Origin of the sequence: Pseudomonas sp. F9001, assembly GCF_013385435.1 — a bacterium.
GTDB lineage: Bacteria > Pseudomonadota > Gammaproteobacteria > Pseudomonadales > Pseudomonadaceae > Aquipseudomonas.
Map to the genome: position 1 here is coordinate 10,609 of NZ_JACAPX010000009.1, position 111,372 is coordinate 121,980.

Annotated in this window: 112 protein-coding genes (1 of these 112 only partly in view); 48 read left to right on the top strand and 64 right to left on the bottom strand. The window is 61.8% G+C overall.

Annotation, left to right across the window (positions count from 1 at the left end; all coding sequences use genetic code 11):
• Positions 1 to 133: 133 nt before the first annotated feature.
• On the bottom strand, positions 134 to 598 hold the full coding sequence (locus HX818_RS07170; RefSeq protein ID WP_032899475.1) for an Lrp/AsnC family transcriptional regulator: 465 nt from the start codon (positions 596 to 598) through the stop codon (positions 134 to 136).
• Between the two features lie 159 nt (positions 599 to 757).
• Here HX818_RS07170 and HX818_RS07175 point away from each other — a divergent pair, with 159 nt between their 5' ends.
• The 4 genes from HX818_RS07175 (at position 758) to dkgB (ending at position 7,090) form a co-directional block, all read left to right on the top strand.
• Positions 758 to 2,584: a tyrosinase family protein gene (locus tag HX818_RS07175; RefSeq protein ID WP_177019720.1), complete on the top strand. Its 1,827-nt coding sequence runs from the start codon at positions 758 to 760 to the stop codon at positions 2,582 to 2,584.
• Complete coding sequence (locus HX818_RS07180) at positions 2,581 to 4,317, top strand: hypothetical protein (protein WP_003211551.1); 1,737 nt, start codon at positions 2,581 to 2,583, stop codon at positions 4,315 to 4,317. Before HX818_RS07175 ends, HX818_RS07180 begins: the two co-directional genes overlap by 4 nt.
• A 65-nt stretch (positions 4,318 to 4,382) precedes the next feature.
• Positions 4,383 to 5,993, top strand: coding sequence for a hypothetical protein (locus HX818_RS07185; protein ID WP_177019721.1), 1,611 nt, complete (start codon positions 4,383 to 4,385; stop codon positions 5,991 to 5,993).
• Between the two features lie 293 nt (positions 5,994 to 6,286).
• Positions 6,287 to 7,090, top strand: a complete 804-nt coding sequence (gene dkgB / locus HX818_RS07190) for a 2,5-didehydrogluconate reductase DkgB (RefSeq protein WP_177009741.1) — start codon at positions 6,287 to 6,289, stop codon at positions 7,088 to 7,090.
• Here the strand turns inward: dkgB and HX818_RS07195 are convergent.
• The 14 genes from HX818_RS07195 to HX818_RS07260 all read right to left on the bottom strand — a co-directional run bounded on the left by HX818_RS07195 (position 7,087) and on the right by HX818_RS07260 (position 21,398).
• Positions 7,087 to 7,518 (bottom strand): chemotaxis protein CheY, encoded by a 432-nt coding sequence (locus HX818_RS07195; RefSeq protein ID WP_177019722.1) that lies wholly within the window; start codon positions 7,516 to 7,518, stop codon positions 7,087 to 7,089. The genes dkgB and HX818_RS07195 overlap by 4 nt on opposite strands.
• 135 nt (positions 7,519 to 7,653) lie before the next feature.
• Positions 7,654 to 11,289 (bottom strand): transporter substrate-binding domain-containing protein, encoded by a 3,636-nt coding sequence (locus tag HX818_RS07200; RefSeq protein WP_177019723.1) that lies wholly within the window; start codon positions 11,287 to 11,289, stop codon positions 7,654 to 7,656.
• Position 11,290: 1 nt separating this feature from the next.
• Entirely contained in the window at positions 11,291 to 11,917 is a 627-nt protein-coding gene (locus HX818_RS07205; protein ID WP_003211560.1) for a response regulator transcription factor, read from the bottom strand.
• A gap of 293 nt (positions 11,918 to 12,210) precedes the next feature.
• The gene (locus HX818_RS07210; RefSeq protein WP_003211562.1) at positions 12,211 to 12,927 is read right to left on the bottom strand and encodes an MgtC/SapB family protein; all 717 of its coding nucleotides are present in this window, start codon (positions 12,925 to 12,927) and stop codon (positions 12,211 to 12,213) included.
• 561 nt (positions 12,928 to 13,488) lie between these two features.
• Entirely contained in the window at positions 13,489 to 14,091 is a 603-nt protein-coding gene (locus tag HX818_RS07215) for an N-acetyltransferase (RefSeq protein WP_177019724.1), read from the bottom strand.
• Between the two features lie 12 nt (positions 14,092 to 14,103).
• Positions 14,104 to 14,445, bottom strand: a complete 342-nt coding sequence (locus HX818_RS07220; protein WP_003211564.1) for an FKBP-type peptidyl-prolyl cis-trans isomerase — start codon at positions 14,443 to 14,445, stop codon at positions 14,104 to 14,106.
• Positions 14,446 to 14,467: 22 nt separating this feature from the next.
• Positions 14,468 to 15,088 (bottom strand): hypothetical protein, encoded by a 621-nt coding sequence (locus HX818_RS07225; protein ID WP_023658938.1) that lies wholly within the window; start codon positions 15,086 to 15,088, stop codon positions 14,468 to 14,470.
• Between the two features lie 232 nt (positions 15,089 to 15,320).
• Complete coding sequence (locus HX818_RS07230; protein ID WP_177019725.1) at positions 15,321 to 15,773, bottom strand: RidA family protein; 453 nt, start codon at positions 15,771 to 15,773, stop codon at positions 15,321 to 15,323.
• Positions 15,770 to 16,654, bottom strand: coding sequence for a PhzF family phenazine biosynthesis protein (locus HX818_RS07235; RefSeq protein WP_003211571.1), 885 nt, complete (start codon positions 16,652 to 16,654; stop codon positions 15,770 to 15,772). The genes HX818_RS07230 and HX818_RS07235 overlap by 4 nt, the downstream gene beginning before the upstream one ends.
• Positions 16,651 to 17,691 (bottom strand): ABC transporter substrate-binding protein, encoded by a 1,041-nt coding sequence (locus HX818_RS07240; RefSeq protein WP_008435866.1) that lies wholly within the window; start codon positions 17,689 to 17,691, stop codon positions 16,651 to 16,653. Before HX818_RS07240 ends, HX818_RS07235 begins: the two co-directional genes overlap by 4 nt.
• A gap of 25 nt (positions 17,692 to 17,716) precedes the next feature.
• Complete coding sequence (locus HX818_RS07245; protein WP_008435867.1) at positions 17,717 to 18,481, bottom strand: ABC transporter permease; 765 nt, start codon at positions 18,479 to 18,481, stop codon at positions 17,717 to 17,719.
• Positions 18,478 to 19,296 (bottom strand): ABC transporter ATP-binding protein, encoded by an 819-nt coding sequence (locus HX818_RS07250; RefSeq protein ID WP_003211576.1) that lies wholly within the window; start codon positions 19,294 to 19,296, stop codon positions 18,478 to 18,480. Before HX818_RS07250 ends, HX818_RS07245 begins: the two co-directional genes overlap by 4 nt.
• A 133-nt stretch (positions 19,297 to 19,429) precedes the next feature.
• Positions 19,430 to 20,233, bottom strand: a complete 804-nt coding sequence (locus HX818_RS07255) for an AraC family transcriptional regulator (RefSeq protein ID WP_003211578.1) — start codon at positions 20,231 to 20,233, stop codon at positions 19,430 to 19,432.
• Positions 20,234 to 20,429: 196 nt separating this feature from the next.
• Positions 20,430 to 21,398: a hypothetical protein gene (locus HX818_RS07260; RefSeq protein ID WP_003211580.1), complete on the bottom strand. Its 969-nt coding sequence runs from the start codon at positions 21,396 to 21,398 to the stop codon at positions 20,430 to 20,432.
• A gap of 175 nt (positions 21,399 to 21,573) precedes the next feature.
• Between HX818_RS07260 and HX818_RS07265 the strand changes: the two genes are divergently transcribed.
• The 3 genes from HX818_RS07265 (at position 21,574) to HX818_RS07275 (ending at position 23,735) form a co-directional block, all read left to right on the top strand.
• Positions 21,574 to 23,070, top strand: coding sequence for a PAS domain S-box protein (locus HX818_RS07265; protein ID WP_003211582.1), 1,497 nt, complete (start codon positions 21,574 to 21,576; stop codon positions 23,068 to 23,070).
• A gap of 132 nt (positions 23,071 to 23,202) precedes the next feature.
• Positions 23,203 to 23,454, top strand: coding sequence for a CsbD family protein (locus HX818_RS07270; RefSeq protein WP_003211583.1), 252 nt, complete (start codon positions 23,203 to 23,205; stop codon positions 23,452 to 23,454).
• An 11-nt stretch (positions 23,455 to 23,465) separates the two neighbouring features.
• Positions 23,466 to 23,735 carry a DUF1652 domain-containing protein gene (locus tag HX818_RS07275; RefSeq protein ID WP_003211585.1) on the top strand — a complete coding sequence of 90 codons (270 nt, stop codon included), beginning with the start codon at positions 23,466 to 23,468 and terminating at the stop codon, positions 23,733 to 23,735.
• A 90-nt stretch (positions 23,736 to 23,825) separates the two neighbouring features.
• Here HX818_RS07275 and HX818_RS07280 read toward each other — a convergent pair whose 3' ends face one another.
• Positions 23,826 to 25,019: an MFS transporter gene (locus HX818_RS07280; protein WP_102369374.1), complete on the bottom strand. Its 1,194-nt coding sequence runs from the start codon at positions 25,017 to 25,019 to the stop codon at positions 23,826 to 23,828.
• Positions 25,020 to 25,172: 153 nt separating this feature from the next.
• A complete protein-coding gene (locus HX818_RS07285) occupies positions 25,173 to 25,481 on the bottom strand; it encodes an RcnB family protein (protein WP_003211589.1) in 309 nt (102 codons plus the stop codon).
• A gap of 160 nt (positions 25,482 to 25,641) precedes the next feature.
• Between HX818_RS07285 and HX818_RS07290 the strand changes: the two genes are divergently transcribed.
• Positions 25,642 to 25,992 (top strand): LemA family protein, encoded by a 351-nt coding sequence (locus HX818_RS07290; RefSeq protein WP_008435873.1) that lies wholly within the window; start codon positions 25,642 to 25,644, stop codon positions 25,990 to 25,992.
• 11 nt (positions 25,993 to 26,003) lie between these two features.
• Here the strand turns inward: HX818_RS07290 and HX818_RS07295 are convergent, their stop codons facing one another.
• The gene (locus HX818_RS07295; protein ID WP_023658940.1) at positions 26,004 to 26,381 is read right to left on the bottom strand and encodes a DUF4440 domain-containing protein; all 378 of its coding nucleotides are present in this window, start codon (positions 26,379 to 26,381) and stop codon (positions 26,004 to 26,006) included.
• Positions 26,382 to 26,453: 72 nt separating this feature from the next.
• On the opposite strand from HX818_RS07295, the gene HX818_RS07300 reads away from it, so the two are divergent.
• The 4 genes from HX818_RS07300 (at position 26,454) to HX818_RS07315 (ending at position 31,527) form a co-directional block, all read left to right on the top strand.
• Entirely contained in the window at positions 26,454 to 27,011 is a 558-nt protein-coding gene (locus HX818_RS07300) for a helix-turn-helix domain-containing protein (protein WP_003211595.1), read from the top strand.
• An 11-nt stretch (positions 27,012 to 27,022) separates the two neighbouring features.
• Positions 27,023 to 28,369, top strand: coding sequence for a glutamine synthetase family protein (locus HX818_RS07305; protein ID WP_177019726.1), 1,347 nt, complete (start codon positions 27,023 to 27,025; stop codon positions 28,367 to 28,369).
• Between the two features lie 50 nt (positions 28,370 to 28,419).
• On the top strand, positions 28,420 to 29,517 hold the full coding sequence (locus HX818_RS07310; RefSeq protein ID WP_102604863.1) for a DNA alkylation repair protein: 1,098 nt from the start codon (positions 28,420 to 28,422) through the stop codon (positions 29,515 to 29,517).
• Positions 29,518 to 29,667: 150 nt separating this feature from the next.
• Complete coding sequence (locus HX818_RS07315) at positions 29,668 to 31,527, top strand: DUF3857 domain-containing transglutaminase family protein (RefSeq protein WP_177019727.1); 1,860 nt, start codon at positions 29,668 to 29,670, stop codon at positions 31,525 to 31,527.
• Here HX818_RS07315 and HX818_RS07320 read toward each other — a convergent pair.
• Complete coding sequence (locus HX818_RS07320; RefSeq protein WP_003211603.1) at positions 31,524 to 32,414, bottom strand: LysR family transcriptional regulator; 891 nt, start codon at positions 32,412 to 32,414, stop codon at positions 31,524 to 31,526. The two genes, HX818_RS07315 and HX818_RS07320, sit on opposite strands and share 4 nt — an antisense overlap.
• A 129-nt stretch (positions 32,415 to 32,543) precedes the next feature.
• On the opposite strand from HX818_RS07320, the gene HX818_RS07325 reads away from it, so the two are divergent.
• The 6 genes from HX818_RS07325 (at position 32,544) to HX818_RS07350 (ending at position 40,547) form a co-directional block, all read left to right on the top strand.
• Positions 32,544 to 34,187 (top strand): GMC family oxidoreductase, encoded by a 1,644-nt coding sequence (locus HX818_RS07325; RefSeq protein WP_177019728.1) that lies wholly within the window; start codon positions 32,544 to 32,546, stop codon positions 34,185 to 34,187.
• A gap of 158 nt (positions 34,188 to 34,345) precedes the next feature.
• A complete protein-coding gene (locus tag HX818_RS07330; RefSeq protein WP_003211608.1) occupies positions 34,346 to 35,968 on the top strand; it encodes an MFS transporter in 1,623 nt (540 codons plus the stop codon).
• A gap of 234 nt (positions 35,969 to 36,202) precedes the next feature.
• Positions 36,203 to 38,152: a DNA topoisomerase III gene (locus tag HX818_RS07335; protein WP_177019729.1), complete on the top strand. Its 1,950-nt coding sequence runs from the start codon at positions 36,203 to 36,205 to the stop codon at positions 38,150 to 38,152.
• A 135-nt stretch (positions 38,153 to 38,287) separates the two neighbouring features.
• Positions 38,288 to 38,728 (top strand): CBS domain-containing protein, encoded by a 441-nt coding sequence (locus tag HX818_RS07340; protein ID WP_003211614.1) that lies wholly within the window; start codon positions 38,288 to 38,290, stop codon positions 38,726 to 38,728.
• A 14-nt stretch (positions 38,729 to 38,742) separates the two neighbouring features.
• Positions 38,743 to 39,591, top strand: a complete 849-nt coding sequence (locus HX818_RS07345) for an NAD-dependent protein deacetylase (protein WP_102604860.1) — start codon at positions 38,743 to 38,745, stop codon at positions 39,589 to 39,591.
• Between the two features lie 626 nt (positions 39,592 to 40,217).
• A complete protein-coding gene (locus HX818_RS07350) occupies positions 40,218 to 40,547 on the top strand; it encodes a hypothetical protein (protein WP_102369380.1) in 330 nt (109 codons plus the stop codon).
• A gap of 64 nt (positions 40,548 to 40,611) precedes the next feature.
• Here HX818_RS07350 and HX818_RS07355 read toward each other — a convergent pair whose 3' ends face one another.
• The gene (locus tag HX818_RS07355; protein ID WP_177019730.1) at positions 40,612 to 41,520 is read right to left on the bottom strand and encodes a LysR family transcriptional regulator; all 909 of its coding nucleotides are present in this window, start codon (positions 41,518 to 41,520) and stop codon (positions 40,612 to 40,614) included.
• Between the two features lie 133 nt (positions 41,521 to 41,653).
• Between HX818_RS07355 and HX818_RS07360 the strand changes: the two genes are divergently transcribed.
• From HX818_RS07360 to HX818_RS07370, 3 genes are read left to right on the top strand one after another with little or no spacing between them, the layout of a single operon-like run.
• A complete protein-coding gene (locus HX818_RS07360; protein WP_008435892.1) occupies positions 41,654 to 42,352 on the top strand; it encodes a CoA transferase subunit A in 699 nt (232 codons plus the stop codon).
• A gap of 31 nt (positions 42,353 to 42,383) precedes the next feature.
• Positions 42,384 to 43,043, top strand: a complete 660-nt coding sequence (locus HX818_RS07365; RefSeq protein ID WP_003211625.1) for a CoA transferase subunit B — start codon at positions 42,384 to 42,386, stop codon at positions 43,041 to 43,043.
• Positions 43,044 to 43,054: 11 nt separating this feature from the next.
• Positions 43,055 to 44,236 (top strand): acetyl-CoA C-acetyltransferase, encoded by a 1,182-nt coding sequence (locus HX818_RS07370; RefSeq protein WP_003211627.1) that lies wholly within the window; start codon positions 43,055 to 43,057, stop codon positions 44,234 to 44,236.
• Positions 44,237 to 44,296: 60 nt separating this feature from the next.
• Here the strand turns inward: HX818_RS07370 and HX818_RS07375 are convergent, their stop codons facing one another.
• Positions 44,297 to 44,716, bottom strand: coding sequence for a PaaI family thioesterase (locus tag HX818_RS07375; protein ID WP_003211628.1), 420 nt, complete (start codon positions 44,714 to 44,716; stop codon positions 44,297 to 44,299).
• A gap of 93 nt (positions 44,717 to 44,809) precedes the next feature.
• Entirely contained in the window at positions 44,810 to 45,895 is a 1,086-nt protein-coding gene (locus HX818_RS07380) for a DUF1615 domain-containing protein (RefSeq protein ID WP_177019731.1), read from the bottom strand.
• Positions 45,896 to 46,041: 146 nt separating this feature from the next.
• Here HX818_RS07380 and HX818_RS07385 point away from each other — a divergent pair, with 146 nt between their 5' ends.
• A complete protein-coding gene (locus HX818_RS07385; protein ID WP_177019732.1) occupies positions 46,042 to 46,656 on the top strand; it encodes a LysE family translocator in 615 nt (204 codons plus the stop codon).
• Between the two features lie 125 nt (positions 46,657 to 46,781).
• Here the strand turns inward: HX818_RS07385 and hemB are convergent, their stop codons facing one another.
• From hemB to HX818_RS07400, 3 genes are all read right to left on the bottom strand, one after another.
• Positions 46,782 to 47,756, bottom strand: a complete 975-nt coding sequence (hemB, locus tag HX818_RS07390) for a porphobilinogen synthase (RefSeq protein WP_177019733.1) — start codon at positions 47,754 to 47,756, stop codon at positions 46,782 to 46,784.
• A 123-nt stretch (positions 47,757 to 47,879) separates the two neighbouring features.
• A complete protein-coding gene (locus tag HX818_RS07395; RefSeq protein WP_177019734.1) occupies positions 47,880 to 48,722 on the bottom strand; it encodes a PhzF family phenazine biosynthesis protein in 843 nt (280 codons plus the stop codon).
• Positions 48,723 to 48,730: 8 nt separating this feature from the next.
• The gene (locus tag HX818_RS07400; RefSeq protein ID WP_087694098.1) at positions 48,731 to 49,429 is read right to left on the bottom strand and encodes a glutathione S-transferase N-terminal domain-containing protein; all 699 of its coding nucleotides are present in this window, start codon (positions 49,427 to 49,429) and stop codon (positions 48,731 to 48,733) included.
• Between the two features lie 217 nt (positions 49,430 to 49,646).
• On the opposite strand from HX818_RS07400, the gene HX818_RS07405 reads away from it, so the two are divergent.
• Positions 49,647 to 50,348 (top strand): histidine phosphatase family protein, encoded by a 702-nt coding sequence (locus tag HX818_RS07405; protein ID WP_102604857.1) that lies wholly within the window; start codon positions 49,647 to 49,649, stop codon positions 50,346 to 50,348.
• Between the two features lie 111 nt (positions 50,349 to 50,459).
• Entirely contained in the window at positions 50,460 to 51,515 is a 1,056-nt protein-coding gene (locus HX818_RS07410) for a permease (RefSeq protein ID WP_003211251.1), read from the top strand.
• Positions 51,516 to 51,644: 129 nt separating this feature from the next.
• Here the strand turns inward: HX818_RS07410 and mnmH are convergent, their stop codons facing one another.
• From mnmH to HX818_RS07430, 4 genes are all read right to left on the bottom strand, one after another.
• A complete protein-coding gene (mnmH, locus tag HX818_RS07415) occupies positions 51,645 to 52,748 on the bottom strand; it encodes a tRNA 2-selenouridine(34) synthase MnmH (RefSeq protein WP_177019735.1) in 1,104 nt (367 codons plus the stop codon).
• Positions 52,748 to 53,782 carry a selenide, water dikinase SelD gene (gene selD, locus HX818_RS07420; protein WP_177019736.1) on the bottom strand — a complete coding sequence of 345 codons (1,035 nt, stop codon included), beginning with the start codon at positions 53,780 to 53,782 and terminating at the stop codon, positions 52,748 to 52,750. Before selD ends, mnmH begins: the two co-directional genes overlap by 1 nt.
• Positions 53,783 to 53,866: 84 nt before the next feature.
• Positions 53,867 to 54,613, bottom strand: coding sequence for a TerC family protein (locus HX818_RS07425; RefSeq protein WP_177019737.1), 747 nt, complete (start codon positions 54,611 to 54,613; stop codon positions 53,867 to 53,869).
• Positions 54,614 to 54,641: 28 nt separating this feature from the next.
• Positions 54,642 to 54,905, bottom strand: a complete 264-nt coding sequence (locus HX818_RS07430; RefSeq protein WP_023658942.1) for a hypothetical protein — start codon at positions 54,903 to 54,905, stop codon at positions 54,642 to 54,644.
• A gap of 134 nt (positions 54,906 to 55,039) precedes the next feature.
• On the opposite strand from HX818_RS07430, the gene nhaR reads away from it, so the two are divergent.
• Positions 55,040 to 55,942, top strand: a complete 903-nt coding sequence (gene nhaR / locus HX818_RS07435; RefSeq protein WP_177019738.1) for a transcriptional activator NhaR — start codon at positions 55,040 to 55,042, stop codon at positions 55,940 to 55,942.
• 4 nt (positions 55,943 to 55,946) lie between these two features.
• On the opposite strand, the gene HX818_RS07440 is transcribed toward nhaR, so the two are convergent.
• A complete protein-coding gene (locus HX818_RS07440) occupies positions 55,947 to 57,101 on the bottom strand; it encodes an MFS transporter (protein WP_102604855.1) in 1,155 nt (384 codons plus the stop codon).
• Positions 57,102 to 57,314: 213 nt separating this feature from the next.
• Between HX818_RS07440 and sstT the strand changes: the two genes are divergently transcribed.
• The gene (gene sstT, locus HX818_RS07445; protein WP_003211235.1) at positions 57,315 to 58,535 is read left to right on the top strand and encodes a serine/threonine transporter SstT; all 1,221 of its coding nucleotides are present in this window, start codon (positions 57,315 to 57,317) and stop codon (positions 58,533 to 58,535) included.
• Positions 58,536 to 58,604: 69 nt separating this feature from the next.
• Here sstT and HX818_RS07450 read toward each other — a convergent pair whose 3' ends face one another.
• On the bottom strand, positions 58,605 to 59,114 hold the full coding sequence (locus HX818_RS07450) for a DUF1993 family protein (RefSeq protein WP_003211233.1): 510 nt from the start codon (positions 59,112 to 59,114) through the stop codon (positions 58,605 to 58,607).
• A 126-nt stretch (positions 59,115 to 59,240) separates the two neighbouring features.
• Here HX818_RS07450 and HX818_RS07455 point away from each other — a divergent pair, with 126 nt between their 5' ends.
• Entirely contained in the window at positions 59,241 to 59,888 is a 648-nt protein-coding gene (locus tag HX818_RS07455; RefSeq protein WP_003211232.1) for a YceH family protein, read from the top strand.
• Between the two features lie 132 nt (positions 59,889 to 60,020).
• Here HX818_RS07455 and HX818_RS07460 read toward each other — a convergent pair whose 3' ends face one another.
• Positions 60,021 to 60,839, bottom strand: a complete 819-nt coding sequence (locus HX818_RS07460; RefSeq protein ID WP_177019739.1) for a shikimate 5-dehydrogenase — start codon at positions 60,837 to 60,839, stop codon at positions 60,021 to 60,023.
• Positions 60,840 to 61,080: 241 nt separating this feature from the next.
• Here HX818_RS07460 and HX818_RS07465 point away from each other — a divergent pair, with 241 nt between their 5' ends.
• From HX818_RS07465 to HX818_RS07475, 3 genes are all read left to right on the top strand, one after another.
• Positions 61,081 to 61,434, top strand: coding sequence for a hypothetical protein (locus HX818_RS07465; RefSeq protein ID WP_008435927.1), 354 nt, complete (start codon positions 61,081 to 61,083; stop codon positions 61,432 to 61,434).
• Positions 61,435 to 61,666: 232 nt separating this feature from the next.
• Entirely contained in the window at positions 61,667 to 61,861 is a 195-nt protein-coding gene (locus HX818_RS07470) for a hypothetical protein (RefSeq protein WP_003211226.1), read from the top strand.
• A gap of 103 nt (positions 61,862 to 61,964) precedes the next feature.
• On the top strand, positions 61,965 to 62,144 hold the full coding sequence (locus tag HX818_RS07475; protein ID WP_003211225.1) for a hypothetical protein: 180 nt from the start codon (positions 61,965 to 61,967) through the stop codon (positions 62,142 to 62,144).
• On the opposite strand, the gene HX818_RS07480 is transcribed toward HX818_RS07475, so the two are convergent.
• The gene (locus HX818_RS07480; RefSeq protein WP_087694104.1) at positions 62,141 to 63,202 is read right to left on the bottom strand and encodes an AI-2E family transporter; all 1,062 of its coding nucleotides are present in this window, start codon (positions 63,200 to 63,202) and stop codon (positions 62,141 to 62,143) included. The two genes, HX818_RS07475 and HX818_RS07480, sit on opposite strands and share 4 nt — an antisense overlap.
• Before the next feature lie 149 nt (positions 63,203 to 63,351).
• Here HX818_RS07480 and yegQ point away from each other — a divergent pair, with 149 nt between their 5' ends.
• The 4 genes from yegQ (at position 63,352) to HX818_RS07500 (ending at position 70,364) form a co-directional block, all read left to right on the top strand.
• Positions 63,352 to 64,671: a tRNA 5-hydroxyuridine modification protein YegQ gene (gene yegQ / locus HX818_RS07485; RefSeq protein WP_177019740.1), complete on the top strand. Its 1,320-nt coding sequence runs from the start codon at positions 63,352 to 63,354 to the stop codon at positions 64,669 to 64,671.
• Between the two features lie 226 nt (positions 64,672 to 64,897).
• Complete coding sequence (locus HX818_RS07490) at positions 64,898 to 66,139, top strand: exonuclease SbcCD subunit D C-terminal domain-containing protein (RefSeq protein ID WP_177019741.1); 1,242 nt, start codon at positions 64,898 to 64,900, stop codon at positions 66,137 to 66,139.
• Positions 66,136 to 69,774: an SbcC/MukB-like Walker B domain-containing protein gene (locus HX818_RS07495; protein ID WP_177019742.1), complete on the top strand. Its 3,639-nt coding sequence runs from the start codon at positions 66,136 to 66,138 to the stop codon at positions 69,772 to 69,774. The genes HX818_RS07490 and HX818_RS07495 overlap by 4 nt, the downstream gene beginning before the upstream one ends.
• Entirely contained in the window at positions 69,771 to 70,364 is a 594-nt protein-coding gene (locus HX818_RS07500; RefSeq protein WP_177019743.1) for a glutathione S-transferase, read from the top strand. Before HX818_RS07495 ends, HX818_RS07500 begins: the two co-directional genes overlap by 4 nt.
• Before the next feature lie 131 nt (positions 70,365 to 70,495).
• Here the strand turns inward: HX818_RS07500 and HX818_RS07505 are convergent, their stop codons facing one another.
• The 5 genes from HX818_RS07505 to HX818_RS07525 all read right to left on the bottom strand — a co-directional run bounded on the left by HX818_RS07505 (position 70,496) and on the right by HX818_RS07525 (position 75,840).
• Positions 70,496 to 70,675 (bottom strand): hypothetical protein, encoded by a 180-nt coding sequence (locus HX818_RS07505; RefSeq protein WP_003211212.1) that lies wholly within the window; start codon positions 70,673 to 70,675, stop codon positions 70,496 to 70,498.
• Between the two features lie 156 nt (positions 70,676 to 70,831).
• Complete coding sequence (locus tag HX818_RS07510) at positions 70,832 to 72,007, bottom strand: lactonase family protein (RefSeq protein ID WP_177019744.1); 1,176 nt, start codon at positions 72,005 to 72,007, stop codon at positions 70,832 to 70,834.
• Positions 71,994 to 72,290 (bottom strand): DUF5629 family protein, encoded by a 297-nt coding sequence (locus tag HX818_RS07515; protein ID WP_008435940.1) that lies wholly within the window; start codon positions 72,288 to 72,290, stop codon positions 71,994 to 71,996. Before HX818_RS07515 ends, HX818_RS07510 begins: the two co-directional genes overlap by 14 nt.
• A 118-nt stretch (positions 72,291 to 72,408) precedes the next feature.
• Complete coding sequence (locus HX818_RS07520; protein WP_003211205.1) at positions 72,409 to 74,784, bottom strand: RND family transporter; 2,376 nt, start codon at positions 74,782 to 74,784, stop codon at positions 72,409 to 72,411.
• Positions 74,785 to 74,799: 15 nt separating this feature from the next.
• A complete protein-coding gene (locus HX818_RS07525) occupies positions 74,800 to 75,840 on the bottom strand; it encodes a YCF48-related protein (protein ID WP_256346323.1) in 1,041 nt (346 codons plus the stop codon).
• 429 nt (positions 75,841 to 76,269) lie between these two features.
• Between HX818_RS07525 and HX818_RS07530 the strand changes: the two genes are divergently transcribed.
• Entirely contained in the window at positions 76,270 to 77,385 is a 1,116-nt protein-coding gene (locus HX818_RS07530) for a Gfo/Idh/MocA family protein (RefSeq protein WP_177019746.1), read from the top strand.
• A gap of 102 nt (positions 77,386 to 77,487) precedes the next feature.
• Here HX818_RS07530 and HX818_RS07535 read toward each other — a convergent pair whose 3' ends face one another.
• From HX818_RS07535 to HX818_RS07555, 5 genes are all read right to left on the bottom strand, one after another.
• Positions 77,488 to 80,601 (bottom strand): efflux RND transporter permease subunit, encoded by a 3,114-nt coding sequence (locus tag HX818_RS07535; RefSeq protein WP_177019747.1) that lies wholly within the window; start codon positions 80,599 to 80,601, stop codon positions 77,488 to 77,490.
• Positions 80,598 to 81,869 carry an efflux RND transporter periplasmic adaptor subunit gene (locus tag HX818_RS07540; protein WP_177019748.1) on the bottom strand — a complete coding sequence of 424 codons (1,272 nt, stop codon included), beginning with the start codon at positions 81,867 to 81,869 and terminating at the stop codon, positions 80,598 to 80,600. The genes HX818_RS07535 and HX818_RS07540 overlap by 4 nt, the downstream gene beginning before the upstream one ends.
• Positions 81,862 to 83,100 (bottom strand): TolC family protein, encoded by a 1,239-nt coding sequence (locus tag HX818_RS07545; RefSeq protein WP_177019749.1) that lies wholly within the window; start codon positions 83,098 to 83,100, stop codon positions 81,862 to 81,864. The genes HX818_RS07540 and HX818_RS07545 overlap by 8 nt, the downstream gene beginning before the upstream one ends.
• A 96-nt stretch (positions 83,101 to 83,196) precedes the next feature.
• The gene (locus tag HX818_RS07550; RefSeq protein ID WP_087694115.1) at positions 83,197 to 83,541 is read right to left on the bottom strand and encodes a hypothetical protein; all 345 of its coding nucleotides are present in this window, start codon (positions 83,539 to 83,541) and stop codon (positions 83,197 to 83,199) included.
• Positions 83,542 to 83,838: 297 nt separating this feature from the next.
• Positions 83,839 to 84,744, bottom strand: a complete 906-nt coding sequence (locus HX818_RS07555) for a hypothetical protein (RefSeq protein ID WP_003219728.1) — start codon at positions 84,742 to 84,744, stop codon at positions 83,839 to 83,841.
• A 368-nt stretch (positions 84,745 to 85,112) separates the two neighbouring features.
• Here HX818_RS07555 and HX818_RS07560 point away from each other — a divergent pair, with 368 nt between their 5' ends.
• Positions 85,113 to 85,796: a response regulator transcription factor gene (locus HX818_RS07560; RefSeq protein ID WP_003219726.1), complete on the top strand. Its 684-nt coding sequence runs from the start codon at positions 85,113 to 85,115 to the stop codon at positions 85,794 to 85,796.
• Positions 85,774 to 87,171: a cell wall metabolism sensor histidine kinase WalK gene (locus HX818_RS07565; RefSeq protein WP_008435962.1), complete on the top strand. Its 1,398-nt coding sequence runs from the start codon at positions 85,774 to 85,776 to the stop codon at positions 87,169 to 87,171. Before HX818_RS07560 ends, HX818_RS07565 begins: the two co-directional genes overlap by 23 nt.
• A gap of 137 nt (positions 87,172 to 87,308) precedes the next feature.
• Here the strand turns inward: HX818_RS07565 and HX818_RS07570 are convergent, their stop codons facing one another.
• The 3 genes from HX818_RS07570 to HX818_RS07580 are packed head-to-tail and all read right to left on the bottom strand — an operon-like array spanning position 87,309 to position 89,573.
• Positions 87,309 to 87,725 (bottom strand): SRPBCC family protein, encoded by a 417-nt coding sequence (locus HX818_RS07570; RefSeq protein WP_087694116.1) that lies wholly within the window; start codon positions 87,723 to 87,725, stop codon positions 87,309 to 87,311.
• A 29-nt stretch (positions 87,726 to 87,754) separates the two neighbouring features.
• Complete coding sequence (locus HX818_RS07575) at positions 87,755 to 88,552, bottom strand: SDR family NAD(P)-dependent oxidoreductase (protein WP_003219722.1); 798 nt, start codon at positions 88,550 to 88,552, stop codon at positions 87,755 to 87,757.
• Between the two features lie 16 nt (positions 88,553 to 88,568).
• A complete protein-coding gene (locus HX818_RS07580) occupies positions 88,569 to 89,573 on the bottom strand; it encodes an aldo/keto reductase (RefSeq protein WP_177019750.1) in 1,005 nt (334 codons plus the stop codon).
• A 118-nt stretch (positions 89,574 to 89,691) separates the two neighbouring features.
• Between HX818_RS07580 and HX818_RS07585 the strand changes: the two genes are divergently transcribed.
• Entirely contained in the window at positions 89,692 to 90,633 is a 942-nt protein-coding gene (locus HX818_RS07585) for a LysR substrate-binding domain-containing protein (protein WP_177019751.1), read from the top strand.
• Between the two features lie 72 nt (positions 90,634 to 90,705).
• Here the strand turns inward: HX818_RS07585 and HX818_RS07590 are convergent, their stop codons facing one another.
• The 5 genes from HX818_RS07590 to HX818_RS07610 form a co-directional block, all read right to left on the bottom strand.
• The gene (locus HX818_RS07590; protein ID WP_080673247.1) at positions 90,706 to 90,915 is read right to left on the bottom strand and encodes a YXWGXW repeat-containing protein; all 210 of its coding nucleotides are present in this window, start codon (positions 90,913 to 90,915) and stop codon (positions 90,706 to 90,708) included.
• Between the two features lie 236 nt (positions 90,916 to 91,151).
• Positions 91,152 to 91,628 (bottom strand): periplasmic heavy metal sensor, encoded by a 477-nt coding sequence (locus HX818_RS07595; RefSeq protein ID WP_003219717.1) that lies wholly within the window; start codon positions 91,626 to 91,628, stop codon positions 91,152 to 91,154.
• Complete coding sequence (locus tag HX818_RS07600; RefSeq protein WP_003219715.1) at positions 91,625 to 92,056, bottom strand: hypothetical protein; 432 nt, start codon at positions 92,054 to 92,056, stop codon at positions 91,625 to 91,627. The genes HX818_RS07595 and HX818_RS07600 overlap by 4 nt, the downstream gene beginning before the upstream one ends.
• Positions 92,053 to 92,634 (bottom strand): RNA polymerase sigma factor, encoded by a 582-nt coding sequence (locus HX818_RS07605; protein WP_134326907.1) that lies wholly within the window; start codon positions 92,632 to 92,634, stop codon positions 92,053 to 92,055. The genes HX818_RS07600 and HX818_RS07605 overlap by 4 nt, the downstream gene beginning before the upstream one ends.
• Before the next feature lie 47 nt (positions 92,635 to 92,681).
• A complete protein-coding gene (locus tag HX818_RS07610) occupies positions 92,682 to 93,002 on the bottom strand; it encodes a YXWGXW repeat-containing protein (protein WP_003219711.1) in 321 nt (106 codons plus the stop codon).
• 270 nt (positions 93,003 to 93,272) lie between these two features.
• Here HX818_RS07610 and HX818_RS07615 point away from each other — a divergent pair, with 270 nt between their 5' ends.
• Positions 93,273 to 93,416 carry a hypothetical protein gene (locus tag HX818_RS07615; RefSeq protein ID WP_166742173.1) on the top strand — a complete coding sequence of 48 codons (144 nt, stop codon included), beginning with the start codon at positions 93,273 to 93,275 and terminating at the stop codon, positions 93,414 to 93,416.
• Positions 93,417 to 93,420: 4 nt separating this feature from the next.
• On the opposite strand, the gene HX818_RS07620 is transcribed toward HX818_RS07615, so the two are convergent.
• Positions 93,421 to 93,669 carry a DUF1652 domain-containing protein gene (locus HX818_RS07620; protein WP_008435982.1) on the bottom strand — a complete coding sequence of 83 codons (249 nt, stop codon included), beginning with the start codon at positions 93,667 to 93,669 and terminating at the stop codon, positions 93,421 to 93,423.
• 244 nt (positions 93,670 to 93,913) lie between these two features.
• On the opposite strand from HX818_RS07620, the gene HX818_RS07625 reads away from it, so the two are divergent.
• Positions 93,914 to 94,858, top strand: coding sequence for a diguanylate cyclase (locus HX818_RS07625; RefSeq protein ID WP_177019752.1), 945 nt, complete (start codon positions 93,914 to 93,916; stop codon positions 94,856 to 94,858).
• Positions 94,859 to 95,145: 287 nt separating this feature from the next.
• Here HX818_RS07625 and HX818_RS07630 read toward each other — a convergent pair whose 3' ends face one another.
• From HX818_RS07630 to HX818_RS07645, 4 genes are all read right to left on the bottom strand, one after another.
• On the bottom strand, positions 95,146 to 95,406 hold the full coding sequence (locus HX818_RS07630; protein WP_003219703.1) for a hypothetical protein: 261 nt from the start codon (positions 95,404 to 95,406) through the stop codon (positions 95,146 to 95,148).
• A gap of 4 nt (positions 95,407 to 95,410) precedes the next feature.
• Positions 95,411 to 95,857, bottom strand: coding sequence for a GNAT family N-acetyltransferase (locus HX818_RS07635; protein WP_003219700.1), 447 nt, complete (start codon positions 95,855 to 95,857; stop codon positions 95,411 to 95,413).
• Positions 95,858 to 95,948: 91 nt separating this feature from the next.
• Complete coding sequence (locus HX818_RS07640) at positions 95,949 to 96,848, bottom strand: AraC family transcriptional regulator (protein ID WP_087693025.1); 900 nt, start codon at positions 96,846 to 96,848, stop codon at positions 95,949 to 95,951.
• Positions 96,849 to 96,884: 36 nt separating this feature from the next.
• Positions 96,885 to 97,580: a fumarylacetoacetate hydrolase family protein gene (locus HX818_RS07645; protein WP_177019753.1), complete on the bottom strand. Its 696-nt coding sequence runs from the start codon at positions 97,578 to 97,580 to the stop codon at positions 96,885 to 96,887.
• A gap of 172 nt (positions 97,581 to 97,752) precedes the next feature.
• Between HX818_RS07645 and HX818_RS07650 the strand changes: the two genes are divergently transcribed.
• Entirely contained in the window at positions 97,753 to 98,304 is a 552-nt protein-coding gene (locus HX818_RS07650; protein WP_003219697.1) for a DUF4262 domain-containing protein, read from the top strand.
• A 3-nt stretch (positions 98,305 to 98,307) separates the two neighbouring features.
• Here the strand turns inward: HX818_RS07650 and HX818_RS07655 are convergent, their stop codons facing one another.
• A complete protein-coding gene (locus HX818_RS07655; protein ID WP_023658946.1) occupies positions 98,308 to 98,637 on the bottom strand; it encodes a hypothetical protein in 330 nt (109 codons plus the stop codon).
• A 213-nt stretch (positions 98,638 to 98,850) separates the two neighbouring features.
• On the opposite strand from HX818_RS07655, the gene HX818_RS07660 reads away from it, so the two are divergent.
• Complete coding sequence (locus tag HX818_RS07660; RefSeq protein ID WP_003219695.1) at positions 98,851 to 99,396, top strand: hypothetical protein; 546 nt, start codon at positions 98,851 to 98,853, stop codon at positions 99,394 to 99,396.
• A 62-nt stretch (positions 99,397 to 99,458) separates the two neighbouring features.
• On the opposite strand, the gene HX818_RS07665 is transcribed toward HX818_RS07660, so the two are convergent.
• The 3 genes from HX818_RS07665 to HX818_RS07675 form a co-directional block, all read right to left on the bottom strand.
• Complete coding sequence (locus tag HX818_RS07665; RefSeq protein WP_134326911.1) at positions 99,459 to 100,097, bottom strand: hypothetical protein; 639 nt, start codon at positions 100,095 to 100,097, stop codon at positions 99,459 to 99,461.
• Positions 100,098 to 100,214: 117 nt separating this feature from the next.
• Positions 100,215 to 100,535: a multidrug efflux SMR transporter gene (locus HX818_RS07670; RefSeq protein ID WP_087693029.1), complete on the bottom strand. Its 321-nt coding sequence runs from the start codon at positions 100,533 to 100,535 to the stop codon at positions 100,215 to 100,217.
• A 67-nt stretch (positions 100,536 to 100,602) separates the two neighbouring features.
• On the bottom strand, positions 100,603 to 101,049 hold the full coding sequence (locus HX818_RS07675; RefSeq protein ID WP_029615984.1) for a carboxymuconolactone decarboxylase family protein: 447 nt from the start codon (positions 101,047 to 101,049) through the stop codon (positions 100,603 to 100,605).
• Between the two features lie 195 nt (positions 101,050 to 101,244).
• Here HX818_RS07675 and HX818_RS07680 point away from each other — a divergent pair, with 195 nt between their 5' ends.
• The 3 genes from HX818_RS07680 to HX818_RS07690 all read left to right on the top strand — a co-directional run bounded on the left by HX818_RS07680 (position 101,245) and on the right by HX818_RS07690 (position 103,954).
• Positions 101,245 to 101,847: an FMN-dependent NADH-azoreductase gene (locus tag HX818_RS07680; protein ID WP_087693030.1), complete on the top strand. Its 603-nt coding sequence runs from the start codon at positions 101,245 to 101,247 to the stop codon at positions 101,845 to 101,847.
• Between the two features lie 17 nt (positions 101,848 to 101,864).
• Entirely contained in the window at positions 101,865 to 103,277 is a 1,413-nt protein-coding gene (locus HX818_RS07685) for a PLP-dependent aminotransferase family protein (protein WP_102369409.1), read from the top strand.
• A 77-nt stretch (positions 103,278 to 103,354) separates the two neighbouring features.
• Complete coding sequence (locus tag HX818_RS07690) at positions 103,355 to 103,954, top strand: TIGR00730 family Rossman fold protein (RefSeq protein WP_177019754.1); 600 nt, start codon at positions 103,355 to 103,357, stop codon at positions 103,952 to 103,954.
• Between the two features lie 55 nt (positions 103,955 to 104,009).
• Here the strand turns inward: HX818_RS07690 and HX818_RS07695 are convergent, their stop codons facing one another.
• The 3 genes from HX818_RS07695 to HX818_RS07705 all read right to left on the bottom strand — a co-directional run bounded on the left by HX818_RS07695 (position 104,010) and on the right by HX818_RS07705 (position 108,075).
• Positions 104,010 to 106,499 carry a TonB-dependent siderophore receptor gene (locus HX818_RS07695; RefSeq protein ID WP_177019755.1) on the bottom strand — a complete coding sequence of 830 codons (2,490 nt, stop codon included), beginning with the start codon at positions 106,497 to 106,499 and terminating at the stop codon, positions 104,010 to 104,012.
• An 89-nt stretch (positions 106,500 to 106,588) separates the two neighbouring features.
• Positions 106,589 to 107,533: a FecR family protein gene (locus tag HX818_RS07700; RefSeq protein ID WP_008435992.1), complete on the bottom strand. Its 945-nt coding sequence runs from the start codon at positions 107,531 to 107,533 to the stop codon at positions 106,589 to 106,591.
• Positions 107,530 to 108,075 carry a sigma-70 family RNA polymerase sigma factor gene (locus HX818_RS07705; RefSeq protein WP_177019756.1) on the bottom strand — a complete coding sequence of 182 codons (546 nt, stop codon included), beginning with the start codon at positions 108,073 to 108,075 and terminating at the stop codon, positions 107,530 to 107,532. Before HX818_RS07705 ends, HX818_RS07700 begins: the two co-directional genes overlap by 4 nt.
• Before the next feature lie 174 nt (positions 108,076 to 108,249).
• Here HX818_RS07705 and HX818_RS07710 point away from each other — a divergent pair, with 174 nt between their 5' ends.
• Positions 108,250 to 108,561 (top strand): hypothetical protein, encoded by a 312-nt coding sequence (locus HX818_RS07710; protein WP_102605590.1) that lies wholly within the window; start codon positions 108,250 to 108,252, stop codon positions 108,559 to 108,561.
• Positions 108,562 to 108,612: 51 nt separating this feature from the next.
• Here HX818_RS07710 and HX818_RS07715 read toward each other — a convergent pair whose 3' ends face one another.
• Complete coding sequence (locus HX818_RS07715) at positions 108,613 to 110,760, bottom strand: TonB-dependent receptor domain-containing protein (protein WP_177019757.1); 2,148 nt, start codon at positions 110,758 to 110,760, stop codon at positions 108,613 to 108,615.
• A 216-nt stretch (positions 110,761 to 110,976) separates the two neighbouring features.
• Between HX818_RS07715 and HX818_RS07720 the strand changes: the two genes are divergently transcribed.
• Together HX818_RS07720 and HX818_RS07725 are read left to right on the top strand one after the other, a co-directional pair.
• A complete protein-coding gene (locus HX818_RS07720; protein ID WP_003219684.1) occupies positions 110,977 to 111,135 on the top strand; it encodes a hypothetical protein in 159 nt (52 codons plus the stop codon).
• Between the two features lie 4 nt (positions 111,136 to 111,139).
• On the top strand, positions 111,140 to 111,372 hold the start of the coding sequence (locus HX818_RS07725) for a helix-turn-helix domain-containing protein (RefSeq protein ID WP_177019758.1). The gene runs 406 nt beyond the window's last position; 233 of the gene's 639 nt are visible here — the first part of the coding sequence; its start codon is at positions 111,140 to 111,142; its stop codon lies off the right edge, out of view.

The following is a 111,372-nucleotide window of genomic DNA, read 5'->3' on the forward strand; positions in this document are numbered from 1 at the left end:
GCGAGGCACCGAGTGGTGGGGCAAAGACCTTTTGGTTACTTTTGGCTGGGCCGGCATTCCGGGCGTTTGCCAAAAGTGACCCGCTGTAAGAGCGGAACCATAAGCGGCCGTTACCGAAGAAACGGATATGTACTCAAACCAAAGACCCCGGCAACGGCAGTTCATAAGACTTCTTAACCGTCCGCACTACCAAAGTAGACGAATAAGTACGAATCGGAATATCCCGATAAATCTCTAAAAACCGATAGATATAATCAGTGTACTCAGTGGCATCCCGAAACTTCGCAACCATCACAAAATCAAACTCCCCGGTCAGCAGATAACAGTCCTGAATCTCCGGATGACTCGCCAGGATATGCTGCATCTTGCGGTCGATATCATTGCTGTCCCTATCAAGCTTGATCAGGAAGAACGCCGTAACCTGAATCCCAAGCTTGCGCTCATCCAGCACCGCCACCTTGGCCTTGATGATCCCGACACTCTCCAACCGCCTGATACGCCGGTAACAACTGGTTGAAGACAGCCCGACACTGTCACTCAACAACTCCAGACTCTGACTGCAATCCCTTTGCAATTTCCCCAGAATCTTCAAATCCATGGCATCTGTCATTTTTTCCATATCTTCCTTGAAAAAACTGCAATGAATCCACCGTAAACACCCACCAATTTGCACAAATCCTGCGCGGTGGCGCACTAACATCAATCCAGCTTAGCAGCCCAGCCAAATCAGGCACCGGGGCCGCATGAGAGGGATCTTATGATAGTCGCGAAACCGACATGGGCCACCGATATCCACGGCCTATTCAGCGCCCCCTACTGGATCCCCCAAGAGCAACGCGCCGCCGTCGCCGCCTCCTGGGTGGGCTGCATGAACGCCTACTTCGTATTCCTCGAAGACCCCGCCTCCGTCAAGACCTGGTCCGAAACCATCTACCAGCACCTGGCCTCCCGCAGCATGCCGCTGACCCTCGACCAGCAGCAGTTCTGGCCCATCGACGCGCTGGAAACCTTCAGGCTGTGGGTCAACCAGGGCTGGCGCCTCACTCCCGCCTCACCGTTCGACGAGGCAGAACGCATTCCCCCACCCGACCTGCCCCACCCGGTCAAACGCGTGCGCCAGGACATTCGCGCACTTACGCAGGAACAACTGAACCTGTACCGCTCACGCCTCGATGACGTAATGCAGGTGGCCAACGCCGACAGCGGCTCCCCGTGGCAGCGTTACGCCTATATCCACACCAACTGGTGCCTGCATTACCAGGAAGCGTTTGCCCTGTGGCACCGGGCCTATCTGCTGTACCTGGAAGCGCTGATCGACTGCCCCATTCCCTACTGGGACTGGATGGCCGAAGACGCCAGTGTCGACGGCAGCCCCCAGGCCGGCTTGCCCCAGGCGTTTCTCGATGAAACCTACGTGCACCCGCACACCGGCGAGGTTCGCCCTAATCCGTTGCGCTACGCCGCTGCCAAGGACGGTTGTTCGAAGGTCTGTGAAAAAGCCAGGGTACCCGGTGTGGACTGCCGCTTCGTGCAACGCAACCCGCTGTTCTACACCCAGGGCGAGACGCAGCGCGTCGAACGCACCCAGTTGTACGGCATGAGCCGGATTTTCCAGCAACAGGTGGTCGATGCCCTGAAGTTCAACACCTTCAGCCAGCCCCAGGGCGTGCCAGGTTATCCCTGGGCGAACATCCCGGTGTTTGATCCCCCCCAGGAAGATGACCTGTACCCCAACCGCGCGCTGAATTTCGACGGGCTCTACGAGCAGCCCCACGACAACTATCACGGCTGGATCGGCGGCGACATGGCCGACAACGCCTACACCGCGTTCGACCCGGTGTTCAGCTCCTACCACGCCAATATCGACCGGATGCTGGAGGTCTGGATCCGCGCCCACCCGGCAGCGCAGTACACCACCCAGTGCCTGCTCCAGCCGTTTGCCGGCAGCGAGGCCGACGATGTCACCTTCACCAGTGCCGACGCCTGGCGCTACACCACCCTGGGGGACATGGCCCAGGACAGTCGGCATATCGGCTATGACTACGGTGTGCCCGTCGCCCCGCCCTTTGGCACCCGCCGCCCGGCCGCAAAAGCCTGCTGCCAGCAAAGTTCGACGCCGATGCAAGCGCAGGAACAAACCGCAAGCCTGGGCCCGTGGGTGGTGTTCGACCATGTGCGCTGCACCCACGACACCTACCTGATCGACGTATTCCTCAACCAGCCCGACGCCACGCCGCAGCAGGTGAGCGCCGACAATCCGCACTATGTCGGGCGCTTCAGTCGCATCGGCATGGGCCTGGTGGATGACAAGGGCCGCTGCATCACCCATGGCGTGTCACGCGCGCTGAATGCCGCGCGCACTGCTGCCGCATTGAACCTTCGCCCCACTGACACCACGCAGTTATCCGTGGTGGTGACCCATCTCGATAGTGCCCGGGTGTTGACGCCGCAGGAGTACGCGCCGCTGCCTGGCTTTATCGCCCAACTGGTGTGGGACGACCCGCGCCAAACCGTCGCCGGCCCTGCTCCCAGTGCCGGTTGCTGCTCCGTTTCCACCACAACAACACCTGGAGAATCGACATGAGCACACCCTTCAAACAATTCACCTCTCCCGCCGGGCAAGCTCCCAAGGACTACAACAAGCTGGGCCTGGAAAACCAGTTGCCGCAGTTTGAAACCGACTGGAACAACGACCTCACCGGCTGGACCCAGTCTGCGATCATCGGCAACCCGTGGTCGGGCCTCAATGACGCGCCGCGCTCGGGCTATTACAACCCACTGGTGGAAGGCTACGGCCCCACCACGCCGCCGGCGATTACCTGGGCGCCCTTCCCCAATCGGCTGTGGACGTTTTTCTACAACAACGGCACGGCGGTGATTCCGCAGTTGGGCGGCAAGGCCATGTCCATGCAACAGGTGATGGAGCTGACCGACAACGGCCAGATTACGATCAACAACACCCTGTACATGCTCTACGACCCGAAGAAGCAAGGCACCCTGCTGCAACTCCCCGTCACTCGCTGCCCGAGCATCGACTGGCAAGGCAAGTACAAGGATTTCTCGCCCTCTGGCCCCCGTGGCTGGCTTGACGAATATTGCGAGTGGTCCATCGTGCGTGATGCCGACGGCAACATGCGCAAGATCACCTTCACTTGCGAAAACCCGGCGTATTTCCTGGCCATGTGGCGCATCGATCCGACTGCTGTACTGGGGCTGTATCGCGACTACATCGACCCACAGGTGCAACTCGAAGACCTGTACCTGCGCTACACCGCCGACTGCCCGACCGGTAAGGCCGGCGATCCGGTCATCGACCCCACCACCGGTCAACCGGCCTACGACACCGTCAACAAATGGAACGCCGGCACCGCCTGTGTGCCTGGCCAGTACGGCGGTGCGATGCACCTGACCTCCGGCCCCAACACCCTGAGCGCCGAGGTGTACCTGGCTGCCGCGGCGACCATCCTGCGGCCATTGAGCAGCAGCCAGAATTCCCAGGCGTTGATCTGCTGCGCGCAATACGGGCAGAACTACCGCAACTCCGATCCGCATATCGGTTTCTCGGCCAACAGCGTGGCAGTGAACAACCGGCTGTCGCTGACCAACCCCATCGGCCTGTACCTGCAACAACCCACCGACTTCTCGGCGTGGAAAGGCCCCCAGGGCCAGGACGTCAGCCAGTACTGGAAAATCACCCGTGGCACCGCCAAGTCCGCCGCCAACGGCTCCGACCAGATTCTGCAAGCGGTGTTTGAAGTGCCGGTCAGCGCCGGGTTCTCGATAAACGACATCACCATCAGCGGCCAGCCGATCGACTACGTGTGGGTGATTGCCCAGCAGTTGCTGGTGGGCCTGAGTGTGACAACCACGCCCATCAGCCCGACGCCGGATTCCTGCCCGTGCGTGACGGACCGGGTCAACGGTGTGCAACCCTGGCCGGTACAGCTGTTGCCGCTGGACCTGTTCTACGGGCAGTCACCCACCGACCTGCCGGCCTGGCTGGCACCCGGCACCAGCGGGCAGTTTGCCCTGGTGGTGCAAGGCGCCGACCTCAAGACCACCGCCGAGACGGCGCGGGTGCAATTCTCCAATCCTGGGGTGACGGCGCAGGTCACAAAGTTCCTGCCGGATGCCTCGGCCATCCCCGGGCAAACCAACTCCGGTGGCACCCAGGGCTACCTGCTGACCATCACCGTAAGCCCCACTGCCGCACCGGGGCTGGTGACAGTGCGCGCCCTCAACCCGGGCGAAGCCGATAACCCCAGCGCGGCGGAACACCCATGGGAATCCGGATTGGCGCTGGTGCCTGGCGCCTGACTGATACAGCCCATCAGCCGCACCCACCCAGGGTGCGGCTTTACCTGCTTGCAAGGAGCGCGATGATGTCCAGGTTACGCTTGAGTGTTTTATCGCTGCTGACCAGTGTGGTGCTGAGCCTGTTCGCCATGCAGGCCGCCTACGCATCCCCCACTTCCGACGCCGACGCTTGCGTGCAGCAACAGTTGGTGTTCAACCCGAAAAGCGGCGGCTTCTTGCCGATCAACAACTTCAACGCCACCGGCCAGAGCTTCATGAATTGCTTTGGCTGGCAGTTGTTCATTGCCCTGAACTGGCCGGTGAATCCCGGTTGGCCAGCCACACCTGCCCTCGCGGGTGAGCCGGACATGAACAGTACCCTGGCGCAATTCGGCGTACCGACTGCCTCCGGGCAGCCGATGAGCGTGGCGCCGGTATGGGCCAGCTACAAGGACGCCAACGATATCTTCCTGCCCGGCGCGCCCGCGCCCACCGGCTGGGGCGTGCAAACCCTGGTGCCGTCCAATTGCAGCACCCAGGGCAGCCTCAGGGCGATGTCGGTGGGGGCGCGCAAGTTCATGACCGCCACCTCCGAAAGCGCGATCAACGCGCGGCATGGGTTTCACCTGTCCAGCGGCACCCTGGCCTCGATTCCGGACCCGATCATGGAAGCCTCCGGCGGCTGGCTGACGGACCAGTCGCAGAACCTGGTGTTTTTTGAACGCAAGGTGGGCAAGGCCGAGTTCGACTACATCGTCAGCAAAGGGCTGTACGACGCGGCCAACCAGCTGAAAGTCGCGCAGAACCTCGACAACCAGAACCCCGGCGGGCTCTCCTTGCCCATCGGTGAACCCATGCGCTCGCTGCCGCCCAACCCGGTGCCGCAGGAGCAACTGGGAGCTCTGGAGGTCAAGGCAGCATGGCGAATCCTCACCGGCAAACCCGAGCTCTACGGACGTTACCTGACCACCGTCGCCTGGCTCAAAAACCCGGCCACCTTGCAGTGCACCCAGCAGGTGGTGGGCCTGGTGGGCCTGCATATCATCAACAAGACCCAGGCCTCGCCCAACTTTATCTGGACCACCTTCGAGCAAGTGGACAACGTGCCGGAACCCGACCAGGTGCCGCCACAACAAACGCCGCCCGACAGCTTTGCCTTCAACAACCCGAACTGCGGCACCGGCCCCGAATGCACGCCGAACGTGGCGCGTATCCAGTGCAAGCAGCAGCATCCGGACCGCGACTGCACCGAGCCGTTTCCACGGGACCAACCCGTGCAGACCACCCGGGAACATCCGCTGCCCACTGAACTGCAGGCGCTTAACGGCGCGGTGCAGGCCAATTTCGCCCAGCAGAGCCAGGGCAAGTCGGTGTTCCAGTACTACAAACTGATCAACGTACTCTGGACCCTCACCCCCAACCCGCCCACCCAGCCGGAACCGGGTGTCAGTGCGCAAGTGCCGCTGTCCTACGGGCCGTTTATCAGCCAGGGCAACGTACCGGTGGCCAACACCACCCTGGAGACCTACGTCCAGGGCGACAACTGCAATGCCTGTCACCAGTACGCGACCATCGCCGGCAGCTCGACCCTGGCCTCGGACTTTTCGTTCCTGTTCAACAGTGCCGATTCGGCCAGCAAGAAAAGCCTGGTCAAGCGCGTAAAAGCCTTCCAGACCCTCAAGGACAGTTCACCCTGAACTCGACTGTTCAGACCGCTGCTCAAGGTTTCTCGGTGCTGTAAGGCCTTGAGCATTTGGTCCTTGCGCTAGCTCCTGCTGGTTAAAAGAGGCGCCCCTTATCAAGTAACGCCCGAAATGTCCGACAGCCCCCCGCATCTACCCGGTAAGACCGCTCTCGAGGGATATCGTGTGGCCACCCGCCGGCCACTCATGACTTTTGGTAAAGAGTCCTTTTCGGATTCAGCGGTTTTTCCGAAGGAACGAGAGGCCGATACTCGACTCCATTGTTCACACCACTTCAGGAGTCACTCATGTCCATTCCCGCATTCGGCCTCGGCACGTTCCGCCTGCAAGGCCAGGTCGTCATCGACTCCGTCAGCACCGGCCTGGAGCTGGGCTATCGCGTCATCGACACCGCACAAATCTACGAAAACGAAGCCGACGTCGGCCAGGCCATCGCCGACAGCGGCATCCCACGGGACGAACTGTTCATCACCAGCAAGATCTGGATCGCCAACTTCGCCGAAGGCCAGCTGATTCCCAGCCTCAAGGAAAGCCTGCGCAAACTCCAGACCGACTACCTGGACCTGACCCTGATCCACTGGCCATCGCCGGAAGACCAGGTACCGGTCGCCGAGTTCATGGGCCAGTTGCTGGAAGCCAAGCGCCAGGGCCTGACCCGCCAGATCGGTATTTCCAACTTCACCGTCGACCTGATGAAGCAGGCAATTGCCGCCGTCGGTGCCGAGCACATCGCGACCAACCAGGTGGAACTGCACCCGTACCTGCAAAACCGCACCGTGGCGGAGTTTGCCAAGGCCCATGGCATCCAGATCACGTCCTACATGACCCTGGCCTACGGCGAAGTGCTGAAGGACCCGGTGATCCAGCAGATCGCCGAACGTCATCAGGCAACCCCGGCGCAAGTGACCCTGGCGTGGGCCATGCAACTGGGCTACGCGGTGATCCCGTCGTCGACCAAGCGCGCCAACCTGGCCAGCAACCTCAAGGCTCTGGACCTGACCCTGAGTGACGCTGAGATGGCGCAGATCGCCGCCCTGGAGCGTGGCCATCGGCTGACCAGCCCCAAAGGCATCGCGCCGAACTGGGACTAAGCCGCAGGGCTGCCGGACAACTCCCGCAGCCACGGCAACACCCGCAACCCGTCGGTGGCTGACGGCGGGTCGATGATGTCCATGAAGTGTTCAAGGTTGATGCTGTCCGGCGTACCCGGCAGGCGCACCAGCAGGGTTGGTGCGGCGGCCGGCGTGCCCAGTTCGCGGCTATCGTAGACCAGCACATGGCGAATCTGCGGGTGCTGTTCCTGGAAGGCCAGCACCCCGCCGTCGCTGTCTGCCAGCCCGGCGTTGATGATCAGCACATCGAACGGCCTGGCCGGAATCGCCGTGAGGATCCGCACTTCTTCGAAGGTCTGCACCGGAACGATGCGGTAGTAGCCCAGTTGGTTGAGCATTTTTTCGATGTACAGTCGTTGCAGATGCTGTTCATCGGCGATCAGGAGGGTCAGTGCTTTGTTTGGCATGGCGAACACCTGAGCAAGAAGCGCTCGTGAAGGACTGGACGCACTATTTTCCAGACATATTCCGAAGACTAAATAAGGCTTGTTCCACCTTCACGTAGGAGTTGTCCCAAACAGCTCAATACCCCTCCGCACCGGTCAAGTCTGATTGCAATACCCCGACAGCGCGTGGTGCAGGTGCGCGAGCGCTTCATCCATGCCATCGACGGCACTGGCCAATTCGTCGCGGGCCTGACGTTCACAAACGCTTTCCAATACCTCGCAGCAAACCATCAGTGCATGGGCCTTGACCATCTTTGCCCCGCCCTTGGTGCGATGGGCCAGGTCATGCAGGCCGGCAAAGTCTGCCTTGCGTTGCAGGTTCACCAGCTGCCCATGGTCTGCCTCAAGGCTGTCGAGCAAGGGCGCCAGCAACTCCTTCACCGCGTCGATATCCCCGCCGGTCAGTTTTTCAAGATGGCTCAAGTCAAAGTCTGCCGCCAGCTCATCCGCGGTGCCGGGCGCTACCGAAGGTGTGGCCGTGCGCCGCGCCAGGGCCGCATGCAAATCCTCAAGCCCGGTGGGTTTGAACAGGCAGCCATCCATGCCCGCCTGCCGGCAGCGCTCGGCTTCCTCGGGCTGGGCGTTGGCGGTAAACCCCAGCAACAGGCACGGCGCCAGGCCACGCTCGCCCTCAAGGGTGCGGATATCCCGCGCCAACTCATAACCGTCCTTGAACGGCATATTGCAGTCGGTAATCACCCCGTCAAAATGCCCGGACAGCCACAACTCAAGCCCCTCGACACCATCTTCGGCGGTGGTGATCCGGTGTCCCAGGAAGCTCAGTTGCCGGGCCAGCAGCAGCCGGTTGGCCGGGTAGTCATCCACCACCAGAATGTTCAGCGCGTGGGCCGGCGGAGTTTCCACGGCAACCGGTACGGGCGGCATCAGCGTGGTGTCGGCGACTGCCAGCTCCAGGGTGACATCCACCCGAGTGCCCTGCCCCAGCAGGCTGCTCAATTGCAATTGTCCCCCCATCATCTCGCACAGGTTGCGGCTGATGACCAGGCCCAGGCCCGAACCGCTGCGCGCCGATTGCGCAGTGTTGCTGCCCTGGATAAACGGGTTGAACAGGCGCTTCTGGTCTTCGACACTGATGCCGATGCCGGTGTCTTCCACCCACAGCCTGAGGTTCAAGTAGCCGCTGGCAATCGCCGACGAGCCGGACGCGCCAAGCCGCACCCGGCCGTGAGGGGTGAACTTGATCGCGTTGCTCAAAAGGTTCGACACCACTTGCTTGAAGCGCATCGGGTCCACCAGCACGTACCGATCAATCAGCGGGTCGAGCTCCACCTGCAGTACCAGGCCCCTGGCCCGCGCCAGCCCCTCGAAAACCCGCGCCACCGACGCCAGCAACTCGTGCAGGTTCGAAGGCTCGAGGGTCAGGGACAGGTGGCCCGATTCTATACGCGCGATATCGAGGATATCGCCGATCAATTCCAGCATGCCCCGCGACGCATCGGCGGCCACCTCCAGCGCATCGCGGTCGGCCCGGTTCTGCTCGGCGGCTTTCAGGGCCAGTTCGATCATGCCGATCACGGCGTTCATGGGCGTGCGGATTTCATGGCTCATGGTCGCGAGAAACGTGGTCTTGGCGCGGTTGGCCGCGTCGGCATCCTCCTTGGCCTCCTGCAACTGGCCGAGCAGTTGCTGCCTTTCGCTGACATCCACCCAGCCGGCGATCATGCCCACCACCTGTTCATTACCGTCGCGGTACGGCAGCATCCAGTGGTAGATGGTCAGGACCGCACCGCCCGGCACCTTGAGCACGCGGTCCTGGATCTGTGGCTCGCCCCGCTCCATCAAGCGCAGGTAATCCTGATGAAAAGACTCGGCCTGGGGGCGATTGCCGGTGTCGGTCTCGACCACGGTTTTACCGGTCACGTCCTCCAGCTTGAAACCGAACACATCAAGGTAAGCGCTATTGCACGCCATCAGCCGGCCCAGGCGATCACGCACATAAATCGGATGGGGCGTGCCGTCGATCAGCACGCCCATAAAGCGCATCTGATCACTCAGTGCCCGTTCGGCCTCGACGCGCTTGCGTATCAGCTGACGCAGATAAATCGCCCAGCCGAGGGTGATCAGCAACAGCAGCGCCGCCAGGCTGAAACCTTGAATAATCGCATTGCGGTGCCGCGCCCAGTAGCTGTCTTCAACCAATACCTCGCTACGCCAGTGGCCAGCCAATTCGTCCATTTCCTGGGGCGTAATACTCAGCAGCGCCTTGTCGAGGATCGAATACAACTCCAGTTGGCTGCGGTTGACGCCAAAGGCTATACGGGCCGGCTCGGACCCGACCGTGCTGGTGATCCGCAACCGGTCACGGTACTCGCGGGCAATCATGTAGCGGGCGCTGATCAAGGTATTGACGGCGGCATCGGCACCGCCATCGGCCACCAGCTCCATGCCGTGCTCGGGGTTCTCGACGTCCACGAACTTGATGCTCGGATAGTCCTGGGCGATGCCCTCCTGCAGGCTATTGCTGCCAATCAGCGCCAGGCGCTTGCCGGCCATGTCTTCCAGGGTAAGGGGGCTGCCGTCATCAATGCGACTGACCAACACAAACGGATTGGTCAGGTAAGGCCGGGTAATGCGTACCTTGTCCGTGCGCTCGACGCTGGGGGTGACCACCGCGATCATGTCTGCACCACCGGTGTTGACCCTGTCGATTTGCCGGAGCATCGAGGTGCCGGGAATGAAGTCAAACTTCAATCCCGTGCGCAAGCTGATGCGGGCCAGCACCTCGGCGCTCAACCCTTCGAACGCGCCCTGCTTGTCGATAAATGAAACCGGCAGGAACTTGTCGAGTACCGCGACCTTGATCCTCGGGTTCTTGTCCAGCCAACGCTGTTCACTGGCACTCAAGCGCAACCGGTCCGGCCCCAGGAACCCCAGGTTGCCGGCACTCCAGCGCCGCAGGATTTCCATCTGCTCGCTGACCGGGATCACCGCCAGTGCCGCGTTGATGATCGGCAGCAAGCGCGCGTTGTCCCGGGAAAATGCAAACGCGAAGGGATTGACCTCAAGTGACGAGAAGTCGGCCATGCGGACGTTGTTCAGGTGGTTCCTGTTGATCAGGTAGTTGGTGCTGATTGCATCGCCGAGGTAAACATCTGCATGGCCGAACGCAACCGCGCCGATGGCCTCGAAGGTTGAAGGGAACAGCTGGATCCGGGCATTGGGGTAAAACGCCTGCACCGCGTCAGGCTGCATGTAGTGATAAAACATCGCCACACGTTTATCGGCCAGGTCGCTGCTCAGGCCCTGGCTGTCACCCGTGCGGGTGACCAGGGTCGGTTGATCCATGGCATAGGAGCGCGAGAGTACCAACTGCGGGTCTGCCGCCTCGTAGCCGTTGGCAGATCCCACAAAATCCACCTCGCCACGCTTGAGCGCGGTGATGACTTCATCGCGATTGTCGTAGCGGCGCACTTCTATCGTGATGTTCAGCGCATCGGCGATCAGCGACGCGTAATCCGCCGTAATCCCCTCGAGTTCATCGCTGGTGCTCAACTCGAATGGTGCGTAGTCGGGCCCAGAGATCCCCATCAACAACCGGCGCCGTTCGCGCAGCCAGCTCCACTGCGTTTCATGCAACCGTACGGCGGGCGTTTCAATGACGGAATGCCCCAACAGATACAGGGTGCGCGGCTCGCCAAGCGCCAGGCCTTGTGTGCAGAGCGCGCCCAGCAGCACACTTGCGCTGAGCCACAAGACCCGAAAGTTGATCATTTCAGATCAGATGATTGCGCTGGGCGAACTTGGACAAATGCACCACCGACGACATCCGCAGCTTCTCCTTCAGTCGGGTTTTATAAGTGCTGATGGTCTTGTGGCTGAGCAACATGTCCTCGGCAATTTCCTTGTTACCCAACCCCAGCGCCAGCTTCTGCAGTACGGTCAGCTCGCGGTCGGAAAGCTCTGCCACCAGGTCCTGCTCGGTGGATTGCAAATCGTCGCGGCGCACCGAGCTGGTGGGCAGGCTCGGAAAGCAGCTGTAGTTGGACATCACGGCCTTGATCGCTTTTTGCAGCTCATCCAGCTCGCCGGTCTTGGCGACAAACCCCATCGCGCCGGCACGCATGCAGCGGGTGGAAAAAAACACCGCCAGGTAGGACGTCAGCACCAGGATCTTGCACGGCAGGCCCAGCGCCTTGATCCGGCTGATCACCTCCAGGCCACCCAGCTTCGGCATCGCCAGGTCGAGGATGATCAGCTCGGGGCGCTCCTCCCGGGCAATCTGCATGGCATCGGCGCCGTTGCCGGCCTCGAAGATCGTGTCGAAGCCTTCCTGCTTCAGCAGATAGCGGACGGTTGCGCGGATAAATGGATGGTCATCCACGATTAAAGCTTTGCTCATAAGGCTCCCCTGGGAGGATTCAGTACCGTTACACATCACACGGGACCTATCTACCTGTGAGAAATGACAGTTCCGACGAACGGAACTGAACAGTCCTACAAGCAGCAGTCGGGTCCCTCCATTTGAACAGCGCATAACCCTAGGTAGGCGGCACCTGCGTGCCTGGCTAGTCGCAAGCGCGCAACCTTACCAATGGAACGGCGTAACAACTGAAGGGATAGTCCCAGCTGTATGTAGGACTTTTCCTCACCATAAGCATAGTAAAGAGCCGGTCCCAGGGGCGCCAAGGCGGCCTAGTCGGTGGTACTCGGACTCCAGAACGCTTGCACCACAAGGGCTGAAGTGGAAATACGCGCCACCAGCGCATCCAGTTCGTCACCGTCTACCGAGGTCACGGCCAGCGTCGCCTCGATTTCCACCTCTTCAGGACCAAAGGGACGTACGTCCACATCACTGGCCGGGTAGTTGCAGCGAGCAAGTTCGGCTTCGAGCAAGGCCAATACCGCCTTCTGCTGGGTACGCCGGGCCACCACATACAGAATGTTGGTCACCTCGGCCGACACCACGTCCAGTGGCTGGCGGTTGATGTTATTGACGATCGGGCGCAGCAGCGTGTTGGCCGCCAGCACAAACAGCGTACCGAGCAGCGCTTCGAGGATCAGGTCGGCACCGGCACAGGCACCCACCGCCGCCGACGCCCAGAGCGTGGCCGCAGTATTCAGGCCGCGCACGTTGCCTTCTTCACGCATGATCACACCGGCACCGAGAAAACCGATGCCCGAGACCACATAGGCCACGACCCGCACCGCCCCTTCGGCGCCGCCCAGGCGGTTGGCCATGTCGACGAAAATCGCCGCTCCCACCGCCACCAGCACGTTGGTGCGCAGCCCCGCCGTGCGCTGGCGGTACTGACGCTCAAACCCGATCAGGCCACCGAGAATGAAGGCCGCGGTGAGGCTGACCAGCGTGTCGATCAGCGAGTTGAGGTTGATGTTGTTGATTGCTTGCATAGGCGTCTTCCCTATTCATGACCAGCCAAACTTACGCGAGGAAACCTTCGGCCAGGTACGACCATCCTGGGCCGTGATTGAGTCACGGGCACGACAGGACAGGCCCGCCCGTCGCAAACGACAGGCGCGTCCGCAGTACCGCGATGCAAGGCATCACGTACTGTTAAGCGTCGATGAGAGGGAATTCGGAATCGGGCCAGGACTGGCCGCCATCGAAATGCCGCTTCTCGCTTCTGGGCGAGACAACGGCATCGGAAAAATGCGCGTTATCTTGCCAAGTATGTGCCGGTTATCGAGACCGGCCGACGACTGTCACTCGAACAAGTACCCACTGAGGGTCTCCGCTATTGATGAAAACGCGCGAAGCTTACGCTCCGAATTAATGAGAGTAAACCGTAGGAAAATTTACCCGATGGGTTTGGGCAGGTTCTTCAGGGAGGGTTCAGGTACGCACCACTGCGCAGCTCTCCCCCCGTAGCAGCTGTCGAGCCCAAGCGAGGCTGCGTCGGCCACACACTCCACCGAGTCGCCGAACGCAGCCTCTCCCAGGCTCGACAGCTGCTACGCAGAAGACGGTCGATCACGCTCCACCAGCGCCAAATACTCATTGATCGCCCCACCCGCCAACGCCTTCACCTGAATGGAAACCCGATTCACCTGCCGCCCCATCTCGATGCCATCCCGAGTCCGCACCTGAACATACCCAAGCCGGGGCCAGAACCGCTCAGCCTTGACGTTCCCCACCACCAGCGTCAGCCGCAACCAGCGTGCGCCCAGGCTCACTACCCAATCCTGGAAATCGGCATGCAACTGCCGCGCAAAACCGCTGCCATGCAACGGCGTGGCCACCAACAGCAACCCGATATGCCAAACCCCGACCGCCAACAGATCCGACGCCACATTCACCACCGCAACCAACTGCCCTTCGGCATTGCGGTAGCCAATCCAATACATCCGCGTGTAGCTCCAGGTACCAGGCAGTTGAAGAGTCAACTCATCTCGCGCCTCCGTGGATGTGGCTGGCTCACCGTTGACCGCGAGAAAATATTCCGGGGCTGCTTCGAAAAAGCGCTGCAGCTCGGCTTCATCCTCAAGGGTCAGCTCAACCACCCGAATGCCCGCTATCGAACTACGCGGCAACTCCCCTGCTTCAACAACATCCATGTTCACCGCCCCTCAATCATCCCGCGTCAGTACTTCCAGCAACTCAATCTCAAACCGCAAATTACTGTTGGGCGTGATATGCGCCCCCATCGAGCGCTCGCCGTAGGCCAGGTGCGCCGGCACAAACAACGTGCGAATGCCGCCAACTTTCATGCCCATCAGCCCCTGGTCCCAGCCCTTGATGACGCGACCGGTGCCGATCACGCACTGAAACGGCTTGCCGCGTTCCCATGAGGAGTCGAACACCGTGCCGTCTTCCAGAGTGCCGGTGTATTGCGTGGTGATCAGGGCGCCTTTGACCACGGTTTTGCCGTCGCCGAGGCGGATGTCGGTGATTTCCAGTTCGGTGCTCATCGTGCTCTCCCGCTATCCAAAGTCACAGCCAATGCCAGAACCGGCTCCAGAACCCACGCCCCAGATCATTCTTGCAGCCCGCATATTGCGCCGCATACATCTGCGAACGCGCCTGCACCTTCCCCGCCACCGGCATCAGCCAGGCTTTGCTCGCGTAGGTACGCTGCCGGTAACCGCCCCAGCCTTCGTGGTAATTCAGGTACTGGCCGTAGGCATCGTATTTGTATACGCCGTTGATGGTGTAGGTCTTGTCCATGTACCAGCCGACAAAGTCGATGGCGTCGTCAAAGTCCTGCCGGCTGGCGCCGTAGCGTCCGGTGCTTTTCTGGTAGTCGCTCCACACTTCGTCCTTGGCCTGGGCGTAGCCGGAGGCCGTAGACACACGACCCCAGGGGATGATCCACAGCAGGTACTTGCGTGGGGTCTTGGCGTCCTGCCGGAAGCCCGATTCCTGATACATGATCGCGAACGGCACCTGGATCGGCACGCCCCAGCGCGCCTGGGTCACCTTGGCGGCGTCGTACCAATCGTCTTTTTCGCGGAAGATGCCGCAGATGTCGTTGGGGGTGCGGGGTGGCGAGGTGCCGCATCCCGCCAATAAGGCGGTGAGCAGCAACAGCCCTGCGGTTTTTCCTGCGTTCAAAAGCTCACCGTCTCGTCGTGAGAATAAAAGGCGGGCAGTTTACTCGTTCGCCGGGGTTCCTGCAGAGGTGAAAGCAACACGAATCCTGTGGCGAGGGAGCTTGCTCCCGCTGGAGCGCGAAGCGCTCCCGGACCGGTTGACGCGGTATGCCCGAGGCACTGCGATCATCGGTTTTGGGGCTGCTGCGCAGCCCAGCGGGAGCAAGCTCCCTCGCCACATTTTGGTGGGTGGTTCAGGCAACGACCGCTGTCAGTTCCAGTTCCAGCAGGCCGTTGCTGGGTAATCCCGCCACGCCCACCGCCGAACGCGCATGCCGGCCGTGCTCGCCAAACAGCTCAATCAACAGTTGCGAGGCGCCGTCGACCACCTTGGAGAAGCCCTGGAAACCTTCCCCGCCAAACACAAACCCGCGAACGAACAGGATGCGCTCGACGTTCTCCAGCCCTACCGCCTGGTCCAGCACGCTCAAGGCCCGCAGCACACAGGTCTGCCCTGCTTCGTTGACCAACTCCGTAGAGGTCTGGTCCGTCACCGGCCCGGTAATCACGCTGTCACCCTGCCGACAAACCTGCCCGCTGACATACGCCACGCCTCCATGAATCGTCACCGGCACGTAGTCCCCCTTGGGGCTCGGCGCTTCGGGTAATTCCAGCCCGAGGGCTTGCAGTTTTTCGCGCACGCTCATGCCGGTTCCTCGACAAATTCCACATGCCCACCCAGCCAGCAACCTTGCACCTGCCCCGCTGCATCCCGGCGAAACCGCAGGGAGATTTGCGAAGGTCGGCCCATGGCCCGGCCCTGGCGGATGTGCACCGGGCGATCATCTGCCGTCACCAGGCCATTCTCCAACAAGCCAAACGCCAACGCGGCAGCCGCGATGCCGGTGGCGGCGTCTTCCGGGTAACCCGAGGACTTGGGAAACTGCCGCGCATCAAATTGTCGCCCGTCCAGATCCGATGGCGCATAGGGGTACAAACCGGTGGAGCCGATGCGCTCGCACAGTTGCTGCATCCGCCGGTAATCCGGTTTCAGGCTATCCAGTACCGCCACGCTTTTCAGCGCGATCAGGGTTTTCACCCGGCTGGTGCAAGCGTTCTGGATCGGCAGCGGTGCCAGTTCGTTGGAAGTGATGCCGAGCACCGACAGAATCTCGGCCTCGACTTCGGCATCGTTCAACGCCTCGACCTGGCCCTTGGGCTGGCTGATTTCCACCTGGATATCCGGGGTGCCCGCAGCGGTGATCCGCGCATCCACCGGACCGCTCAGTGTCGATAACGTCAGGCGGTCCTTGTGCAGCATGCCCAACCGATCCAGCAGCCACACCGCTCCCACGGTGGCGTGGCCGCACATTTCCATCTCGTGGTTGGGCACCCAGAAGCGCAAGGCAAAATCGAACTCGCTGCCAACCGGTGCGGCGAACACGAAGCCGCACTCATGGCCATAGTCGCGGGCGACTTGCTGCATGTCGGCATCGCTCATGCCATCGGCGACGGCCACGGTTGGCGCGGGGTTGCCGCCACGGGCGGTGGCGGGAAAAACATTGACCAGGTGAACCTCGGGCGTCATTTCGCCTCTCCCTGAAGGGTGGAAACAGTCGGCGCCACGGCGTCGACGATGGAGTTGGTGTAGACCTGCTGCGGGTCGAGTTCGACCGGGTCGCTCTCCACAGCGTTCATGAAGCGGATGTTTTTCTCAACGCCGTCTTTCTCGATGCGCGGCGTGGCCGGGTAGGACGGCAGCGAAGCGGTCCAGGCAGCATTGAAAATGGCGGCGTCGGTGTTGGCGAAATACGGGCGCACCGACTCGCGGGCCTTGTCCGGGTCGCTGGCAATCAGGTGTTCGGCACGCCACAGGGCGCGGACCATTTTTTCGGCCGTGACCTTGTTGCTGGCCAGCCAGTCTTCACGGGCAATCATCGCAGTGAAGAGGAAGCCGTCCAGGGGTTTGTATTCGCCCTTCGCCAGGTCCATCAACACAAAGCCGCCTTGCTTCTCGGCGGTGGTGATGGTGGGTGGCGACAGCGAGAAGCCGTTGATGCTGCCTTGGGAAAACGCCGCGAGCATGTTTGGCGCGCCGCCGATGGGCATGATGGTGAAGTCTTTGTCCGGGTTGAGCCCCGCATCCTTGGCCAGGTAGCGCACCAGCATGTCGGTGGTGCTGCCAGGGCCGGTGACGCCGATCTTCAAGCCCTTGAGGGCCTGGGCACGGGCGGCCAGGGATGAGGTGGCCGACACGCCGGCCTTTTGCGCCGAGGCACCGTCGATCACCACGGTGCTGCCGAACTGGGTCTGCACGGCGGCGAACGCCTGGACATTCTGGCCTTTGGTGCGGGCGCGCACCGCGACGGCGGGCAGGCCGACGTACGCATCCGCATCACGCCCCAGCACGGCGGTGAGTGCTGCCGAGCCGCCTTTCTGGAATACGATGACGTCCACATTCAGGCCTTCATCGGCGAAGTAGCCTTGCTTCTGCGCGACGTAAATCGGCACATAGAGGAAGCCTTCGCTGGGGAACGCCAGGGTGACTTTGGTCAGGTCCCGGGCCTGCGCGGCGGGCAGGCATGAGGCGAGTAAAACGCTGGCGATGAACAGTGGTTTGAACATGATCAAGCTCCGCAAAAATAAGGGGTTAAACCGCAACTTCACGTTCCGCTTCGTTGGCCTTCCACGGCATCAACTTGCGTTCGGCCAGCTTCACCGCCGTGTTCAGGATCAGCGCGAGAGCGATGATCCCCACCAGTGCGGCAAATACACCGGCGGTATCGAACTGCGAGGCTGCATCCGAGAGCAGGTAGCCCAGGCCCCGGTTGGCGGCGATGATCTCGCCCACCAGCGCGCCGATCAGCGCATAGGGCACCGACAGGCGCAGGCCGGTGAATACCCAGGTGAAAGCGGACGGGATGACCACCATGGTCAACAGGTCGCGCTCCTTGGCGCCCATCAGGCGCAGGATGGTCAGTTGCTCGCGGGACACGTTGCGCACGCCGCTGTAGGTGTTGAGGAACACCAGGAAGAACACCACGGCCGCGGTCAGGATGACTTTCATCGGCAAGCCGATGCCGAACCAGAGGATGAACAGTGGCGCCAGCGCGACTTTCGGCAAGCTGTAGAAGGCGGTCAGGAACGGGTCGAGAATATCCGCCAGCAGCTTGGCGCGGCCCAGCACCAAACCGGCGATCAAGCCTGCGAGGGAGCCGAAGAAGAAGCCCAGCACGGCTTCCAGGGTGGTGATGCCGGCGTGATAGAAGAACACCCCGTTCATGAGGATTTTCCACAGGCTTTGCGCCACCGCCGAAGGCCGGCTGATGAAAAATTCCACGCCGAACCAGCGGGACACACACTCCCAGAACACCAGCAGGAAAATCAGGAACAGCAAGCGATAGACCTGGATCATACGACCTCCAGCGAGTGAGCCAATGAGGCGGGATCGGCAGCACCGGCGACGTCGGGCGCCAAGCGTTTCCAGAGGGCGGCGCAGAGTTCCACGTAGCGTGGGTCGGAGCGCAATTGCACCAGGTTGCGTTCACCGCCCAAGGGAATATCGAGCACATGGTCGATGGTGCCCGGGCGACCGGCGAACACCACGCAGCGGTCCGCCAGCGCGATGGCTTCATCGACATCGTGGGTGACGAACAGCACGGTTTTGTTGAGCTTGCGGCACAGGCGCAAGAGTTCGGTCTGCAGGGTCAGGCGCATCTGCGCATCAAGGGCGCCGAAGGGTTCGTCCATCAGCAGGGTTTCCGGGTCGCTGGCCATCAAGCGCGCCATGGCCGCGCGTTTGCGCATGCCGCCGGAAAGCTGGTTAGGGTAGCTTTCGCCAAAACCGGTGAGGCCCACCAGCGCCATCAGCTCCTCGACGCGACTGTCGATCCGGGCCTTGGGCATGCGGCGAATTTGCAGCGGCACGGCGATGTTGCCGGCCACGGTGCGCCACGGCAGCAAGTGGTCGGCCTGGGTCATGTAGCCGACACGGGTGTTGACGCCCTTGACCTCGGCGCCGTCGTAATGCACCTGGCCCTCCGTGGGGCCGAAGAGCCCGGCGGTCATGTTGAGCAAGGTGGACTTGCCGCACCCCGAAGGGCCGACCAGGGTGATGATTTCGCCCCGCTGAACTTCAAGCGATACGTTGCGCACGGCCACAAACTGGCGGCCCTCGACTTTGAAGCTTTTTTGCACCCCTGCGAAGCTGATAAAGGGTTTTGCACTCACCGCCCCTCCTCGTCCGGTAGGCCGGACTTGTTTGTTGTTGACGGGGTGAGGATGAACGGATGACGGATTTGCGGCGCACGGGATCGGGCCGGATCATGCGCGGGATCGGGACATCAAAAAAGTTGAGGCGGTATCAGCCGCGGCGCCACTCATCCGGCGACACGCCCAGCACCCGGCGAAACACATGGGCCAGGTGTGACGGTGACTCATAGCCGACGTTATTGGCGATCTCCAGCACCGACATGCGGGTGTGCCGCAACAACGTCTGCGCGCGCTCCAGGCGCAGGCGCTGGACGTACGCCAGCACCGTCTCGCCGGTGTGCAGCGCGAACAGCCGGGTCAGATGGCGGCGCGACATGTGAAACGTCTCGGCGATTTCATCCAGCCCCGGCGCATGTTCGAGGTTGCCTTCCACGTACGCCTTGACGTCACGCACCAGCATGGCGCCGTGGCGCTCGGTAGATGAGCGTTGCAGACTCGGCTGGCTGAGGGAAATCGCCAGGCATTCGAGCAGCAGCAGGTGATCGGCCTGGGCCACCTGACGGCGGCGGTCGATGTACAGGTCGGGTTGGCTGAAGGCTTTTTTTGCCAGGAGCAGATGGTGCAACGGCGCGGAGGTTTGCCAGATGCCCAGGGTGGGCACGCGCAGCAAGCGGTTGGCGTCACCGGACAGGTCACGCAAGGCGTAGTGCATGTAGTCGGGGTCGACGTAGAACGCCACGTGGCCCTGGCTGGCGGTGAGTGACGAGGAGGAATGGCTGGATTGCGGCGGCACCAGTACGAACTGGCGGTCGATCACCGAGGTGGTGCGCCCGCTTTCCTCATCCTTGAAACGCAACAGGCCGTGCTCGGGCACCATCAGCATGAATTCGTCGTGGGCATGGGCCCCGGTTTCATAGGCGCCGTTGGAGTTGAAGACGCTGTAGATGTCGCGCATCGCCAGGCACTGCCAGTGGATGTTGGAGTGCTGACACTAGCATGTTTGGTGCCAGCGAAGCATTGTGGCGAGGGAGCTTGCTCCCGCTGGACCGGGCTGGCGCTCCAGTGCGTAGCGCTCCCCTCTTTTTTGGGGCCGCTTCGCAGCGCCCAGCGGGAGCAAGCTCCCTCGCCACATAAATCACCTCAGGTCATGATCAGGCCAACGGTACACGACGGGTGGAAATCGCCAGGCGACCCACGCCGAAGCTCAACGCTGCGCCCAGCAGCAACATCAACAAGGTGCTCCACGCAGCACGGGACAGTTGCTTGGCCGCGACTTCACCGGCTTCACGGGCTTTCTGTTCAGCCTGTTGCTTCAGTTCGTCGACCTTCTGCACGGCCTGCTGGTAGGCCTGGGCGTAGTTGTCGACAATCTGGGTGGCCTCAGCCTGGCTCTTGCCGGTACGGGCCGCAACAATATTGACCAGTGCCTGCTTGTCCGCCGCGTTCAACGCCGGCTCACCGGAAGCCTTGACCCGCTCGAACCACTGCTTCAATTCATCACCAGCCTGGGCTGGGTTGGTCGCGGCATCGTTGGCCGACTGCTTGCCGTCCGCCGCCGCCTGATCGGCTTTTTGCTCAACGTTGGCCGGGTCCAGTTCAGGTTTGCCGCTCTGCTTGAGCAGTGTGTCGAGCTGACCTTGCAGGCTGTTCCAGTCCAGCTTGATGCCCTGCTCATTCAGTTGCTGCTTGACGCTGTCGCTGATACCCGGCGCCACGGCGGCGATCCCGCTGCCGGCAGCCGACAGGCCCTTGCCGACGACATTGCCCGCCGCTCCCACAACGCTGGTGGCCAGCGCGGCCAGCAGCCAGGTGGTGAGCAAGGTGGTGATGGTCCAGCTCAGCACGCCGTGCAGGCCGCCGCGATCCGGCGCAGTACGCCCGGCCACGAATGCACCGGCACCGATTGCCAGCAGCGTCGAGACAAACAGCCAGATCCCGGCACCGGTGCCGAAACCACTCAGCGGGTTACCCGCGGCCATCGGGTCTATCGCGCTGGCGCCAATCGCGGTGCCGAGTACGCTCAATACCAGATAGGTCACCAGGGCAATTGCACTACCGGCCAATACCGAGCCCCAGGACACACGAAACAGCGAACGGTTGGTTTCATAGACAGTGGTCATGTTAAATCCTTTGAACAGTGGGTAGGTGGCCAGTTTGGCGAGGGACCTACCCTGCGGTCTCGGCACAATTGCACTAGGCGCACTGGTGCATTCGCACCCCGCGCCGGGCACTTTCTCTGCACTATCCTGAGCCTCAGGTGTCGTACTTCCCATGCGACTTACCCCAGGAGAAACCATGAGCCAGGCCGTCCTCGCCAAAGAAACCAACCGCCGCCAACTGCAGCAGATCATCTCCGGCTTGTCCGATGGGGTGATCCTCGCCGAGGCCGACCAGACCATACTCTGGGCCAATGAAGCCGCGCTGCTGATGCATGGCGTGGATAAAGTCGAAGACCTGGGTGCCAACACCAAGGAATACGCCGCGCGCTTTGCCTTGCGGTATCGCAACAACCACCCGTTGGTGCTGGAGAATTATCCTCTGAGCCGGGTGGCAGACGGTGAAGAGTTCAGCGATGTGGTGGTGGAAGTCACCCCCACCGGCGACGAGGAAAAAGTCTGGGTGCATCGCCTGCGCAGTCTGGTGCTCGACGACGCGTCGGGCGAGCCGGAATTGCTGGTGTTGATCCTGAGCGACGCCACCGAATGGGCCAGCGCCGAACAGCGCTTCGAAAAGACCTTCAATGCCAACCCGGCGCCGGCGGTGATTTGCCGCCTGAGCGACCTGCGCTACATCAAGGTCAACCAGGGCTTCCTGGAGATGACCGGCTACAACCGCGACCAGGTGATCGGCCACTCGGTGTATGAACTGGACGTGCTGGAACAGGCCGAAAACAAGGACCTGGCCGTCAAGCGCCTGGGCGAAGGCGCGACCATTCCACAGATGCAAGCCGAACTGAAACTGCCCGAAGGCGGCAGCAAACTGGTGATCGTGGCCGGCCAGCCGCTGGACATGAATGAGGAAGACTGCATGCTGTTTTCCTTCACCGACCTGGAGCCTCGCCGCAAGGCCGAAACCGCCCTGCGTCAGAGCGAGGAACGCTTCGCCAAGTCGTTCCGCCTGACGCCGGTGCCGACCCTGGTGTGCAACGCCGCCAACCGCCAGGTGGTGGATATCAACGAAGCCTTCATGACCATCACCGGCTATACCAGTGAAGAACTGATCGGCAAATCCATCGAAGACATCGACTTTATCGACAGCCCCCAGGCCTGCACGCAACTGTTCACCACCCTGGAAAAAGCCGGCAACCTCGACGGCCTCGACCTGAAGATCCGCAAGAAAGGCAATGAGCTGATCGACTGTGTGCTGTCTGCCGACACCGTCAGTATCCAGGATGTGCCCTGCTACCTGCTGGTGCTGATGAACATCACCGAACGCAAGCGCTCCGAGCTGGAACTGGTGGCCGCGATCGAGGAAGTGATGCAGGACGCCTCATGGTTCAGCCAGACGCTGATTGAAAAACTGGCCAACGCCAAGAGCGTCAACAGCCCCAATGTACCGAACATTTCCTTTACCGACCTGACCGCCCGCGAGCGCGACGTACTGGGGTTGATTTGCGAAGGCCTGGCCGACAAGGAAATCGCTTCGCGCCTGAAACTGGCACCCAACACCGTGCGTAACCATGTGGCCACGGTGTACTCCAAACTGGGGGTGCATAGCCGTAGTGCAGCCATCGTGTGGGCCCGTGAGCGCGGGCTGTTTGCCGGTGAGTTGCGGGTTAAAAAGCCGAAATAGAGTGCAAATGCACTAGTGCGACCGGTGCAAATTCGCCTTATTGCGCGGGGGTGCACTGCTTAACCTTGAAGGGTGGGCACAGGGCTTAGGGTCCTGTGCCGTTGAGATGTCATGCCCTTTAAGGAATCCATCATGAAAAGCGAACAAGTCAAAGGCGCCGTGGAAAAAGTGGCCGGCAAGGCTCAAGGTTTTCTGGGTGATCTGACCGGTGACGAACGTCTCCAGGCCGAGGGTGTAGCTCGCCAGGCCGCTGGCCAGTTGCAGCAAACCTACGGTGACGCGCTGGACACCGTCGGCGATTTCGCCAAGCAAAAACCCCTGGCAACGGTTGCGATCGTCGCCGGTGTCGGCCTGCTGCTGGGCCTGTTGCTGCGTCGTCGCTGAGGAGAACCCTGATGTTTACGCTCTCCCAACTGCGCAACTGCATCGAAGAGGCCCTGTCGCCCCTGACCTGCGAATTCACCCTGTGCCGTGACGCGTCGTTGACGCTCAAGGTCTTCGACGCCGAAAGCGGCCGGGTGGATTTGGTGGTCACCGGGATCAGCGTCAACAAGCTGCAGACCCCGCAGGAAGTGGAAAAGATGGTCGACGAGTTGCGGTACGAATTGCAGAGCAACACCGTCGGTAAACTCAGGCTGGATGACCTGCCGCTGCGCCCTTTGTAGGAGCGGGCTTGCTCGCGAAAAACGCCCGGGCACCGCGTTCATTCAGGCGTGGCGCGTTATCGTTAACGACCTTCGCGAGCAAGCGTGCTCCTACAGTATGTCGCGGGCTTTCAACGACGCCCCGATAAAATAGAACACCCCTCCCCCGACAATGAACGCTGCCAACATGTAGAACATGTAGTGGGCCGGCAGGTTGGCCAGCACCAGCCCGCACAGCACCGGCCCCAGGGCAGCACCGAGGTTGGAGAGGTTTTGCGCCCCGTAGTACATGCCCCGCAGGTTGTCCGGGGCGATGCGGTCGATGAACATGTACTCGGCCGGAAACACCACGATTTCGCCCACGGTGAAAATCGCCATCGCCAGGATCCACCACCACACGTTGCTCGCCAGGGCAAAGCCAATCACCCCCAGCATGAACATGCCCAGGCCGAAGATCAGCCACTGGCTCAGGTAGCGGTGGGAAATGCGCCGGCCAATCGCGTATTGCAGGGCAATCACCAACACCGCGTTGGTGGTGAGTACCGCGCTGATGATGGTGTAGGTGTATTCGGCGGTAGTGGTGGTCACCAGGTACTGCGACAGGTACGCGGTGAACTGGCCGAACACCACGGCACTGAGCAGGCCGCCGACGGTGAAGCACACCAGTCGGTGATCCCGCAGCAATACACGCCCCACCGCGAGGAACGACACCGGCTTTTGCGTGGTGTCTACCGTGGCCAGCGTGCGGTCGCCCCAACGCCAGTACAGCAGGAAAAAACCGAAGCCCAGGACCGCCGACAGGATAAACGGCAAGCTGATATCGAGCTTGGCCACCATCGCGCCAAAAAACGGCCCTACGGCATAGCCGATATTGGTCAGGGTGTACTTGATGGAAAACGCTTCGCTGCGCTCATCTTCCGGCAACAGGCTGGCAAACCCGGACTTGATCGCGATGTCGATCACCGCGTACGCCAGGTTGATCAGGATCAGGCAGCTGTAGAATGACCAGATTTCCCGGGCCAGCACCGTGCCGATAAACCCCAGGGCAAACACCACACTCAAGCTGAGCAATAGCCTATAGCTATTGATGCGGTCTACCAGGAAACCGCCGTAGACACTCAGCAGCGAGCCGACGATCAACGAGCTGCCGATCACCAGGCCGACCTGGCTGATGTCGAGGGCAAAGTGGTTGGTGAGGTAGATCACCAGGTACGGAAAGGTGATGGCCTTGGCCAGGGTGAGGATCAGCGTGGCCGACAACAACAGGTTCACGGTACGCGGGTAATTTCTTATTGTGGCAAGCATCCTGCTCTCATTCCAGTCAAGGTAAAGGGACCATTGCGGCCCGCAAACGGACGTACCTTAACGTAAAACAAGAGGAAAAAATGCTGATTTATGCATTTATGCAAAAATCAAATGCAGCGGGATGAAGCGTGATCACCCATCCCGCTGAACGCTTTATTTTTTAACGGGCGTGATGTCGAGAATCGTGCCGTTGGTGGTTTTGAGCAATACGTACTTGTCGTTCACTCGAGCCCACTGGCTGTCTTCTTCCGGCTGCTTCAGGCCACGTTTCTTCCAGTCGGCAATGGCCGACTCCTTACGCATCAGAATGTCTGGCGCGCGGTCTCCCGTCTTGAGGTCGCGGGTATTGATATTCGAAGGCTGCACGGTTTTTTGCGGAGTATCCGCGGCCTGGACGGTGAGACTCGCGGCGGACAGGCTCGCGGCAACCAGCAGGCAGGCAACAAGGGATTTGGACTTCATGGGCACTTCCTTCAATGAATGACGCGTAAAGATTCCGACCGCAGCGGCGTGGAATCATTCAGCGCCGTGATGGAAGCGGCAGATGGGTGGACGGCCAGCGACCGGGCCGGCGATTAATCAGATAAGATTGGTTCTTTTTTCCAGCCGCTCAGGAATTCCAATGACTGGTACCCACGTCATCATCATTTTCGTGACCGTTGTCACCTTGCTCGCGCTCTACGTGTTCGGCACCTACAGGGAACTGGTGGCCCTGCTCGATCGCTGCAAAAAAGCCTTCGGCCAATTCAAGGAGGCCGAACAACAATTGGCGGCGGCGCAAAATGCCTCGTCACCCACCGCAGAAATCGCCAGCCTGGAAAGCCGTGTCGCGTTCACCCGCCAGCTCTTCCACGACTCGGTCAACAACTACAACACCTACAAGCACAAATCGCCGACCTCGGTGGTGGCCGAGCTGCTCGGGCATCGTGATGATGTCAGCCTGTCGGGGTTCGAGGCCAAGCGTACGGTCTGACCTGCCGGCGCTTACACAGGTGCACGCTGACGTGTCGGCGTGCCCTGATGAAACACCATCTGCCACTGCCCGCCGCTTTCGCGCCACACCGAACTGCGCAACGACTCCCCCGCCGCATTTGCATCCGTCGCCGCGCGCTGGCAGCGATACGTCACCAACGCCACGCCTTCGGCCAGCACCTTCATTGCAAAGTCACTGATGCTACGGACTGAAAACACCTCATCCTGCAGCCCTTCGATCACCTCGGCCTTGCTGCCCCACACATTGCCACTGGCACCAAATTCGACGAAATCATCCGCCAGCAGCACCGACAACCGCGCCGCATCTGCACGGGTGGTGCATTGGTGCAGCTCCTGTTCCAGGCGGCGTAAATGCTCTGCCAACTCCATACCCATTGCCCTCGTGAAATTAATCCTGTAATTTTTCATGAAATTTCCTGATAAGAATTTCACGAAGCGCCCATGGACAAGCAAGAAGAACTCGACGCCCTGGCGATCCTGATCCACGACCTGCGCAAGCACAAGAAGCTCACCCTGGCGCAACTGGCGCAAAAGATCGAGCGTTCCGTGGGTTTCCTGTCCCAGGTTGAACGCGGCCTGTCGCGCCCGACCGTGGCCGACCTCACAGCCATCAGCCACGCGCTCGGTGTGCCCACCACCTATTTCTACAGCCTGTCCAAACCCAAGGCGGTGGACTGGGTCACCCGCCCCAACGAACGGCGCACGGTGTATTACGCCAATGGCATCACCGACATCCTGGTGTCGCCGAGCATGCACGGCGCGTTCTCGATCCTCGACAGCCTGCTGGCCCCCGGTGCCAACAGCGGCGAACAAACCATGAGCGACCGTGCCGAACAGGCCGGTTACGTGCTGGAGGGCGAGTTGACGCTGTGGGTCGAGGGCGAGCCGGACTCGGTCACCCTGGGCCCCGGCGACAGCTTCCACCTGGCCAGTTTTGCCCACTGCCGCTACGGCAACCTGACCGACCTGCCAGCCCGCGTGCTGTGGGTCTACAACTAGGAGCAACACCCGTGAAAAGCCATGCTTCCACGCTTTTGGCCGAAGTCCGGACCTTTCGCCAGAACCATCCCGATGTGCGCTACGTCGACCTGATTGCCCTGGACATTCCCGGGCATTTCTACGGCAAGCGCTACCCGGTGGAGATGCTGGAAAAGGTCGCCGCCGGCAGCCCGTTGAAACTGCCGCAGAACGCGGTGCTGCTGGGTGCCCAGGGCGGCCTGTTCAAGATCGGCGACTATTGCTTCCACGACGGCGACCCGGACGCCAACCGCCGCCTGGTGCCCGGCACCCTCAAGCCGGTGAGCTGGGAGGCGCAGCCGCTGGGGCAGATGTTGATCACCTCCGACGGCACCGAAGCGCCCATCGAATTCGAACCCCGGGAAGTACTGGCCAAGGTGCTGGAACGCCTGCAGAGCAAAGGCATTCACCCGGTGGTCGCGTTCGAGCTGGAGTTCTACCTGTTCGACAAAAAGCTCAGCGACGGCCTGCCGCAATTTGCCCGCGACCCGCTGAGTGATGACGCGGACGACCAGCCCAACTTGCACATCGAGCGCCTGTCACGCTTTGCGCCGGTGTTGGACGATATGGTCGAGACGGCCAAGGCCCAGGGCATCGACATCACGGTGATCACCGCCGAACTCGGCCCCGGCCAGTTCGAAATCAATTTCGGCCACCTGGAAGACGGCCTGCGCGCCGCCGACTGGGCCGCCCTGTTCTGCCGCAGCACCCGTGGCGTGGCCCTCAAGCACGGCTACCGCGCCAGCTTCATGGCCAAGCCTTACCTGCAACACCCCGGCAGCGGCATGCATGTGCACGTCAGCCTGTACGATGCGGCGGGCAATAACCTGCTGGCGGCCCACCAGCAGCAACCGTTGCGCCACGGGGTGGCGGGTTGCCTGGAACTGCTGCCGCACTGCATGCCGATCTTCTCGCCCAACCACAACGCCTTCCGCCGCCTTGGTGGCACGGTCAACGCGGCAACCCGCGCGTGCTGGGGCTTTGAAGACCGTGACGCGTGCGTGCGAATTCCTGAATCCGACCCGCGCAACCTGCGCATCGAACATCGCCTGGCGAGTGCCGATGCCAACCCGTATCTGGTATTGGCGGCGATTCTGGTGGGGCTTGAGCATGGTCTTGAAGCAGCGAAGGAGCCCATCGCCCCGCTGAACGAAGACCGCAACAGCGGCGCGGACTTCCCCCTGGAAATGCTGGAGGCGGTGCGCGCCATGCAGCATCAGCCGACGTTGCGCGAAGGCCTGGGCGCGGAGTTTGTCGACGTGTATTGCGAAAACAAACGCCAGGACCATCTGGCATTCCAGCAGGAGATTCATGCACGGGAATATCGCTGGTATCTCTAGGCACTGATGGTTAGCCTCGTGGGCATCTCTGGCTAACCGCGGACTTGCCCATGACCGACCAAAGCGCCCCGGCCCTGAAGGAAATCTTCAACGCCGAACGCCTGCAACACATCGCCAGCGAAATGACCGCGGTGTACCCGGCGTTCGACGCCAAGGGTTTTCTCAAACACGCCAAGGCCGGGTTGGCAGACTTGTCGGTGATGCAGCGCATGGCGCGGGTCAGCGAAAGCCTGAACGCTGTGATCCCGCTGGATTATCCGCAAACCCTGAAGTTGCTGTATGCCCTGGCCCCTCGGCTGAACAGCGCCTTTGTCAGCCTGTTCCTGCCCCACTACGTTGCCAGCTACGGCGGCGATGATTTCAAGCGCTCCATGGCTGCCCTCAAGTATTTCACCACCTTCGGCTCCGCCGAGTTTGCCGTGCGGCATTTCCTGCTGAGGGATTTCAAGCGCACCCTGGCCGTAATGCAGCAATGGTCGCTGGATGACAACGAACACGTGCGACGCCTCGCCAGCGAAGGTTCACGGCCACGGCTGCCATGGTCGTTTCGCCTGGCCGAGGTGCAGGCCGATCCGAACCTGTGCGCTTCGATCCTCGACAATCTCAAGGCCGACAGCAGCCTCTACGTGCGCAAGTCGGTGGCCAACCACCTCAACGACATCACCAAGGACCATCCGGATTGGGTGCTGGGCCTGATCGAAGGCTGGTCCCTGGATAACCCCCACACCGCGTGGATCGCCCGCCACGCGCTGCGCAGCCTGATCAAGCAAGGCAACACCCGGGCGCTGACGATCATGGGCGCCGGGGCCAGGGCCGAAGTGAAGATCCATCAACTCAAGGTCGAGCCGGCGGCGATCAAGTTGGGGGAGCGGATCAACCTGTCCTTCAGCCTGGAGTCCACTGCCGATTCGTCGCAAAAGCTGGTGGTCGACTACGCCATCGACTATGTGAAAAGCGCCGGTCACAGCGCGTCCAAGGTGTTCAAGCTCAAGGCATTTACCCTGGGTGCCGGAGAACATCACGCCATCAGCCGTGGCCAACATATCCGTGAATTGACCACGCGCAAGCACTATCCCGGCAAGCATGCGGTTCACGTGCTGGTGAACGGTGAGCGGCTGGGAAGCGTCGAGTTTGAACTCGAAAAATAATCCTTAAAACATTAACGAAGGCTCTAGATCGGGCCTTACAGCGAAATTAATTGTCGGACAATGCTAGGCATTCGTGTTGCGATCCATTATCATCCGGCGCCTTCTCGGTACCCCTAGGGTACTTGTGTCAATGTTCCACCTGAGGCGCCCATGCTCCGTTTTTCGTTTTACCGTCCCCTGATCTGCATCAGCTGGGGGCTTGCCAGTCACAGCGCGCTTGCCGCCCTGCAACCAATGGCCGAAGCCCCGCTGGCCAGCGACACCGAGCTGCATTGCCACTTCAACCGCGACGCCAGCGTCGACTGCACTACCCGCTTTCATTACACCATCCTCAAGCCAAGCGGCCGCGAAATGCTCTCGCGGATCGACTTCAGCTACCAGGAAGAAGACGGCTTCGAACTGATCAAGGCCGAGTCCACCCAGCCCGGCGGTAAACCTGTGCCCCTGGACCCGACGCAAATCGACACCCGCACCGCCCCCAATCCGGACCAGGGTTTTTCCCGGGAAAAACAGACCTCGCTGGCGTTTCCCAACCTGCGGGTCGGCACGCAAATCCGCTACACGGTGCGCGAACATCACCCGGCCAAACCGCTGATGACCGAGTTCTACTACGCCTTGCAGTTCGGCCCCAACGCCGCACGGCGCGACCACTTCAAGGCACGCTTCACCGCCGAGCGGCCGATCGAGTGGCGCAGCGAATTGATGGAGGATTTCAGCATTACGCCATCGGCCAATCGCAAGACCCTGGACGTGGTGCAAAAGGCCCCGACCTACCTCAGCTACATCAACGAATCCGCCAACGCCTACATACGCCACGCCCCGCGTATCGAAGTCGGCAGCTCCCTGGATCGCCAGCAGTACTTCGGCGGCTTTGCCGAACGCTACAACCAGATCCTCGGCGCCAAGCTGCCTCCCCAGGGCGCCGCCGCCGTGGCCGCCGTTCGCGGCTTGCCACCGGCACAACAGGTGGCCGGCCTGATGCAGCACATCAACGACCACTACCGTTACCTGGGCGACTGGCGCGCCTCGGATCGCGGCTACGTACCCTTCAGCCTGGCGGAGATCGAACAGCACGGCTACGGCGACTGCAAAGACCTTTCGACGCTGCTGGCAGCCATGCTCAAGGCCAGCGGAATCAAGGCCGAGCCCGCCTGGGTCAGCCGTGGCGATGTGGTTAACCCGCTGCTGATTCCCGGTACCGGCGCGCCGAACCACGCCATCGTCCGCGCCGAAGTCGATGGCCAGGTGTGGTGGCTGGACCCGACCAACCCGATCTTCGCCCCCGGCCAGACCCTGCCCGACATCCAGGACCGCTGGGTGCTGGTGACCAACGCCGAGGGCCAGGTACGTGAAGAACACATCCCGCTGCAACCCGCCGCCCCCACGTTGATCCTCGACAAACAGGAGCGCTTCGACGCCCAGGGCACCGCCCGGGTCTCGGCCACCGTTGATTTTCGCGGCATGCCGCTGATGCAACTGAGCGTCGCCGACCGCCAGCAAGGCGCCACCGCCAGCGACCAGAACATCTGCGACAACTTCGGCAAACAGATCACCGACTGCCAGGTCGAGCGCCCCGCCACCGCCTTCTTGATCCCGGCCAGCTACAAGGTCAGCGCCACCCTGACGGACATGCGGCCCCTGGAACCGCTGGGCAACGACCACGTCTACAACGATGCCTTGCTGCAAGAGAAATGGGACGGTCTGCTCAACTACCGCCGCAATGGGCAACTGGCCGACTTGTACATAGGCAACCCCGAGACGCTGGATTACACCATTACACTGTCGGGTGGGCAGATCGACAAGGACATCAAGGCTTGCCAGGTACGCTCGCCGTGGTACGACCTGGACCTGACGGGTGAGCGCGTCAAGGGCGACTGGCGTTATCACTACGTCCTGACGCAGAAAATACGCTGGCTGACCCACGATGAAATTGTCAGCGCGCCGTTTGAAAAGATGATCAAGGAGATCCGTGCCTGTGGTGAGCAGGTGCATCAGGTGGTGAAGCTCTAACCCTCCCCCAGCAAAACCCCTTGCTCCCGCGCGCAGAGTTCCACCAGGTAATCCCACAACACCCGCAACCTTACCGACTTGTGCAACTCGCGCCGGGAGCTGATCCAGTAGCTGCGCTGGATGCTCTCCGCCGGCAGCAGCGGCACCAGGTCCGGGTCGCTCGCCGCCATGAAGCACGGCAATACGGCAATTCCCAACCCCGAGCGCGCCGCCTGGTGCTGGGCGATCACGCTGGTGCTGTGGAACACCACTTTGGGGTTGCGGCAGAAGCTGCTGAGGAATTTCAATTCCTGGCTGAACAGCAAATCATCGACGTAATCGATCCAGGCGTGCACCGCCAGGTCCTCGCGTTTTTCAATCGGCGGTGTGCGGTCCAGGTAGCTGCGGCTGGCGTAGAGTGCCAGGCGGTAGTCGGTGAGTTTGCGGGTCACCAGTTGGTCGACGCTGGGGCGTTCGAGGTGGATGCTGATTTCCGCTTCGCGGTTGAGGATGCTGACAAACCGTGGCACTGCCAGCAGTTCCACTTCCAGGCCCGGGTAGCGTTCGAACAGGCCGCCCATGCGACTGGCCAGGAACATCACGCCCAAACCCTCGGCCACCCCCAGGCGGATCTTGCCCAGGGGCGCGGCGGAATGAGTCAGTTCTTCTTCGGCCAGCAGCGCCACGTTTTCCATGGCTTCGGCATGTTTGAGCAGGGCTTCGCCGGAGGGCGTGAGTTCGTAACCCTGGGCGTGCTGCACGAACAGCGCAGTGCCCAGGCTTTTCTCGATGGCCTCGATGTGCCGGGCCACGGTGGCGTGGGTGGTTTTCAGGCGTTGCGCCGCCGTGAGCAAGCGTCCGCTACGCTGTAACTCAAGAAAGAACCGCAGATCATTCCAGTCGAACATGCCTTCCCCTTCTTCCCTTGAACAGCAGCGTTGTCTAAAAACGCACAGCAGCTGGGTAAAAACTAACATTTTTAAGACGAAAACTAACAACTAGGATGGGACCAATAAGAAAAACAAGCGAGGTCACAGATGCATTCTGCAGCTGCTGAATACGATTACGTGGTGGTAGGCGCCGGCCCGGCGGGCTGCCTGCTGGCCAATCGACTGTCTGCCAACCCTGCCCATCGCGTGTTGCTGCTTGAAGCAGGCGGTCGCGATAACTACCCCTGGATCCATATTCCCGTCGGCTACCTGTTCTGCATCGGCAACCCGCGCACCGACTGGTGTTTCAAGACCGAAGCCCAGGAAGGCCTGCAAGGCCGTGCGCTGAGCTACCCGCGCGGCAAGGTGCTGGGCGGGTGCTCGTCCATCAACGGCATGATCTACATGCGCGGCCAGGCCCGGGATTACGACGGCTGGGCCGAGGACAATCCCGGCTGGGCCTGGAAGGATGTGCTGCCGCTGTTCAAGCAGAGCGAAAACCATTTTGCCGGTGCCTCGCAATTTCACAGTGACGGCGGTGAATGGCGGGTTGAGCAACAGCGCCTGCACTGGCCGATCCTCGATGCGTTTCGTGACGCGGCGCAGCAAAGCGGTATCGACAGCATCAGCGACTTCAACCAGGGCGACAACGAAGGCTGTGGCTATTTCCAGGTCAATCAGAAATCCGGCGTGCGCTGGAATGCGGCCAAGGCGTTTCTCAAACCGATCCGCCAGCGGCCCAACCTGACGGTGATGACCGAGGTTGAAGTCGACCGCGTACTCCTGGAGAACGGCCGTGCGGCGGCGGTGGTTGCTCGCCAGCATGGCCAGCCAGTCACGTGGCGGGCGCGCAAGGAAATCATCCTGTGCGCCGGCTCCGTCGGTTCGCCGGGCATCCTGCAACGCTCCGGTATCGGCCCCTCCAGCGTGCTCAAGCCTTTGGGCATCGATGTGCTGCACGAGTTACCCGGCGTGGGCGGCAACCTGCAGGATCACCTGCAACTGCGCCTGATCTACAAGCTGGAAAACGCCCGCACCCTGAACCAGATCGCCGGCACCGTGTGGGGCAAGATGGGCATGGGCCTGCGCTACCTGTACGACCGCAGCGGCCCACTGTCGATGGCCCCCAGCCAGCTTGGCGCGTTCGCCCGCTCCGGGCCGGAGCAGACGTCGGCCAACCTCGAATACCACGTGCAACCGCTGTCCCTGGAGCGCTTTGGCGAACCACTGCACGGGTTCCCGGCCTTCACCGCTTCGGTGTGCGACTTGCGCCCGCAAAGCCGTGGCCGCATCGACATTCGCTCGGCCAACCCGGCAGACGCACCGCTGATCCGCCCCAACTACCTCAGCCATCCGGAAGACCTGCGGGTAGCCGCCGACGCCATTCGCCTGACCCGACGCATCGTCTCGGCGCCGGCCCTGAAGCAATTCAACCCGGTGGAGTACCTGCCCGGCGCAGAACTGCAGACGGACGAACAACTGCAGGAAGCCGCCGCCCGCATTGGCACCACGATTTTCCATCCAGTGGGCACCTGCCGCATGGGCAGCGACAAGGACGCGGTGGTCGACGCCCAACTGCGAGTGCACGGGGTTCCCGGCCTGCGCATCGCCGACGCGTCGGTCATGCCACGCATCACTTCAGGCAACACCTGCTCACCGACGCTGATGATCGCGGAAAAAGCCGCGCAGCTTATCCTTTCGCCGAACACAAGGAGCCTCGCCCCGGAGAAAGAACTGACCTTACCGGCTTGACCTGCGGGAGCCCGGCTTGCCGGCGATGGCGTTTTCAAGTGTTGTGCACAGCTTGAGAGCGCCATCGCCGGCAAGCCGGGCTCCTACAGGGGAATAGCGGCGCCGATGTGGCGCCGACAGTGGAACAACAATAAATAATCACTGTGAGGGCTACCCAAATGTCAGAACACGCTCAACCCCTGGGCTCCGCCACCAAGGCGCGAGACAGCAACGACACACAGAAAGTCATCTTCGCCTCCTCCCTCGGGACGGTGTTCGAGTGGTATGACTTCTTCCTCTATGGCGCACTCGCGGCGGTAATCAGCAAGCAGTTCTTTGCCGGGGTCAACGACACCACGGCGTTTATCTTTGCCCTGATGGCCTTCGCCGCCGGCTTTGTGGTGCGCCCGTTCGGCGCGCTGGTGTTCGGTCGGCTGGGTGACATGATCGGGCGCAAGTACACCTTCCTCGCCACCATCATCCTGATGGGCCTGGCGACTTTCTGCGTCGGCCTGCTGCCGACCTATTCGAGCATCGGCATTGCCGCACCGATCATCCTCGTCGCGCTGCGCATGCTCCAGGGCCTGGCGCTGGGCGGCGAGTACGGCGGCGCAGCCACCTATGTGGCCGAGCACGCCCCGGCGGGCAAACGCGGCTTCCACACCAGCTGGATTCAATCCACCGCGACCCTCGGCCTGCTGCTGTCGCTGCTGGTGGTGCTGGCGTGCCGTTACTTCACCGGCGACCAATTCGAAGTGTGGGGCTGGCGCCTGCCGTTCCTGCTGTCGATCGTGCTGTTGGGCATCTCCACCTGGATCCGCCTGAGCCTGCACGAGTCGCCGGCGTTCCTGAAAATGAAAGAGGAAGGCAAGGCCAGCAAGGCCCCGATCCGCGAGTCGTTCGGCAAATGGGAAAACCTCAAGATCGTGCTGATTGCGCTGTTCAGCATCAACGCCGGCCAGGCAGTGACGTTCTATGCCGCGCAGTTTTATGTGCTGTTCTTCCTCACACAGTTTTTGAAGATGGATCCGGCACTGGCCAACATGCTGCTGATCATCAGCGTGGTGATTGGTGCGCCGTTCTTCATCTTCTTCGGCTGGCTTTCGGACAAGCTGGGGCGCAAGCCGGTGTTGATGGTCGGCCTGCTGCTGGCCACCGCGCTGTACTTCCCGATCTTCAAGGGCCTGGCGCACTACACCAACCCGGCGATGGACCACGCCAGCCGCCAGTCGCCGATCACCGTATTGGCAGACCCGGCCACCTGCACCTTCCAGTTCGACCCGGTGGGCAAGGCGCGTTTTGACAGCCCCTGCGACAAGGTCAAGACCTTCCTGGTGAAACAGGGCCTGCCGTACGAAAGCGCGGCCGCCCCGGCGGGCAGCGCGGTGCAGGTGAGCGTGGGTGATGTGCGTATCGACGGTTACGACGAAGCCGCCCTGAAAGGCGCGGTGACCCTGGCGGGATATCCGCAATCGGCTGATGTGGCCCAAGTCAACAAAACCATGGTGGTGGTGCTGATCGTCGCGCTGATCCTGATCGCCGCCATGTGCTACGGCCCGCTGGCAGCGCTGATGGTGGAGCTGTTCCCGACACGCATCCGCTACACCTCGCTGTCGCTGCCATACCACATCGGGAATGGCTGGTTTGGTGGCTTCCTGCCGACGGTGTCGTTTGCGCTGGTGGTGTACACCGGGGATATTTTCTATGGGCTGTGGTACCCGGTGGTCATTACCGGGGTGAGCCTGATCGTGGGGCTGATTTGCCTGAAAGAGACCAAGAACGTCGATATCGACAATAACTAAACGTCGATCCGGCCGACGCTGGAGTTTCAGTGTGGGAGCGGGCTTGCTCGCGAAAGCGGTGTGTCAGGACCAGACTTGTTGGCTGGCCCACCGCGTTCGCGAGCAAGCCCGCTCCCACATTGGGTTTAGCACCAGACACACAAATTGCTGTATATCCATCCAGATAAAAGTTGCCCAATTCTGATTTATTGCCCATCCTGCTCCCCATTCAATTGCGTAGCGAATGTGGTGACCATGCGGCTGTTCCTCTGTGAAAAACCGTCCCAGGCCAAGGATATCGCCGCCGTGCTCGGCGCGACCCGGCGTGGCGACGGTTGCTGGCTGGGCTCAGGCGTGACGGTGACCTGGTGCATCGGCCACCTGCTGGAAACCGCCCCGCCCGACAGCTACGACGCCAAGTACAAGCGCTGGGTGCTGGCCGACCTGCCGATCATCCCCGAGAAGTGGAAGATGCTGGTCAAGCCCAAGACCGCCAGCCAGTTCAAGGCGGTCAAGCGTCTGCTGGGGGAAGCCCAGGAACTGGTGATCGCCACCGATGCCGACCGTGAGGGCGAGATGATCGCCCGTGAGCTGGTGGAGCATTGCCGTTATCGCGGCCCCATCCAGCGGCTATGGCTCTCGGCGCTCGACGACGCGTCGATCCGCAAGGCCCTGGCCTCGTTGAAGCCCGGTGCTGAAACCTTCAGCCTCTACCATTCGGCCCTTGGCCGCTCCCGTGCCGACTGGCTGATCGGGATGAACATGAGCCGCCTGTTTACCCTGCTGGGCCAACAGTCCGGCTACCAGGGCGTGTTGCCGGTCGGCCGTGTGCAAACCCCGACCTTGCGCCTGGTAGTGGACCGGGACCGCAGCATTGCCGACTTTGTACCCGTCGCTTATTGGGCCATCGATGTGGATCTGCTCCACGACGACATCACCTTTACGGCGCAGTGGCGCGCAACAGAAGACGCCTGTGACGATCAGGGCCGGTGCCTCAATCCGCAGCTTGCCCGGGACGCCGCCAATGCCATGAGCAACGCCGCCAGCGCCCGGCTGGTCAAACTGCGTACCGAGCGCATGCGCGACGTCGCGCCCCTGCCCTTCGACCTCGGCACCCTGCAGGAAATCTGCTCGAAAAAGCTTGGCCTCGGCGCCCAGGAAACCCTGGATGTTGCCCAGTCGCTCTACGAAACCCACAAGGTCATCACTTACCCACGCAGCGATTGCGGCTACCTGCCCCTGAGCCAGCACGGCGACACGCCGAAAATTCTCGCGGCGCTGGGGCGGGCCGATCCGGCGGTGAATGAATTGATGCCACATATCGATCCGAAGCGACGCTCCCGAGCCTGGAACGACGCCAAGGTCAGCGCTCACCACGGCATCATTCCCACCGGCGCCGGCAAGGATGTCGGGCAACTGACCGGCAAGCATCGCGCGGTTTACACCCTGATTCGCGCCCGCTATCTCGCGCAGTTCCTGCCCAACCACGAATACGACCGTACCCAGGCAGATTTCGATTGTGCCGGTGAAGCCTTGCGGGCTGTCGGTAAAGTCATCGTCGAGCCTGGCTGGAAACGCGCATTGCCGGAAGCATTGGCGCCGGCCAAGGGCCGTGAAGCACCTGCGCCGCAGTCCTTGCCAAAACTGGTTCAGGGGCAGGACTACGCCGTGGCCAAGGTCAACCTCAAGGACCTGTGGACCCAGCCACCCAAACCCTTCACCGAAGGCGACCTGATCAAGGCGATGAAAAACGTCGCCAAGCTGGTGGAAGACCCGCTGCTCAAGCAAAAGCTCAAGGACACCACCGGGATCGGCACCGAAGCCACCCGCGCCGGGATCATCCAGGGCCTGCTGGACCGCGGCTACCTGGTGAAAAACGGCAAGGCGCTGTCGGCAACACCCGCCGCTTTCAGCCTGATTGATGCAGTGCCACGGGCAATTGCCGACCCCGGTACCACCGCTATCTGGGAGCAGGCACTGGACATGGTACAAAGCGGTGAGATGAGCCTGGAAGAGTTCGTCGCCAAACAGGCCGCATGGATGAGCAAACAGGTGACCCGCTGCACTGGCATGCGCCTGACCATCAGCGGCCCGGCCAGCCCGGCCGGACGTGGCGCCACACCGTGGAAAAACAAACGCAAACCGGCCAAGCGCAAGACGGCCACCAGCCCGAAGCGTGCGGCAAAACCGGCAAACAAGGGCTGAGAAGCACTAAGAAATCGCGACAATGACGTTTTTCGACGGGATGTATGCCGCTTTGGACCTTGCCCTGCTGCAGGCCATCCAGGATTCTGTAGGGCCTGCTAACCTCCCAACAATAACAACACCGGAGTGGCCTCCATGAAAACCGTTGCCCAAGTGCTGAAGTCCAAAGACCAGCATAACCATCAAGTCCACACCATCCCCCACGACCATACGGTATTTGAGGCCTTGATCGTGATGGCTTCGAAAAACGTCGGGGCCTTGCCAGTGCTCCAGGACGGCAAGGTGGTGGGCATCATCAGTGAACGAGACTATGCCCGTAAGGTCATCCTCCATGGATTGTCTTCGGTGACGACCAAAGCCCACGAGATCATGAATTCACCGGTGATCACCGTCGACACTCACCAGACTGTCGAGACTTGCATGACGATCATGACTGACCGACATCTGCGGCACCTGCCTGTGGTGGAGAACGGCGAGCTCCTTGGCCTGCTGTCCATCGGCGACCTGGTCAAGGAAGCGATTGCCGAACAGGCCGACCTGATCAAACAGCTGGAGCAGTACATTCGCGGCGAATAATCATTGGGGACCCCATGCTCGATACCCTGCAACATCAAGTCGATAACCAACTCGACAGCCTGCACCGGGCCATGTCCCAACGGCGCTTCCTGGTGCTGACCGGTGCGGGTATCAGCACCTCTTCGGGGATTCCCGATTATCGCGACAGCGAAGGCGTGCGCCGGGGCAAGGCGCCGATGATGTACCAGGAGTTCCTGGCAACCCCGCAGGCGCGCCGCCGCTACTGGGCGCGGGCGATGCTCGGCTGGCCGAGGGTGCGTGTCGCGCAGCCGAACGCGGCGCATATCGCCCTGGCCACTCTGCAGCAACGTCAGCGCATTGCCGGGCTGATCACCCAGAACGTCGACACCCTGCACGATCAGGCTGGCAGCCATGATGTGATCGAACTCCACGGCAGCCTTCACCGGGTGCTATGTCTGGATTGCCAGCAGACCAGCGACCGGAACCTGATCCAGCGCCAAATGGAAGCGGAGAATCCGTACCTGGCGGGTGTGGATGCCGTTCAAGCCCCCGACGGTGACACCCTGCTGGACCCGGCCTTTGAAGGACGTTTTCAGGTGCCCCGCTGCCCCCACTGCGGCGGGCAACGGTTGAAACCGGACGTGGTGTTTTTCGGTGAGAACGTCGCCCAGGGCACGGCAGCCAAGGCGATGGCGGCGGTGGATGACGCAGAAGGATTGCTAGTGGTGGGTTCGTCGCTGATGGCGTATTCAGCGTTTCGGTTGTGCAAGGCGATGGTCGAGCAAGGCAAGCCCGTGATTGCCATCAATCTGGGCAAGACACGGGGCGATGAGTTGCTGCAACTCAAGATCGAAGCCTCCTGCGAACGTTTGTTGCCGTTGCTGGCAGAACGCCTGGGATAGCCCAATCCTGCTTTTCTGTGGCGAGGGAGCTTGCTCCCGCTGGGCTGCGCAGCAGCCCCAAAACCGACAACCGAATGATTCCTGCAGAACCGCAGTCAGCCTGGTGGGGGCGCTTCGCACCCCAGCGGGAGCAAGCTCCCTCGCCACAAAAAGCCCCCGGATCCCGCGACCTGCCCGCACGAAAAGTGACGCCCAAGTCATGTTTTCCGCTCACACCCCCGCCCTGCAAGGATTTATGTAGTGCTCAAAAATAATCACTACATAATCGTTGACGTAACCGTTTTGTAATTGCATGATTCAAGCGTCTCCCGGATCGGGAGCGTTGGTAACACGCGTTTTGAACAAGCTCGTCTGACCGCCGAGCTGTTTTTTCCGGATGTGCACTGCCCACAAGGCAGATTGATGAAGCTGACCGGTCCGAAAGGATCGGTACAAGGAGCTCAAACGCTGCTTGTCTTCGTTATGAAACCATTGCGTAGCAGGTCATCAGCAAGACTACATGCATCGGTTCAAGACCCTGCCCGTATTCGGCAGACAGTCGCTGACGCCCGGTTTTCTGAGCCGGAGACAACTTAGTAGTTTTAACGGATCAACTAGAGATCGCCAACTGGTCAAGGGGCTTACACATGAATCTGAACAACCAACCAACTATCGATGAATTGGCTGAGATGTTCGCAGCGCAGAAAGACACGCTCGACGACCATATCCTCTGGATTGGTAAATCGGGCCAGGTCCATATTGACTGCCTGGCGCCCCACACCGTGGAAGAAGAGTTCGACAGGAATAACCGTGAACTGGCAGCGCGCCTGAAGATGTACCGCCGCGGCCAGGGTTATGTCGGCAAGAAAGCCGCCGCCGATCGCAACTTTATCGAGCAGGTCTTCCATACACTTAATACCGAGTGGCAGAACCTTAAAGGCCATTCGCACGTTAAGGTGATCGACAGATACTGCTGATAACTACGCACTTATCACTTAAGCCTGCTCGCTTAAAACGAGCAGGCTTTTTTATAGCCGACGGTTATTGCAACAACGCCGGGAAACGCCCCTTCCCCGCCTCATCGCAAAAAATATCAAACATGGCCTGGGCCGCCGCTGAAAGTTCGTGGCCGGGCTTGGTCAGTACACCAATCGGCCGTTCGATCACCGGATCGCTCAAGGTGATGCAATGGGCGCCTGCTTCCTGCATTTGGCGTGCACACAACGCCGGCACTGCACTCACGCCCAAGCCACTGGCAACCATCTTGCCCACCGTCGCCAGTTGATGGCTCTCCAGGGCTACGGGCAGCTTCAGGTCCAGCACCTTCAGGTGTTCTTCAAGCATCACTCGTACCGTGGACGGGCGCTGCAAGGTGATGAAGGGTTGTTCCAGCAGGGTGTGCCAGGCGATATCGGAGCGGCGTGCCAATGGCGAGTCACCGGGCACCACCGCCACAAAGCGGTCCACATACAGCGGGGTGAACACCAGCGATGAGCTTTCCGACGGTTCAAACGCCACGCCCAACTCCACTTGGCGATCGCGGACCATTTCCAGCACCTGCTCGTTGATCACGTCATTCACCGTTACGTTGACCTGGGGATAGCGCGCGCGAAAAATCTTCAGGATCGGTGGCAGCAGGTTTCCGGCAAACGACGGCATCGCCGCCACCGTTACCCGCCCGCGCTGCAGGGTGAAACGCTGGCGCAACTCATCCTCGGCATTGTCCCAGTCGGCGATCAGGCGCCGGGCCAGGGGCAGCAGGGATTCGCCTTCAGGGGTCAGCGCGACATTGCGCGTATTGCGGCTGAACAGGCGCCCGCCCAGGCCTTCTTCCAGGCCTTTGATGGTCAGGCTCAAGGCCGACTGGGAAAGATGCAAACGCTCACAGGCGGCCGCAAAGCTCAAGGTCTGGGCCACGGCAAGAAAGGCGCGCATCTGTTTAACTGTCATGAAGCTTCTCTCGATGGCTGAGGACTATGCTGTTTTTTAAATCAATCAACCTTAAAAAACAACTTAACAAATCAATCCGTCGGCGCAACACTCGGTTCATATGGCTGGCCCACAAACAATAAAAGAGGTGCATATGGCAGGTTTTGATAAACGCGTAGCGTCCTATGAAGAGGCGCTGGCAGGCCTGGAAGATGGCATGACGGTTCTTGCCGGTGGTTTTGGCCTGTGCGGCATCCCGGAAAACCTCATTGCCGAAATCAAGCGCAAGGGCACCCGCAACCTGACCGTGGTCTCCAACAACTGCGGCGTCGACGGCTTCGGCCTGGGCCTGCTGCTGGAAGGCAAGCAGATCAGCAAGGTCTTCGCGTCCTACGTCGGTGAAAACGCGCTGTTCGAGAAGCAACTGCTCAGCGGCGAAATCGAAGTGGTCCTGACGCCCCAAGGCACCCTCGCCGAAAAACTGCGCGCAGGCGGTGCCGGCATCCCGGCCTTCTTCACCGCCACCGGCGTCGGCACGCCAGTCGCTGAAGGCAAGGAAACCCGCGAGTTCAACGGTCGCCCGTACCTGATGGAAGAATCCATCACCGGCGACTTCGCCATCGTCAAAGGCTGGAAAGCCGACCACTTCGGCAATGTGATCTATCGCCATACCGCCCAGAACTTCAACCCGCTGGCCGCCACCGCCGGCAGGATCACCGTGGTCGAAGTCGAAGAAATCGTCGAACCGGGCGAGCTGGACCCGGCGCATATCCACACCCCAGGGATCTACGTCGACCGGATCATTTGCGGCACCTTCGAGAAGCGCATCGAACAGCGCACCCTCCGCAAATAATCCACCAGCCCAAATAATAAGGAGACAAAAAATGGCTCTTACCCGCGAACAAATGGCTCAACGCGTCGCCCGCGAAATGCAGGACGGTTTCTACGTCAACCTCGGCATCGGCATTCCGACCCTGGTGGCCAACTACATCCCAGAAGGCATGGAGGTCATGCTGCAGTCGGAAAACGGCCTGCTGGGCATGGGTCCGTTTCCTACTGAAGAAACCATCGATGCCGACATGATCAACGCCGGCAAACAGACCGTCACCGCGCGCATTGGCGCGTCGATCTTCTCCTCGGCCGAGTCCTTCGCGATGATTCGCGGCGGCCATGTCGACCTGACCGTGCTCGGCGCGTTTGAGGTCGATGTACAGGGCAACATCGCCTCGTGGATGATCCCCGGCAAGCTGGTCAAGGGCATGGGCGGCGCGATGGACCTGGTGGCCGGTGCCGAGAACATCATCGTGATCATGACCCACGCGTCCAAGGACGGTGAGTCCAAGTTGCTGAGCCAATGCAGCCTGCCGCTGACCGGCGCCAACTGCATCAAGCGCGTGCTGACGGACCTGGCCTACCTGGAAATCGAAAATGGCGCTTTTGTCCTCAAGGAACGCGCACCTGGCGTCAGTGTTGAAGAGATCGTCAGCAAGACAGCCGGTAAACTGATCGTCCCGGACCACGTTCCAGAAATGCACTTCCAGTGAGGACAGATTCCATGCAAGACGTCGTGATTGTTGCTGCCACCCGCACCGCCGTGGGCAGCTTCCAAGGTTCGCTGGCAAGCATCCCGGCCCCGGAGCTGGGGGCTGCGGTGATTCGTCGCCTGCTGGAGCAGACCGGCATCGACCCGGCACTCGTGGATGAAGTGATCCTTGGCCAGGTGCTCACCGCCGGCAGCGGCCAGAACCCGGCCCGCCAGGCCTCGATCCTCGCTGGCCTGCCCCACGCCGTGCCGGCGCTGACCCTGAACAAGGTCTGCGGCTCGGGGCTCAAGGCCCTGCACCTGGGCGCACAAGCGATCCGTTGCGGCGATGCCGAGGTAATCATCGCCGGCGGCATGGAGAACATGAGCCTGGCCCCGTACGTATTGCCGGCCGCCCGCACCGGCCTGCGCATGGGCCATGCGAAGATGATCGACAGCATGATCACCGACGGTCTGTGGGATGCGTTCAACGACTACCACATGGGCATCACCGCCGAGAACCTGGTGGACAAGTACGGCATCAGCCGTGAAGCCCAGGACGCCTTCGCCGCCGCCTCCCAGCAAAAAGCCACGGCGGCCATTGAAGCCGGGCGTTTCAGCGATGAGATCACGCCGATCCTGATTCCCCAGCGCAAGGGCGACCCGGTGGCCTTCGCCGTGGACGAACAGCCACGGGCGGGCACCACCGCCGAATCCCTGGCCAAGCTCAAGCCGGCCTTCAAGAAAGACGGCACGGTCACCGCCGGCAATGCATCCAGCCTCAACGACGGCGCGGCTGCCGTGCTGCTGATGAGCGCGGACAAAGCCAAGGCCCTGGGCCTGCCGGTACTGGCACGCATCGCCAGCTACGCCAACGCCGGCGTCGATCCCGCGATCATGGGCATTGGCCCGGTATCGGCCACCCGCCGCTGCCTGGACAAGGCCGGCTGGAGCCTGGGCGACCTGGACCTGATCGAAGCCAACGAAGCCTTTGCCGCGCAGTCACTGGCGGTGGGCAAAGAGCTGGAATGGGACGCGGCCAAGGTCAACGTCAACGGCGGCGCGATTGCCATCGGCCACCCGATTGGCGCGTCAGGCTGTCGTGTGCTGGTGACCCTGCTGCATGAAATGATCAAGCGTGACGCCAAGAAAGGCCTGGCCACCCTGTGCATCGGTGGCGGGCAAGGTGTAGCCCTGGCCCTTGAACGCAGCTGATTTCAAAGAGCAACATGGAAAAGGCCCGGTTCCACGAAAACCGGGCCTTTTCTTTATCGGTCAGTCCCGCGCCTGGGGCACCGCAAAAACCGCATTTGCCCGCACCACCACCTTCTCCCCGACCTGCACGCTGACCGTGGCAAACGCCATCTGCCGCCCGCGCTTGTGATGCTCCAGACGCACCTCGACCCACTCCCCTACCTGCACCGCGCCGAGATAGTCCAGGGTCATGCTCGCCGTGATCAACGGCAGCGGCGGCTCGCTGGAAAACGCCATGGCGTAGCCCATGCCCACATCCGCCAGGGTGGCCAGCACGCCACCGTGCACGGTGCCGCGTCCGTTGGCGTGGCGGTTGTCGGCGCGCAGGCCGATTTCCAGCTGCAAGCCTTCACCTCGGCTATACACCGGGCCAAGCAGGTCCAGGAGTGGGCTGCTGCGACGCAGCGGGGTAAAGCCTTCGGGGATGGCATGGGCAGTCATGTCAGGTTCTTCCTTGGGGACAAGGCTGGAGGTGTATCCCACCGCAGCCATCCGGACCATCAACATCAGCCCGGTAAATCCCCGGTGATAAGCCTAACGCTTCATGCAGCGCTGATAACGCTCATCCACGCGCTTGGCAAACCAGGCCGTGGTGAGGTTGCGGGTGATCTTCGGGCTTTTCAGCACGATGCCCGGCAGGATCGCCCGCGGCACCGGTTTGCCGGCGGCCTTGTCGGCCAGGGCGAACACCCGCTGGTACAGGGTAGTGTCTTCAAAATCCAGGCGCTCGCCCTGTTCCAGCTGGCTGCGGATGCTCGGGTTGCGCATGTCCAGCGCCTTGCCCAGTGAGCGCACTGCCAGCTCGGTGGTGCCTGGCAGCAACGAGCCGTAGTTGATCAAGTCGCCGTCCAGCGCCAGCGTGGTCCCCGAGACCCGGCTGACCGCTGCCTGGAATGCCGCGTTGCGGCTGGCGTACCAACCGGCGTTGAAATCGGCGAAGCGGTACAGCATCTGGTCGTAATTCACCGGGTAGCCCAGCAGATGGAGGATGCCAAAGTACATGCCGCCTCGGCGGGTAAACACTTCCCGGCGGATGCTGCCATCCACGGTGTAGGGATAATCCCGGGCCTGCTTCTGTGCGAAGTCGATGCTGACCTGCATCGGGCCTGCGGTATGCACCGGGTTGAAGCCGCCAAACAAGGTATTGCCCAAGGGCACGACGCTGATGAAGTCGTCAAAGATCCCACTCAAATCCCGCTCGGTGCGCGCAGCGTTCAAGCGCTCGGCGTAGGACTTGCCGGTGGGCGAGCGCAGTTGCAGTGCCGTGCGCACCAATACCGCCGGCACATGGACTTTAGCGGCGCGCCGCAGGATCTCGTCCTGGGCGATCTTGCCCATGTTCGGGACCGGCGGGTCGACCTGATAGGTGGACTCCTGCTCGGTCACGGCCAATACCGCGCAGATGTTCTCCGTACCAGGGTAGATTTTCTGCGTGTTGAAGGCGGTGTAGATGTCCTGGGCCCAGCCGCCACGATCCGGCACGCTGGCCGGCATCAGTCGCACGATCTGCGCTTTCACCTCGGCTTCGCTGCGTTCCGGCAGTTGCTGGGTGCGCTGGCTGGAGCAGCCGGCCAGTACCAATAAGGTGGTAAGGCACAGGATGAGGCGAGATGAACGCATGGGGCTTCCTTGGGCGACAATGGGCCAGTCTTGGCAGATATCGACCGGTAAGTCTAACCGGGGTTCGCCGACCTGCTGCTCTCGCCAAAAAAACCAGGACGTGAAAGGATCAGGCACCCGTCGTTCCTACAAGGAGTTTGAATGCCATGCTTAGCCTGAACTTCCTGATCACCTGCCTGATCGTCGTGCTCATTCCCGGCACCGGCGTGATCTTCACCGTGTCCACCGGACTGACCGCCGGCAAGCGCGCCAGTGTGTTCGCCGCGCTGGGCTGCACCGCCGGGATCGTTCCGCACTTGTTGGCCTCCGTGCTTGGGCTGTCCGCCCTGCTGCATACCAGCGCCCTGGCGTTCGAAGCCCTCAAGTATGCCGGGGCCGCCTACTTGCTGTACCTCGCCTACGCCACCTGGCGGGACCGAACGGCCTTTGCCCTGAACGACACACCGACGATTTCCAGCGCCCACAGCCTGATGGTGCGAGGCCTGTTGCTGAATATTCTGAACCCCAAGCTGACGATTTTCTTCCTGGCGTTCCTGCCGCAATTCGTCACCCCGGGCGCGGGCGCACTGGCCCTGCAAATGCTGTTGCTGAGCAGTGTATTCATGGCGATGACGTTTGCGGTGTTTGTGATTTATGGCCTGCTGGCCAATGTGTTCCGCCGCGCGGTGATCGAATCGCCACGTGTACAGAACTGGCTGCGCCGCAGTTTTGCAGCGGCGTTTGCGGGGTTGGGGCTGAACCTGGCGTTTGCCCAGCGCTAAGTTGCAAGCAGCCGCGAACAGCCTTCTTGTTGCGAGGGAGCTTTCTCCCGCTGGACTGCGCAGCAGGCCCATTTTCAGGGCCGCTGCGCGCCCCAGCGGGAGCAAGCTCCCTCGCCACAGGTTACTTAGATCCCGGCAAGTGCCAGGTCCATCGCGAAGTAGGTGAAGATCAAGTCCGCACCGGCGCGCTTGATCGAGCCCAGGGTTTCCCGCACTACGCGGGCTTCATCGATCGCACCCGCCTGGGCGCCGAACTTGATCATCGCGTACTCGCCGCTGACCTGGTACGCCGCCACCGGCAAACGCGAGGCTTCGCGGATGTCGCGGATGATGTCCAGGTACGCGCCGGCCGGCTTGACCATCAGCGCGTCCGCACCTTCCTGCTCATCCAGCAACGATTCGCGCACCGCTTCGCGGCGGTTCATCGGGTTCATCTGGTAGCTCTTGCGATCGCCCTTCAGCGCGCTGCCGCCGGCTTCGCGGAACGGGCCGTAGAGCGCCGAGGCGAACTTGGTGGAATAGGCCATGATCGGGATATGGCTGAAGCCTGCTTCATCCAGGGCCCGGCGAATGGCCTGGACCTGCCCGTCCATCGCGGCGGACGGTGCGATCACATCGGCACCGGCACGGGCGGCGGCCACAGCTTGCTTGCCAAGGTTGACCAGGGTGAGGTCGTTGTCGACTTCGGCGCCGTGCATCACGCCGCAATGGCCGTGGTCGGTGTATTCGCAGAAACAGGTATCGGACATCACGATCATTTCCGGCACCGCATCCTTGATGATCGAGGACATGCGCGACACCAGGCCACGCTCTTGCCAGGTGTCACTGCCCGAGGCGTCCAGGTGGTGGGACACACCGAAGGTCATCACCGACTTGATCCCGGCTTTCGCATAGCGTTCGATCTCGCCGGCCAGCTTCGACTCGGGAATGCGCTGCACCCCGGGCATGCTGGTGATCGGCACGAAGTCGTCGATTTCTTCTTCAACGAAGATCGGCAGCACCAGGTCATTGAGGGTGAATTCGCTTTCCTGGAACAGGCCACGCAACTCCGGGGAGCGGCGCAGGCGGCGTGGACGGGCTTCGGGGAACTGGCTGGACATTGATGCTCCTGAAAAAAGGCAGGCCAAAAATCTTTGGGGCGAAAGCTTATGCCTCGTGCACCGCAGAGCACAAACGCCAAGTGCGGAACAGTTTATTGCAGGCTTGGTAACAATTGCATTGATCTAGAGCTGTAGACGGCCTTCAATGCAAACGGCAACCGCGCCGCCGACCCAGATTTCCTCGCCGCTGTGTTCAATGCGGATTCGCCCGGCGCGGCCCATGGCGGTGCCCTGGCTGACCACATAGCGGCTGGGCGCCAACCCCTCGCCCAGCAACCACTGGGCGACACCGGCGTTCAGGCTGCCGGTGGCCGGATCTTCCGGAGCGCCGTCGCCGGCAATAAAGGCCCGCACCTCAAACTGCGCCTCATCGCCATCCCGCTCGGGGTTCCACGGGGCGATCACGCCCACGGCCAAGCCCTGCAACTGCGAATAGTCCGGCCGCAGTGCCAGTACCTGCTCGCGATCCGCCAGCATCACCGCCAGCCAGCCCGCGCCGTTATCCACCCACTGGCTGCGCAAAATCGCACCGGGCTCAAGGTCCAGGGCCCGACGCACGCGCTCGACCAATTCAGCTTCCAGCGGGCCGGAACGCAGCAACGGTGGCGCGATAAACGCCAGTTCATCGCCCTGGCGGCGGATGCGCACCAGGCCGATCTCACACTCCTGGATGATCTCCTCCCCAGCGGGTTGGCCACCGGCCAGCAACCAGGCATGGCAACTGCCCAGGGTCGGATGGCCGGCAAACGGCAATTCCTTGAGGGTCGTGAAGATCCTTACGCGGTAGTCCGCTCGTGGATCACGGGGCTTGAGCAGGAAGGTGGTTTCGCTGAGGTTGGTCCAGTTGGCGAAATCCGCCATCTGCTGGTCGTTCAGGCTGTCGGCGCCCAGCACCACGGCCAACGGGTTGCCCTTGACGGCCACGCTGCTGAAAACGTCCAGTTGTTTGAAGTCGAAAGAAGCCATGCCGGTCCTTATGCGGGGATGTTCAAGCCACGGATCACCGCCGGCCGGGCGACAAACCCGTCCAGGGCCCGCAGTACGTTCGGGAAGTCGGTAATACCCACCAGGTCGCCGGACTCATAGAAGCCGATCAGGTTGCGAACCCACGGGAAGGTGGCGATATCGGCGATGCTGTACTCGTCACCCATGATCCAGGTGCGGCCCAACAGGCGCTTTTCCAGCACGTCCAGCAAGCGGCGCGACTCGGCGACGTAGCGGTCGCGCGGGCGCTTGTCTTCGTAGGCCGCGCCGGCGAATTTGTTGAAGAACCCCACCTGGCCGAACATCGGCCCGATACCGGCCATCTGGAACATCAGCCACTGGATCGTCTCGTAACGCATCGCCGGGTCTTCGGGAAGCAATTCACCGCTCTTCTCGGCGAGATAGATCAGGATCGCGCCCGACTCGAACAGCCCCAGCGCCTGGCCGCTCGGGCCATTGGGGTCGATGATCGCCGGGATCTTGTTGTTGGGGTTCAGCGACAGGAACTCGCTGGAAAGCTGGTCCTGGGTCTCGAAACTGACCTTGTGCGCCTCGTAGGGCAGGCCGATTTCCTCGAGCATGATCGACACCTTGACCCCGTTGGGCGTGGGCAACGAATACAGCTGCAGACGCTCGGGATGCCGGGCCGGCCATTTGGCGGTGATGGGGAAGTCTGAAAGTGAGTTCATCATGGGACTCCTGATAAAAGTAGGAGAGTAGTGGTTCAGTGCCTATCGTGCATCCGTCTTAATTCAGCAACATCTGCGGGTTAATCTCCTGCACACGGCAAGGATGCCGCCCCATCTCCCCCGCGAAACGAACCAAACTGCCTTGGGGGACTCTTAAAGAGCGCCCGATGGCTGGGCTTGCTTGCCCTGAATCCCTGCACCGAGACTTAGAACCATCATGACCATCAAGCCTCTGTGCCTTGCGAAACGCTTCAAACGCTACTCCTACATCCTGCTGCCGGTATTGCTGGTGAGCGCCGCGGTCGGCCTTAGCCTGGAATCGCGGGTCAGCCGCGCCCAGCCGGTCGACGGCGTGCAAACCCTGGTGTTCCTGCGCCATGGGGAGAAACCTGCCGGGGGCCTCGGCCAACTCAACTGCCAGGGGCTTAACCGTGCGATGAACCTGGCCACCGTGCTGCCGGAAAAATTCGGCAACGCCAACTACGTGTTCGCACCCAACCCGACCCGCAATGTCGAGGAAGGCGAGAAAGACAACTCCTACAGCTACATCCGCCCGTTGATGACCATCAGCCCCAGCGCGATCAAGCTCGGGTTGCCGGTCAACATCAAGTTCTCGGCCAATGACACCAGCGCCCTCGCTGACGAACTGGTGGAAGACAAATACCACAACGCCGTCATCTACACTGCCTGGTCCCATGGGTATCTGCCGGACTTGATCAACAAGGTGGCAAGCGAGGCCGTCGGTGAAAAACATGTGATTACCGACGATTGGTCCGGCAGCGATTTCGATAGCTTGTATGTGTTGACCCTGACCTGGCACAACGGCAAGGCCTCGCTGCTCAGCCGCAACTACAAGCAAGGCCTGGACAATGGCCAGCAGACTTGCCCGGACGCAACGCAAGTCAGCGCCGATATCTGACCGCCCCCGAAGACCCGTGGCGAGGGAGCTTGCTCCCTCGCCACAGTGCTTCGGAGGCGGCCTTGTACAGCGTATGATGTTGCGCTATTGACTCACCTGCGGATCATCTACATGTCCAACCTCTCCTCCACCCAGCCTGCCCGGGGCTGGTCCTTCTGGTGGAAACCAGCGCTGTTCCTGCTGGTGGCCTGCGTCGGCCTCTACTACGTGAAATGGTCGCCCTACTACGCCAAGGCGTTTATCGCGGCAGACAACCACAGCATCGGCGCCTCGATTCTCAACGACCAGCAAAGCGCGCCACTGGCCGCCGCGCTGGCCTATGCCCAGGTGTATTTCCTGGCGATCTGGAAGGCTGCGGTGCTGGCGGTCATTCTCGGCTCATTGCTGCAAGTGCTGATCCCACGGGACTGGCTGCTGCGCCTGTTTGGCCGTGCCGGGCTGGGATCTACCCTGCGTGGCGGGCTGTTCGCCCTGCCGGGGATGATGTGCAGTTGCTGCGCCGCTCCGGTGGCGGCCGGTATGCGTCGGCAGAAAGTCTCGGTCGGCGCGGCGCTGGCGTTCTGGATTGCCAACCCGGTGCTGAACCCGGCGACACTGGTGTTCATGGGCTTTGTGCTGGGCTGGGGCTTTACCGCGCTGCGGTTGGTGGCCGGGATCGTGCTGGTGGTGGGTGTTTCGCTGGTGGCGCAACGCATCGCGCGGCCGGAGCAGGTACCGGAAGCCGCGCTCGACGCCGTGGCCCAGGCCAGCCATGCCGAAACCGAACCGTTCCTGACCCGCTGGCTGCGCACCCTGTGGCAGCTGTTCTGGAGCACGATTCCGGTGTACATCCTGGCGGTGCTGATCCTTGGCGCGGCGCGGGTCTGGCTGTTTCCCCACGTTGACGGCGCCATGGCCAACAGCCTGGTGTGGCTGGTGCCTCTGGCGATTGTCGGCACGTTGTTCGTGATCCCGACCGCCGCCGAAATCCCCATCGTGCAGACCATGATGACCCTCGGCATGGGCACCGGCCCGGCCGTGGCCTTGCTGATGACGCTGCCGAGCGTGAGCCTGCCGTCGCTGCTGATGCTGCGCAAGGATTTCGATGCGCGGGTGCTGGTGACCGTGGCCGGGCTGACGATGCTGATGGGGGTGGTGTGTGGGCTGATCGGGGCGTTTATCCTGTAGTGATCGAGTGAACTCGAGGGCCTCTTTCGCGAGCAAGCCCGCTCCCACATTCGACCGCATTCCTACAGGATAAACGCGGTCGAATGTGGGAGCGGGCTTGCTCGCGAAAGGGCCGGCAAACTCAATCAATCACGTACGCCGAGCGAGCCTGTCCCGGAAATACTCCACCACCGCCGCTTGCTCTCCCGCAAACTCGATGCGTGCGCCTTTGCTTTCCCGCTGGAACGCATACATCGGGTCGTAGTACTCACGCAGCAGCCCTTCAATCCAGCCGCGGTGCAAATCCACCGCACCGCTGCGAGCTTGCTCCGCCAACGCGTCCTGCATGATCGCGTGCAACCGCGCAAACCGCTCGCCGCCCAGGCGCTTGTGGATATTGCCCAGGCTTTGGGTCAGGCGCTCGGCAAACAGTTCCTGGCCAGTGTCGCCAAACACCGCGACAAACTCGGCGCAGAGGTCCACCACATAATCCTTCAGGATGCGCTCCACCCGGCCTTCAACGCTGTCTTCCAGCCAGACCATCGGGAAGCCCTGCATGCCTTTGTGCAGGGGCAACGGCAGCGCGCAGCTGCCGATCATGCGGCTCTCATCCTCGACCACAAACTGCTCGATACCGGCGGCGCGCTTTTTCAGCAGGTCCACCGCCAGGCGGTTTTCGAAGTCGATGTTGGAAGGTTGCGCCGTGGCGCGTTTGCCGAAGCTGGAACCGCGATGGTTGGCGTGGCCTTCCAGGTCCAGGGCGTTGTTCAACTGGCCGAGCACTTCGGTCTTGCCGGTACCGGTCATGCCACCCAACAGTACGAAGTCGCATTGCGCGGTGGCGCTTTCAACCGTGTCGAGCAGGAAAGTCCGCATGGCCTTGTAGCCACCGCCCACTCGCGGATAGTCAATACCCGCCTCGGTTTTCAACCATTGCTGGGCAATCTGCGAACGCATCCCGCCGCGAAAGCAGTACAGCAGACCATCCGGATTGGCCTGGGCAAAACGCGCCCAGTGTTCGATACGTTCGGCCTTGATCGCCCCGGACACCAGTTCGTGCCCGAGAACAATGGCCGCCTGCTGGCCTTGCTGCTTGTAACAGGTGCCCACCCGTTCGCGCTCGTCGTCGGTCATCAACGGCAGGTTGACCACCCCGGGAAACGCGCCCTTGATGAACTCGATCGGCGCGCGGGTATCCATCATCGGCCGGTCGTTGAGAAAGATATCGCGGTAATCGGTGATGTCGATGGGCATCAGAACACCTCTACCGCGTTGGTCTGTCGCTCAACCAGTTCGCCGATCGGCTCAAGGTTCAGGCCCAGCTCCGCCGCCACGGCGAGGAATTCGGCATTGCCTTCGGGGGTGACCGCCACCAGCAGCCCGCCGCTGGTTTGCGGGTCGCACAGCACGCGCTTGTGCAGTTCGTTCAGGCGCCCCAGCTTGCTGGCGTAGCTGTCGAAATTGCGCAAGGTGCCGCCGGGGACGCAGCCCTGTTCCAGATAGTACTCAACCCCGGGCAGGCGTGGGACTTTTTCGTATTCGATGCGGGCAGTTAATTGGCTGCCGTCAGCCATTTCCACCAGGTGGCCCAACAGGCCGAAACCGGTGACGTCGGTCATGGCCGCGACACCGGCCAGCTTGCCAAAACGGCTGCCGGGTTTGTTGAGGGTGCACATCCAGTCACGGGCCAGGCCCACGTCGGCCTCGCGCAGCTTGCCCTTCTTCTCGGCCGTGGTGAGGATGCCGATGCCCAGGGGTTTGGTCAGGTACAGTTGGCAACCGGCGGTGGCGGTGTCGTTGCGCTTCATGTGGCGCTTTTCCACCAGCCCGGTGACGGCCAGGCCGAAGATCGGCTCCGGGGCGTCGATGGAGTGGCCGCCGGCCAGGGGAATCCCGGCAGCGTCACACACGGAACGGCCGCCGCGAATCACTTCCCGGGCAATCTCCGGAGCCAGCACGTTGACCGGCCAGCCGAGAATCGCGATGGCCATCAACGGATCGCCGCCCATCGCATAGATATCGCTGATGGCATTGGTGGCGGCAATGCGGCCGAAGTCGAAGGGGTCATCGACGATCGGCATGAAAAAGTCGGTGGTGGACACCACGCCGCGCTCCTCGTCGATGGCGTACACCGCGGCGTCATCGCGCGAAGCGTTGCCTACCCAGAGCTTGGGGTCGAGGTTCTGTGCGCCACTGCCGGCGAGGATCACTTCCAGTACCTGAGGTGAGATCTTGCAACCGCAACCAGCACCGTGGCTGTATTGGGTCAGGCGAATCGGCTCGTTCATGGGTATCCCTCAAGGCGTCAAGTGGGCGGATTCTAGCAGACAGCAAAAGGCCGACTGCATGCAGTCGGCCTTTATGTTCAGCCCTTAGTGTTTGGCAGCAAGCCGTTTATGCCGGTTGCGTCGCATCATGTTCAGGCATTCGATAGCCGCCGAGAACGCCATGGCCGCATACACATAGCCTTTTGGCACATGGGCGCCGAAACCTTCGGCGATCAGCGTCATACCGATCATGATGAGGAAGCCCAGGGCCAACATCACGATGGTCGGGTTGTCGTTGATGAACTTGGCCAGCGGCTCGGCCGCCACCAGCATCACGATCACCGAGACCACCACGGCAATGATCATGATCGGCAAGTGCTCGGTCATGCCCACGGCGGTGATGATGCTGTCGATGGAAAACACCATGTCCAGCAGCAGGATCTGGCCAATCGCCGAGGCGAAGCCCAGGGTCACGCTCGGCGCGCCGGTGTCCACATGCTCCTTCTCGGGGTCCATGCTGTGATGGATCTCGGTGGTGGCCTTCCACACCAGGAACAGGCCACCGGCGATCAGGATCATGTCTTTCCAGGAGAACGACTGCCCCAGGATGTCGATCACCGGCTCGGTCAGCTGCACGATAAAGGCGATGGTGCTCAACAGGCCCAGACGCAGGATCAATGCCATGCTGATGCCGATGCGGCGGGCCTTGGCCCGGTGCTTCAGCGGCAACTTGTTGGTGAGAATCGAGATAAAGATCAGGTTATCGATCCCCAGCACGATCTCCATGACGATCAGGGTGGCCAGTGCGATCCACGCGGTAGGGCTGGCGGCCAGTTGTAAAAGGTATTCCATAGGTCATTCCTGGTGTTGTGTGCGGGTATCAGGTTTCTTGGGAGGTGGACTCAGGCTTGCTGTCTTCCTGTTCCGGCTTGTCCGGCTTGCCTTGCGGCGGTGCGATCAAGCCCTTGGTCGCGTCACTCAACGCCTGTTCGGCGGCCTGGTGGGTGTCGTCAATCACTTGCTTGGCCGACTCGGTGGCCTTGCCCAGCAGTTGTTGCGCGCTTTTTTCCGCTTGGTCACAGCCACTGAGCATGACTAATGAAAGCCCAAGTAACGCCGTTGCGCCCAGGGAATTGAGTTTCATGATGCGTTCCTCGTTAGAACCTTCGGGTCCAAGTAGTGGCCCCTCGATAGCGACGCATTCTATGCAGGGGAACACTTCAGGAAAATTCGTATTTTTTTCGTTTATACTTCGGTTTTCACGAAGTATTGGCCGCCATGCTCAATTACCGACAACTGCACTACTTCTGGGTCGTCGCCAAGACCGGCAGCATCGTGCGCGCCTGCGAGCAACTGAACCTCACACCGCAGACCATCAGCGGGCAGATCAGCCTGCTGGAACAGACCTTCGGCGTGGCATTGTTCCAGAAGGTCGGGCGCCAGCTGGAGCTGACCGAAGCCGGGCGCCAGGCGCTGCCCTATGCCGAGCAGATGTTCCAGCTGGGCAATGAGCTTGAAGCGATGTTGCGCACCCAGCCCAATGAGCAGCAGATCCTGTTCCGGGTTGGCGTCGCGGATGTGGTGCCCAAGTCCATCGTCTATCGGCTGATTGCGCCAACCATGGAGTTGAGCGAGCCGATCCGCATCACCTGCCGTGAAGACAAACTCGAACGCTTGCTGGCGGACCTGGCGATCCAGCGCCTGGACCTGGTGATCTCCGACAGCCCGATGCCGCCGCACCTGGACATCAAGGGCTACAGCCAGAAGCTCGGGGAATGCGGCATCAGTTTCTTCGCAACCCAGGCATTGGCTGACCAGCATCGCGGCGATTTCCCACAATGCCTGCAGGGTGCGCCGCTGTTGATTCCGGGGGCGGAGACGGTGGTGCGCAGCCGTTTGCTGCGCTGGTTTGCCGAGCAGCAGATCCAGCCTCGGATTGTCGGGGAATTTGACGACAGTGCGTTGATGCAGGCCTTTGGCCAATCCGGCAGCGGGATTTTCATCGCGCCGAGCGTGATTGCCGACGAGGTGGAACGCCAGTATGGCGTGGCGCTGATCGGCCAGACGGATGCGGTGACCGAATCGTTTTATGCAATCTCGGTGGAGCGCAAGGTCAAGCACCCCGGCATCGTGGCGATTACCGAAGGTGCCAGACGGGAGCTGTTCACTTCCATGCCCTGAAGGCTCAGGCGCAGACGGCGCGGGTCTTGGCGGTCATCAGCCACAGCGCCAGCAGGATCGACAGCAGGATAAAGCCCGCCGCGGCAAACCCGAGGCTGCCCAGGCCCAGGGTGTCGATCACGTGCCCGCCCACCAGCGCCCCCAGGCCAATCCCCAGGTTGGCCCCGGCAATGTTCAACGAGGCGGCAAACGCCGGCGCATGGGGTGCGGCCTTCATCAGTCGCACATGGCTGACCAGAAACAATGCCGCCTGGGTCACGCCCCATACCGCCATCGCCGCCGCCAACCCGATCGTGGAATGGATGGCGGGCACCAGCGCCACCATGCCGGCGATCATGAAACCGCAGAACACCATCGACGCAATCAGCGGATGACGGTCGACCATGCGCCCGCCCAAAGAGTTGCCGATCAGGCCGACCGCGCCAAACCCCATGAGGCACCAGCCCACTACCGTGCCGTCAAAACCCGCCAGGCGTTCGAGAATGTCTGCCAGGTAGGTGTAGGCGGTGAACATCCCGCTGAACACCAGGATCGACAGCAGGATATGGCCCTGCATCAGCGGGCTGCGCAAGATCTTGAACTGCGAGCGCAGGCTGACCTGGTCGTTCTTTGCCCGGGTCTTCGGCAGGTAGATAAACAGCAGCAGGGCCTTGGCGAACGCCACCACCGCAAGAATGCCAAAGGCGGTGCGCCAGCCGAACATATCGGAAATCAGCGTGCCCACCGGGATCCCGAAGACCGTGGCACACACGATGCCGAAGCCGATTTTTTCAATCGCGCGGCCGGCGAAGTCCGGCCCGACAATGTCCACCGCGGTCTCGCTGGCCAGGGCCCAGAACACCGGCAGCCCCAGCGCCGGGATCAACCGGGCCAGGGACATAACCCAGATATTCGAGGCCATCGCCGCCAGAGTGTTGGCCAGGCCGAACATGATCAGGATCGTGATAAACAGCCGCTTGCGCTCGAACCGGGCGAAATATGCGGTCAGGAACGGGCCAAACGCCGCCACGGTGAAGGCGAACAACGTCACCAGCAACCCGGCCTGGGACACGCTCACGTCGAGGTCGCGGGCGATGGAAGGCAACAGGCCGACGATGATGAACTCTGTGGTCAGCACGGTAAAACCGGCTGCCGACAACAGCAGGATCGGAAACAACATCAAAAACTCCAGAAAACAGCGACATCAACGACAGCCCGGAGGGCCCGCTGATAGAGAAGAAATAGAGGATGGGCAATGTTAACAGAATGTGTAGCGGCGTGGTGACGGAACGCCGCACCCGGATTAGACGTTTCCTACAGATGTTAGACTTCGCCCCTGCCAGATTCATGCTGCCTAGCTGCATCTATTAAAAAAACCAGAGACAACCTTTTTATGACTGCTGCCCCTTCCCTCTTTCAACGCCTGATGTCTATCAGCCTGGTCACCCAAATTGTCATCGGCCTGATCGCCGGTATCCTGTTGGCCCTGCTGTTGCCCGACGTCGCACAAGCCACCGGGTTTATTGGCAAGGTCTTTGTCTCGGCGCTCAAGGCCGTCGCGCCCATCCTGGTATTTGTGCTGGTGATGGCCTCGATTGCCAGCCACAAGCACGGCCAGGAAACCCATATCCGCCCGATCCTGTTCCTGTACCTGCTGGGCACGTTCGCTGCCGCCGTGGTCGCGGTGATCGCCAGCACGCTGTTCCCCTCCTCGCTGGTGCTGGCCACCCACGATGTGGCCGTCAGCCCTCCCGGCGGTATCGGTGATGTGTTGCAAAGCCTGTTGCTGAGCGTGGTGGACAACCCGGTCAGCGCCCTGATGAACGCCAATTTCATCGGTATCCTGGCGTGGGCCATCGGCATGGGCATCGCCATTCGCCATGCCAGCGACACCACCCGCACCGTGCTGGGGGACCTGTCCAACGGCGTCACGCTGATCGTGCGCATGGTGATCCGCTTCGCGCCCCTGGGGATTTTCGGCCTGGTGGCCTCGACCCTCGCCACGTCCGGCTTCGGCGCCCTGCTGGGCTACGCACACCTGCTTTTGGTGTTGATCGGCTGCATGCTGTTCGTCGCGCTGGTGATCAACCCGGCCATCGTGTTCTGGAAGCTGCGCCGCAACCCTTACCCGCTGGTGCTGATGTGCCTGCGGGAAAGCGGGATCACCGCGTTTTTCACCCGCAGTTCGGCGGCCAACATTCCGGTCAACCTGGCGTTGAGCAAGCGCCTGGGCCTGCATGAAGACACGTACTCGGTGTCGATCCCGCTGGGCGCCACCATCAATATGGCCGGCGCTGCCATCACCATCACCGTGCTGACCCTGGCCGCCGTGCACACCCTGGGCATTGCCGTGGACATCCCCACCGCCGTGCTGCTCAGCGTGGTCGCGGCGGTGTGTGCCTGCGGCGCGTCGGGGGTTGCCGGGGGCTCGCTGCTGTTGATCCCGCTGGCGTGCAGCCTGTTCGGCATTCCCAGCGAAATCGCCATGCAGGTGGTGGCCGTGGGCTTCATCATCGGCGTGTTGCAGGACTCGGCGGAGACCGCACTGAACTCGTCCACCGATGTGTTGTTCACTGCTGCCGCGTGCCTGGGCAAGGAAGAACAAGCCGCGTAGACCTTGCGCGCACAAAAAAAGCCCGGGGCGGTTCGTGAATGAACCGCCCCGGGCTTTTTATTACAAGGCTTAGAACGCGCCCATGTAGTCGCGCTTGCCCACTTCCACGCCGTTGTGACGCAGCAAGGCGTAAGCGGTGGTGACGTGGAAGAAGAACTGCGGCAGGCCGTAGCTCAGCAGGTACGACTGGCCGCTGAAGCGCTTCTCTTTCGGGGTGCCAGGGCGAGTGATGATCTCGATGCCTTCTTTACCGTCGACCTGGGCCGGGGTGATGGTGTCGATAAACGCCAGGACCTTGGCGATCAGCGCTTGCAGGTCGGCGAAGGTGACTTCTGTATCGTCGTATTTCGGAACTTCGATTTCAGCCAGGCGGGCAGAAACGCCTTTGGCGAAGTCGACGGCGATCTGCACCTGGCGCACCAGCGGGAACATGTCCGGGTACAGGCGTGCCTGCAGGAAGGCGTTCGGGTCGATGTTCTTGGCGGTGGCGTGGGCCTCGGCCTTGTTCAGCACATCGCTCAGGGCGTTGAGCATTTGCTTGAAGACCGGGAGGGAAGCGGCGTACAGGGAAATAGTCATGACAGTCTCGACAGTTGTGGCAGGGTTTGAAACAGCCGCGATTATAGACATGCCGGCCACCGGCGCCGCTTGTCTTTTATTTTTTCAGGATTAGGCTAGTGAGCTCACTGCATTAGGGAAAGCGCGATGACCACCGAGCACGACACCACTTCCGAAGAGCCGCGCCTGAACAGCACGGAAATCCGCATCCTGGGCTGCCTGATCGAAAAACAGGCCACCAGCCCTGAAACCTACCCGTTGACCCTCAACGCGCTGGTGATCGCCTGTAACCAGAAAACCAGCCGCGAACCGGTGATGAACCTCAGCCAGGGCCAGGTTGGCCAGAGCCTGCGGGCCCTGGAAGGCCGCGGGTTTACCCGGCTGGTGATGGGCAGCCGCGCCGACCGCTGGGAGCATCGGGTGGACAAGGCGCTGGAGCTGGTGCCGGCCCAGGTGATTCTCAGCGGGTTGCTGTTCCTGCGGGGGCCGCAGACGGTCAACGAACTGCTGACCCGGAGCGGGCGCATGCATGACTTTGAAGACGCCGAGCAGGTGGTGCATCAACTGGAACGCCTGATTGCCCGTGGGCTGGCGTTGTTGGTGCCGCGTCAGTCGGGGCAGCGGGAAGATCGGTACATGCACGCCCTGGGCGACCCGGCGGACATTGAAGCGATCCTGGCGGCACGTGGGAATCCGGTGGAGCGTGGTGCGGGAAGTGGGGTTTCCCTGGAGCGTATCGAAGAGCTGGAAGCGCGGATTGCGGCGCTGGAAGAGCGCCTTTCGCGGCTGGAGTAATGTTTGTGGTGAGTGAGCTTTAGTGGCGAGGGAGCTTGCTCCCGCTGGAGTGCGTAGCGCTCCCATTCTCTTGGGGCTGCTGCGCAACCCAGCGGGAGCAAGCTCCCTCGCCACAAATGTCAGCGGTGATGCTCAGCTTCGGGCAAACGCCACCGCCGCCTGAAACTGCTCATCCGTCGGCCGTACGCCGGTGTACAGCACAAACTGCTCCAAGGCCTGGATGGCGATCACTTCCAAACCGGTGATCACGCGTTTGCCCTGAGCGCGGCCCCGCAGGATCAGTGGCGTTTCCGAGGGAATCGCCACCACATCGAACACCGTTTCGGCCGCATCAATCGCGTCGGCCTCAAATGCCAACTGGTCAGCTTCCGCCCCGCCCGTCATGCCGACCGGCGTGACGTTGATCAGCATCTGCGGACGTAAAGCCCCCAACTCCGCCTGCCATTCATAACCCAGGCTCCGGGCCAATGCCGGGCCCGCCACTTCATTACGCGCCACAATCACGCCCTTGGCGTAACCACCATCGCGCAATGCGCTGGCCACGGCCTTGGCCATGCCGCCACTGCCGCGCAAGGCAAAGGTCGAGTCCTTGGGCACTGCATGCTTCTTCAGCAGTTGCTCAATAGCGATGTAATCGGTGTTGTAAGCCTTCAGATGGCCGTTGGTGTTGACGATGGTATTGATTGACGCAATGGCCCGCGCCGAATCGTCCAGCTCATCCACCAGGGCAATACAGGCTTCCTTGAACGGCATCGACACGCCACAACCCCGAATGCCCAAGGCCCGAATGCCACCGACGGCGCCAGGCAGGTCCTGGCTACTGAAGGCCTTGTAGTAGAAATTCAACCCCAACTGCTCGTACAGGTGGTTATGAAAGCGCAGGCCAAAGTTCCCGGGGCGCGCCGACAGTGACATGCACAGTTGGGTGTCCTTGTTGGGGTTCATCTGCATCGGTAACTCCTTGAAGCCATTCCAGAGGCGGTTTCGGATAGACGGAATACCCGCGCCGGCGGGTTGTCATGGATCATACGCACTGTGCCCGGCCACTTGTGTAAGCCAACCGATACAGACCTTACACAACCTTTACCTATCGGCTGTGCTGTTTTTTAGAAATACGCTGTCTTAAAAGTATCCCCGCGACAATCCTTGAGTCGATTGATTGCAGACCATGAGCGCAGGGGCTAACCGAGGAATGACCATGATTCGTAAACTCCCCAAGATCGCCTTGCTGATCGGCGCACTCGCTATGGCAGGACAGGCCTCCGCCCACGGTGGTGGTTGGGGTGCTCCGCTCGCACTGGGAGCCGTTGTTGGTGCAGTGGTAGGCGGCTCGATCGTCGCCAGTCAATCGCGGCCGGTCTACGTGCAACAACCGGTGTATGTCCAGCCGCAGCCGGTGTATGCCGCTCCGCCGCCGGTCTACTACGCACCGCCACCGCCTGTGTATGTGCAACAACAGGTTTATTATCGCCCGGCGCCGGTCTACTACGGCCCACCGCGCGGCTACTACGGCCCTCCACACGGCTATTACGGTCGCGGCTGGTAAGCCTCAACTGATACACCTGAACAGGCTCCGCCCTAAAAGCGGGGCCTTTTTTTGGCCTGCAGGTCTGAATAAATCTCGCCAAGGTCGTTATAAGGACAATGGCTGTGGCCAAATCCCACATCATTGATCTCAATAGGCGCTTGCCCGAACGGGGCCTGCGCTGTCATGTTTGTGTCTCAAAAGGCTTCCACTATCAACACTGTCCGACCAATAACAACAAGGACGATTGCCCATGCCCACGCAAAACCCACATCGCACCGCCGGCCTCTGCACCTCGAGCAAGGTCTATAGCGTACTGACGGAGCTCAAGGCCCTGGAAGGCCATCGCAACGCCAAGTTCCTGTCCTTGCTGACGGAAAACCTGGTGCGCAAGGGCCTGCTCAGTGAACAGGAAGTGGTGCATATGCTCGACCAGGTGGTCGACTGACTGAGGGTCGCTCGATAACAGTGATGTCGACTATCGAGCAGGTTGATTTTCCCTGAAGGCCCACGCACCGTAATGTCACCTCCATAGCGTATCGGAGGTCATCATGCCCACTATTCAAATCATGTCTGTCATCGGCAGTGCCGTTCCCGCCTCTCTCCGGGAGCTGGGTCTACTCGCCTGCTGGTACCTGGTACGCGATGGCGAAGCCATCAGCGGCCCACTCACTTCACTACCGGCCGCCCAGGCCCTGTCGGTCAAAATGGCGCATTGCTTTCATGCCTAAGGCAGTTGCACCCGCGGTTTGGTTTCCACAAACAGCGCCCAGCTGGACATGAACAACGCAGCAATCAGTGGCCCGATGACAAAGCCGTTCAAGCCAAAGATCGACAGGCCGCCCAAAGTTGAGATAAGGATCAGGTAATCCGGCATGCGGGTGTCCTTGCCCACCAGGATGGGCCTTAGCACATTGTCCACCAGCCCGATCACAAATACCCCGAACAACCCGAGCACCACGCCCTGCCAGATCGACCCGCTCAGCAGGAAGTACGCCGCCACCGGCCCCCACACAATCCCCGCGCCCACCGCCGGCAGCAGCGACAGAAACGCCATCAACACCGCCCAGAGCAGCGCGCTGGGAATGTCCAGGAACCAGAAGATCAAACCACCCAACGCGCCTTGCGTGACCGCTACCAGCACGTTGCCTTTCACCGTGGCACGCACCACCCGGTTGAACTTCAATTGCAGGCGACGCTTCTGCGGTTCGGCCAGCGGCACCGCGGTGCGCACCTTGCGCACCAGCTCGGGGCCATCGCGCAGCAGGAAGAACAGCAAGTACAGCATGATGAAAAAGCTCACCAGGAAATCAAACGTGCCCTGGCCAAAGCTGAACGCCTGGGTCGCAAAAAACTGGCTGCCCTGCATCGCACTCTTGACGATCTTCTCCCGCAGGCCTTCCAGGTTGCCCATGCCGAAGCGGTCCAGCAGATGCTGGAAATACGGTGGCAGGAAGTTCTTGAACTGCTCGATATACCCGGCAACGTCGAGCTTGCCGCTCTCGACGTTCTTGTAAAGCGTCGCGCCCTCCTGCACCAGCAAGGCACTGGTGATGATCACCGGCAGAATCGCGATTATCAGGCACACCGTCAGGGTTGCCAGAGATGTGAGATTGCGGTTCCAGCCAAAACGTTGCTGGAAGCGCCGTTGCATCGGCGCAAAGATGATCCCCAGGATCACCGCCCAGAACACCGCGCCGTAGAACGGCAGCAAAATCCAGATAAACGCGATGGTCACCAGGGCGAGCAGTAACAGCAGGGTTTTGAATTGCAGATTGGTTTGGTTCATGTCCGGTCCATGTCTAAAACACCAGGCGCTCATGTGCGCCTTGATGTTTAGTCCACTGCAAATCCCGCGAGTGCCCTACTTATTAGACCTGGATCAATAAACTGCGCACCCGGCCCGGCTACCCTGCCGCCCTTTTGCGACCCGAACCCATGCCTCCCGTTATCGCCCCCGAACTGCTCGCCCCCGCCGGCACCCTGAAAAACATGCGTTATGCCTTTGCCTACGGTGCCGATGCCGTCTACGCCGGGCAACCGCGCTACAGCCTGCGGGTGCGCAATAACGAGTTCGACCACGCCAACCTCGCCCTCGGCATCCAGGAAGCCCAGGCCCAGGGCAAGCGGTTCTATGTGGTGGTCAACATAGCGCCTCACAACGCCAAGCTGAAAACCTTCCTCAAGGACCTTGCCCCGGTGATCGCCATGGGCCCGGATGCGCTGATCATATCCGACCCGGGCCTGATCATGCTGGTGCGCCGACACTTCCCACACATGCCGATCCACCTGTCGGTACAGGCCAATACGGTGAACTGGGCCAGCGTCGAATTCTGGCAGGCGCAGGGCATCTGCCGGATCATCCTGTCCCGGGAGTTGTCACTGGAGGAAATCGACGAGATTCGCCAGCAAGTCCCCGCCATGGAGCTGGAAGTGTTTGTGCACGGTGCGCTGTGCATGGCCTATTCCGGGCGCTGCCTGCTGTCGGGCTACATGAACAAGCGGGATGCCAACCAGGGCACCTGCACCAACGCCTGCCGCTGGAAATACCAGGCGACGCCTGCGGTGGAAAACGCCGCCGGCGACATCGTGCAGCACTATGCGCCCGAGCCGACCCTGGGCCTCGGTGCGCCCACCGACCAGGTGTTCCTGCTGCAGGAGGCCAATCGCCCCGACGAACAGATGCCCGCCTTCGAAGATGAACACGGCACCTACATCATGAACGCCAAGGACCTGCGGGCGGTGCAGCACGTCGAGCGGCTGACGCGCATGGGCGTGCACTCGTTGAAGATCGAAGGCCGCACCAAATCCCACTTTTACTGCGCCCGCACCACCCAGGTATATCGCCAGGCGATTGATGACGCGGTGGCCGGGCGCGACTTTGACCGGGGCTTGATGACCAACCTCGAATCCCTGGCCCAGCGCGGCTACACCGAGGGTTTCCTGCGCCGGCACGTGCACGATGAGTATCAGAACTATCAGAACGGCAGCTCGGTGTCCGAACGCCAGCAGTTCGTCGGCGAACTGACCGGTGAACGGCGCGGCGAACTGGCCGAGGTCAAGGTCAAGAACCGTTTTGCCGTGGGCAATCACCTGGAACTGATGACCCCGGCGGGGAATTTCCACTTTGACCTGGGCTCATTGCACAACGCCAAGGGCGAGGCCATCGCGGTGGCGCCGGGTGACGGGCATACGGTGTATTTGCCGATCCCGGCGGAGATGGACCTGCGTTTCGGCCTTTTGATGCGCGACGTTTAACTTCGCCAGACACCTCAATGAGTGTGAGACAGCTTGCTGTGGTGAGGGAGCTTGCTCCCTCACCACAGCAAGCTCCCCCACCACAGCACTCTCCTTCACCACCGCAAGCTCCTCACCACAAAAAGCAGGGCGTACGCGCACTAGGTTCATTTGCAAAGTAGAATTGGCGGTTCTGCGTACCGCCACCTTGTCTTGAGCGGTCACCCTCTTTTTTACGGAGATCGCCTTGCGTCTGTTTCACACCTCCGACTGGCACCTTGGGCAAAACCTGCACGGCCAGGAACGCGACTTCGAACACGCCTGCTTCCTCGACTGGCTGCTGGGCCAGTTGGGCCTGCATCGCCCGGATGTGCTGCTGATCGCCGGCGATATTTTCGATACGGTCAACCCGCCGCTCAAGGCCCAGGAGCGGCTGTATGACTTCATCATCAGCGCCCACGAGCAAAACCCGGCGCTGACCATCGTGATGATCGCCGGCAACCACGACTCCGGCTCGCGCATCGAACTGCCGGCGCCGTTGATGCGCCGCCTGCGCACCCACGCCCTGGGCCGGGTGCTGTGGCTGGATGACGGACAACTGGATGTCGAACGCCTGCTGATTCCATTGCCCGGTGCCGACGGTGAAATTGCCGGCTGGTGCCTGGCATTGCCGTTCCTGCGCCCGGCCGAAGTGACCGGCGCACAACTGGGGGACGATTACCTGCGGGGCATCGGCCAGGTTCATGAATGGCTGATTGCCGCCGCCAATGCCAAGCGCCAGCCGGGCCAGGCACTGGTTGCCATCAGCCATGCGCACATGGCCGGCGGCTCGGTGTCGGAAGACTCCGAGCGCAGCCTGATCATCGGCAATGCCGAAGCGCTGCCGGCCAGCCTGTTCGATGCCACCGTCAGCTATGTGGCCCTCGGCCATTTGCATAAACCCCAGCGGGTGAATGGCGAGGAGCGGATTCGCTACTGCGGCTCACCGATTCCGCTGTCATTCTCGGAAATCGGCTACCAGCACCAGATCCTCGACGTGCAACTGGACGGCGAAATCCTGGTCAGCGTCGAATCCCGCCTGATCCCGCGCTCGGTCAACCTGCAACGCCTGGAAGCCGCGCCCCTGGCCGACATCCTCAAGCAACTGGCCGACCTGCCCGACATCGACCTGCTGGCCGAAACCCAGCGCCAACCGTGGCTGGAAGTGCGGGTGCGCCTCGACGAACCGCAGCCCGACCTGCGCCAGCAGGTGGAAAACGCCCTGCAAGGCAAGGCCGTGCGCCTGGTGCGCATCGCCGCTGAATACGCAGGTAGCGGAGGCCGTGAAGACAGCCAGGAAGACCGCCTGATCGAACTCGACCAGCTCACGCCCCAGGAGTTGTTCAGCCGCGCCTGGCAGGAAAGCTACGGCAGTGAAGTGGACGAACAGACCCTGAAGGACTTCGCCGTGCTGCTCCAGGAAGTGCAACAGGAGGGCGAACAGCCATGAAGATCCTCGCGATTCGCCTGAAAAACCTCGCCTCCCTGGCCGGGCCGTTTGAAATCGACTTTACCGCCGAGCCCCTGGCCAGCGCCGGGCTGTTCGCGATTACCGGGCCCACCGGCGCCGGTAAAAGTACCTTGCTCGATGCGCTGTGCCTGGCGCTGTTTGGCGCCGTGCCGCGCCTGGGCGATACCGGCCAGGCAAAAATGCCGGATGCCGATACCGATATTTCCATCGGTGACCCACGCACCCTGATTCGCCGGGGCACTGGCGGCGGTTATGCCGAAGTGGATTTTGTCGGCGTCAGTGGCCGCCGCTACCGCGCCCGCTGGGAAGCCAACCGCGCCCGGGACAAGGCCAGCGGCAAGCTGCAAGCCAGCCGGCAAAGCCTGATCGACCTGGACAGCGAGCAGCTGCTGGCCAGCCAGAAAACCGAATACAAGACCCAGCTGGAATTGGCCCTGGGCCTGAACTTCGAGCAGTTCACCCGCGCGGTGTTGCTGGCGCAAAGTGAGTTCAGCGCGTTCCTCAAGGCCAACGACAACGAGCGCAGCGAACTGCTGGAAAAGCTCACCGACACTGCGCTCTACACCCAACTCGGTCGCCGCGCCTTCGACAAGGCCAAGGACGCCCGGGACGCCCACAAACACCTGCAGGACCAGGCAACCGGCGTCACCCCGCTGGCCCCCGAGGCCCGCGCCGAACTCGACGAGCAGCTGGCCGCCGCACAGCAACAGCTCAAGACCCAGCAGGCGCAACTCAAGCAACTCGAGTTGCAGCACACCTGGCTGAAGGAACTGCGGGAATGGCAGGAGCGTCAACAAGGCGCGGTCGAGCAACTGCAACAGGCCCAGCAACACTGGGCAAGCCAGGGCCCGCAACGCCTGGACCTCAGCCGCCTGGAACAACTGGCGCCGCAACGTCACCACTTCGCCCGCCAGGCCGAACTGACCACGCAGCTGCAGCCCCTTGCCGCGCAGATCCAGCAGCACCTTGAGCAACAAACCGCGCTGCACACCCGCCAGACCCAACTGCAACAGCAACAGGCCGACGTGCAAGCCGCCCTCGCCCAGGCCCTCAAGCAGCAAGCCGACGCTGTGCCCTTGCTGCGCCAGGCCTTCGAGGAGCAAACCACCCTCGCCCACTTGACCCGCGAACTGGCCAAACGCAGCGAAGAGAAACAGCTGGGTGAAGCTGCCTGCGTGGAAGGCCAGGCGACGTTGAGCGGCTTGCTCGACAAGCAGAAAGTTGTCGCCGAGCGCCTGCACAGGCTGGCCGCAGAGCTTGAACGCAGCGCCGCCCTCGCGCCGTTGAGTGAGGCCTGGAGCGCCTACCGCGACCGCTTGCAACAGCTGATGCTGATCGGCAATCGCCTCAATAAAGGCCAGGCCGAACTGCCACAACTGGAAGAGCGCGCCACCCGTCTCGGTGAAAAATGGACCGAGCAACGCGAAGCCCTTGACCTGCTGTACCACGAAGCCGGCGCCGAACCCCATGCAGTGGCCGAACAAATCCAGTTGCTCGGCAGCCTGCTCCAGGACAACCGCAAGCAACATCGCGCGTTTGAGGACCTGGCGCGGCTGTGGAACAGCCATCAGCAACTCGACAGCCAGAGCCAGGCCCTGACGCAAAAGCAGACCCTCGCCCAGCAACAACGCGAACTGTTGAACCAGAGCGGCTTGCAGGCCAAGGCCGAGTTGGCCGTCGCCGAACAGACCCTGACCGTCACCAAGCAACTGCTGGAGCGCCAGCGCCTGGCCCGCAGTGCCAGCGTCGAAGAGTTGCGCGGCCAGCTGCAGGATGAGCAGCCGTGCCCGGTGTGCGGCAGTGTCGAGCACCCGTATCACCAGCCCGAAGCCATGCTGCAAAGCCTGACCCGCCACGACGAAAGCGAAGAAGCCAACGCGCAGCAAGCCGTGGATGTGCTCAAGGAAAAACTCACTGACCTGCGTGGCGAAGTGGGCGGCCTGATCGCCCAGCAAAAGGAATTCCTGCAACAACAGGAGCAACTCGCCAGCCAGTTGCAGGCCTTGCTGCCAAGCCTTGAAGCCCATCCGCTGTCGGCCTCGCTGTTCAACCAGGACGCGGCCAAGCGCGACGCCTGGCTCGCCCAGCAACTGAGCCAGCTCAGCCAGAGCCTCACCCAGGACGAGCAACGCCAGGGCGCCCTGCTCAACCTGCAACAGAACGCCGGGCGTTTGCAGCAACAACTGCAAGCCGCCCAGGACGCCAGCCAACAGGCGCGCCAGTTACTGATCGACCAGCAACGGGAACTGTCCAACGACCGCGAACGCCTGGACGAAGAACTCAACGCCTTCGCCAGCCTGCTGCCCACCGAGACCCTCGAAGGCCTGCGCAGCGAGCCGGCGGCGACCTTCATGTTGCTCGACCAGCAGGTCAGCCAGCGCCTGGAACAGCTCGACAACCAAAAGGAAGAATTGGCCGAGCAGCTACAGCGCCAGCAAGCCATCGAGAAAGAGCAGGACCGCCAGCAACATCGCCAGCAGCAGCTGGAGACTTTGCACAAACAGCTCGCCGAACAGAGCGCCCTGCAACACGCGGCCGAGGAAAAGCTCGCCGGTCTGCTGGGCGAAAGCCCCAGCGCCGAGCACTGGCAACAGCAGCTGGACCAGGCCGTCGAGCAGGCTCGCCAGCATGAGAGCGAGGCCAACCAGCAGTTGCAGGACACCCGCAACCAGTTGATCCAACTGGCCGCCGACCTCAAGTCGCTGCAAGAACGCCAACAGTCCCTGGAAACCGAACACGCGGCCCTCACTACGCGCCTGAGCGACTGGCGCGCGTTGCACCCGGAACTCGATGACGAAGGCCTGGCGCGCCTGGTGGCCTTCGATGAGCCGCAGGTGGCCGAGCTACGCCAGCAACTGCAACACAGCGAAAAAGCCATCGAGCAGGCCAAGGTGTTGCTGCAAGAGCGCGAACAGCGGCTCAAGGATCACCAGGCGCTGCACAACGGCAACCTCGACGCCGAGCAACTGGACAGCGCCCTGGCCGAACTCAATGCCGCGCTGATCATTGGCGAAAAACACTGCGCCGAACTGCGCGCCCAACAGGCCGACGACCAGCGCCGCCAGGATGCCAACCAGGCCCTGACAGCAGAGATCGCCAAGGCCTACGAAGAATGGCAACGCTGGGCACGCCTGAATGCGCTGATCGGCTCGGCCACCGGCGATACCTTCCGCAAGATCGCCCAGGCCTACAACCTCGACCTGCTGGTGCACCACGCCAACGTACAACTGCGCCAACTGGTGCGCCGCTACCGCCTCAAGCGCGGCGGCAGCATGCTCGGCCTGCTGGTACTCGACACGGAGATGGGCGACGAATTGCGCTCGGTGCATTCGTTGTCGGGTGGCGAGACATTCCTGGTGTCGCTGGCGCTGGCCTTGGGCCTGGCGTCGATGGCGTCGAGCACGTTGAAGATCGAATCGCTGTTCATCGACGAAGGCTTCGGCAGCCTCGACCCCGAGTCGCTGCAACTGGCGATGGACGCCCTCGACGGCTTGCAGGCCCAGGGCCGCAAGGTCGCGGTGATTTCCCATGTGCAGGAAATGCACGAGCGGATTCCGGTGCAGATTCAGGTCAAGCGCCAGGGCAATGGCTTGAGCACCCTGGAGGTCAAGTGAGCGAGGCCGTGTTGTATTCGTTCCGCCGTTGCCCCTATGCGATGCGGGCGCGGATGGCCCTGCGGTATTCAGGGCTGGCGGTGCAGATCATCGAGGTCAGCCTCAAGGCCAAGCCGGCGGAGATGCTCGCGTTGTCACCCAAAGGCACGGTGCCGGTGCTGAGCGTGGATGGCCGGGTGATCGATGAAAGCCTGGCGATCATGCGCTGGGCACTGGCACAGAACGATCCTGAGGGTTGGTTGCTTGGGGATGATCGGGCGACGCAGGCGCTGATTGAAGAGAATGATCAGGGCTTCAAACATCAATTGAATCGATACAAGTATGCCGAGCGCTATCCGGAGTATCCGACGGAGCATTATCGGGCCGAGGGTGAGGTGTTTTTGATGAGGCTGGAGGGGTTGCTGGCGGAGCGGGAGTATTTGCTGGCCGGGCATTTGAGCCTGGCGGATGTGGCACTTGCGCCGTTTGTGCGGCAGTTTGCCCATGTGGATCGGGAGTGGTTTGGCCAGGCGCCCTATCCGCGATTGCAGGGCTGGTTGCAACGCTTCCTGGAATCGCCGTTGTTCATCGCCGCGATGGCAAAAACCTGAGACTGTCGCAGGACAAAATGTGGGAGCGGGCTTGCTCGCGAAGGCGGTGTATCAGTCAGCCCATGTATAGACTGACCCGGCGCTTTCGCGAGCAAGCCCGCTCCCACATTTGATCTTCATCAGCTTCAAGATCAGTTCTGGATTTTGTGGTCCAGCGCTGCGTAGAAGTTGGCGCTTTGTTGCAGGTATTTCTGGGTGTAGGCGCTGGTGCTGGTTTTTTTGCTGCTGATTTCAACACTGGCGCTGGCTGGCAACGCTACGGTGGCGGAAACAGCGGAAGCGGCGATGATCGAGAAAAGATTGAAGTTCATGTCGGTAACCCTTGTGTTCGGTTGGCTTGGTGGCCTGTGTTGGCCTTGGAACCAAACTTACGCCCGAGGGGTTAGCCTTAGAAATTCATTGAAACACTAGCCGCTATTAATAGTATTAATACAACAAGTCAGGCCCCGCACTGCGGGGCCTGTGGCTTATTGCCGCACCAGGAACTTGAGGTCGCTGGGGGCATCAATCGCCAGTTTCTGCACGGTCTTGCCCAAAAGACCGGTCTTGGGATCGCGCTCGACGACCACAATCTCGTTGCTCTTCTGGTTGGCGATCAGCAGGAACTTGCCGCTGGGGTCCAGGGCGAACTCCCGGGGATGGTCACCTTCCACCGATCGGCGCTGGATCTCTTTGAGCTGCGCAGTGGCCGGGTCGATGGCAAACACCAACATCTGGTTGGCGGTGCCACGGTTGCTCACGTAGAGGAACTTGCCGTCGCTTGAGGTGTGCAGTGCAGCACCGGCCTTGTCGGACACCGGCTGGCCATCCGCGAAGTTGACCAGTTGCTTCTGGGTCAGCTTGCCATCGTTGTAGTCGAACACCGCCACTTGCGCGCTCATCTCGGTGGTCAGCCACGCGTGCTTACCGTCTGCGGTGAACAGCAGGTGCCGCGGGCCGCTGCCCGGTGGCAATTGCACAAACGCAGGGGCGGCCGGGGTCAGCGGCAGTTCGTGGTTGGCCTTGGGGTCGTAGTGGTAGGCAAAGATCTTGTCCGCCCCCAGGTCCTGGACAAACACGTACTTGCCGTCCGGCGAAGACACCACCGAATGCACGTGGTTGGACGCCTGGCGCTCCGGGTTGACCCGGCTGGCCGGGTGCCCGCTCAACTGCACCGGCGGCGACAGCTTGCCTTCGGTGTCTAGCGGCAGCACCGCGAGGCTGCCGCCCGGATCTTCCAGCACCGAATAGTTGGCCACGAACAGGTAGCGCCCGTCACTGGCCAGGCTGGAATGGGTCGGCTCGTTGCCCAGGCTCTGCACCTGGTTGATCAGGGTCAGTTGATGGTTCTTCGGGTCGATGCTGTAGCTGCTGACGCGCCCCACCGGGTCTTTTTGGCCCGGGCCGTTTTCGTTGACCACAAACAGGTGCTTCTGGTCCTTGGACAGGGTCAGCCACGACGGGTTGGCCGCCTTGGCGGCGAGCACCGGCTGGCCGCTGAACTGCCCGGTACGGCTGTCGAACTGCAAACGGTAGATACCTTCGCTGGTGCCGGCGGTGTAGCTGCCGACCAGCAATTCATAGGTGTCCACCGGCGCGGCCTGGACCGACATCGCGCCTACGCTGCCGGCCATCAGCAGGGGCCAGAATTTACGCATCATCATCCGCTTCATCCTCGTCATTATTGTTGCCGGTGACGCCGCTCATGCAGACCAGGCGGTGTTCGCCCTTGTCATCGGTAAGTGTCCAGCTTTGCAGGGTTTGATCAAAGGTCGCCGCCTTGACTTGCTCCAGGGTGAAACTCCAGCGCTTCTCGACGCGACCGTCCATGCAGATGATCAATAACGTCTGGTCATCCAGGCTGAAATCGAAGCTGTGCAGGCCATCGATTTCGACCATCTGGCAGTCTTCAAAAGCGTCGGGCAAGGTAGCGGTGTCGGCAGTCATAACCATCAATCATCAAGAGGAAAGACCTCATGATAGGTCAAATCGTTGCATCGGCCTAAGCCCGCGCAATGCAAAACGCCGTGGCACAGGCCACGGCGTTTTGGCAAACAGCGTTGGATCAGTGGGCGAACAGCGAATTGCCCTTCTGCCCCGCCAGCTTCTCGGGCTTGATCAGGAAGCGTGCCAGCGCCGGCAGCAGCCACAGCGCGCCGAACATGTTCCACAGCAGCATGAAGGTCAGCATCAGACCCATGTCGGCCTGGAACTTGATGGCCGAGAAGATCCAGGTGCATACGCCGATTGCCAGGCACAGGCCGGTGAACAGCACGGCTTTACCGGTGGACTTGAGCGTCTGGTAATAGGCTTCCTGCAACGGCAGGCCGGCCCGCAGGAAACTCTCCAGGCGGCTGTAGATGTAGATGCCGTAGTCCACGCCGATCCCTACCCCCAGCGCCACCACCGGCAAGGTCGCGACCTTGACGCCGATGCCCATGAACGCCATCAGCGCGTTGCCCAGCACCGAGGTCAGCACCAGCGGCAGCACGATGCACAGGGTCGCCGCCCACGAGCGGAAGGTGATCATGCACATGGTGGCCACGCACAGGTACACCAGGATCAGGATGGTCAGCTCGGACTCCTTGATCACCTCGTTGGTGGCCGCCTCGATCCCGGCGTTACCGGCGGCGAGGATGAATTCCAGGCCGTCCTTGTTGTTCTCTTTCGCGAAGTCCTGCACCGCATGCACCGCGCGGTCGAGGGTTTCGGCCTTGTGGTCGTTGAGGAACACCAGCACCGGCGCCAGGGAGCAATTGTTGTTGTACAGGCCATCGGCGCGGGCAATGGAGTTGTTCAGCACGTCCGGGTTGCGCGACAGGGTTTCCCATTTCAGGTTGCCCTCGTTCATGCCCTTGATCATCTGTTTGGACACGGTGACCAGCGAGATGGCCGACTGCACGCCTTCGGTGTTCTGCATCTTCCACATCAACTGGTCGATGGGCGCCATGGCTTCATACCGCGAGCAGCCTTCGGGCGGAGTCTTGACCATCACCACCAGCACGTCGGAGCTGGTGGAGTAGTTGTTGATGATGAAGTTGTTGTCCTTGTTGTAGCGCGAGTCAGGACGCAGTTCCGGTGCACCCTGGTCGAGGTCACCGATCTTCAGGTTCTGGCTGTACCAGAGGCCGCCACCGAAGGCGATCAGCGCCAGGGCTATCGACACCGGCGCGACCTTGGGGCTGGCGAACTTCGACAGCAGGCGCCAGAACGGGTGTTCGCGATGCGCATCCTTCTTGCTCTTGGCGATGGCGCGTTTGCTGATGCCGACATAGGAGATCGCCACCGGCAGCAGGATCAGGTTGGTGAACACGATGACCGCCACACCCACCGAAGCACCGATTGCCAGCTCGCGGATCACGCCGATATCGATGATCAACAGGGTGATAAAACCGACCGCATCGGCGAGGATCGCGATCATGCCCGGCAGGAACAGCTGGCGGAAGGTACGCCGGGCCGCGGTCAGGGCGTTGTCGGCATCACTGGATTGCAGGGCGATGCCGTTGATCTTCTGTACGCCGTGGGAAATACCGATGGCGAAGATCAGGAACGGCACGAGCATCGAGTAGGGATCCAGCCCGAAACCCAGGGCATGCATCAGCCCGAGCTGCCAGATCACCGCCACCAGCGTGGTGCTCAACACCGCGACGGTACTGCGCAGGCAGTTGGTAAACCACAGCAGCAGCACCAGGGTGATGACGAAGGCGATACCGAAGAACATCACCACCATCACCAGGCCGTCGATCAGGTCGCCGACCTTCTTGGCAAAACCGACAATGTGGATCTTGACGTTGGGGTTCTGCGCTTCGAACTTGTCGCGGATCTTGTCTTCGAGCTCATGGGAGAACTTGCGGTAGTCCAGGGCCAGCAGCTTGCCCTGGTCCTGTGGGTCCGGATAGGACTCCAGCAGCGGAATGTCGACGATGCTCGACTTGAAGTCGTTGGCCACCAACCGTCCGACCTGCCCGGACTTCAGCACGTTGTTGCGCAACTGGTCGAGGCTTTCCGGCGAGCCGTTGTAGCTCTGCGGGATCACTTCACCGCCGGCAAAGCCTTCTTCGGTAACTTCGGTCCAGCGCACGCTGGGGCTCCACAGGGACTTGAGGCCGGAGCGGTCGACGCCGGAGATGTAGAACACCTCGTCGTTGATCTGGCGCAGGGTCTCCATGTACTCCTTCGTGAAGATGTCACCGTCCTTGGCTTCCACCGAGATGCGCACCGTGTTGCCCAGGTTCGCCAGGTCGTTGCGGTGCTCCATCATCCTCTCGATGAAGGGGTGCTGGAGGGGGATCATTTTTTCGAAGCTGGTGGACGGGCGAATCAACGTCGCCTGCCAGAACAGGAAAATACTCACCAGCAGGCAGATCGTGATGACTGCCGGGCGGTTATTGAAAATCAGGCGCTCGAGAAACGTGGCCTTGTCGTTGTGATGACTGCTCATTGTGTCCCCGCCTTCTTATTGTTTTGTCGGCTCGGCGCCGGTTGGACTGGCCACGCGAACGCCGCCCTGCCCCGCCAGAATCAAGTTGCCGTTGCCCGCCGCGGTGACCGCCGACAGCGAAATGCGGTCCGGGCGATTGAATACGCTGAAGGTCAGGCCGTCGTCGTGGCTGACCACCACGCTGCCACCGTTGCCCACCACCACGATGGAACCGTCGTCCAGCAGGGTCGCCCCCGACAAACCGAATTCCAGCGCGCCACGAGTGGCGTTCAGCTCCACCGGCTCCCAGGTGCTGCCAAAATCCGTGGAGCGGAACAGGTTGCCACGCAGGCCGTAGGCCAACAGCGTCTGCGCCTGGGCGGTGCCGATCACGCCGAACAGCGAGCCCTCGTAGGGGCCTTCGAGTTTTTCCCAGGTTTGCCCCTCGTCATGGGAGCGGAACATGCTGCCCTGCTCACCGACGATAAACAGCCCGGCGTCTTTCACCTGGGCGATGGCGTTGAGGTGGTATTGGTCTTCGTTGTCGAGGCGGTCGCTGATGTCGTCCCAGGTCTTGCCCCCGTCGGTGGTTTCGATCAGCGCACCGTAGGCACCCACGGCAAAGCCGTTGCTGGCGTCCTTGAACCAGACGTCGAGCAGCGGTGCTTCGCGCTTGAGGTCCTGGAATTGTTGGGTCCAGGTCACGCCGCCGTCGGTGGTGGCGAGGATCTGTGCGTCATGGCCCACCGCCCAGCCGTGTTGGTCGTCGGCGAAAAATACGGCGGTCAGCAGTTGCCGGGTGGGGACTTTGCCTTGGGTCCAGGTGGCGCCCTGGTCGTCGGAATAGAGGATGTGCCCGCGATCACCGACCGCGACCAGGCGCTTGCCTGCGTGGACCACGTCGATCATCAGGCTTTTGGCGGCCTTGGGGGAGTCAATGGCGAACACCGCGGCGGCGGTGGTTTCTGTGGCGGCATGGGCCGGTGTCGACAACGCGACAACCCCCAGCAACGAGAGCGCTGTGGCCAGCAATGCGACCCTGCGCGTGGCCTTCGGGCGGAAAAACACCACACCCATGACAGGCTCACTCATAGACCTTTCTCCCATTTATTATTGTTAGGTCGTCTTGCCGCGGGGAGCCCTGAAACCTGCAATCTAGAGCGCCTTGGGCAAGCTGGGCCATCCTAGCGGGCTTTGGAATCGTCTGACAATCGGCGCTACGTTATGTTTTGTTAACTGGAGGGGTTTGGGTTGGTGCTGAATGTAGTGCTATCAGCGGCGGTGATCCGTGGAGGGGGGCTGTTGGGGTGAGGGGGCTTGCTTCCGCTGGAGTGCGCAGCGCTCCTACGCTTTTTGGGGCCGCTGCGCAGCCCAGCGGGAGCAAGCTCCCTCGCCACGGGGTGAGGTGTGGGCTTTGAGAATGAATTTTTATTCTATGTGTTGAGTTTTGGGAATATTTATTCCATAAATAGGCTTCTCAATACAATAATTCGAAGGAACCCGGCTATGCGCGAACTCGGAATCGGCCTGATTGGTACAGGCTTTATGGGGCGTGCCCACGCCTTGGCGTTTAATAACGCGCGGGCGGTGTTTGAACTGCCGGTGAAGCTCACGCTGGCCGCCCTGGCCGATGCCGATACCGAGCGCGCAATACGCTGCGCCGCTGACTGGGGGTTTGCCCAGGCCCATGGCGACTGGCAGCAGTTGATTGACGATCCCAAGGTGGATGTTGTCGCCATCACTACTCCCAACCATTTGCACTACCCCATGGCCATGGCTGCACTGGCGGCAGGCAAGGCGGTGTATTGCGAGAAGCCGCTGGCGGTGAGCCTGGAGCAGGCGGCCGCGATGCGTGATGCGGCGAGCAAGGCCGGGGTGGTGACGCGGGTGGGTTACAACTATCAGCACAACCCGATGATTGGCTTGGCCCGGCAGTTGATCGCCCGCGGTGAGTTGGGGGAGATCATCAGTTTTCAGGGGGAGTTCAGCGAGGATTTCATGGCGGATTCGGCGTCGCCGTGGTCGTGGCGCTGTGAGGTGGGACATGCCGGCGGTGCGTTGGCGGATCTGGGCAGCCATTTACTGTCCATGGCGCGCTATTTGGTGGGGGATGTGGTGAGTGTGTGTGCCGATACGCAAACGGTGCACGGGCAGCGGCCTGCCACCGCCGGGAGTGAGACGCTGCGGGAGATTGCGGTGGATGACCAGGTGCATGCGTTGTTGCGGTTTGCCAATGGGGCACGGGGGACGGTGAGCAGTAGCTGGCTGAAGCATGGGTATAAGAATCACCTGAGCTTTGAGATCAGTGGCACCCGAGGCACGTTGTTGTTTGATCAGGAACGGCTGAATGAATTGCAGCTGTTTCGGGTTGGGCAGGAGGGGTTTCAGCGGGTGTTGGCGGGGCCTTCGTTGCCAGGGTATGCGGCGTTCAGTCCGGCGCCGGGGCATCAGTTGGGGTACAACGAGCTGAAGACGCTGGAGGTGCATGAGTTGGTGATGGCGTTGGCCGGCAAGGGCAGTGACGGGACGGATTTTGCGGCGGCTTGGGAGATTGAGCGGTTGGCCACGGCGATTCGGGTGGCGGCCAAGGAGGAGCGGTGGGTCAGGCTGAATGAGGTCTAAATGTGGGAGCGGGCTTGCTCGCGAACGCGGTGGGTCAGCCACGGCATCTGGCGACTGACACACCGCTTTCGCGAGCAAGCCCGCTCCCACATTTGATTGTCGTTAGCTTTTGGATTTGCGCATTAGCCTATATGCCGCCGGGATGACGAAGAGGGAGAGCAAGGGCGCTGTGAGCATGCCGCCAATCATGGGCGCGGCAATCCGGCTCATGACTTCGCTGCCGGTGCCGCCGCCTAAAAGGATCGGCAGCAAGCCGGCGATGATTACGGCCACGGTCATCGCCTTGGGCCGCACGCGTAATACGGCACCTTCGGTGATGGCTTCCAGCAGGGCCTGGTCCCCTCCTCCCTGGCGTTCGGCCCAGGCGTTTTTCAAATACAGCAGCATGATCACGCCGAACTCCGCCGACACCCCCGCCAACGCGATAAATCCAACACCCGTCGCCACCGACAGGTTGAAGCCCAGCCAGTACAGCAACCACACCCCACCCGTCAGCGCGAACGGCAACGTGGCGAGGATCAGCAGCGCCTCATCCACCCGCCGGAACGTCAGGTACAGCAGCACGAAGATGATCAGCAAAGTCGCCGGCACCACCAGTTTCAGGCGTTCATTGGCCCGCTCCAGGAACTCGAACTGCCCCGAGTAGCTGAGGCTCATGCCCGGTTGCAATTGCACGTTCTGGTTGATCGCCTCGCGCAAGTCCTTCACCACCGACGCCAGGTCGCGATCACGCACGTCAATGTACACCCAGCCGGAAGGCCGAGCGTTTTCGCTCTTGAGCATCGGCGGGCCTTCGCTGACCTTGATCCTGGCCACGGTGCCCAGGGTGATCTGGCTGCCTGACGGCGTATAGATCGGCAGGTTGCTCATCGCGCTCACCGAGTCGCGCCATTCTTTCGGGTAGCGCAGGTTGATGGGAAACCGCGCCAAGCCTTCGACGGTCTCGCCGATGTTTTCCCCGCCAATCGCCCCGGAGACAATGGACTGCACATCGGTGATGTTCAGGCCATAACGCGCGGCGGCCGGGCGGTCGATATCCACGTCGATGTAGCGCCCGCCCGTCAGGCGTTCCGCCAGCGCCGAGCTGACGCCGGGCACCGTCTTGGCGACCTTTTCCACGGCCTGGGTCACGGCGTCGATGTCCATCAGGCTGGAACCCGCGACCTTCACGCCGATCGGGCTTTTGACCCCGGTGGCGAGCATGTCGATGCGGTTGCGGATCGGCGGAATCCAGATGTTGGTCAGCCCCGGCACCTGCACCACCCGGTCGAGTTCCTTCACCAGTTTTTCCGGGGTCATGCCCGGCCGCCATTGGTCTCGCGGCTTGAACTCGATGGTGGTTTCGAACATTTCCAGCGGCGCCGGGTCGGTGGCGGTTTCGGCGCGGCCGGCCTTGCCGAACACGTGGGCGACTTCCGGCACGCTCTTGATCAAGCGGTCGGTACGTTGCAGCAATGCGCCGGCAGTTTGCGTCGACAAACCAGGCAACGCCGACGGCATATACAACAGGTCACCCTCATCCAGCGGCGGCAGGAATTCACCGCCCAGGTGCGACACTGGCCATAGCGCACTGGCGACCATCAGCAGCGCGACCAGCAAGGTCATGCGCGGCCAGCGCAGCACCGCGTCGAGGGCCGGTTGGTAGAGTTTGATCAGGCCGCGATTCAGCGGGTTGCGTTGCTCATCGGGAATACGCCCGCGAATCCAGTAGCCCATCAGCACCGGGATCAGGGTCACCGACAACCCCGCTGCAGCGGCCATGGCATAGGTCTTGGTGTAGGCCAGCAGCCCGAACAAGCGGCCTTCCTGGGCTTGCAGGGTGAACACCGGGATAAACGACAAGGTGATGATCAGCAGGCAGAAAAACAACGCCGGCCCCACCTCCACTGCTGCATCGGTGATGACCTTCCAATGCGCCTCCCCCTTCAATTCCTGGTTCGGATGCGCGTGGTGCCAGGCTTCGATTTTCTTGTGGGCATTCTCGATCATCACCACCGCGCCATCGACCATCGCGCCGATGGCAATCGCAATCCCGCCCAGGGACATGATGTTCGCGTTGATGCCCTGGAAGCGCATGACGATAAAGGCAATCAACACCCCCACCGGCAACGAAATGATCGCCACCAGCGAGGAGCGCAGGTGCCACAGGAAGATCCCGCACACCAGCGCCACCACCAGGAACTCTTCGAGCAGCTTGTGGCTGAGGTTGTCCACGGCGCGATCGATGAGTTTGCTGCGATCGTAGGTGGTGACGATTTCCACCCCGGGCGGCAGGCTGGTTTGCAGTTGCTCCAGCTTGGTCTTGACCGCCGCGATGGCCTCGCGGGCGTTCTTGCCGCTGCGCAGGATCACCACGCCGCCCACCGCCTCGCCTTCGCCATCCAGTTCACTGATGCCCCGGCGCATGTCCGGGCCCAGCTGGATCGTCGCTACATCCCCAAGGGTCACCGGCACGTTGTGGGTGTCGAGCCGCAGGGGAATGCCGCGAAAGTCCTCCAGGGTTTTCAGGTAGCCGGACGCACGCACCATGTATTCCGACTCACCCATGTTCAGCACCGAACCGCCGGTTTCCTGGTTGGCCTTGCCAATGGCTTCCACCACTTGGGCCTGGGTGATGCCGCGACTGGCCAGGGCCAGCGGGTCGATCTGCACCTGGTACTGCTTGACCTGGCCGCCGATGGTCGCCACTTCGGCGACATTGGTCAGGGTCTTGAGCTCGAACTTGAGGAACCAGTCCTGCAACGAGCGCAGTTGCGCCAGGTCGTGTTTGCCGGTGCGGTCCACCAGCGCGTACTGGTAGATCCAGCCGACACCGGTGGCATCCGGGCCCAGCGCCGGCTTGGCCGACGCCGGCAAACGCGCCTGCAACTGGCTCAGGTATTCCAGCACCCGCGAGCGCGCCCAATACAGGTCGGTGCCCTCGTCGAACAGCACGTAGACGTAGCTGTCGCCGAAGAACGAAAAGCCACGCACGGTCTTCGCCCCCGGCACCGAGAGCATGGTGGTGGTCATCGGGTAAGTGACCTGGTTCTCGACAATCTGCGGGGCCTGGCCCGGGTACGGTGTGCGGATGATCACCTGCACATCCGACAGGTCCGGCAAGGCATCCACCGGGGTGTTCTGGATCGACCACAAACCCCAGGCCGTCACGAATAAAGTCGCCAACAACACCAAAAAGCGGTTGGCCACCGACCAGCGAATCAACAGGGCGATCATGGCCGGGCTCCCGGTTGCATGCTCATGCCGTCCATGGCCCCCTCATCTGAAAAACCGCCGGACGATTGAGTGATAATTCCCTTCAAACTTGCTTCGGAGTCCAGCAGAAATTGACCGGAGGCCACCACCTGCTGGCCTTCCTGCAGGCCGGCGAGGATGACGGTGTTGTCCTGGTTTTCTGCACCTACCTGGACTTCTACCGGGCGATATCGCCCGCCCTCCTCGGCCACCATCACCAGCACGCGTTTGCCGGTGCGAATCAACGCCTCGCTCGGCAGCAACAGCACCGATTGGCCGCTGGATTGGGCCAGGCGCACCTGGGCGGTCATACCGGGGCGCAACATACCGTCAGGGTTGGGCAGTTCGACCCGAACCTGCACGGTGCGGCTGTCCATGGCAGTTGCCGGCAGAATCGCGGCGACGGTGCCTTTGACGACTTGTCCCGGCAACCCGACAAAACGGCTCTCGACCGTTTGCCCAACGGCCAGCGCGGCGCCCTGGGCTTCAGGCACGGCGACCTGCAGCCACACGGTGCCCAGGCCATTGACCCGCGCCAGGGTTTGGCCCGCCGCGACGGTCATGCCTTCGCGTACGTCGAGGGTTTGCAACGCGCCGCCCAGCGGGGTGGTGATGGTCATCACCGATTGCACCCGGCCGCTGCGCTCCATCTGCGTGATCAACCCGGCAGGCATTCCGCTCAAGCGCAGACGCTGGCGGGCGGCAGCCAACAAACCTGGATCGCTATGTCGCAGAGCAAGGAACTCTTCCTGAGCGGCGGCCCATTCGGGCACCAGAATGTCCGCCAGGGGCGCCTGAGCCTTGAGCACATCCCCCGGCGCACGGGCGTAAACCCGCTCGACAAATCCGGCAGCGCGCGCCTGCACCACCGCCACATCGCGGTCGTTGAAGGCGAGGATTCCCGACAGCTCAAGACTCGACGCCAGCACCCCACGGCTGACGCTCGCCAGGCGCACGCCGATGTTCTGGGTCAGGCTGGGGTCGATCTGAATCGCCGCACTCTCCTCGGCGCCACCGGCGTAGCGCGGCACCAGTTGCATGTCCATGAAGGGCGACTTGCCCGGCTTGTCGAATTTTTGCTGCGGGTACATCGGGTCGTACCAGTACAGCGCCTTTTTCTCGTCCGGCGCCCGCATCGTCCCGACCATGGCCGGCTGTGCCTCGCGTGTCTGCGCCAGCCAATAGCCGCCACCCAGACCCAGCAGCAGGACGCCGCCCAACAGGGCCATATTCACGATTCGGTTATTCATTGGCGGGTTCCCCGTAAGCAAAATACAGCTGGGCGCCGGTCAGGGCGCGCTGTTCAATGGCATCAATCTGTTTGAAGCGCGCCTCGACCCACTCGCGGCGGGCGCTGACCACGCTCATCAGGTCGCCCTTGCCCGCGCGATACCCCGCCAGGCTCAGCGACAATTTCTCCTCGGCCAGCGGCACCAGGCTGTCCTGGCTGCGCTGCACGGCGCGGTCCAGGCGCTGGTAGTTGGCCAGGTCGTCTTCGAGTTCCTGGGTATGCTCACGGGTCTTGGCTTCGCGTTCGGCGTCCAGTTGGTCGAGTTCGGCCTGCTTGGCGGCGATACCGGGGTTTTGTCGGCGACCGGGGAAGATCGGCAAATCGAAGGTGAATTGCAGGCTGACCATGTCGCCGTACTCACGGCCTCGGTGCTGGTAGTCCACTTCCCAACTCCAGTCCGAGGTCTTTTGCGCCTTGGCCTCGTTCAGCCGGGCTTCGGCCTCGCGGGTGCGCGGTGCAAAGGCTTGCAGAACCGGGTGCTGGTGCAGGTTGTGGGTGAAGCCGGTGGTGTCGATTTTCCAGTTCGGCAATTGCCCGCTGGGGGCTTCACTGGCGGCCGAGCCGATCCAGCGCTTGAGGGCCGCCCGGGCCTGGGCGCGTTGCTGGATCAGCTCATCCTCGCGCTCGGCCAGGTCAGCCGCTTCCTGCTTCGGGATCACGACGTCGGAAGGCTGCCCGCGACCGCCGGCCAGTTGCGCACGCACGGTGTCTTGCAGCAGGCGATTTTGCTGATAGAAGTCCTTGAACAGCGCCTCTTTACGCTCCACCGCATAGGCGCGAATCCACGCCTGGGCGGTGGCCTGACGCACATTCAAGCGCTCGATCCGGCCTTCGGCGGCAGCCGTGTCCACGCTGGCCGACGCCAACTCAACCCGTGCCTTGCGCTTGTCGCGGCTGGGCACTTGTTGCTGGATGCCGATCATTTGCTCGGTCATGTCATCGCCATACAACGTGCCGCGATTGGGCCCGCCGACGGGGAAATTTTGCAGGCCTACTACCAGTTTCGGGTCCGGCAGTTCGCCGGCCGGAATCGCCGCCTGGGTCGCGGCCTGCAATTTGGAGGATTCAGCCGTCAGCGACGGCGCGTTGTTTTGCGCCAGGCGCAAGGCCTCATCCAGGGTCAGCGCAGACGCCAGCGTCGGCCACGCCAGCACGCCCATCACCAGGGCACGCACGCATAGGAAATTCATCTTGAAGTGTCCTGTTCTGTTGCGCTGTGCACCGCTTTACGCGGCCCACAGCAAGGCCGTCCCGGTTCAGGGACGAGTCTTCAGGTGCAACAGGATTCAGCGACGGGGCGGGCGCCAGACGCCGGACGGCGTGCGGTCGGGAATGAAGTCGGAAGAGACGCTGACGACCAGCGCATTGGAGGCAGTTACCGGGGCCTTGAGCACCGGCATCGACAATTGCAGCATGCCGCCGGTCTTGCACTCCTGGCCGGGCTTGCAGCTTTTGCTGTGATCGGCGGCTGCGCCGTCCTGGCAACAGTCAGGGGCCATGTCGCTCATCATCTGCATGTCGGACATCTGCATCGGGCACGGCTCGGTGCTCGACGGCACACCCGCCATCCCGGTCAGGGGAAGCGCAAGACTCAACAGCAGGACCAGGAAAAAACGCAGATAGCGGCTCATGGGACGGGAGCTTAGCCAAAAGACGGTTAAGCAACAATTAACAAAATCCGGAGATTTCGCCTTCGCCCGGAATGCAGCAACGACACAAAACAAAATGTGGGAGCGGGCTTGCTCGCGAAAGCGGTGTATCAGCCAATCCATATGTGACTGATACACCGCTTTCGCGAGCAAGCCCGCTCCCACATGGGGACCGAGCAAGCCTGAGGATCAGTGCATGAAGATCGCGATCAGGATAATGACCGGGATAGGCACACCGAGGAAAAACAGCAGTAATGAGCGCATGACGTTCTCCTTGAATTAACGAACGGAAGTGGTGTGGGGAGTGGTTTCCAGATACACCACGGCATCCCGGCGACGACCACCAAAGGTTGCAGCGAGGCTGGCAAAAAACGCACCGATCAACAGCGCCACGAAGGTCCACAGCGACGTGTAGGCAGCCACTTTTGCAGCCGTGTCGGCAGCCTGCTTGGCTTTCAACTTGGCGTCATCCAGGGCTTTTTGAGCCTGGCCATAGACCTGGTCAACACGCGCCTCGGCATCGGCCTGGCTGAGGTTGGTCCGCTGGCTGATCAACTGTGCAAGGTACGCACGGTCTTCAGGTGCCAGCTGACCATTGTTGCTCACGGTACGAGCGAAGATGCGAGCGACCACACCATGCACCGCGTCATCACTGACGGCGGCCGGGCGATCATCACGGAACAGGCTGTCGACGTAGTAGCCAAAGTCTTCGCCCTTGGAGGCAGCGCCAGCCACCTGGCTCATGCCACTGACGGCACCCGAGGCCACACTGGCACCGGCCTTCACACCACCGCTGACCACACTGCTGACCGAACCGACGATCAGCACCGCCGTCACCAGTGTCGCCACGGCCCAGGCCAGGAAGCCATGGGCGGTGTCGCGAAAGTACACCTCATCGCCGTGCATATTGGCCCATTTCACCCGCAGGCGACCGGCGATGTAACCGCCCATCCCCGACGCGATGATTTGCGTAACCGCCAGCCAGACAATGGTAGAAATGCCAAGCCCTTTGGCGCTGATGCCACTGTCGGCCCACGGCGACACCGCCGAAAAGCCCAGGCCGAAGCCCAGCAGTACCAGAATCAAGGACAGCGCAGCCGCGGCAGCGGCCCCGGCAAAGATCGCGCCCCAGGAAACCCCGGAGAGCGTGCTCGACTCTTGCAGCGTGGATGAGGATGTAATCATTGTTGTTTTGCTCCAGGCATGAAAAATAGTGTTACAAGTCTCAAAAGGGACAGTGCAGGCGACGTGCCAGAAGCTCGAAAATTAAAACTTCATATATTTCAACAACTTAATTAAGTTGAACTAATTTGAACCATGCAACTTGCAAGAAATGGCCCGGAGCGGCGGGCGTATTGCATTCCTCGTAGGAAATAACCCGTACGCCCCCCATGGCATGCAAAAAATCCTACACACACAGCGTTCGTTCAGATTCAGCGGGTTATGGTGAATTGTGTCGTTTGTGCCTACATAAATTTTTATTTAGGAAGCGGGCTATCATTTCTTGGCAAAATGCCCGCACTTCAGTGTGAATCGCTCACCAGGTAATCCTTATGACCCGCATTTTGACCATCGAGGACGACGCCGTAACGGCCCGCGAGATCGTTGCCGAGCTGAGTAGCCATGGACTGGACGTAGACTGGGTAGACAATGGCCGCGAAGGCCTGGTCCGTGCCGTCAGCGGTGATTACGACCTGATCACCCTCGACCGCATGCTCCCGGAACTGGATGGCCTGGCCATCGTCACCACCCTGCGCACCATCGGCGTATCCACGCCGATCCTGATGATCAGCGCCCTCTCCGATGTGGATGAACGGGTACGTGGCCTGCGGGCCGGTGGTGATGACTACCTGACCAAACCGTTCGCCTCCGACGAAATGGCCGCCCGCGTCGAAGTGCTGCTGCGGCGCAAAAGCACGGTCAAGGAGTTCGAAACTGCGTTGCGCGTGGCGGATCTGGAACTGAACCTGATCAGCCGTGAAGCCAGCCGTGCCGAACAGCCCCTGAGCCTGTTGCCGACCGAATACAAACTGCTGGAATTCCTGATGCGCAACACCGGGCAAATCCTCTCGCGGATGATGATCTTCGAGGAAGTCTGGGGTTATCACTTCGACCCGGGCACCAACCTGATCGACGTGCACATCGGTCGCCTGCGCAAAAAAATCGACCCGCCGGGCCTCACGCCGCTGATCCGCACGGTACGAGGTTCCGGGTATGTCATTGCTGAACCCCTCTAAAGGCTGGCGCTCTTCCAGCAGCCGGCTGCTGGCGCTCTACAGTTCGTTGTTCGTGGCCTGGAGCTGCATCCTCATGGGCGTGCTGTACTACGAGGTGTCCGGTTACCTGGGCGACCTCTCACGCCACTCCCTGATGCAGCGCCAGCACCTGTTCCAGCGGTTTGACGGCGAAGAGCTGGTGGAAGCCCTGACCACCAGCATGACCTTCGACATGAAGGGCGTTGACGCCTACGGCCTGTTCGATAATCAGTTCAACCCCATCAGCGGCCCGATCCGCGTGATACCGCCCGACCTGCCAATGGACGGACACATCCACGCCCTGGCCAACTGCATCGACTCCGACGACCCGAAACTGCCGCGCGACAGCTGCGACGCCGTAGCCACCCACACCGAAGACGGCCGCTGGCTGATCCTGGTGCGGGCCAACGGCTCGCTGTTCGGCGTGACGCGGATCATCCTGCACGCCTTGCTGTGGGGGATCACCCTGACGATCATTCCCGGCGCGGCCGGCTGGCACCTGCTCAGGCGGCGCCCGTTGCGGCGGATTCGCGGGATCCAGGCGAGTGCCGAAGCCATCGTGGCCGGCGACCTGACCCACCGTTTGCCATTGTCCGACCGACGCGACGAACTGGACATGCTGGCGGCCATCGTCAACGCGATGCTCGACCGTATCGAGAAGCTGATGAACGAGGTCAAGGGCGTGTGCGACAACATCGCCCACGACTTGCGCACCCCGCTCACACGCCTGCGGGCGCAGCTGTACCGAATCCAGCAACAGGCTGATGAAGACGCGCCCCACGCCCTGCAACTGGACGCGGCCATCGCCGAGACCGACACCTTGATGGCGCGTTTTCGCGGCCTGCTGCGGATTTCCGAACTGGAAGACCATCAGCGCCGCTCGGGCTTCCTGGTGCTTGATCCCCTGCCCTTGCTGCAGGAACTCCACGACTTCTACCTGCCCCTGGCAGAAGAAGGCGAGATGGAACTGCTACTGCAAGTGCCGGACTCATTGCCCTGGATCACCGGTGACCGCGCGCTGCTGTTCGAAGCCCTGGCCAACCTGCTGAGCAACTCGATCAAGTTCACCCCGCCGGGCGGCGAAGTGATTTTGCGCGGCGTGAACGATGCCGGCAGCACCCGCATTGAAGTCCTCGACTCCGGCCCCGGGATTCCCGCAGCTGAACGTGCGGCAGTGTTCCAGCGGTTTTACCGGGTGGACGAAGGCAATCAGCAACAAGGCGGGTTTGGCTTGGGGCTGTCGATTGTGGCCGCGATCATCAACCTGCACGGTTTCAAGCTGGAAGTCGGCAGCAGCGAACGAGGCGGCGCGAAGCTGATCCTCGAATGCCGCCAACAACTGATGCCCGAAGCCTGAGCCTGAGCCTGAGCCTGAAGAACACCACAAAACCAATGTGGGAGCGGGCTTGCTCGCGAATGCGGAGTGTCAGTCAACCCATCTGGCACTGATCCACCGCATTCGCGAGCAAGCCCGCTCCCACATTTGATCTTCATTCAGCCCGGAAAATTACCCCGCAACGCATCCAGCCCACCGCTGTAGACACCGGTAAACAACTCCTCCACCGCCGCATCCGTCACACCGGCCACCGGAGTAAACACGCCCGACCAGGTCACCTTCGCGGAGCTGTCACCCAGCGCCTCAACCTTCAACGTCGCCAGATACTCACTCACCGGAAACGGCGACTCGCTGATCGAATAACTGTAGGTACGCGCTGCATCATCAAAGCGTTGCAACCGTTCCACCACCACCCCGCCATCCGCCGTTTGCAGATGACGCACGCGCCCGCCTTCACTCGGCTCGCTCTTGACGATAAAGGGCAGCCAGTCCGGCAGCGAATTGAAGCCGCCGACCAATTGCCAAACCTGTTCGGCCGAAACCGGGATTTCAATAACAGCAGATGCTTTTGCCACGATTAACACTCCAAACCATTCAAGAAAAATCAGATCGCCATGCTGTCGACAACACCGCCGTCGACCCGCAACGCGGCACCGGTGGTGGCAGAGGACAACGGTGAAGCAATGTACGCCACCAGATTCGCCACTTCATCCACATTCGCTGCGCGCTGGATGATCGACGTCGGCCGCGCATTGCGCACAAACACATCCGCCTCGTCCCGCGCACTGCGCCCGGACTTGGCCACGGCGTCCTTGAGCATGTGCTCCAGGCCATCGGTAAAGGTCGGCCCCGGCAGGATCGCATTGACCGTCACCCCGGTGCCCGCCAGGCGTTTGGCCAAGCCATGGGACACCGCCAGGTTGGCGCTTTTGGTCACGCCGTAATTGATCATGTCAGCCGGCGTTGCCACCCCGGATTCCGACGACACAAAGATCACCCGGCCCCAGCCCTGCTCGACCATGCCCGGCGTGTAATGCCGCGACAAACGCACACCGGAGATCACGTTGACCTCGTAGAAACGCGTCCACTCGCTGTCGGGGGCGTCGAAGAAATCGACGTCGTTGAAGATCCCGAGGTTGTTCACCAGGATGTCGGCGCGCGGCTCGGCGGCGAACAGCTTTTCAGCGCCCTCGGCCGTACCGAGGTCCGCCACCAGCCCACGCAGATCCGCGCCGGGCACGGCCTGGCGAATGGTCGCCAGCGCCTCGTCGACCTTGCCCGATTCACGCCCGATCACCACCACCGTAGCGCCGGATTGCGCCAGCGCCTGGCTGATGCCCAGGCCTATGCCGGCGGTGCTGCCACTGACGATTGCGACTTTGCCACTGATATCAATTTTCATGTTCGCGTTCCTGTGGTTAGAGCGGCAGCGGTGCACGGGCCGAAATCAATCGTGCCTCGCGCAGGGCCTGCCAAAAGGCTGCGGGAATCTTCTCTGACAACGCCGCGACGTCTTCAGCAATGCGCCCCGGACGACTGGCACCCGGAATCACTGCGGCCACTGCCGGGTGAGCCAGGGAGAATTGCAGTGCAGCGGCTTTCACACTCACGCCATGGGCCGCGGCAATCGCCTTGATCTGCTCGACCTTGCTGATGATCGCCGGGCTGGCTTTCTGGTACTCAAAATGTGCGCCGCCCGCCAGGATCCCGGAGCTGTAAGGGCCACCGACCACGATCTCGACGTTCTGCGCCTGGGCTGCCTCCATCAAGCGCTGCAAGGCGCGTTCATGGTCGAGCAAGGTGTAGCGACCGGCAAGCAGGAAACCGTCGGGCTGGGCTTCGGCCAGGTCCAGGGTCAACTCGCAAGGCTCGACCCGATTGACGCCCAGGCCCCAGGCCTTGATCACGCCTTCTTCACGCAGGCGGGTCAGTACTTTGAAAGCACCGGTGCGCGCCTGATTGAAGTAGTCCAGCCATTGATCGCCGTAGAAATCCTGGGCGATGTCGTGAATCCACACGATGTCGAGGCGGTCGGTTTGCAGGCGGTTGAGGCTGTCTTCGATGGAGCGCAGGGTGGCATCGGCGCTGTAGTCGTTGACCATCTTGTTCGGCCGGCCATGTTCAAACACGCCGCTTTTCTCGCCGAGGTCGCGGGCGCTTTCTTCCACTTCATCCAGGATCACCCGGCCGACCTTGGTGCTGAGCACATAGTCGTCACGGTTGTACTTGGACAGGGCCTGGCCCAGGCGGATTTCCGAGAGGCCCGAGCCGTAGAACGGTGCGGTGTCGAAGTAACGCACGCCCTGGTTCCAGGCTGCTTCAACGGTGGCTTGCGCCTCCTCTTCAGGAATCGCACGGAACATGTTGCCCAAGGGGGCGGTGCCAAAACCCAGCACGCCGGGCAGTTTGTCTTTCAAGCTCATGGGGTAAATCCTCAAGATTGTTCAAGGTCGCTGTGTTGACCGTTGAGCAGATCGTAGATTGCAGAGATCGGACCGTCCAAGACATACTGCGACCAACTTGAGTCCCTTAAGGTCTGACATGATCGACTTCCGCCAATTGCGCTACTTCGTTGTAGTCGCTGAAGAAGAACACGTGGGGCGTGCTGCCGAACGGTTGCACATCTCCCAATCGCCCCTGAGCCGGCAGATTGCCCAATTGGAAGAGCGCCTGGGCCTGACCCTGTTCGAGCGCAGCCAACAGCGCATCCGCCTGACCCGCGACGGCCAGACGTTCCTCGCCGAAACCAAGGCGCTGCTGACCCACGCCAACCGCCTGGAGTCATTGGGCCGGCGATTGGGTAAAGGCGAAGAAGGCGGACTGTGCATCGGCTACATCGAAAACGCCATGCACGCGGGGGTGCTGCCCAACGCCCTGAAGGTACTGCGTGACGCGCGGCCCAACGTGCATATCGCCCTGTACAACCTGCCCTCCATCGAGCAACTGGAAGGCCTGCGCCAACGCAGCCTGGATATCGCTCTGGTGGGTGAACCACCGGCGGCGGATGACCCGGACCTGATGGCATTGCAAGTGCTGGACGATCCGATGCTGCTGGCGCTGCCCGAGCAGCATCCGCTGGCCAGCGTCAGCGAGTTGCTGCCTGAGCATCTGGCCGAGCAGCAATGGATTGGCGTGCAGCGCAAAGCGGGTGCAAACCCGGCGGATGACTTTGTTGCGGCGTGCATTCGGGCAGGGTTTACCCCGCAGATTCCGATGGAAGCCAGCGAGCCGTTTACCGCGTTGGGGTTGGTGGCGTCGGGGCTAGGTGTCGCGATGGTGCAAAAGGGCTTGAGCCGCAATGCACCGCCGGGCGTTGTGCTGCGAGAACTGCCGTGGCTGACCTACACCACGCCGCTGTGGGCGGCGTGGCATCGGATCAACTTGCGGCCGTTGGTGGAGACGTTCAGGAAAGTCCTGACAGAGCCCCTATCACCTGTGGGAGCCGGGCTTGCCCGCGATGCAGGCACCTCGGTCTGTCAGTAAGACCGCGGTGATGCCATCGCAGGCAAGCCAGCACCCACAGGGTTTCGGTGTCGCAGTTGAACGTGTGGTGGATCAGTACCGCCAATGCCCCGGCACCCATAACCACTGCCCGTTCCCCCAGCGATAGTGCCCCCGCACCCACTGATACCCTGGCGCCGGCGCCACCGGCACCACCTCGACCAAAGGCGGCGGGCGCCGCGGATGAACAGGCTCGACAATACAACCGGATAACGCAGCCGCCATCAACGTGGCGGCCAGCGTAGCTTTGAATAGGCGGGACATGGCACGGTTCCCCAATGAGACTGGCCTTCGCCTGAGTGGCGGGCCTACCCGGGTTAAACGCCGCCAGCCGGGAAATCCGTCGCCCGTCTCGGTGATTAATGCTCGTTCCCACGCTCTGCGTGGGAACGCATACCGTGACGCTCCGCGTCACCACTGCGCAAGACTTGAACCTTGCATCGCCAACTGGACGCAGAGCGTCCGGGGCGGCATTCCCACGCAGAGCGTGGGAACGATCTTCAGTGGCTCTTGGCGACCTTGCCCTTCGCCTGCCCCTTCATATACAACGCCTCCACCAACCGCTGCCGCTCATCCCGGGGCAAGGTGCTGGCGAACTGCGCCAGGGTGTTGTCCACCAGCGCCCTGAGCGCCATGTCCGCCTCCCGGGCCTTGCCCAGATCCGTCACCAACGCCTCACGGTCGAGAGTCGGCGCCTCCAGTTGCTTGATCACGTCCAGCCGCGCCTCACGCCCGGCCAGCACCAGCGGCTGGCTGTCGGCGCGGTTCTGGCGCAACAACTGGCGCAGTTCCTTGCGCCGTTCCGGCGGCAGCTTGACCATCGCCTGGCGCAGGCCATGCTGGTTAACCACCGCCTCGGCGGGCTTGGTGTTCGCCAACCAATGGTACAAGCCACCGCCGACACCGCCGATCAAAAACACGTTGAACAACACCGACACAACCAGCAGCGGCTTCAGGTACTTGGGTGACGGGGTCATTGCTCGCTTTCCTCGGCGTTGACGGTGAAGACGACTTCGGCGTCGCCCTGGTCGAAGACACTCGGCAGTACTTCAGGGCCAAGCATGGGCAACGGCACGCTCAACGACGCCACCAGGATTCCGGCGGCGACCCCGGCGATGCCCACGCCAACAAAACCGGCCGGCGACAGCCAGCCGGCGTAGCGCGCCCAGAAGGACTGGCGCTGGGGAAACGATTGGCGAATCTGCCGCGCCAGCGCCGGGTCGACGGGTGCCAGTTGATAGCCGTCCAGCTGGCCGTCGAGCCATCGCGCCTGATGCAGCACCTCAAGGAGGCTGGCATCGCCTGCGTCCAGCAGGGCCTGGGCCTCGGCCTGTTCGGCGCGCGGCCAACGGTGCAAGTGGCCGCCGTAAGCCTCGGCCAATTGGGCAAATCGTTCAGGCGTCATGGTTTTCCCCTTCCTGGGCGGGCGGGCCCGGGTGTGTCGTCAAGGTAACTGCGCAGGTTGCGCCGGGCCCGTGACAGCAAGCTCTCCAGTGCCTCGACGCTGATGTTCATCAGCGCCGCGGCGTCGATATTCGACAGCTCTTGGTAATACTGCAACACAATCGCTTCACGCTGGCGATCAGGCAGCGACGCCAACGCCGCCGCCATGCGCTCACTGCGGGCGGCCGCTTCCAGCTGTTCATCGGGCGCAGGCGCTGTGTCGACCACCTCGCTCATCGCCTCCTCATCGTGCAGCGGGCGCTCCTTGCGCCGACGCAAATGGTCGTGGCACAGGTTGAGTGCCACGCGGTGCAGCCAGGTGTCGAAACGCGCTTCGCCACTGCGCCAGCTTGCAGCCTGGCGCCAGATACGCAGGAAACTTTCCTGGGCCACGTCCCTGGCCTCGTCGGCATCCCCGAGGATCCGACTGGCGAGCGCGAGCAAACGCGGCAGTTTGCGCGTCACCATTTCGTTGATGGCCGCCGGTTCGTTGTTACCGATGCGGGCCAACAGCTCAACGTCCGGATCAGTGTCTTTCAATAGGGCAAGTCTCGGTCCGGTGGCTAAGGGTCAGGTTGACGGAATGCTCAGCGGATCCAGTGCCCTTCTCTCCAGTACCAGTTGGGGCCGCGCGATTCCCAGTGGCCAGGTTCCCAACGGGCGTTGCGCATCACCGGCTGCCAGTGGCCCGGTACCCAGGCATAACCGCGCCCTTCGTAGCGCCAGTGCCCGCGATCCCATACATAGCCAGGGCGTTCGACGGGAACGGCCTCGACGCGCATCGGCGGTGGCGCTTCGCGGATGATCACTTCGGTCTGGGCAAAGGTCGGCGTGCTGACCAGGGCGGCCAGTGCCAGCGGGATCAACAAGGCATAACGTAATTTGGCCAGCGGTCGTGCAAGTCTCATGACAACTCCTTCATCGGCGATCGCCAGTGATCGCAGTTGTAGGGTTGAACGGCAGGTGTCCGAAAATCCGTCGCAACAAAAAGAACTTTTTATCGCGACCGCTCAGGACGGCAGGCAGGGCCAGTATTGCCCAGGGTTTGCGGGGAGTTGATGAAATTGTTGAAAGGCCGCGACGGAATTATCCATGTGGCCGCGTTCAAGGGTTAACCGTTGGTAATCGACAGGCGCGTTCTGTTGGTTGGCGACGTCCATCACCTTGAGGAAATCACCATGTCTCGTCGAATTTCACTGCTGGTTGCCGCCGTCCTGCTCATGAACCTTGGCGGCTGCGTGTTCCTGCCGGGGCACCGCGAGCATTGCTGCTGGCGCGGTTACGGGGTAGTGACTACCCCGACGGCACAAGCGATCTCCTGATCCGCTAACTGACCGCTGCAAAACCCCTGCGCCCGGCCTTGATCTCGGTGCGCAGTTCGCCAATCAGGTTTGAGATGGAACGGATGCTGTCCAGACCCTGGGGCGACACACGGGGCAGCAGCAGGTCGACGCGCCCGGAGGCCGGGTCGAAGATGTTGATGCGCAGCGAACCGTCGCTGTTCAATGAGCAGTCACAGGCGAGGGGCAGGAAGCCGGACTCCATGATGTGGCGAAACTCGGCGATCGAAATCATGCGGGCACCCTTCCCTGTACGGGGCTCGGAGGACGTGATCCGTCTAGGGTAGATGAGCTTTTTCAAACTGCCCGGGAATTAATGCAAAAGTGATACTTGGTGCGCATTTCGGCTAAAACCGCTGGCCGGCTGACGCCAAAAAAACCACACCGACACCCTCTTATCCGATGCCGCGCGAAGGGCTTGCTTCCTGGCGATGATGGCAAGATGCTCTGGTTTTTTTCCGACACCGAGAGCACTCCGCATGAGCATCGAACCTTTGATCGAACCCGACAGTGCTGTGTACAAGACGTTGCTGGAATCGACCAAGGCCATCCCCTGGCGTATCGACTGGGCAACCATGACTTTCAGCTACATCGGCCCGCAGATCGAGGCGCTGCTGGGCTGGACGCCGCAGAGCTGGGCCACCGTCGATGACTGGGTGGAACGCATGCACCCGGACGACCGCGAGTATGTGGTCAACTTCTGCGTCTCCCAGTCCCGGGCCGGGGTCGACCACGAAGCCGATTACCGGGCGCTGACCGCCAGCGGTGAGTACGTGTGGATTCGCGACGTGGTGCACGTGGAGCGCAAGGACGGCGAGGTGCAGGCGCTGATCGGCTTCATGTTCGACATCAGCGAGCGCAAGAAGACCGAAGAACACCTGATTCGCCTGCAGAAGCAGCTGGAGGAGTATTCGTTCCAGGACGGCCTCACCGGCATCGCCAACCGGCGCATGTTCGACACCGTGCTGGCGCGGGAATGGACCAGCGCCCAGCGCAGCCAATTGCCGCTGTCGTTGATCCTGTTGGATATCGACTATTTCAAGCAGTACAACGACCTCTACGGGCATATCAAGGGCGACGAATGCCTGCGCCAGGTGGCACGCACGCTGTCGCAGGCGGCCAACCGGCCACGGGACTTCATTGCGCGCATCGGCGGCGAGGAATTTGTGTGGTTGTTGCCGGAAACCGATGCCGAGTCGGCACGGCGCGTGGCCGAACGCTGCCTGCACTTGATCCGCCAGCAGCAGATCGCGCATGAGCACTCGGCGGTGTCGGACCTGCTGACACTGAGCCTGGGCGTAGGCACTTGCACGGTAACGCCGGGCGGCGCGGCGCTGGCCTTTGTCGAAGCCGTCGACAAATTGCTGTACCAGGCCAAGCGCAATGGGCGGATGCGCGCAGAGTTTGCCGACGTAGAGGATTGATACAACGCTCAAATCGCGGGCAAAAAAAATCCCAAGTAGCTGATGGAAACTTGGGATTTAAAAATGCATAAACCGTGGGAGGTGAACGCCCGGCTATATTACCCAGCGGGAAAACTTGTAACAAGATAATTTTCAACCTTTCGTCGGATTAAAACAGCGCTAAGTCATTCAATAACCACACTTTTTTAATGGATCCGATTATTGGAAATGCCACTTTTTGGTGCAATAACAGCGCATCGTTAAACAAACTTCGCTGTTTAATTCCGCGATAAAAATAAGGTTATTGATTAAAAGTGCGTGGGCTTCTTCAAATAGTGCTGATACAGGTGTTTGCACGGATCCACCAACACAAGTTCGTCCTGGGGCGTGGCGCGCGAAACACTGGCTGCCTGACGGCATAACGCCAGGCGCTCCGCCGCCTCTTCCCGCTGCCGGTCGACCTGGGCATTGAGCCGAACGAAATAAGTCCCCAACAACACCGCGACACATAGAACGCCGACGCCAAAATAGCGCAAGGCGTTGGATTGAGGGGGTTCCAGCTCACTCATACACTCATTGCACCTTGTGTTTCTGATAGCGAACATCGTCGCCCTCGGCCGTGTCGACCACTGCCCAGCCAAGCCGCTGGTAAAAACCGTTGGCACGGATCTGATCCCGCCCATCCGTGATCAGGAAGAGCGTGTCGTGGTGCTCGAACAGCGCGGCCTCGGCCACTGCCATCAATTGGCGGCCCAACCCAAGGTTCTCGTGAGACGGCAATACAAACAGGGCGAACACCTCGCCTTCGGCAAGATCAACCATTGCAAACGCGACAGGCCTGCCGTCCAGTTCGGCAAGCCATACGCAAGGCGCCTCGCGCATGCTGTCGGCGACGACTTGCGGGGTAATGCCCAGCTCAGCCATCTGCTCGCGGCTTAAGTGGTTCTGCACCACGGCGGTGCGAATGTCGAAAATGGCATTGATATCGCCCGGAGTTGCCAACCGTATAACCGAACCCATGTGCACCGCCTCCCGATGAGACGCTCAATTGTATGTAAATTGAAACACATCGGTTGTGGTGGATTTGTAAAACAGTCAGCCGGATTGCGCGTTAATCCTGCTCACGCCGCCTGAACTGCCCCGGCGCCAGCCCGTGGGCCTTGCGGAAACACCGGGAAAAATACGCCTCGTCGGTAAACCCGCAACGGTGCGCAATCGCGCCGATCATCTGCGGGCTGTTGAGCAGCAGCGTGCGCGCCAGTTGCATGCGCCGGTCGAGCACCAACTGGGAGAAGGGTTTGCCGGTTTCCTTGCGCAACAGGTGGGTCAGGTAGTTGGGCGACAGGAACGCCGCCGCCGCGGCATCCGTCAGGTTCAGCGACGGCTCGTGCAAATGCTCGCGGATGTAGCCTTGCACCCGGGCCAGGGCATCCTTGCGCCCACGCCGGGTGGCGTTGTTGGCGGCGAACGCCTGGAGCGGTTCGGCGTACTGTTGGCACACCAGCCCGATCAACTGGAACAGGTAACCCTTGAGCCGCTCCCGGGCGCCGAAGCTGCGGTGGGCGTCCAGGCTACGCATGTGTTCCAGCCAGGTTTTGACTTCTTCGAAGGCCGCGTCGTCGAGGATGAAGTCCAACTGCTCCTGGAAGCGGAACGGCGACAGCTCCGGCGCCTGGCCGATGGGGATGTCTTCCAGGTCCAGCGGGTCGCAGGTCAGTTGCGGCAGGAAAAAACCCTGGCTGAAATTGATCAGCATGAAGTCGCCGTCGTCGGGATGGGGAATCACGTGCAGGCGATGGGGCAGGATAAAGGCCAGGGCCTTTTTCGGGAACGGGCGCACCGCACCGCCGATGTGCTGCACGGTGTCGCCACCCAGGTTGATCTGGATCTGGAAATATTCGTGGCGATGGGGACTGGTCAGCGCCGCCCTGCCCCGCTTGTCGCGGATGTAGAAGTCGGAGCGGTCGCTGCGTTGTTCCATGCCATAGGTGGTGATGCGGGTGCCGGGCATACGCGTTTCTCGGGGGGCCTGGGCACCACTGTAGCGTCAACCCTGGCCGAGGGTGAAGCTCAGCTCGGCCAGGCCGTCGATGCCGGCGGTCACCACATCGCCCGGTTGCAAGGCGCCGACGCCCGCCGGGGTGCCGGTAAAGATCAAGTCGCCGGCTTTCAGCGCCACGGATTTGGACGCGTGGCTGATCACCTCACTGACCGACCAGATCTGGTCTGCCAGATCGCCCACTTGACGTTGCTCGCCATTCACCTTGAGCCAGATTCGCCCAGTGCCCGGGTGGCCGACGGCACTCACCGGCTGCAACGCCGTGCAGGGTGCCGACTCATCGAAGGCCTTGGCCCACTCCCATGGCCGCGAAGCCTTTTTCGCCTGGGCCTGGAGGTCGCGGCGAGTCAGGTCGATGCCCAGGCCGTAACCCCAGATATGCGCGAGGGCATCTTCCGGGGCAATGTCCACCCCGCCCTTGCCGATGGCCACCACCAACTCGACTTCATGGTGCAGATCGGCGGTCAGCGGCGGATAGGCGATCACGCCCTCGGCGGGCACCACGGCATCAGCTGGCTTCATGAAAAAGAACGGCGGCTCGCGGTCGGGGTCGTGGCCCATTTCGCGGGCATGTTCGCTGTAGTTGCGCCCGACACAGAACACCCGGCGCAGCGGGAAGCGGGCGTCGTCGCCGTGGATGGCAAGGGACGGGGTTTCGTTGGGGGTGATGACGTAGCGGGTCATGGCATGTGCCTCTTCGATTACCTGGGGCCAGTATGCGGACGGGCTCCGGGGCGAAGTTGGACAGGCTTACGCAGATTTTGTACTGGGCGGTGCATCGGTCACTTTGCCGAGCGAACCCAACACTGCTAGCCTCATCGCGCTTTCAACCCCTGATCCCGCAGAAAGGACTCTGATGAACATCATTCGCGCCGTCGCCCTCTTCGCCGCCTCATTGTTCTCGATGAACACTTCAGCCAAGGCCCCGCTTCCGGGATTCCAGTTGCCCAAGGCAGATTCGGAATATGACGAGAAGGTGTTGGCGGATATCAAGAAGATCGGCTGGCACCATGTGCATGTGCGGGCTGAAGACGGTGAGCCTTCGTTCGCCTACTCCCTGGGGTTCTACGCCAACTTCGGCCAACCGGAAATCATCGTATTCGGGCTGCCCCCGCAGATTGCCCAGCAGTTGCTGAACATCGCCGCGATCCGCTTTGCCGGTGCAAAAGCCGCCTATGAAACCTACAAGCCCTATGACGATATTGCCGAAGGCATGCGCATCGCCTTCATTCCTGTAGACCGCAGGCACTACCGCGAGTACCTCGGTTATGCCGGCTGGTTCTACGCCTCGATCAAAGCTGATTTCCCTGCGTTGCAAATGGTCTGGCCGGACAAACAAGGGCGCTTTCCGTGGGAGCCCAACTACGACCAGTCGTTCTCAAGGCTCCAATTGCTGCTGGATAAATAAGGGTTATTTACGCGCCAGCTTGTAGCGCAAACAGTCCTGATAAAAACTCTGGCGAATCACCTCGGGCTTGACCCGCGAACGGCTGTCGTAGGTCTGTTCGGTGATGCCCATGGCCATCATGTGCATCCAGGGTTTCTTGAACTGGTAGGTCTTCAGCTTCTGCCGCGCGGCGTACAGCGAGACGCCCGACAGCTTCAATTCCTGGGCCCGGGCGGCGGTGCCAGCCCCCCAACTGCACATGTACTTGTCGTTGTCCCGCAGCTCCCGTGCCTCAACCGAAACCGCCCCACCCGCCAGGGAACAGGCGATCAGCATGATTCCAACATTGCGCATTTGCATCCCGCCTAACCACCTGAAAATAAAAGTGATTTTGGCGAGAATTTTGTTACAAAGGGGCCAGCAAATTGCCTTCTCGATGAATTTTCCGACCTGAAACCGAACCAAGTAACAGCGCTGCCACTCAGGCATTTTGCCACTATTGGTTGCCGATGGCCCATTGCCTGACGATAATCGCGGCGCTCTCCCACACTCACGCAAGGAAACGCCGTGAAAAAGCTTCTACTGTTGACCCCATTGCTCGCACTGCTGTTGCAAGGCTGCGGCGTCACCATGACGCAATACGAGCCGAACTTCGATAACGTCCAGGTCCTCAAGCAAGCAGCGCCGCTGCAACCCGTCAGCAATGCCCAGGTGACGGCCGCATCGGGCGAAGGCTCGTTGTCTGTACGTGCCAACCCGATCCGCTCGCCCAGTGGCAGCATCCCGGCGCATATCCAGGCTGCAATCACCCAGGAACTGCAACTGGCAGGCCTGCTGAACCCGCAAGCAGAACGTCATCTGCAAGTGCTGGTGGTGAAGAATTCGCTGTCGGCAGGCATGGGCTCCGGCAACGGCACCCTGGCCGCGCGGTTTACCCTGCTCAAGGGCAATGACGTGGTGTACGACGCGACCAAGGAAGTGAATCACACCTGGCCCAGTTCGTTCTTCGGGTTCATTGCGATCCCGAATGCCGCCAACGCCTACAACCCGATGGTGCGGGATTTGCTCAAGTCGCTGTACAGCGACCCGTTGTTCATCAAGGCGCTTAAGTAAGGCCTGGGCTGCGAGGATCGGCCACCCTGCCCTCGCAGCTGTTTCAAACGTTCAGTTACGTGTCACGCTCGTGGCACGCCGGCATCCAGCGCCGAATACTTCAGGTTATTACCGTCGACCATTTGCTTGAGCAGGGCATTGACCTGGCGGGTGAAGGTATCGGTCACCGCGTCTTTCGGCGTGTTGGCCATCAACGGGATGAACCAGATGCCCATCCAGGTATTGATCGAGTCGTGGTTGGTGCCGGTGCTCAGTGCCTGGCCTTGTGCGTCCACCGATTCCAGCTTCATGGTGTACTGATCAGTCCCCAGCGCCGGAATGATGGTGAAGGTAAAGCCGCTGATAAAGGCCAATACCAGTTGGCCGCCACCCGGTGGATGGTTGTAGACCTTCAGGCGCAGGCTGTAATCGCCTGGCTGCTTCTGGAATTCATCCAGGGTCACGCGACCAAACAGGCCGGAGTCAGTCAGGACTTTCTGCAGCTGTGGCTTGAGCATGTCACGCGCTTGTGGGACTTCGGCCGCGGCGGCATTTGTCGGCTCGCCCTGGTAGAACTTGAAGTCTACGTAGACGTTCGGTTTGTTGGCGTAGCTGGCCTTCGATGGCAGCGTGACGGGTGCCACTTCGTCTTTCGTGAAGCTGGCGCAGCCGCCCATCGACAACGTGATCAGGGCCAACCCCAGCATTTTTCCAATGTGCATTACGACTTCCTTAGTGAATGGAGCGTCTCCATGGCCGGAGTTGCTGGGGGCGGATGATAAAGAGTGGGTGGGAATGTTAAAAGGCCATCTCCGAGAAATACCCGCTCGCAGGCAGCACTAGTTGGCGGAGACCAGTTTCAGGCCGATCACGCCGGCCAGGATCAGCACGATGCACAAAACCCGCAATGGCGCGGTGGAATCGCCCAGCAATGCCATGCCGAGGATCGCGGTGCCCGCTGCGCCGATTCCAGTCCAGACCGCGTAGGCGCTGCCCACCGGCAGGGTGCGCAGTGCCATCGACAGCAGGATCACGCTGGAAACGCCGGTCACGACGGTGAGCAATCCGGGGGTGAATCGGGTGAAACCGTCCGAGGCCTTCATCGCGAACGCGAAGGCGATTTCAAGGATGCCGGCCAAGCCGAGCAGTAGCCATGCCATGGGATGAGCCCTCAGGAAATACAGTGAGTGTGTGGCGAGCAGCCCCGCCACACCGAATCAGCGTTGGCTATGCCTTGGCAGCCGCCGCTGGCGTGGTACGGAAGGTGATGCCCAGTCGGTTGAAGGCATTCATCAAGGCGATGCCGTAGGTCAGGTCAGCCAGTTCCTTGTCGCTGAACTCGGCGGCCGCTGCCGCATAGTCGGCGTCCGAAACATCACTGGCGGTCACGGCTTCGGCAAAGGCCAGCGCCACGCGCTCACGCTGGGTGAAGACTGCGCCAGCGTCGTGCCACACTGGCACCAGCACCAGCTTGTCCACGGCCAGGCCTTGCTTGAGCAGGTCCCGCGAGTGCATGTCGATGCAAAAGGCGCAGCCGTTGACTTGCGAAACCCGCAGGTAGACCAGGTCGATCAGCTCCTTGGACAGGCCGCTGTTTTGCAGGTAGACGTAAACCCCGCCGAACGCCTTGTAACCTTCAGGGGAAGCTTTGGAGTAGTCGAGACGCGTTGTCATGGTGAAGTCCTGTAGCGGTTGGATGAAGCCGCCATCTTGCGACGCCATGGCCCACCCAGAAAGATCCATGATCGGGCTTGAGCACTAGGCCATGAACCCGCGGACATGGCCTACTCTGAATCATGATTCTTGGCCCTTTGGCATGGGTCATGGGGTTCGTAGACTGAGGGCCATCCATCCAGGAAGCAACGCACCATGAATATCCTCCATGTCAGTGCCAGCCCTCGCGGGCAAGCGTCGGAGAGCAATGCCCTCTCCCTCAAGATCATTGAATGCCTGCGCCAGCGGCACCCGGACGCCGAGGTGATCCAGCGCGGCATTGCCGCAAATGCCCTGGCACCGGTGGACGAGCCTTATGCAACGTCCCAGCAGTCCCTCGTGGACGTCTCGTCCGAGGGGTCGATGGCCCAGTCCGAGCGGCTTGTTCAGGAACTGGAGCTGGCCGACATTGTGGTGATCGCCACCCCTATGCATAACTACTCGGTGCCCGCGGCCCTCAAGCTATGGCTCGATCACATCGCACGGGTGCGCCGCACCTTCGATATCTCGGCCCAGGGCAAGATCGGCCTGTTGCAGGACCGGCCAGTGTTCGTCGCCATCGCCTCAGGCGGGCGGTTTTCCGGGGAGCGCGCGCACCAGCCGGACTTCCTGACGCCGTACCTGAAAACCATACTGGGCATGATCGGCCTGCATGACGTGACCTTCTTCACCGTCGAAGGCACCGCTTCCCGCCCGGAAACTCTGGCCCAGACGCGCCGCCAGACCGACCAGGCGCTGCACGATTATTTCGCCACCTGAACAGGACCCGCCGCCGGATGAGCACTTCGATCAAGGCCTTTTCACCGCTGGACGCCGGCGCCGCGGAGCCGATTTACCGGCAACTTTATTGGCGGTTCCGCAGCGCGATTGCCGACGGTTTGCTCAAACCGGGCGAACGCATACCCGCAGCCCGGGCCCTGGCCAAGGAGTTGGGGTTGGCCAGGGGCACCATCGACACGGCGTATTCGCTGCTGGCAGCCGAGGGCTATATCCAGGCCCGAGGCCAGGCCGGCACGGTGGTGGCTGAAGGGATCAAGGCCAGCCTGCCGGAGCGCCCCATGACGGCCAGCGACCACAATGCCGTGCGGCACAAGGCCGCCGTGTTGCCGTTTCAAATGGGGCTGCCCGCACTGGATGCGTTCCCTCGCAAGATCTGGTCGAAAATCGCCGCCCGCTGCGTGCGGGCCACCCAGGTCGCCGACATGGCCAACCCGTGCGTGTTCGGCCTGCACTCGCTGCGCACGGCGATTGCCAGCTACTTGCAGGTCGCCCGGGGCATCCACTGTTCGCCGGCGCAGGTCTTCGTCACCTCGGGCTATCGCAATACGCTGGGGCTGATCGCCCATGCACTGCTGGAACCGGGCGATCGGGTGCTGGTGGAAGACCCAGGCTACTTGTTCACCCGACCGTTGCTGGATTACCTGAATATCAAGGCCATACCGGTGCCGGTGGACCCGGATGGCATGCAGGTATCCCAGGCCGTGCAACAGGGCAAAGGCGCCCGCGCCGCAGTGGTCACGCCGGCCCATCAAAGCCCGCTGTGTGTCTCGCTGGCCTTGCCCAGGCGCCTGGAGCTGCTGGATTGGGCGAGTCGCCAGCAGGCCTGGATCATCGAGGACGACTACGACGGCGAATACCGCTACGTGAGCCGCCCGCTGCCGGCCCTCAAGAGCCTGGACCGAGACGGCCGGGTGCTGTACGCCGGAACCTTCAGCAAGGTGTTGTTCCCCGGCATCCGCCTGGCCTATCTGGTGGTGCCGGCAGCTCAAGTGGAACGCTTCGAACATGTCAGCCAGACCTTCCTCGGGGGCTGCCCGGAGTTGACCCAGGCGATCGTCGCAACGTTTATGACCGAGGGGCATTTTGCGCGGCATATCCAGCGCATGCGCAAACTCTACGGTGAGCGTCGGGAGGCCACCGCCAGGGGCTTGCGCAAGGCCTTGGGCGAGCATATTTCGATTGACGCCCAGCCGGGCGGGATGCACTTGATCCTGCGCCTCAATGCACAACAGTCAGACCGCCTGTGCGTGGAACGCCTGGCGCAGGCCGGCATTTATGCCGAAGCCTTGAGCGACTGGAATATTCAAGGCCAGACCGGCCCCGGCCTGCTGCTGGGCTTTGCCAATATCGAGTCCGAGGCCATCGCCGAAGCCCTTGGAAAACGCATCCTGGACGCACTCATGGCCTGATCCGCCAGCCGGTTCTTGGCTCTTCTGCCCACCGGCGAGTGGCGCCATGCTGGACAGCCTGTCCTCACCCGCCTGGAATGCCCATGCCCACTCCCCTGCGCAGCCTCGCAGTTTTCTGCGGTACCAATTTCGGCTTCAACCCGCGCTATGCGAATGGCGCCCAGGCCCTCGGCCGGGAAATCGCCCGGCGCGGCATTCGCCTGGTCTATGGAGGCACCCACAAGGGCTTGATGGGCGTGGTGGCGGATGCTGCGCTGGCTGAAGGTGGCGAAGTCGTCGGCGTGATCACCCAGTTGCTGCATGAACGCGGCCATTCCCACGCCGGGCTTACCCACCATGAAGTGACCCAAGACATGCGCAGCCGCAAGACACGCATGAGCGACTGCGCCGACGGTTTCATTGCCTTGCCCGGCGGGCTGGGAACCCTGGAGGAGTTGTTCGAGGCGGCCACGCTGACCCAGGTCGGCGAACACCACAAGGGCGTGGCGTGCCTGAATACGGCGGGGTTCTTCAACCCGCTGCGCGCCCTGCTCGATCACGCTGTGCAGGAGGGCTTCATGAAGGTCGAACACAGCCGGATGCTGATGTTCAACGCAGACCCCGGCGCCCTGATTGATGCCCTGGAGCAGTGGCAGGCGCCGGTGGTTTCCAAGCTGATTGAGCCGGTGGCGAACTAACGTTTTTCGGTCTTGGCGATGCTGCTCCCGAATCCTTTCGCCTAGGCCTTTTTATTTACCACTGATACGTCGCACTGGCCTGCACGGTACGCTGCGAGCCATACCAGCACCACGAGTAGGAATAGCAGGACGCGACGTACTCTTTATTCGCCAGGTTGGTGGCGTTCACTGCCAGGCGCAGGTTGTCACCCTGACGGTTGATGTGCGGGATGTCGTAGTGCACCGCTGCATCGAACAAGGTGTAGCCCGGCACCTTCAGGGTGTTGGCGGTATCGCCCCAGGAAGAACCGACATAGCGCGCACCGGCCCCTACGCCGAAGCCCTTCAGCGTGCCGTCGTGCAGGGTGTAATCCGCCCAGGCCGACGCGGTATGACGCGGAACCGCGTAGGTGGTGGTGCCTTCGGCCGCAATGGCCGGGCCGACACCGATGTCGCTGATGGGCGCATAACGCACGGTGTTGTTGGATTTGCTGATGCGGTTATCCAGGTAGGCATAGGCCGCAGTGATATCCAGGTTGTCGTTCAGGCTGGCCTTGCCTTCCAGTTCAAACCCGCGGGATTGCACTTCACCGTCCTGAATCTGGCAGCGCGAGCCGTTGCACAGGTGGGAAGCATCCGGGTCCAGCGTCGGTACGTTGGTCTGGCGCAGGTCGAAAATGGCAGCCGTGATGAAGCTGTTGCTGCCCGGCGGCTGGTACTTGATGCCGATTTCCGTCTGCTTGCCCTCGGTCGGCTGGAACGTCGAACCGCCGTAGCCCGTGCCGGATTGCGGCTGGAAGGATTCCGAGTAGCTGACATACGGCGCCAGGCCGTTATCGAACAGGTAGACCAGGCCCAGGCGGCCGGTGAAGGCCTTGCTGTCCTGGGACGACTTGGTCTTTTTCTGGGTGGTCATCGCCAGGGTACTGTTGTCGGTGCTGGCCCAGTCATAACGCCCGCCCATCAACAGCACCCATTTGTCCCACTTCATCTGTTCCTGCAGGTACACGCCGGTTTGCTCGCTGCGCGAGGTGGCGTCGCTGGTGTACGCCGGCACCGGCACTGCCGCACCGTAGACCGGGTCGAAAATATCCAGCGTAGGCCCTGCCGTGTACACGCCGCTGCCCGACTTGGTGTCGGTGCTGGTGTTCTGGTAATCGGCGCCCATCAGCACGGTGTGCTGCAACGGCCCGGTGTCGAATTTGGCCTGCAACTGGTTGTCGAGGGCATAGGCGTCGATATTCACGTCGCTGGCGATGGTCGAGCGGCGGATGGTGCGGTAATCGCTCTCCAGGTAGTTGCTGTAGAGGCTGCGGTATTGCCCTTCGCTGCGCAGGTAGCGCGCATTCTGGCGCACGGTCCAGACATCGTTGAAGTGATGCTCGAAGGCGTAGCCGATGGAGTAATACTCGCGGTCACTCTTCTCGAAGCTTTTTTCGCCGTCGTAGAAATCCACGTCGATCTTGCGCCCCGTCGGGCTGTGCAGCACCGAGCCCCAGGCTGGCATCGAGCCGTAGGACGCGCCCTTGGGGTCTTTCTGGAAATGCCCGAGCAAGGTCAGCGAAGTGTTGTCGTCCGGGCGCCAGGTGAAGGCGGTGGACAGGGATTGACGCCGGGTTTCGGTGTGGTCGATCTGCCCGTCGGCATCGTCGAACAGGCCGGCAACGCGGTAGGAATAAACGCCTTGGTCGTCCAGCGGGCCACTCAAGTCAAAGGTCGTGCGCTTCTTGTTGAAGGTCCCGTACTCGACGCCGACTTCATGGAACGGCGTGTCCAGCGGGCGTTTGCTGACCATGTTGATCACGCCGCTGGGGGTGCCCTGCCCGTACAGCACCGACGCCGGCCCGCGCAGCACTTCGACGCGCTCCAGGTCGAAGGCGTCTTTTTGCGGCAGGGCATCCCGGCTCGACGGCATGCGCAGGCCGTCGAGGTAGGTCGCCGGGGTGAAGCCACGGATGGTCAACTGGTCGAGACGCGAGGCGGTGGAGCCACGGGTTTCCGGGATCACGGCAGCGCTGTAGCGCAGGATCTGGTTGAGGCTCTCGGCGTTCTGCGCGCGCATCTGGTCTTTGGTGACCACGGAGATCGACTGCGGGGTTTCGATCAGTGCGGTGTCGGTCTTGGTGCCCGACAGGCTGCGGGTGGCCACGTAGCCAGACACCGGGCCGGTGGGGCTTTCCGACTGGTACGCGCCGCTGATGGTGGTGGCCTGCAACTCCATGGCGCCATCGGTGTGCGGGATGGCTTCGAGACGGTAGCGGTCGTCGGCGATCTTCAGGGCTTGCAGGCCGCTGCCGGCCAACACTTGGGCCAGGGCGGCGTCGGTATTGTATTGCCCGTTCAGGCCATTGCTGTGTTTGCCACGGGTCAGGCTCGAATCAAAGGCCAATACCAGGCCCGCCTGTTCGGCGAGGCTGTTGAGGGCCTGGCTCAGGTCACCGGCGGGAATGGAGAACGCAGCGCTTTCAGCCGCGTAGGACGCTTGAACGGTCAGCAGGGGTACGGCGGCAAACGCCATCGCCACTGAAAGGGTCAATGGCTGTAAAGGACGAGCAAGGCGCGACATGAGAAGTCCTGGGAAATGGGGGTTCTATTAGTCATGACGGCCATGTCGGAAAATCGGGTATGAATGAGAGCAGTTTTTATTCAGACTTTTTACAGCGGCTTGATCACCACCACCAAATCCGTGAAGTACTCCACCTTGATCGGCAGGTTATCCGCCAGCGACGCCAGTGCCGCGCCGGTGTCATCGAGCTTGAATACCCCGGACACGCGCATCCCTTGCAGCGCCTGCGGATCAAAGCGCACCAGCCCATGGCGGTAACCGGCGAGGGTTTGCAGGACCTCGCTCAGGGGCTGGTCGTCGACCTTGAGCAAACCACGGGTCCAGGCATCCGGGTCGGCGTTGCCGATGGGTTGTGGGGTGCCGGCACGGCCGTCCTGGAGCGTGGACTTCTGCCCCGCCGGCACTTTCACGTCGCCCGCAACGGTGCCTTTGACGGCCACGGTGGACTCGATCACGGTGACCACGGTCGCGCCATCCTCGGCCTTGCGCACCAGGAACCGCGTGCCCAACGCCGTGGCCGTGCCCTGGTCGGTGTGCACCACGAACGGCCGTTGCGCGTCCTTGGCCACCTCGACCCACATCTCGCCCTGCAACAGTTCGATCACCCGTTGGTGGCCGTCAAACTTCACGTCCAGTGCCGAGTTGCTGTTGAGCTGCACCTGGCTGCCGTCGGTCAGTGCCACCTGGCGCCGTTCGCCCACGCTGGTGCGTTGGTCGGCCATCCACACCGGCAGGCGCTCAATCCCGGCCCAGCCGCACAGCAACACACCCAACAGCGCGACGGCCTGGGTGCTACGGGCGGCAAACCTTGTTTTCTGTGGGGCAAATGCACGGTTCAGGGCCATGCGCGCCGGGGCGGCGGGCAACTCGTCGAGGCTGCCCCACAGGCTGCGCATGCGCTCGATGGCGACGGCATGCCGTGGATCGGCCTGGCACCATTTCTCGAAGGCCGCGCGGTCGGCCTCGGTCACGTGGTCGTCGTGCAACAACGTCAGCCAGCGGGCGGCTTCACTGATGATCTGCTCGGAACTCACGACAGCGGGTCCGCCCCGTGCAGGGTGTGATAGCAATGCACCAACGCACTGGAGATGTAGTTCTTCACGGTGCTGGAAGACACCTGCAGTTGTTCGGCGATTTCGCTGTAGGTCAGCCCGTCGAGGCGACTGAGCAGGAATGCCTCGCGGGCCTTGGCGGGCAGGCCGATGAGCATTTCGGCAATGCGTTCCAGGGCCTGCAGTGCCACATGAATCGCCGCCGGGTCCGGCATGCCGGCATCTTCGCTCTGGATCGCCAGGGCTTCCATGTAGGCCTTTTCGATGCGCCGCCGACGCGCGCCATCGATCATCAAGCGCCCCGCCGTGGTGGCCAGGAAGGCGCGGGGTTCCTTGATGGTATGGGGATCGGCCAGCAGCAGGATGCGGATAAACGCGTCGTGGGCCAGGTCGGCGGCATGTTGCGAGCAGCCGAGTTTCTTGCGCAGCCAACTGTGCAACCAGGAATGATGGTCGCTGTAGAGGGTGGTGATGGTCTGCTGGCGACGGGCTATATCACCATCAGCTACAGGAAAGTCATGCATGCGCAAAAATTTCTCAAACAAGAAAGATTACCAATTGCGCGAACGATGACAGTAAAACGAAGGGGGAGCAAGGATGGAGTGATGGGTTGCAATGAATCTGCGACTTGCTGTGCCCACCTTGAAAGCGACCAGTGCGCACGCAACACTTCTGCGACTCATACAAGGACATCACGCATGACAACCTTCGCCAACACGGTCTCCACCCGCGAGGCCTATCAACTGCTCAAGGACGTGGCATTAGAGGTTCGAACGCTGAAACCCGTCAGCTCCAGCGACGAGCAAATGGTTGTCGACATCGACGGCTGGCAGGTCACGCTGTCAACCTGCGGGACGGCTCTGGAGTGCTGCCTGCGCTGTATTGCACCGGATAACAGGCAAGGTTCACTGGACACCTGGCAACGTTACGGCACCAATCCGCTCGATCTGATGAGCCTGTGGGAGCGAACGCAGCTGCAGCGCCTGGTGCATGCAGCCTTCGTTCGCTGAACGTACGCTTTGCCCGCAATCACCCACTGCCAACATCAAACACTTTACGGATTAACGCCAGCTCCAGGAAACCCCGGTGTAAACCCCCATGCCATCCCCCGGCGTCGACCGCGCCACGTCCAGCCCCTTGTCGTCATAACCCGGCGTGACCGTGTTCGCGTAACGCCGGTTGGTCAGGTTGCGCAGGTCGACCCAGGCTTGCCAGTCGTGCTTCGGCGCGTCGTACCCGAGCGTCGCGCCGAGCAGTGTGTAGGCCGCCGCGTAGTAGGAGTTGGCGTAGTCCACCGCGACCCGCGATGAATGTTCGCCATTGAGGCTGGTGTAGAAACCGCTAGGGTGGCTGTAGCGCAATTGCGCCTGGTAGTAGTGCCTGGGGATGCCGGGCAAGGTGTTGTCGCTGAAGCGGTCGTCGTTGCGGTAGTGGAAGTCGCTGTAGGTGTAGGCTTGGCGCAGGGCGAGCTGGCCCGTGCGGCCACCGTCCCACAGCGGGCTGATCAGGCTCAGCTCCAGGCCTTGGTGCACGGTTGGGCTGGCGTTGGATTCGGCGATTATTGCGGACGTGGTGGACGTCGCGGCCTGGGTTTCGACGCTGAGCAGTTCGTGGCGCACCTCGGAGCGGTACAGCGCCAGGTCCCACTGACCGAACCACGCTTCACCGCGACCGCCGACTTCCAGGGTGGTGGCGGTCTGGTTTTTCAGCTTCACCCCTTCACGTTGCAAACCGCTGGCCGGGCCGCTGCCCACGGGGAAGTACTTGTTGGAACCCCAGATCATCGACCACGCATGGGGCGGTTCCACCGAGCGACTCAGGTTGCCGTACACCTGCAATTGGGGGCTGAAGTCGTAGCGCAGGCCAACCCTTGGTGCGTAATCCCAATCGTGCTGGCTGACGGGTGTGTGGGTCTGCGGGTAGCTGACTTCGGTTTCACGACGGGTGTAGATCGCCGCCAGCCCGGTGGTCAGCCACAGGTCCGACAGCAGTTCCAGATCATTGCCGATATGCAGCACGCTGTCCGAACCCAGGTAGCTGTAGTCGCGGGTCCTGGTGCCGGGCGCGTAGCCCGCCGTATTGCCGGTGGGGATCCGCACGAACTCCGAGCCGCCGTTGTTCGGCATCGCCTGGGTGGTGCGCAGGCCGAGGGTGGTCTTGCTGTCACGCCCGAACAATGTGTCCTGGCGGATGTAATTCAGGGTGCCGCTGACGTCGGTGTAGGCAACCTTGAGACGATTGGTGCCCTCGCGCAGGTCCATCGGATAATCGTGATACGCCAGCCCGACCTCGACCCGGGCGTTGTCGTCCAGGTGCAGGGTGGTTTTGTTGGCGATCCAGGTCGAGCCCGGTTGCGTGCGTTTCGAGTCTCGCGCCACGTTGAGGCTGGCGGCGGCGCGCGGGTCGTGGCTGATCTGGTCGCGGGTCAGTTTGCCGGGGGAATCGTTGTCGGTTTCGCGGTAGCGAAAGTAGAAGCGGGTTTCCAGGTCGGGGTTGAAGCGGTAGCCGAAGTTGGCCGCGATGCCCTTGCCGCTGCCGGCGCTGTGGTCCTGGAAACCGTCGTATTGCGAGTCGGTGAGGCTGATGTAGTAGTCGGCATCCCCCAGCACCTGGCCCGAGCTGATCTCTCGCTGGCCGTAGCCATGGCTGCCGGCTTCGTAGCGTACTTGCAGCCTGGGCGCGTCGTAGCCGGTGTGGGTCACGTAATTGACTGCCCCACCCAGGGCCAATGCGCCCTGGTCAAAACCGTTGGCGCCACGCAGCACTTCAACGCGGCTGAGCCACAACGGGTCCTTGAGTTCGTAGGGCGTGCCACCCGGGCCGGTCAGTGGCAGGCCGTCGAAGGTTTCATACAGGCCGGAAGCGTGGGCGCCCGGGCCCCGGTTGATACCCGAGCCACGGATCGAAAGCTTCACCCCTTCGTTGTTTGCCGCCTTGGCATAAACACCGGCCTGGTACTTGAACACGTCCTCGTTGGTGCTCACCCGTCCCTGATCGACGCTGCCCATGTCGATGTAGTTGGTGGCGCCGGGCACGCTCTTGAGCTGGGCCTGGGCCAGTTCGTCGGCGCTGAGTTCGGCGCTGCTGACTTCGACGGGTGCCAGTTGCAATGTGTCGTCGGCCTGGGAAACCGGGCTGAAGCTCAGGGCGGCGCCAAAGCCCAGCAAGGGCCAGGCTTTTCGGGAGGTGAACGGAAACGCGGGGGGCATGGGGGTAAATCCTTGGAATTCGTTTTTGCGACGGGCTCGGTCCGGCACAAGGTCTGTGGTGGGAAGCCCGTGAAGCGCGGCGGGTCACCAATGATGAACGCACAGGCCCCCATCGGCGTTAAGTCCAAAATAGAATTACCAAATGCAAACTCAGTATTTATGGAAATAAGCGGCACCGATTACTGTAGAGCCATTGAGTCCCCAGAGATTTACGTCATGCAAACATCCGCCACCGTCATCGATTTCACCCTCCACCGCAAACGCCGCCAGGCTCGCGCAGCGGCTGAACTGATGTGGGCGATGTATGCGGCACGGGCCGGGGTCGCGCTGTTTACCGCACACGTCACCACGTCCAGCGATACCCGCCGGGCGTGAGGCGATGAATTTCCTGCATGCGATACCCGAAGTGCCCGACCTCCCCACCAAACCCAAGGACTGTAACAGCGGCGACGATGACGCCATCGGCCAGTGCGTCGCGCAGAACCTGCAGCGCCTGCGCAGTAAACGCTACCTGTCGCTGGATGCCCTGGCGCGCAACTGCGGCGTAAGCCGGGCGATGCTCGCGCAGATCGAGTCCGGGCGCAGCGTGCCGTCGATCAGGGTGCTGTGCAA

What these genes read in the sequence shown, in the direction of transcription:
- HX818_RS07170 (WP_032899475.1), bottom strand. Translation starts at nt 598, where the DNA reads ATGGATTTGAAGATTCTGGGGAAATTGCAAAGGGATTGCAGTCAGAGT.
- HX818_RS07175 (WP_177019720.1), top strand. Translation starts at nt 758, where the DNA reads ATGATAGTCGCGAAACCGACATGGGCCACCGATATCCACGGCCTATTC.
- HX818_RS07180 (WP_003211551.1), top strand. Translation starts at nt 2,581, where the DNA reads ATGAGCACACCCTTCAAACAATTCACCTCTCCCGCCGGGCAAGCTCCC.
- HX818_RS07185 (WP_177019721.1), top strand. Translation starts at nt 4,383, where the DNA reads ATGTCCAGGTTACGCTTGAGTGTTTTATCGCTGCTGACCAGTGTGGTG.
- dkgB (WP_177009741.1), top strand. Translation starts at nt 6,287, where the DNA reads ATGTCCATTCCCGCATTCGGCCTCGGCACGTTCCGCCTGCAAGGCCAG.
- HX818_RS07195 (WP_177019722.1), bottom strand. Translation starts at nt 7,518, where the DNA reads ATGCCAAACAAAGCACTGACCCTCCTGATCGCCGATGAACAGCATCTG.
- HX818_RS07200 (WP_177019723.1), bottom strand. Translation starts at nt 11,289, where the DNA reads ATGATCAACTTTCGGGTCTTGTGGCTCAGCGCAAGTGTGCTGCTGGGC.
- HX818_RS07205 (WP_003211560.1), bottom strand. Translation starts at nt 11,917, where the DNA reads ATGAGCAAAGCTTTAATCGTGGATGACCATCCATTTATCCGCGCAACC.
- HX818_RS07210 (WP_003211562.1), bottom strand. Translation starts at nt 12,927, where the DNA reads ATGCAAGCAATCAACAACATCAACCTCAACTCGCTGATCGACACGCTG.
- HX818_RS07215 (WP_177019724.1), bottom strand. Translation starts at nt 14,091, where the DNA reads ATGGATGTTGTTGAAGCAGGGGAGTTGCCGCGTAGTTCGATAGCGGGC.
- HX818_RS07220 (WP_003211564.1), bottom strand. Translation starts at nt 14,445, where the DNA reads ATGAGCACCGAACTGGAAATCACCGACATCCGCCTCGGCGACGGCAAA.
- HX818_RS07230 (WP_177019725.1), bottom strand. Translation starts at nt 15,773, where the DNA reads ATGAGCGTGCGCGAAAAACTGCAAGCCCTCGGGCTGGAATTACCCGAA.
- HX818_RS07235 (WP_003211571.1), bottom strand. Translation starts at nt 16,654, where the DNA reads ATGACGCCCGAGGTTCACCTGGTCAATGTTTTTCCCGCCACCGCCCGT.
- HX818_RS07240 (WP_008435866.1), bottom strand. Translation starts at nt 17,691, where the DNA reads ATGTTCAAACCACTGTTCATCGCCAGCGTTTTACTCGCCTCATGCCTG.
- HX818_RS07245 (WP_008435867.1), bottom strand. Translation starts at nt 18,481, where the DNA reads ATGATCCAGGTCTATCGCTTGCTGTTCCTGATTTTCCTGCTGGTGTTC.
- HX818_RS07255 (WP_003211578.1), bottom strand. Translation starts at nt 20,233, where the DNA reads ATGCGCGACATCTACAGCGTCTTCAACTCCAACGGCGCCTATGAAACC.
- HX818_RS07260 (WP_003211580.1), bottom strand. Translation starts at nt 21,398, where the DNA reads ATGACCACTGTCTATGAAACCAACCGTTCGCTGTTTCGTGTGTCCTGG.
- HX818_RS07265 (WP_003211582.1), top strand. Translation starts at nt 21,574, where the DNA reads ATGAGCCAGGCCGTCCTCGCCAAAGAAACCAACCGCCGCCAACTGCAG.
- HX818_RS07270 (WP_003211583.1), top strand. Translation starts at nt 23,203, where the DNA reads ATGAAAAGCGAACAAGTCAAAGGCGCCGTGGAAAAAGTGGCCGGCAAG.
- HX818_RS07275 (WP_003211585.1), top strand. Translation starts at nt 23,466, where the DNA reads ATGTTTACGCTCTCCCAACTGCGCAACTGCATCGAAGAGGCCCTGTCG.
- HX818_RS07280 (WP_102369374.1), bottom strand. Translation starts at nt 25,019, where the DNA reads ATGCTTGCCACAATAAGAAATTACCCGCGTACCGTGAACCTGTTGTTG.
- HX818_RS07285 (WP_003211589.1), bottom strand. Translation starts at nt 25,481, where the DNA reads ATGAAGTCCAAATCCCTTGTTGCCTGCCTGCTGGTTGCCGCGAGCCTG.
- HX818_RS07290 (WP_008435873.1), top strand. Translation starts at nt 25,642, where the DNA reads ATGACTGGTACCCACGTCATCATCATTTTCGTGACCGTTGTCACCTTG.
- HX818_RS07295 (WP_023658940.1), bottom strand. Translation starts at nt 26,381, where the DNA reads ATGGAGTTGGCAGAGCATTTACGCCGCCTGGAACAGGAGCTGCACCAA.
- HX818_RS07300 (WP_003211595.1), top strand. Translation starts at nt 26,454, where the DNA reads ATGGACAAGCAAGAAGAACTCGACGCCCTGGCGATCCTGATCCACGAC.
- HX818_RS07310 (WP_102604863.1), top strand. Translation starts at nt 28,420, where the DNA reads ATGACCGACCAAAGCGCCCCGGCCCTGAAGGAAATCTTCAACGCCGAA.
- HX818_RS07315 (WP_177019727.1), top strand. Translation starts at nt 29,668, where the DNA reads ATGCTCCGTTTTTCGTTTTACCGTCCCCTGATCTGCATCAGCTGGGGG.
- HX818_RS07320 (WP_003211603.1), bottom strand. Translation starts at nt 32,414, where the DNA reads ATGTTCGACTGGAATGATCTGCGGTTCTTTCTTGAGTTACAGCGTAGC.
- HX818_RS07325 (WP_177019728.1), top strand. Translation starts at nt 32,544, where the DNA reads ATGCATTCTGCAGCTGCTGAATACGATTACGTGGTGGTAGGCGCCGGC.
- HX818_RS07330 (WP_003211608.1), top strand. Translation starts at nt 34,346, where the DNA reads ATGTCAGAACACGCTCAACCCCTGGGCTCCGCCACCAAGGCGCGAGAC.
- HX818_RS07335 (WP_177019729.1), top strand. Translation starts at nt 36,203, where the DNA reads ATGCGGCTGTTCCTCTGTGAAAAACCGTCCCAGGCCAAGGATATCGCC.
- HX818_RS07340 (WP_003211614.1), top strand. Translation starts at nt 38,288, where the DNA reads ATGAAAACCGTTGCCCAAGTGCTGAAGTCCAAAGACCAGCATAACCAT.
- HX818_RS07345 (WP_102604860.1), top strand. Translation starts at nt 38,743, where the DNA reads ATGCTCGATACCCTGCAACATCAAGTCGATAACCAACTCGACAGCCTG.
- HX818_RS07350 (WP_102369380.1), top strand. Translation starts at nt 40,218, where the DNA reads ATGAATCTGAACAACCAACCAACTATCGATGAATTGGCTGAGATGTTC.
- HX818_RS07355 (WP_177019730.1), bottom strand. Translation starts at nt 41,520, where the DNA reads ATGACAGTTAAACAGATGCGCGCCTTTCTTGCCGTGGCCCAGACCTTG.
- HX818_RS07360 (WP_008435892.1), top strand. Translation starts at nt 41,654, where the DNA reads ATGGCAGGTTTTGATAAACGCGTAGCGTCCTATGAAGAGGCGCTGGCA.
- HX818_RS07365 (WP_003211625.1), top strand. Translation starts at nt 42,384, where the DNA reads ATGGCTCTTACCCGCGAACAAATGGCTCAACGCGTCGCCCGCGAAATG.
- HX818_RS07370 (WP_003211627.1), top strand. Translation starts at nt 43,055, where the DNA reads ATGCAAGACGTCGTGATTGTTGCTGCCACCCGCACCGCCGTGGGCAGC.
- HX818_RS07375 (WP_003211628.1), bottom strand. Translation starts at nt 44,716, where the DNA reads ATGACTGCCCATGCCATCCCCGAAGGCTTTACCCCGCTGCGTCGCAGC.
- HX818_RS07380 (WP_177019731.1), bottom strand. Translation starts at nt 45,895, where the DNA reads ATGCGTTCATCTCGCCTCATCCTGTGCCTTACCACCTTATTGGTACTG.
- HX818_RS07385 (WP_177019732.1), top strand. Translation starts at nt 46,042, where the DNA reads ATGCTTAGCCTGAACTTCCTGATCACCTGCCTGATCGTCGTGCTCATT.
- hemB (WP_177019733.1), bottom strand. Translation starts at nt 47,756, where the DNA reads ATGTCCAGCCAGTTCCCCGAAGCCCGTCCACGCCGCCTGCGCCGCTCC.
- HX818_RS07395 (WP_177019734.1), bottom strand. Translation starts at nt 48,722, where the DNA reads ATGGCTTCTTTCGACTTCAAACAACTGGACGTTTTCAGCAGCGTGGCC.
- HX818_RS07400 (WP_087694098.1), bottom strand. Translation starts at nt 49,429, where the DNA reads ATGAACTCACTTTCAGACTTCCCCATCACCGCCAAATGGCCGGCCCGG.
- HX818_RS07405 (WP_102604857.1), top strand. Translation starts at nt 49,647, where the DNA reads ATGACCATCAAGCCTCTGTGCCTTGCGAAACGCTTCAAACGCTACTCC.
- HX818_RS07410 (WP_003211251.1), top strand. Translation starts at nt 50,460, where the DNA reads ATGTCCAACCTCTCCTCCACCCAGCCTGCCCGGGGCTGGTCCTTCTGG.
- mnmH (WP_177019735.1), bottom strand. Translation starts at nt 52,748, where the DNA reads ATGCCCATCGACATCACCGATTACCGCGATATCTTTCTCAACGACCGG.
- selD (WP_177019736.1), bottom strand. Translation starts at nt 53,782, where the DNA reads ATGAACGAGCCGATTCGCCTGACCCAATACAGCCACGGTGCTGGTTGC.
- HX818_RS07425 (WP_177019737.1), bottom strand. Translation starts at nt 54,613, where the DNA reads ATGGAATACCTTTTACAACTGGCCGCCAGCCCTACCGCGTGGATCGCA.
- HX818_RS07430 (WP_023658942.1), bottom strand. Translation starts at nt 54,905, where the DNA reads ATGAAACTCAATTCCCTGGGCGCAACGGCGTTACTTGGGCTTTCATTA.
- nhaR (WP_177019738.1), top strand. Translation starts at nt 55,040, where the DNA reads ATGCTCAATTACCGACAACTGCACTACTTCTGGGTCGTCGCCAAGACC.
- HX818_RS07440 (WP_102604855.1), bottom strand. Translation starts at nt 57,101, where the DNA reads ATGTTGTTTCCGATCCTGCTGTTGTCGGCAGCCGGTTTTACCGTGCTG.
- sstT (WP_003211235.1), top strand. Translation starts at nt 57,315, where the DNA reads ATGACTGCTGCCCCTTCCCTCTTTCAACGCCTGATGTCTATCAGCCTG.
- HX818_RS07450 (WP_003211233.1), bottom strand. Translation starts at nt 59,114, where the DNA reads ATGACTATTTCCCTGTACGCCGCTTCCCTCCCGGTCTTCAAGCAAATG.
- HX818_RS07455 (WP_003211232.1), top strand. Translation starts at nt 59,241, where the DNA reads ATGACCACCGAGCACGACACCACTTCCGAAGAGCCGCGCCTGAACAGC.
- HX818_RS07460 (WP_177019739.1), bottom strand. Translation starts at nt 60,839, where the DNA reads ATGCAGATGAACCCCAACAAGGACACCCAACTGTGCATGTCACTGTCG.
- HX818_RS07465 (WP_008435927.1), top strand. Translation starts at nt 61,081, where the DNA reads ATGACCATGATTCGTAAACTCCCCAAGATCGCCTTGCTGATCGGCGCA.
- HX818_RS07470 (WP_003211226.1), top strand. Translation starts at nt 61,667, where the DNA reads ATGCCCACGCAAAACCCACATCGCACCGCCGGCCTCTGCACCTCGAGC.
- HX818_RS07475 (WP_003211225.1), top strand. Translation starts at nt 61,965, where the DNA reads ATGCCCACTATTCAAATCATGTCTGTCATCGGCAGTGCCGTTCCCGCC.
- HX818_RS07480 (WP_087694104.1), bottom strand. Translation starts at nt 63,202, where the DNA reads ATGAACCAAACCAATCTGCAATTCAAAACCCTGCTGTTACTGCTCGCC.
- yegQ (WP_177019740.1), top strand. Translation starts at nt 63,352, where the DNA reads ATGCCTCCCGTTATCGCCCCCGAACTGCTCGCCCCCGCCGGCACCCTG.
- HX818_RS07495 (WP_177019742.1), top strand. Translation starts at nt 66,136, where the DNA reads ATGAAGATCCTCGCGATTCGCCTGAAAAACCTCGCCTCCCTGGCCGGG.
- HX818_RS07505 (WP_003211212.1), bottom strand. Translation starts at nt 70,675, where the DNA reads ATGAACTTCAATCTTTTCTCGATCATCGCCGCTTCCGCTGTTTCCGCC.
- HX818_RS07510 (WP_177019744.1), bottom strand. Translation starts at nt 72,007, where the DNA reads ATGATGATGCGTAAATTCTGGCCCCTGCTGATGGCCGGCAGCGTAGGC.
- HX818_RS07515 (WP_008435940.1), bottom strand. Translation starts at nt 72,290, where the DNA reads ATGACTGCCGACACCGCTACCTTGCCCGACGCTTTTGAAGACTGCCAG.
- HX818_RS07520 (WP_003211205.1), bottom strand. Translation starts at nt 74,784, where the DNA reads ATGAGCAGTCATCACAACGACAAGGCCACGTTTCTCGAGCGCCTGATT.
- HX818_RS07525 (WP_256346323.1), bottom strand. Translation starts at nt 75,840, where the DNA reads ATGGGTGTGGTGTTTTTCCGCCCGAAGGCCACGCGCAGGGTCGCATTG.
- HX818_RS07530 (WP_177019746.1), top strand. Translation starts at nt 76,270, where the DNA reads ATGCGCGAACTCGGAATCGGCCTGATTGGTACAGGCTTTATGGGGCGT.
- HX818_RS07535 (WP_177019747.1), bottom strand. Translation starts at nt 80,601, where the DNA reads ATGATCGCCCTGTTGATTCGCTGGTCGGTGGCCAACCGCTTTTTGGTG.
- HX818_RS07540 (WP_177019748.1), bottom strand. Translation starts at nt 81,869, where the DNA reads ATGAATAACCGAATCGTGAATATGGCCCTGTTGGGCGGCGTCCTGCTG.
- HX818_RS07545 (WP_177019749.1), bottom strand. Translation starts at nt 83,100, where the DNA reads ATGAATTTCCTATGCGTGCGTGCCCTGGTGATGGGCGTGCTGGCGTGG.
- HX818_RS07550 (WP_087694115.1), bottom strand. Translation starts at nt 83,541, where the DNA reads ATGAGCCGCTATCTGCGTTTTTTCCTGGTCCTGCTGTTGAGTCTTGCG.
- HX818_RS07555 (WP_003219728.1), bottom strand. Translation starts at nt 84,744, where the DNA reads ATGATTACATCCTCATCCACGCTGCAAGAGTCGAGCACGCTCTCCGGG.
- HX818_RS07560 (WP_003219726.1), top strand. Translation starts at nt 85,113, where the DNA reads ATGACCCGCATTTTGACCATCGAGGACGACGCCGTAACGGCCCGCGAG.
- HX818_RS07565 (WP_008435962.1), top strand. Translation starts at nt 85,774, where the DNA reads ATGTCATTGCTGAACCCCTCTAAAGGCTGGCGCTCTTCCAGCAGCCGG.
- HX818_RS07575 (WP_003219722.1), bottom strand. Translation starts at nt 88,552, where the DNA reads ATGAAAATTGATATCAGTGGCAAAGTCGCAATCGTCAGTGGCAGCACC.
- HX818_RS07580 (WP_177019750.1), bottom strand. Translation starts at nt 89,573, where the DNA reads ATGAGCTTGAAAGACAAACTGCCCGGCGTGCTGGGTTTTGGCACCGCC.
- HX818_RS07585 (WP_177019751.1), top strand. Translation starts at nt 89,692, where the DNA reads ATGATCGACTTCCGCCAATTGCGCTACTTCGTTGTAGTCGCTGAAGAA.
- HX818_RS07590 (WP_080673247.1), bottom strand. Translation starts at nt 90,915, where the DNA reads ATGTCCCGCCTATTCAAAGCTACGCTGGCCGCCACGTTGATGGCGGCT.
- HX818_RS07595 (WP_003219717.1), bottom strand. Translation starts at nt 91,628, where the DNA reads ATGACCCCGTCACCCAAGTACCTGAAGCCGCTGCTGGTTGTGTCGGTG.
- HX818_RS07600 (WP_003219715.1), bottom strand. Translation starts at nt 92,056, where the DNA reads ATGACGCCTGAACGATTTGCCCAATTGGCCGAGGCTTACGGCGGCCAC.
- HX818_RS07610 (WP_003219711.1), bottom strand. Translation starts at nt 93,002, where the DNA reads ATGAGACTTGCACGACCGCTGGCCAAATTACGTTATGCCTTGTTGATC.
- HX818_RS07615 (WP_166742173.1), top strand. Translation starts at nt 93,273, where the DNA reads ATGTCTCGTCGAATTTCACTGCTGGTTGCCGCCGTCCTGCTCATGAAC.
- HX818_RS07620 (WP_008435982.1), bottom strand. Translation starts at nt 93,669, where the DNA reads ATGATTTCGATCGCCGAGTTTCGCCACATCATGGAGTCCGGCTTCCTG.
- HX818_RS07625 (WP_177019752.1), top strand. Translation starts at nt 93,914, where the DNA reads ATGAGCATCGAACCTTTGATCGAACCCGACAGTGCTGTGTACAAGACG.
- HX818_RS07630 (WP_003219703.1), bottom strand. Translation starts at nt 95,406, where the DNA reads ATGAGTGAGCTGGAACCCCCTCAATCCAACGCCTTGCGCTATTTTGGC.
- HX818_RS07635 (WP_003219700.1), bottom strand. Translation starts at nt 95,857, where the DNA reads ATGGGTTCGGTTATACGGTTGGCAACTCCGGGCGATATCAATGCCATT.
- HX818_RS07640 (WP_087693025.1), bottom strand. Translation starts at nt 96,848, where the DNA reads ATGCCCGGCACCCGCATCACCACCTATGGCATGGAACAACGCAGCGAC.
- HX818_RS07645 (WP_177019753.1), bottom strand. Translation starts at nt 97,580, where the DNA reads ATGACCCGCTACGTCATCACCCCCAACGAAACCCCGTCCCTTGCCATC.
- HX818_RS07650 (WP_003219697.1), top strand. Translation starts at nt 97,753, where the DNA reads ATGAACATCATTCGCGCCGTCGCCCTCTTCGCCGCCTCATTGTTCTCG.
- HX818_RS07655 (WP_023658946.1), bottom strand. Translation starts at nt 98,637, where the DNA reads ATGCGCAATGTTGGAATCATGCTGATCGCCTGTTCCCTGGCGGGTGGG.
- HX818_RS07665 (WP_134326911.1), bottom strand. Translation starts at nt 100,097, where the DNA reads ATGCACATTGGAAAAATGCTGGGGTTGGCCCTGATCACGTTGTCGATG.
- HX818_RS07670 (WP_087693029.1), bottom strand. Translation starts at nt 100,535, where the DNA reads ATGGCATGGCTACTGCTCGGCTTGGCCGGCATCCTTGAAATCGCCTTC.
- HX818_RS07675 (WP_029615984.1), bottom strand. Translation starts at nt 101,049, where the DNA reads ATGACAACGCGTCTCGACTACTCCAAAGCTTCCCCTGAAGGTTACAAG.
- HX818_RS07680 (WP_087693030.1), top strand. Translation starts at nt 101,245, where the DNA reads ATGAATATCCTCCATGTCAGTGCCAGCCCTCGCGGGCAAGCGTCGGAG.
- HX818_RS07685 (WP_102369409.1), top strand. Translation starts at nt 101,865, where the DNA reads ATGAGCACTTCGATCAAGGCCTTTTCACCGCTGGACGCCGGCGCCGCG.
- HX818_RS07690 (WP_177019754.1), top strand. Translation starts at nt 103,355, where the DNA reads ATGCCCATGCCCACTCCCCTGCGCAGCCTCGCAGTTTTCTGCGGTACC.
- HX818_RS07695 (WP_177019755.1), bottom strand. Translation starts at nt 106,499, where the DNA reads ATGTCGCGCCTTGCTCGTCCTTTACAGCCATTGACCCTTTCAGTGGCG.
- HX818_RS07705 (WP_177019756.1), bottom strand. Translation starts at nt 108,075, where the DNA reads ATGCATGACTTTCCTGTAGCTGATGGTGATATAGCCCGTCGCCAGCAG.
- HX818_RS07710 (WP_102605590.1), top strand. Translation starts at nt 108,250, where the DNA reads ATGACAACCTTCGCCAACACGGTCTCCACCCGCGAGGCCTATCAACTG.
- HX818_RS07715 (WP_177019757.1), bottom strand. Translation starts at nt 110,760, where the DNA reads ATGCCCCCCGCGTTTCCGTTCACCTCCCGAAAAGCCTGGCCCTTGCTG.
- HX818_RS07720 (WP_003219684.1), top strand. Translation starts at nt 110,977, where the DNA reads ATGCAAACATCCGCCACCGTCATCGATTTCACCCTCCACCGCAAACGC.